This window comes from Kitasatospora sp. NPDC088134 (genome assembly GCF_044741705.1).
In the GTDB taxonomy this organism is placed as follows: Bacteria; Actinomycetota; Actinomycetes; order Streptomycetales; family Streptomycetaceae; genus Kitasatospora.
The window spans coordinates 114,295-226,404 of sequence record NZ_JBIUTD010000002.1; the positions used below are offsets into that span (position 1 = coordinate 114,295).

104 protein-coding genes and 1 pseudogene (2 of these 105 cut by a window edge) are annotated in these 112,110 nt (G+C 72.8%); 61 read left to right on the top strand and 44 right to left on the bottom strand.

The window, feature by feature from the left end; all coding sequences use genetic code 11:
- Both greA and ACIOHG_RS04085 read right to left on the bottom strand, forming a co-directional pair.
- Nucleotides 1–130: the 5' portion of a transcription elongation factor GreA gene (gene greA / locus ACIOHG_RS04080; RefSeq protein WP_400712869.1), read on the bottom strand. The gene continues 368 nt to the left of window position 1, outside the view; 130 of the gene's 498 nt are visible here — the first part of the coding sequence; its start codon is at nt 128–130; its stop codon lies beyond the left edge, outside the window.
- A gap of 256 nt (nt 131–386) precedes the next feature.
- Complete coding sequence (locus ACIOHG_RS04085; protein WP_400945040.1) at nt 387–836, bottom strand: DUF4307 domain-containing protein; 450 nt, start codon at nt 834–836, stop codon at nt 387–389.
- 162 nt (nt 837–998) lie between these two features.
- Between ACIOHG_RS04085 and mca the strand changes: the two genes are divergently transcribed.
- The 6 genes from mca to ACIOHG_RS04115 all read left to right on the top strand — a co-directional run bounded on the left by mca (nt 999) and on the right by ACIOHG_RS04115 (nt 9,119).
- On the top strand, nt 999–1,868 hold the full coding sequence (gene mca / locus ACIOHG_RS04090; RefSeq protein WP_400712875.1) for a mycothiol conjugate amidase Mca: 870 nt from the start codon (nt 999–1,001) through the stop codon (nt 1,866–1,868).
- Between the two features lie 67 nt (nt 1,869–1,935).
- Nucleotides 1,936–2,127, top strand: coding sequence for a hypothetical protein (locus tag ACIOHG_RS04095; RefSeq protein WP_400945042.1), 192 nt, complete (start codon nt 1,936–1,938; stop codon nt 2,125–2,127).
- An 823-nt stretch (nt 2,128–2,950) separates the two neighbouring features.
- Nucleotides 2,951–5,020: an N-6 DNA methylase gene (locus ACIOHG_RS04100; RefSeq protein WP_400945044.1), complete on the top strand. Its 2,070-nt coding sequence runs from the start codon at nt 2,951–2,953 to the stop codon at nt 5,018–5,020.
- 127 nt (nt 5,021–5,147) lie between these two features.
- The gene (locus ACIOHG_RS04105) at nt 5,148–6,092 is read left to right on the top strand and encodes a DUF4357 domain-containing protein (protein ID WP_400945046.1); all 945 of its coding nucleotides are present in this window, start codon (nt 5,148–5,150) and stop codon (nt 6,090–6,092) included.
- A gap of 77 nt (nt 6,093–6,169) precedes the next feature.
- Entirely contained in the window at nt 6,170–8,203 is a 2,034-nt protein-coding gene (locus ACIOHG_RS04110; RefSeq protein WP_400945048.1) for a thioredoxin domain-containing protein, read from the top strand.
- A 64-nt stretch (nt 8,204–8,267) separates the two neighbouring features.
- Complete coding sequence (locus tag ACIOHG_RS04115; RefSeq protein ID WP_400945050.1) at nt 8,268–9,119, top strand: GNAT family N-acetyltransferase; 852 nt, start codon at nt 8,268–8,270, stop codon at nt 9,117–9,119.
- A 218-nt stretch (nt 9,120–9,337) separates the two neighbouring features.
- On the opposite strand, the gene ACIOHG_RS04120 is transcribed toward ACIOHG_RS04115, so the two are convergent.
- On the bottom strand, nt 9,338–9,841 hold the full coding sequence (locus tag ACIOHG_RS04120; protein ID WP_400945052.1) for a MarR family winged helix-turn-helix transcriptional regulator: 504 nt from the start codon (nt 9,839–9,841) through the stop codon (nt 9,338–9,340).
- 76 nt (nt 9,842–9,917) lie between these two features.
- Here ACIOHG_RS04120 and ACIOHG_RS04125 point away from each other — a divergent pair, with 76 nt between their 5' ends.
- Both ACIOHG_RS04125 and ACIOHG_RS04130 read left to right on the top strand, forming a co-directional pair.
- The gene (locus ACIOHG_RS04125) at nt 9,918–10,610 is read left to right on the top strand and encodes a DUF4386 domain-containing protein (protein ID WP_400945054.1); all 693 of its coding nucleotides are present in this window, start codon (nt 9,918–9,920) and stop codon (nt 10,608–10,610) included.
- 52 nt (nt 10,611–10,662) lie between these two features.
- Nucleotides 10,663–11,427, top strand: coding sequence for an SDR family NAD(P)-dependent oxidoreductase (locus tag ACIOHG_RS04130; protein WP_400945056.1), 765 nt, complete (start codon nt 10,663–10,665; stop codon nt 11,425–11,427).
- Nucleotides 11,428–11,459: 32 nt separating this feature from the next.
- On the opposite strand, the gene ACIOHG_RS04135 is transcribed toward ACIOHG_RS04130, so the two are convergent.
- Nucleotides 11,460–12,392, bottom strand: coding sequence for a hypothetical protein (locus ACIOHG_RS04135; RefSeq protein ID WP_400945058.1), 933 nt, complete (start codon nt 12,390–12,392; stop codon nt 11,460–11,462).
- A 240-nt stretch (nt 12,393–12,632) separates the two neighbouring features.
- Here ACIOHG_RS04135 and ACIOHG_RS04140 point away from each other — a divergent pair, with 240 nt between their 5' ends.
- The gene (locus tag ACIOHG_RS04140) at nt 12,633–13,274 is read left to right on the top strand and encodes a papain-like cysteine protease family protein (RefSeq protein WP_400945060.1); all 642 of its coding nucleotides are present in this window, start codon (nt 12,633–12,635) and stop codon (nt 13,272–13,274) included.
- A gap of 11 nt (nt 13,275–13,285) precedes the next feature.
- Complete coding sequence (locus ACIOHG_RS04145; RefSeq protein WP_400945062.1) at nt 13,286–14,119, top strand: hypothetical protein; 834 nt, start codon at nt 13,286–13,288, stop codon at nt 14,117–14,119.
- Between the two features lie 90 nt (nt 14,120–14,209).
- On the opposite strand, the gene ACIOHG_RS04150 is transcribed toward ACIOHG_RS04145, so the two are convergent.
- Nucleotides 14,210–15,160: a GlxA family transcriptional regulator gene (locus ACIOHG_RS04150; RefSeq protein WP_400945064.1), complete on the bottom strand. Its 951-nt coding sequence runs from the start codon at nt 15,158–15,160 to the stop codon at nt 14,210–14,212.
- An 84-nt stretch (nt 15,161–15,244) separates the two neighbouring features.
- Here ACIOHG_RS04150 and ACIOHG_RS04155 point away from each other — a divergent pair, with 84 nt between their 5' ends.
- Nucleotides 15,245–16,240 (top strand): NADP-dependent oxidoreductase, encoded by a 996-nt coding sequence (locus ACIOHG_RS04155; protein WP_400945066.1) that lies wholly within the window; start codon nt 15,245–15,247, stop codon nt 16,238–16,240.
- Between the two features lie 197 nt (nt 16,241–16,437).
- On the top strand, nt 16,438–16,707 hold the full coding sequence (locus ACIOHG_RS04160) for a hypothetical protein (protein WP_400945068.1): 270 nt from the start codon (nt 16,438–16,440) through the stop codon (nt 16,705–16,707).
- A 12-nt stretch (nt 16,708–16,719) separates the two neighbouring features.
- Here ACIOHG_RS04160 and ACIOHG_RS04165 read toward each other — a convergent pair whose 3' ends face one another.
- Nucleotides 16,720–17,388: a hemolysin III family protein gene (locus ACIOHG_RS04165; protein ID WP_400945070.1), complete on the bottom strand. Its 669-nt coding sequence runs from the start codon at nt 17,386–17,388 to the stop codon at nt 16,720–16,722.
- Nucleotides 17,389–17,652: 264 nt separating this feature from the next.
- On the opposite strand from ACIOHG_RS04165, the gene ACIOHG_RS04170 reads away from it, so the two are divergent.
- Nucleotides 17,653–19,482 carry a phosphoenolpyruvate carboxykinase (GTP) gene (locus tag ACIOHG_RS04170; RefSeq protein ID WP_400945071.1) on the top strand — a complete coding sequence of 610 codons (1,830 nt, stop codon included), beginning with the start codon at nt 17,653–17,655 and terminating at the stop codon, nt 19,480–19,482.
- 73 nt (nt 19,483–19,555) lie between these two features.
- Here the strand turns inward: ACIOHG_RS04170 and ACIOHG_RS04175 are convergent, their stop codons facing one another.
- Nucleotides 19,556–20,770 (bottom strand): pyridoxal phosphate-dependent aminotransferase, encoded by a 1,215-nt coding sequence (locus ACIOHG_RS04175; RefSeq protein WP_400945073.1) that lies wholly within the window; start codon nt 20,768–20,770, stop codon nt 19,556–19,558.
- A 118-nt stretch (nt 20,771–20,888) separates the two neighbouring features.
- On the opposite strand from ACIOHG_RS04175, the gene ACIOHG_RS04180 reads away from it, so the two are divergent.
- Complete coding sequence (locus ACIOHG_RS04180) at nt 20,889–21,554, top strand: prepilin peptidase (RefSeq protein ID WP_400945075.1); 666 nt, start codon at nt 20,889–20,891, stop codon at nt 21,552–21,554.
- A 107-nt stretch (nt 21,555–21,661) separates the two neighbouring features.
- Here ACIOHG_RS04180 and ACIOHG_RS04185 read toward each other — a convergent pair whose 3' ends face one another.
- Nucleotides 21,662–23,278, bottom strand: a complete 1,617-nt coding sequence (locus tag ACIOHG_RS04185; protein ID WP_400945077.1) for a chitinase — start codon at nt 23,276–23,278, stop codon at nt 21,662–21,664.
- 368 nt (nt 23,279–23,646) lie between these two features.
- Between ACIOHG_RS04185 and ACIOHG_RS04190 the strand changes: the two genes are divergently transcribed.
- From ACIOHG_RS04190 to ACIOHG_RS04205, 4 genes are all read left to right on the top strand, one after another.
- Nucleotides 23,647–24,441: an isoprenyl transferase gene (locus ACIOHG_RS04190; RefSeq protein ID WP_400945079.1), complete on the top strand. Its 795-nt coding sequence runs from the start codon at nt 23,647–23,649 to the stop codon at nt 24,439–24,441.
- Nucleotides 24,442–24,652: 211 nt separating this feature from the next.
- Entirely contained in the window at nt 24,653–25,984 is a 1,332-nt protein-coding gene (locus ACIOHG_RS04195) for a PhoH family protein (RefSeq protein ID WP_400945081.1), read from the top strand.
- 408 nt (nt 25,985–26,392) lie between these two features.
- Entirely contained in the window at nt 26,393–27,067 is a 675-nt protein-coding gene (locus ACIOHG_RS04200; protein ID WP_400945083.1) for a transglycosylase SLT domain-containing protein, read from the top strand.
- Nucleotides 27,068–27,303: 236 nt separating this feature from the next.
- Nucleotides 27,304–28,722 carry an AI-2E family transporter gene (locus tag ACIOHG_RS04205; protein ID WP_400945085.1) on the top strand — a complete coding sequence of 473 codons (1,419 nt, stop codon included), beginning with the start codon at nt 27,304–27,306 and terminating at the stop codon, nt 28,720–28,722.
- Between the two features lie 75 nt (nt 28,723–28,797).
- Here the strand turns inward: ACIOHG_RS04205 and ACIOHG_RS04210 are convergent, their stop codons facing one another.
- Nucleotides 28,798–29,331 carry an alkyl hydroperoxide reductase gene (locus tag ACIOHG_RS04210; RefSeq protein ID WP_400945087.1) on the bottom strand — a complete coding sequence of 178 codons (534 nt, stop codon included), beginning with the start codon at nt 29,329–29,331 and terminating at the stop codon, nt 28,798–28,800.
- A gap of 4 nt (nt 29,332–29,335) precedes the next feature.
- Complete coding sequence (locus ACIOHG_RS04215; protein ID WP_400945089.1) at nt 29,336–29,887, bottom strand: peroxiredoxin; 552 nt, start codon at nt 29,885–29,887, stop codon at nt 29,336–29,338.
- A gap of 166 nt (nt 29,888–30,053) precedes the next feature.
- Here ACIOHG_RS04215 and ACIOHG_RS04220 point away from each other — a divergent pair, with 166 nt between their 5' ends.
- From ACIOHG_RS04220 to ACIOHG_RS04230, 3 genes are all read left to right on the top strand, one after another.
- Complete coding sequence (locus ACIOHG_RS04220; protein WP_400945091.1) at nt 30,054–30,995, top strand: LysR substrate-binding domain-containing protein; 942 nt, start codon at nt 30,054–30,056, stop codon at nt 30,993–30,995.
- 142 nt (nt 30,996–31,137) lie between these two features.
- Nucleotides 31,138–32,058 carry an AAA family ATPase gene (locus ACIOHG_RS04225; RefSeq protein WP_400945093.1) on the top strand — a complete coding sequence of 307 codons (921 nt, stop codon included), beginning with the start codon at nt 31,138–31,140 and terminating at the stop codon, nt 32,056–32,058.
- Entirely contained in the window at nt 32,055–32,780 is a 726-nt protein-coding gene (locus tag ACIOHG_RS04230; protein WP_400945095.1) for an HNH endonuclease, read from the top strand. The genes ACIOHG_RS04225 and ACIOHG_RS04230 overlap by 4 nt, the downstream gene beginning before the upstream one ends.
- Here ACIOHG_RS04230 and ACIOHG_RS04235 read toward each other — a convergent pair.
- The 3 genes from ACIOHG_RS04235 to ACIOHG_RS04245 form a co-directional block, all read right to left on the bottom strand.
- Nucleotides 32,770–34,521: a SpoIIE family protein phosphatase gene (locus tag ACIOHG_RS04235; protein WP_400945097.1), complete on the bottom strand. Its 1,752-nt coding sequence runs from the start codon at nt 34,519–34,521 to the stop codon at nt 32,770–32,772. The two genes, ACIOHG_RS04230 and ACIOHG_RS04235, sit on opposite strands and share 11 nt — an antisense overlap.
- Nucleotides 34,522–34,575: 54 nt before the next feature.
- Nucleotides 34,576–35,313: a class I SAM-dependent DNA methyltransferase gene (locus ACIOHG_RS04240; protein ID WP_400945099.1), complete on the bottom strand. Its 738-nt coding sequence runs from the start codon at nt 35,311–35,313 to the stop codon at nt 34,576–34,578.
- 446 nt (nt 35,314–35,759) lie between these two features.
- Nucleotides 35,760–38,735 carry an AfsR/SARP family transcriptional regulator gene (locus ACIOHG_RS04245; RefSeq protein WP_400945101.1) on the bottom strand — a complete coding sequence of 992 codons (2,976 nt, stop codon included), beginning with the start codon at nt 38,733–38,735 and terminating at the stop codon, nt 35,760–35,762.
- Between the two features lie 212 nt (nt 38,736–38,947).
- Between ACIOHG_RS04245 and ACIOHG_RS04250 the strand changes: the two genes are divergently transcribed.
- On the top strand, nt 38,948–39,160 hold the full coding sequence (locus tag ACIOHG_RS04250) for a hypothetical protein (RefSeq protein ID WP_400945103.1): 213 nt from the start codon (nt 38,948–38,950) through the stop codon (nt 39,158–39,160).
- A gap of 66 nt (nt 39,161–39,226) precedes the next feature.
- Here ACIOHG_RS04250 and ACIOHG_RS04255 read toward each other — a convergent pair whose 3' ends face one another.
- On the bottom strand, nt 39,227–40,888 hold the full coding sequence (locus ACIOHG_RS04255) for a fumarate hydratase (protein ID WP_400945105.1): 1,662 nt from the start codon (nt 40,886–40,888) through the stop codon (nt 39,227–39,229).
- A gap of 160 nt (nt 40,889–41,048) precedes the next feature.
- On the opposite strand from ACIOHG_RS04255, the gene ACIOHG_RS04260 reads away from it, so the two are divergent.
- Complete coding sequence (locus ACIOHG_RS04260) at nt 41,049–41,813, top strand: DUF1707 domain-containing protein (protein WP_400945106.1); 765 nt, start codon at nt 41,049–41,051, stop codon at nt 41,811–41,813.
- A gap of 247 nt (nt 41,814–42,060) precedes the next feature.
- Nucleotides 42,061–42,417: a WhiB family transcriptional regulator gene (locus ACIOHG_RS04265; protein WP_400945107.1), complete on the top strand. Its 357-nt coding sequence runs from the start codon at nt 42,061–42,063 to the stop codon at nt 42,415–42,417.
- Nucleotides 42,418–42,492: 75 nt separating this feature from the next.
- Here the strand turns inward: ACIOHG_RS04265 and glpX are convergent, their stop codons facing one another.
- Nucleotides 42,493–43,533, bottom strand: a complete 1,041-nt coding sequence (glpX, locus tag ACIOHG_RS04270) for a class II fructose-bisphosphatase (protein ID WP_400945109.1) — start codon at nt 43,531–43,533, stop codon at nt 42,493–42,495.
- Nucleotides 43,534–43,738: 205 nt separating this feature from the next.
- Here glpX and ACIOHG_RS04275 point away from each other — a divergent pair, with 205 nt between their 5' ends.
- Nucleotides 43,739–44,266: a DUF4245 domain-containing protein gene (locus ACIOHG_RS04275; protein WP_400945111.1), complete on the top strand. Its 528-nt coding sequence runs from the start codon at nt 43,739–43,741 to the stop codon at nt 44,264–44,266.
- 96 nt (nt 44,267–44,362) lie between these two features.
- Here the strand turns inward: ACIOHG_RS04275 and ACIOHG_RS04280 are convergent, their stop codons facing one another.
- Both ACIOHG_RS04280 and ACIOHG_RS04285 read right to left on the bottom strand, forming a co-directional pair.
- Nucleotides 44,363–44,956 carry a malonic semialdehyde reductase gene (locus tag ACIOHG_RS04280; RefSeq protein ID WP_400945113.1) on the bottom strand — a complete coding sequence of 198 codons (594 nt, stop codon included), beginning with the start codon at nt 44,954–44,956 and terminating at the stop codon, nt 44,363–44,365.
- 142 nt (nt 44,957–45,098) lie between these two features.
- Complete coding sequence (locus ACIOHG_RS04285) at nt 45,099–45,335, bottom strand: exodeoxyribonuclease VII small subunit (protein ID WP_400945115.1); 237 nt, start codon at nt 45,333–45,335, stop codon at nt 45,099–45,101.
- Nucleotides 45,336–45,410: 75 nt separating this feature from the next.
- Here ACIOHG_RS04285 and ACIOHG_RS04290 point away from each other — a divergent pair, with 75 nt between their 5' ends.
- Nucleotides 45,411–45,893, top strand: coding sequence for a GNAT family N-acetyltransferase (locus tag ACIOHG_RS04290; RefSeq protein ID WP_400945117.1), 483 nt, complete (start codon nt 45,411–45,413; stop codon nt 45,891–45,893).
- Nucleotides 45,894–45,955: 62 nt separating this feature from the next.
- Here ACIOHG_RS04290 and ACIOHG_RS04295 read toward each other — a convergent pair whose 3' ends face one another.
- Nucleotides 45,956–46,513: an RNA polymerase sigma factor gene (locus tag ACIOHG_RS04295; RefSeq protein ID WP_400945119.1), complete on the bottom strand. Its 558-nt coding sequence runs from the start codon at nt 46,511–46,513 to the stop codon at nt 45,956–45,958.
- 233 nt (nt 46,514–46,746) lie between these two features.
- The gene (xseA, locus tag ACIOHG_RS04300) at nt 46,747–47,982 is read right to left on the bottom strand and encodes an exodeoxyribonuclease VII large subunit (RefSeq protein WP_400945121.1); all 1,236 of its coding nucleotides are present in this window, start codon (nt 47,980–47,982) and stop codon (nt 46,747–46,749) included.
- Nucleotides 47,983–48,147: 165 nt separating this feature from the next.
- Here xseA and ACIOHG_RS04305 point away from each other — a divergent pair, with 165 nt between their 5' ends.
- Nucleotides 48,148–49,122 (top strand): 4-hydroxy-3-methylbut-2-enyl diphosphate reductase, encoded by a 975-nt coding sequence (locus ACIOHG_RS04305; protein WP_400945123.1) that lies wholly within the window; start codon nt 48,148–48,150, stop codon nt 49,120–49,122.
- A gap of 164 nt (nt 49,123–49,286) precedes the next feature.
- Nucleotides 49,287–50,027: a polyphosphate--glucose phosphotransferase gene (ppgK, locus tag ACIOHG_RS04310; protein WP_400945125.1), complete on the top strand. Its 741-nt coding sequence runs from the start codon at nt 49,287–49,289 to the stop codon at nt 50,025–50,027.
- 39 nt (nt 50,028–50,066) lie between these two features.
- Here ppgK and ACIOHG_RS04315 read toward each other — a convergent pair whose 3' ends face one another.
- Nucleotides 50,067–50,528: a DUF6542 domain-containing protein gene (locus ACIOHG_RS04315; RefSeq protein ID WP_400945127.1), complete on the bottom strand. Its 462-nt coding sequence runs from the start codon at nt 50,526–50,528 to the stop codon at nt 50,067–50,069.
- A gap of 326 nt (nt 50,529–50,854) precedes the next feature.
- On the opposite strand from ACIOHG_RS04315, the gene ychF reads away from it, so the two are divergent.
- The 3 genes from ychF to ACIOHG_RS04330 all read left to right on the top strand — a co-directional run bounded on the left by ychF (nt 50,855) and on the right by ACIOHG_RS04330 (nt 52,659).
- Nucleotides 50,855–51,928, top strand: coding sequence for a redox-regulated ATPase YchF (gene ychF / locus ACIOHG_RS04320; protein ID WP_400945129.1), 1,074 nt, complete (start codon nt 50,855–50,857; stop codon nt 51,926–51,928).
- Nucleotides 51,929–52,126: 198 nt separating this feature from the next.
- Complete coding sequence (locus ACIOHG_RS04325; protein ID WP_329927349.1) at nt 52,127–52,408, top strand: type II toxin-antitoxin system prevent-host-death family antitoxin; 282 nt, start codon at nt 52,127–52,129, stop codon at nt 52,406–52,408.
- Nucleotides 52,405–52,659 carry a Txe/YoeB family addiction module toxin gene (locus ACIOHG_RS04330; RefSeq protein WP_400945132.1) on the top strand — a complete coding sequence of 85 codons (255 nt, stop codon included), beginning with the start codon at nt 52,405–52,407 and terminating at the stop codon, nt 52,657–52,659. The genes ACIOHG_RS04325 and ACIOHG_RS04330 overlap by 4 nt, the downstream gene beginning before the upstream one ends.
- Nucleotides 52,660–52,828: 169 nt before the next feature.
- On the opposite strand, the gene ACIOHG_RS04335 is transcribed toward ACIOHG_RS04330, so the two are convergent.
- From ACIOHG_RS04335 to ACIOHG_RS04345, 3 genes are read right to left on the bottom strand one after another with little or no spacing between them, the layout of a single operon-like run.
- Nucleotides 52,829–53,089 carry a Txe/YoeB family addiction module toxin gene (locus ACIOHG_RS04335; RefSeq protein ID WP_400945134.1) on the bottom strand — a complete coding sequence of 87 codons (261 nt, stop codon included), beginning with the start codon at nt 53,087–53,089 and terminating at the stop codon, nt 52,829–52,831.
- Nucleotides 53,086–53,343, bottom strand: a complete 258-nt coding sequence (locus ACIOHG_RS04340) for a type II toxin-antitoxin system Phd/YefM family antitoxin (protein WP_266294203.1) — start codon at nt 53,341–53,343, stop codon at nt 53,086–53,088. The genes ACIOHG_RS04335 and ACIOHG_RS04340 overlap by 4 nt, the downstream gene beginning before the upstream one ends.
- Nucleotides 53,344–53,377: 34 nt before the next feature.
- Nucleotides 53,378–53,986 (bottom strand): Uma2 family endonuclease, encoded by a 609-nt coding sequence (locus ACIOHG_RS04345; protein WP_400945136.1) that lies wholly within the window; start codon nt 53,984–53,986, stop codon nt 53,378–53,380.
- A 52-nt stretch (nt 53,987–54,038) separates the two neighbouring features.
- Between ACIOHG_RS04345 and ACIOHG_RS04350 the strand changes: the two genes are divergently transcribed.
- A complete protein-coding gene (locus tag ACIOHG_RS04350; protein ID WP_400945138.1) occupies nt 54,039–54,632 on the top strand; it encodes a TetR/AcrR family transcriptional regulator in 594 nt (197 codons plus the stop codon).
- Nucleotides 54,629–55,963 carry an MFS transporter gene (locus ACIOHG_RS04355; RefSeq protein WP_400945140.1) on the top strand — a complete coding sequence of 445 codons (1,335 nt, stop codon included), beginning with the start codon at nt 54,629–54,631 and terminating at the stop codon, nt 55,961–55,963. The genes ACIOHG_RS04350 and ACIOHG_RS04355 overlap by 4 nt, the downstream gene beginning before the upstream one ends.
- Before the next feature lie 91 nt (nt 55,964–56,054).
- On the opposite strand, the gene ACIOHG_RS04360 is transcribed toward ACIOHG_RS04355, so the two are convergent.
- The 4 genes and pseudogenes from ACIOHG_RS04360 to ACIOHG_RS04375 form a co-directional block, all read right to left on the bottom strand.
- Entirely contained in the window at nt 56,055–56,714 is a 660-nt protein-coding gene (locus tag ACIOHG_RS04360; RefSeq protein ID WP_400945142.1) for an HAD-IA family hydrolase, read from the bottom strand.
- Between the two features lie 70 nt (nt 56,715–56,784).
- Complete coding sequence (locus ACIOHG_RS04365) at nt 56,785–57,264, bottom strand: deaminase (RefSeq protein ID WP_400945143.1); 480 nt, start codon at nt 57,262–57,264, stop codon at nt 56,785–56,787.
- Nucleotides 57,227–57,946 (bottom strand): RibD family protein, encoded by a 720-nt coding sequence (locus tag ACIOHG_RS04370; RefSeq protein ID WP_400945145.1) that lies wholly within the window; start codon nt 57,944–57,946, stop codon nt 57,227–57,229. The genes ACIOHG_RS04365 and ACIOHG_RS04370 overlap by 38 nt, the downstream gene beginning before the upstream one ends.
- Before the next feature lie 74 nt (nt 57,947–58,020).
- Nucleotides 58,021–58,634, bottom strand: a pseudogene (locus ACIOHG_RS04375) (pyridoxamine 5'-phosphate oxidase family protein).
- Between the two features lie 137 nt (nt 58,635–58,771).
- On the opposite strand from ACIOHG_RS04375, the gene ACIOHG_RS04380 reads away from it, so the two are divergent.
- From ACIOHG_RS04380 to ACIOHG_RS04405, 6 genes are all read left to right on the top strand, one after another.
- Nucleotides 58,772–59,581, top strand: a complete 810-nt coding sequence (locus tag ACIOHG_RS04380; protein WP_400945147.1) for a methyltransferase domain-containing protein — start codon at nt 58,772–58,774, stop codon at nt 59,579–59,581.
- Nucleotides 59,582–59,713: 132 nt separating this feature from the next.
- Nucleotides 59,714–59,947: a hypothetical protein gene (locus ACIOHG_RS04385; protein ID WP_400945149.1), complete on the top strand. Its 234-nt coding sequence runs from the start codon at nt 59,714–59,716 to the stop codon at nt 59,945–59,947.
- A gap of 147 nt (nt 59,948–60,094) precedes the next feature.
- The gene (locus ACIOHG_RS04390; protein WP_400945151.1) at nt 60,095–60,565 is read left to right on the top strand and encodes a CYTH domain-containing protein; all 471 of its coding nucleotides are present in this window, start codon (nt 60,095–60,097) and stop codon (nt 60,563–60,565) included.
- Nucleotides 60,566–60,616: 51 nt separating this feature from the next.
- Nucleotides 60,617–61,018 carry an NUDIX domain-containing protein gene (locus ACIOHG_RS04395; RefSeq protein ID WP_400945153.1) on the top strand — a complete coding sequence of 134 codons (402 nt, stop codon included), beginning with the start codon at nt 60,617–60,619 and terminating at the stop codon, nt 61,016–61,018.
- Nucleotides 61,019–61,225: 207 nt separating this feature from the next.
- Nucleotides 61,226–64,156, top strand: a complete 2,931-nt coding sequence (locus tag ACIOHG_RS04400; RefSeq protein ID WP_400945155.1) for a SpoIIE family protein phosphatase — start codon at nt 61,226–61,228, stop codon at nt 64,154–64,156.
- 156 nt (nt 64,157–64,312) lie between these two features.
- Entirely contained in the window at nt 64,313–66,772 is a 2,460-nt protein-coding gene (locus tag ACIOHG_RS04405; RefSeq protein WP_400945749.1) for a SpoIIE family protein phosphatase, read from the top strand.
- 9 nt (nt 66,773–66,781) lie between these two features.
- Here the strand turns inward: ACIOHG_RS04405 and ACIOHG_RS04410 are convergent, their stop codons facing one another.
- Nucleotides 66,782–67,900, bottom strand: coding sequence for a hypothetical protein (locus tag ACIOHG_RS04410; RefSeq protein ID WP_400945157.1), 1,119 nt, complete (start codon nt 67,898–67,900; stop codon nt 66,782–66,784).
- Nucleotides 67,901–68,112: 212 nt separating this feature from the next.
- On the opposite strand from ACIOHG_RS04410, the gene typA reads away from it, so the two are divergent.
- From typA to ACIOHG_RS04465, 11 genes are all read left to right on the top strand, one after another.
- Nucleotides 68,113–70,017 (top strand): translational GTPase TypA, encoded by a 1,905-nt coding sequence (gene typA / locus ACIOHG_RS04415; protein WP_400945159.1) that lies wholly within the window; start codon nt 68,113–68,115, stop codon nt 70,015–70,017.
- A gap of 347 nt (nt 70,018–70,364) precedes the next feature.
- Nucleotides 70,365–72,002, top strand: a complete 1,638-nt coding sequence (locus ACIOHG_RS04420; protein WP_400945161.1) for an ABC transporter substrate-binding protein — start codon at nt 70,365–70,367, stop codon at nt 72,000–72,002.
- Between the two features lie 140 nt (nt 72,003–72,142).
- On the top strand, nt 72,143–73,069 hold the full coding sequence (locus ACIOHG_RS04425; RefSeq protein WP_400945163.1) for an ABC transporter permease: 927 nt from the start codon (nt 72,143–72,145) through the stop codon (nt 73,067–73,069).
- Entirely contained in the window at nt 73,062–73,997 is a 936-nt protein-coding gene (locus tag ACIOHG_RS04430) for an ABC transporter permease (protein WP_400945165.1), read from the top strand. The genes ACIOHG_RS04425 and ACIOHG_RS04430 overlap by 8 nt, the downstream gene beginning before the upstream one ends.
- Before the next feature lie 17 nt (nt 73,998–74,014).
- Nucleotides 74,015–75,070 carry an ABC transporter ATP-binding protein gene (locus ACIOHG_RS04435; protein WP_400945167.1) on the top strand — a complete coding sequence of 352 codons (1,056 nt, stop codon included), beginning with the start codon at nt 74,015–74,017 and terminating at the stop codon, nt 75,068–75,070.
- Nucleotides 75,063–76,079: an ABC transporter ATP-binding protein gene (locus ACIOHG_RS04440; protein WP_400945169.1), complete on the top strand. Its 1,017-nt coding sequence runs from the start codon at nt 75,063–75,065 to the stop codon at nt 76,077–76,079. Before ACIOHG_RS04435 ends, ACIOHG_RS04440 begins: the two co-directional genes overlap by 8 nt.
- 168 nt (nt 76,080–76,247) lie before the next feature.
- Complete coding sequence (locus ACIOHG_RS04445) at nt 76,248–77,873, top strand: ABC transporter substrate-binding protein (protein ID WP_400945171.1); 1,626 nt, start codon at nt 76,248–76,250, stop codon at nt 77,871–77,873.
- Nucleotides 77,874–77,955: 82 nt separating this feature from the next.
- Nucleotides 77,956–78,882, top strand: a complete 927-nt coding sequence (locus ACIOHG_RS04450) for an ABC transporter permease (protein WP_400945173.1) — start codon at nt 77,956–77,958, stop codon at nt 78,880–78,882.
- Nucleotides 78,875–79,888 carry an ABC transporter permease gene (locus ACIOHG_RS04455; RefSeq protein ID WP_400945175.1) on the top strand — a complete coding sequence of 338 codons (1,014 nt, stop codon included), beginning with the start codon at nt 78,875–78,877 and terminating at the stop codon, nt 79,886–79,888. The genes ACIOHG_RS04450 and ACIOHG_RS04455 overlap by 8 nt, the downstream gene beginning before the upstream one ends.
- A 16-nt stretch (nt 79,889–79,904) precedes the next feature.
- Nucleotides 79,905–80,957: an ABC transporter ATP-binding protein gene (locus ACIOHG_RS04460; protein WP_400945177.1), complete on the top strand. Its 1,053-nt coding sequence runs from the start codon at nt 79,905–79,907 to the stop codon at nt 80,955–80,957.
- On the top strand, nt 80,947–82,026 hold the full coding sequence (locus ACIOHG_RS04465) for an ABC transporter ATP-binding protein (protein ID WP_400945179.1): 1,080 nt from the start codon (nt 80,947–80,949) through the stop codon (nt 82,024–82,026). The genes ACIOHG_RS04460 and ACIOHG_RS04465 overlap by 11 nt, the downstream gene beginning before the upstream one ends.
- A gap of 67 nt (nt 82,027–82,093) precedes the next feature.
- Here the strand turns inward: ACIOHG_RS04465 and ACIOHG_RS04470 are convergent, their stop codons facing one another.
- From ACIOHG_RS04470 to ACIOHG_RS04515, 10 genes are all read right to left on the bottom strand, one after another.
- A complete protein-coding gene (locus ACIOHG_RS04470; RefSeq protein WP_400945181.1) occupies nt 82,094–83,155 on the bottom strand; it encodes an ABC transporter ATP-binding protein in 1,062 nt (353 codons plus the stop codon).
- A 31-nt stretch (nt 83,156–83,186) separates the two neighbouring features.
- Nucleotides 83,187–84,263 (bottom strand): ABC transporter ATP-binding protein, encoded by a 1,077-nt coding sequence (locus ACIOHG_RS04475; protein ID WP_400945183.1) that lies wholly within the window; start codon nt 84,261–84,263, stop codon nt 83,187–83,189.
- A 55-nt stretch (nt 84,264–84,318) separates the two neighbouring features.
- A complete protein-coding gene (locus ACIOHG_RS04480; protein WP_400945185.1) occupies nt 84,319–85,299 on the bottom strand; it encodes an ABC transporter permease in 981 nt (326 codons plus the stop codon).
- A gap of 184 nt (nt 85,300–85,483) precedes the next feature.
- Nucleotides 85,484–87,250, bottom strand: coding sequence for an ABC transporter substrate-binding protein (locus ACIOHG_RS04485; protein ID WP_400945187.1), 1,767 nt, complete (start codon nt 87,248–87,250; stop codon nt 85,484–85,486).
- A 116-nt stretch (nt 87,251–87,366) separates the two neighbouring features.
- The gene (locus ACIOHG_RS04490) at nt 87,367–88,389 is read right to left on the bottom strand and encodes an ABC transporter permease (protein ID WP_400945189.1); all 1,023 of its coding nucleotides are present in this window, start codon (nt 88,387–88,389) and stop codon (nt 87,367–87,369) included.
- A 481-nt stretch (nt 88,390–88,870) separates the two neighbouring features.
- On the bottom strand, nt 88,871–90,583 hold the full coding sequence (locus tag ACIOHG_RS04495; protein WP_400945192.1) for an ABC transporter family substrate-binding protein: 1,713 nt from the start codon (nt 90,581–90,583) through the stop codon (nt 88,871–88,873).
- A 366-nt stretch (nt 90,584–90,949) separates the two neighbouring features.
- Nucleotides 90,950–93,283, bottom strand: coding sequence for a hypothetical protein (locus tag ACIOHG_RS04500; RefSeq protein ID WP_400945194.1), 2,334 nt, complete (start codon nt 93,281–93,283; stop codon nt 90,950–90,952).
- 295 nt (nt 93,284–93,578) lie between these two features.
- Nucleotides 93,579–94,034, bottom strand: a complete 456-nt coding sequence (locus ACIOHG_RS04505; RefSeq protein ID WP_400945196.1) for a DUF6113 family protein — start codon at nt 94,032–94,034, stop codon at nt 93,579–93,581.
- Nucleotides 94,031–94,921, bottom strand: coding sequence for an N-acetyl-1-D-myo-inositol-2-amino-2-deoxy-alpha-D-glucopyranoside deacetylase (gene mshB / locus ACIOHG_RS04510; RefSeq protein ID WP_400945198.1), 891 nt, complete (start codon nt 94,919–94,921; stop codon nt 94,031–94,033). The genes ACIOHG_RS04505 and mshB overlap by 4 nt, the downstream gene beginning before the upstream one ends.
- A gap of 84 nt (nt 94,922–95,005) precedes the next feature.
- Nucleotides 95,006–95,200, bottom strand: coding sequence for a DUF2304 domain-containing protein (locus tag ACIOHG_RS04515; RefSeq protein ID WP_400945200.1), 195 nt, complete (start codon nt 95,198–95,200; stop codon nt 95,006–95,008).
- 240 nt (nt 95,201–95,440) lie between these two features.
- Here ACIOHG_RS04515 and ACIOHG_RS04520 point away from each other — a divergent pair, with 240 nt between their 5' ends.
- The 5 genes from ACIOHG_RS04520 to ACIOHG_RS04540 all read left to right on the top strand — a co-directional run bounded on the left by ACIOHG_RS04520 (nt 95,441) and on the right by ACIOHG_RS04540 (nt 101,253).
- Entirely contained in the window at nt 95,441–97,570 is a 2,130-nt protein-coding gene (locus ACIOHG_RS04520; RefSeq protein WP_400945202.1) for an alpha/beta fold hydrolase, read from the top strand.
- Between the two features lie 120 nt (nt 97,571–97,690).
- Nucleotides 97,691–98,647 (top strand): ABC transporter ATP-binding protein, encoded by a 957-nt coding sequence (locus ACIOHG_RS04525; RefSeq protein ID WP_400945204.1) that lies wholly within the window; start codon nt 97,691–97,693, stop codon nt 98,645–98,647.
- Nucleotides 98,644–99,366 (top strand): ABC transporter permease, encoded by a 723-nt coding sequence (locus ACIOHG_RS04530; protein WP_400945206.1) that lies wholly within the window; start codon nt 98,644–98,646, stop codon nt 99,364–99,366. Before ACIOHG_RS04525 ends, ACIOHG_RS04530 begins: the two co-directional genes overlap by 4 nt.
- 8 nt (nt 99,367–99,374) lie before the next feature.
- The gene (locus ACIOHG_RS04535; protein WP_400945208.1) at nt 99,375–100,613 is read left to right on the top strand and encodes a sensor histidine kinase; all 1,239 of its coding nucleotides are present in this window, start codon (nt 99,375–99,377) and stop codon (nt 100,611–100,613) included.
- A gap of 10 nt (nt 100,614–100,623) precedes the next feature.
- A complete protein-coding gene (locus ACIOHG_RS04540) occupies nt 100,624–101,253 on the top strand; it encodes a response regulator (protein ID WP_400945210.1) in 630 nt (209 codons plus the stop codon).
- A gap of 22 nt (nt 101,254–101,275) precedes the next feature.
- Here ACIOHG_RS04540 and ACIOHG_RS04545 read toward each other — a convergent pair whose 3' ends face one another.
- Nucleotides 101,276–102,142, bottom strand: coding sequence for a transglutaminase family protein (locus ACIOHG_RS04545; protein ID WP_400945212.1), 867 nt, complete (start codon nt 102,140–102,142; stop codon nt 101,276–101,278).
- A gap of 50 nt (nt 102,143–102,192) precedes the next feature.
- A complete protein-coding gene (locus tag ACIOHG_RS04550) occupies nt 102,193–103,200 on the bottom strand; it encodes a GNAT family N-acetyltransferase (protein ID WP_400945214.1) in 1,008 nt (335 codons plus the stop codon).
- Between the two features lie 127 nt (nt 103,201–103,327).
- On the opposite strand from ACIOHG_RS04550, the gene fdxA reads away from it, so the two are divergent.
- Together fdxA and dapC are read left to right on the top strand one after the other, a co-directional pair.
- On the top strand, nt 103,328–103,654 hold the full coding sequence (fdxA, locus tag ACIOHG_RS04555) for a ferredoxin (RefSeq protein ID WP_030459925.1): 327 nt from the start codon (nt 103,328–103,330) through the stop codon (nt 103,652–103,654).
- A 22-nt stretch (nt 103,655–103,676) separates the two neighbouring features.
- Nucleotides 103,677–104,822, top strand: a complete 1,146-nt coding sequence (gene dapC, locus ACIOHG_RS04560) for a succinyldiaminopimelate transaminase (protein WP_400945216.1) — start codon at nt 103,677–103,679, stop codon at nt 104,820–104,822.
- Between the two features lie 74 nt (nt 104,823–104,896).
- Here the strand turns inward: dapC and ACIOHG_RS04565 are convergent, their stop codons facing one another.
- Both ACIOHG_RS04565 and ACIOHG_RS04570 read right to left on the bottom strand, forming a co-directional pair.
- Nucleotides 104,897–105,622 (bottom strand): hypothetical protein, encoded by a 726-nt coding sequence (locus tag ACIOHG_RS04565; protein ID WP_400945218.1) that lies wholly within the window; start codon nt 105,620–105,622, stop codon nt 104,897–104,899.
- Nucleotides 105,623–106,014: 392 nt separating this feature from the next.
- Nucleotides 106,015–107,106 carry a hypothetical protein gene (locus ACIOHG_RS04570; RefSeq protein ID WP_400945220.1) on the bottom strand — a complete coding sequence of 364 codons (1,092 nt, stop codon included), beginning with the start codon at nt 107,104–107,106 and terminating at the stop codon, nt 106,015–106,017.
- Nucleotides 107,107–107,315: 209 nt separating this feature from the next.
- On the opposite strand from ACIOHG_RS04570, the gene dapE reads away from it, so the two are divergent.
- Nucleotides 107,316–108,389, top strand: coding sequence for a succinyl-diaminopimelate desuccinylase (dapE, locus tag ACIOHG_RS04575; RefSeq protein ID WP_400945222.1), 1,074 nt, complete (start codon nt 107,316–107,318; stop codon nt 108,387–108,389).
- 68 nt (nt 108,390–108,457) lie between these two features.
- Nucleotides 108,458–109,240, top strand: coding sequence for a TIGR00730 family Rossman fold protein (locus ACIOHG_RS04580; RefSeq protein ID WP_400945224.1), 783 nt, complete (start codon nt 108,458–108,460; stop codon nt 109,238–109,240).
- A 25-nt stretch (nt 109,241–109,265) separates the two neighbouring features.
- On the opposite strand, the gene folP is transcribed toward ACIOHG_RS04580, so the two are convergent.
- Nucleotides 109,266–110,078 (bottom strand): dihydropteroate synthase, encoded by an 813-nt coding sequence (gene folP, locus ACIOHG_RS04585; protein WP_400945752.1) that lies wholly within the window; start codon nt 110,076–110,078, stop codon nt 109,266–109,268.
- A gap of 192 nt (nt 110,079–110,270) precedes the next feature.
- Here folP and ACIOHG_RS04590 point away from each other — a divergent pair, with 192 nt between their 5' ends.
- On the top strand, nt 110,271–110,702 hold the full coding sequence (locus tag ACIOHG_RS04590; protein WP_400945226.1) for a DivIVA domain-containing protein: 432 nt from the start codon (nt 110,271–110,273) through the stop codon (nt 110,700–110,702).
- Nucleotides 110,699–111,268, top strand: a complete 570-nt coding sequence (locus ACIOHG_RS04595) for a DNA-3-methyladenine glycosylase I (RefSeq protein WP_400945228.1) — start codon at nt 110,699–110,701, stop codon at nt 111,266–111,268. Before ACIOHG_RS04590 ends, ACIOHG_RS04595 begins: the two co-directional genes overlap by 4 nt.
- A 116-nt stretch (nt 111,269–111,384) precedes the next feature.
- Here the strand turns inward: ACIOHG_RS04595 and ACIOHG_RS04600 are convergent, their stop codons facing one another.
- Nucleotides 111,385–112,110 carry the 3' portion of an enoyl-CoA hydratase/isomerase family protein gene (locus ACIOHG_RS04600; RefSeq protein WP_400945230.1) on the bottom strand. 75 nt of this gene lie beyond the right edge of the window, so 726 of the gene's 801 nt are visible here — the last part of the coding sequence; the start codon falls outside the window, past its right edge; its stop codon occupies nt 111,385–111,387.

The window sequence follows — 112,110 nt, forward strand, 5'->3', positions numbered from 1 at the left end:
CCTCGCGGGCCGCCTCGATCTTCTTGGCGATCTCGATCCGCCAGGGACCGGTCAGGTGGTCGAACTCGGCCTTGAGCTTGTTGTAGTGGTCCTGAGTGAGCCAGGTCACGTCATCGTTGGTCTGGGTCACAGGGTGCTCCTCGTCGGTGCTGGCGCTGCCGCGCGGGTGGGACGCGGCGGTGGTCGATTCTCTGGGCAGATGCAAAGCAACGCCCGCTTGCGCACCGGTGGGTGCGGAAGGGGCGAAATCACGAGCCTAACAAGTTCCCGGCGCAGGCGGGAGTGCCTGCGGGCGGCGCGGGTCGGGTGCCTTCGAAAGGGTGACCGCGGCGGCGGGCGCTCGGGCGTCTTCGGCGGTTGTCGCCGGGGTGGGGCGCCGGGGGGCGCTACTTGCCGTCGGGGGTGCAGCCGAGCAGTTCCGCGGTGGTGCCGCGGGCGGTGGTGCGGAGCGTGACCACCTTGACGTACGAGTCGCCCTCGGCCGGGACCTGGAAGTCCGACTGGCCGACCACCGCGCCGTCCGCGCCCTGCGAGCGGACGGTGCACACCCCGCCGGTGCCCGCGCTCTTGCGCACCGACAACTGCAACTGCAGCTCGGTGTCGGAGACCGCCTGGAAGCTCGGCACCGTCCCGTTCAGCGCCGTCTCGCGCAGCAGGTACGAGCTGCCCAGCCAGCCGATCAGGCCCAGGAACAGCACCCCGCACACCACGGCGGCGACCCGCAGCCGGCGGTCCGCGGCCCGGTCGTCGGTGCGGCCGTAGCGGCCGGCCGGCGCGGCGGCGGGAACCGCGGCCGGCGCGGCCTGCTGCGGCGCGGGCGTAGGGCTGTGGTCCATGGTGCGGCTCGGTCCTTTCGCGGAGGAGCGGTTCGTCCTCCGGTGGGAATGGACGCGCCCTTCAGTCCGTCACTATAGGAGGGTCACATCCGCGCCGGAGCCGGCGGGGGAGCCGGCCCGGCGAAGCGGACAGAACCACCTGTACCTGAAGGGGACCAGGCGTTGAGCGAGCAGTTGCGTTTGATGGCGGTGCACGCGCACCCGGACGACGAGTCCAGCAAGGGCGCCGCCACCATGGCGATGTACGTGTCGCAGGGGGTGGAGGTCCTGGTCGCCACGTGCACCGGCGGCGAGCGGGGGTCGATCCTCAACCCCAAGCTGCAGGGCGACCCGTGGGTCGAGGAGAACATCCACGAGGTGCGCCGCAAGGAGATGGACGCGGCCCGGGAGATCCTGGGCGTCCAGCAGGCGTGGCTCGGCTACGTCGACTCGGGCCTCCCGGAGGGCGACCCGCTGCCCCCGCTGCCCGAGGGGTGCTTCGCCCTCGAGGAGGTCGAGGTCGCGGCGGGCGCGCTGGTCAAGCTGATCCGCGAGTTCCGCCCGCACGTGGTCACCACGTACGACGAGAACGGGGGCTACCCGCACCCCGACCACATCATGACCCACAAGATCACCATGGCGGCCTTCGACGCGGCCGGCGACCCGGACGCCTACCCGGAGGCCGGTGAGCCCTGGCAGCCGTCCAAGCTCTACTACAACCACGGCTTCCCGATGGGCCGGATCCGCGCCCTGCACGCCTACCTCACCGAGCACGGCGAGGACTCGCCGTACGGCGAGTGGATCGAGGGCTGGGAGAAGTCGGGGCGGACCGAGCGCGAGATCACCAGCCGGATCGAGTGCGCGGACTTCTTCGAGATCCGCGACAAGGCGCTGATCGCGCACGCCACCCAGATCGACCCCGACGGGCCCTGGTTCCGGGTGCCGATCGACGTCCAGCGCGAGGTCTGGCCGACCGAGGACTACGAACTCGCCAAGTCCCTGGTCCCCACCGACCTCCCGGAGACCGACCTCTTCGCCGGCCTCCGCAAGTAACGTCCCGTACCACCCCGTACCACCCCCCGGTGACCCGGCCGCCCTAAGGCCGGGTCACCATGGAGGAATGAGCACCCCCGTGAACCCCACCCAGCTCGCCACCGCCCTGGCCCTCGACGAAACCAAGGTCACCCCCGGCCTGCTCGGCTTCGTCGTCTTCGCGGCCCTCGGCATCGCCACCTGGTTCCTCCTGAAGTCCATGAACGCCCGCTTCAAGAAGATCGACTTCACCGAGCAGCCCGGCCCCGAGGACGACTGACCTGGCGACACTCCGTACCGCGCCGTCGGCCCCACGCTGATCGGTGCGGTGGTCCGTGCTATCTGCCGGTGGTTCGACCCGGCGGCCCCGGCAACGGCCGAAGGCCCGGCCGGTGATGATGCCGGGAGCGGGCGCACCGGGACAGACGTGGATACGCCGAGGCTCGCTCCGCGTTCTGCTACGGACCGGACCGGGCCCCGGAACCAATACAGTGTCGGCGCTCGACGTCGGAGGGTCCGACTCCGAGGACCTGCTCGAAGGCCGGCGACAGCTTCCGTCCCCCTCGTGCTCGGGTGACCATTCCCCGCGACGGCCTGATGCGGCGTCAAGAAACTTCCGTGCGAACCGATCCGACTGCCGCCCAGTACAGGCCCACCCACTCATGTGATTCACATCACCCCACTGCTCGCGCGGGCTCCAATCGGCGGGGGCTGGGGTGGGGGCAGGCGGGCGCCGCACCAGCATCTTGCCGCCTACTTCTATGCGCAGTAGCACTGCGCACTGAGGCTGTTCCGCTCTCTCGCGCATAGCGCATCAAGCCAGCTCGCTCTGATGCACTGCTAACCTTGCCGAGGATCGCATCTGGCGCTCTGTCAAGCCTTGCAGAAGCGGCGATAGTTGAGGTCGCTCTATGCGCAGTACTACTGCGCATTTTTCCTTGGGTGGGAGTTCCGAAATGATGAAGTCATTCATTGAGTTGGTCGGAAAGGCCATGCAGAGCACGGGCATGACGCTTCGCCTCTGTCTGCTGATGCTCGTTGCGGCGGGCGCGTACTTCATCATTCAGTTGAGGTGAGCCGGACGGAACCAAGGGGAGCAGCGCGTGGTGGCCAGGAGAGTGGGCGGTGAGGCGGAGGCGGTCGTCGATGGGTTGTGGCGGGCTTACGCTCCCTACCAGCGTGGCCGGGGGTCGGGGGACCTCCCCTCGATGCTGGCGCTCCTGGTCATGGCGTACTCCGTCGAGTCGGAGCTCCGCTCGGGGCCGGGAGAACCGTCGGACGCCGCCAGGCGCTGGACCCGGGCCCTGGCGGAGGCCTCTGCCGGGGCCCCACCGCTCGTCGACCTGCGTGCCGTGGCGCGGGACATTGCCGAACAGCTCCAGCTCTCCCCGCTCTCCTGGCCCGACTTCGAGTTCGGCGGCTCCTTCGGCGATGAGTCGGACGACTTGGCCTGGGTGACCGCCTTCCTCAGGGCCCTCAGGGAGCTGCCACTGCTCGACGGCCCTGGACTGGCCGAGGTGTGCGAGTTGCTCATCGAACGTCATGCGCGGGAAGGGGCGCTGCCGAGTGGGGAGTTCTACACGCCGAGTGCGGTCGCGTCACTGCTGGTCGACATGACCGGGGTGCGGAGGGGGGACCGGATCCTCGACCCAGCGTGCGGAACCGGGGGCATGCTGGTCGCCGCCGCGCGCCAGCTGGCGGAGGAGGGGCCTGTCGACGGCGACTCCTTGGAGGCGTACGCGGTGGACCGCGGGAACCTTCGACTGGCGGCGCTCAATCTGGCGGTCCACGGAGTGGAGCGGCCCCGTGTGGGGCAGTCCGATCCGGTAGCGCTCATGCAGGGCCGGGGGGCCGGCTACGCGGACCTGGTGATCAGCAACCCGCCCTTCAATCAGCGCACCCTCGACAGCCGGCGCGTGAGGTGGCCGTTCGGCCCGCCGCCGGACTCCAACGCGAATTTCGCCTGGTTGCAGCTCGCGTGGTCCCGGCTCAGTGAGCAGGGTCAGGCCGCGATGGTCATGCCGCCGAGCGCATCGTGGGTGGGAGGCTCCGAAGGGGCCATCCGGAGGGACATGATCGCCCGGGGAGCGGTCCTCGGCATCGTCGCGTTGCCGCCGAACCTCTTCCTCAACACCACCACCGCCGTGCACGTCTGGCTCCTTGCGCGGGACCGCGCGCACCACCCGGTCGGCAGCGACGGGGTGATCTTCGTCGATGCCGGTCGACTGGGAACTCAGCATCCCCGGCAGCCGCGCACGCTCTCCGAGGAGGAGACACGGCGGATCGTCGACAGGGTCGGCACGTGGTTGCGAAATGGAGGCCGGGGCGACGAACCCGGGTTCTCGCGCGTGGTCGCCCACGCGGACGTCATCGGCAACGCGGGAAACCTGGACCCCCGTCTCTACGTGAGGTCGGGGAGCGGGGAGGTGGAAGGGGCAGGGGGTCTGGGGGACCGGCTCGCACAGCTCGAACGCGAGGAGCGCGCGATGTCGAGCGCGGAACTCCGGTGGATTTTCGACACCCAGTCGGAAGCGGCGGACCGGAGCGCGGCCCCCGTGGCCGTGCCGTTGCGGACTGTTGTTCGCCAGGCCGGATCCTCCTGGTCCCCGGTGCGGGAGGGCTTGCTCGCCGGTCCGTCGGGAAGTCTCCTGCACGCACATGACTACGTGGCGGAGGGCGGAGTCCCCGTGGTCATGCCGAGGGACCTGACGGACAACGGCTTCGTTCCGTCAGGCATCAAGTGCGTCAGTGCGGAGAAGGCCGAACAGCTGGCCAGGTTCCGGCTGGCCCCTGGCGATGTCGTGGTCGCCCGTCGAGGGGAGCTCGGCAGGTGCGCCGTCGTGCGGGAAGAACAGGCCGGCTGGGTCTGTGGAACCGGCTGCTTCGTGGTGACACCGTCCGAGGCCGTCACCAGCGACTACCTCGCCGCCTTTCTGCGGAGTGCCGAAGCCCGGGCGTGGCTGGCGGAGAGGTCCACCGGGAGCATCGGCCTCCAGACCGTTTCACTCAAGGTGCTGGGCGATCTCCCAGTGGTCGTGCCCGACCGCGAAGTGCAGCAGGCGATCACCGACTTCACGGTCCGGCTCGATGAGCACGAACAGCTCATGCGGAAGCAGCTCGAACTCCTGCGCAGTATCCGCAGTGGGGCGGTACGGGGTTTTCTGGCGGACTGACCGTTCGGCTGGCAGCACCGCCCCGGCGGCCCGTACCGGCTTCGCCACCAAAGCACAGGACTGCCCCTATCACCCTGCGAGCGGACGGCTTAACGCAGGGGGGCGCCCACGGTAAGTGAAGCGATGTGTGAACCTTGTCGACATGTCGAGGATCGGTCGGGTCGGAGAGTTCTATACCGTCGAGCTGGTCGATGGCGCTGCCGGCGGGTTGCGCCGGATCACTCGCCGGGGTTGGACCGGCCAGGTCCTCGCCTTTCCACGCCTGGCCTACCGGGATGTACGCGCGCGTGGCGAGCTGGCGCGCCCTGGCGTTTACGTCCTGGTCGGCCCCAACGGGGGCAGCCTGGCTATGCCGCACCGGCTGTACATCGGCCGAAGCGATGCCTTGCAGACCTGTATGAGCACCTACCAGACAGCCGAGAAGAAGGACTTCTGGAGCCATACCTTCGTCTTGACGAGCGCGGAGGGCCATCCCCTCAGCACCACGATCACTGCTGTCCTCGAAGGAGAGCTGATCGCGCTGGCCCGCAGCATCGGGCGGGCCGTCGTCAACACCAACCAGCCGCATCCGCTCGCACTGGACCCGCAGGACGCCCATTTCCTGGACGAGTACCGCAAGCATGCTCTTGCGATCATGCTGCTCCAGGGAGCCACCTACTTCGATGAGGAATTGAGCGCGCATCCTGTTCCTGTGGAAGCGGCCGAAGCGGTCCGGCCGCGGCACATTTACCACCTGAAGACGAAGGCGAACCTGACTTTCGCCAGTGGTTACGAGAGCCCGTACGGATTCACCGTCCGGGAAGGCTCCTTCGCGCGCAGAGCGGTTGCCGACTCCATGCCCAGGGCTGCTCGCAGGATCCGCGAGCAGCTTCTGGAGGAGAAGGTGCTGGTCATCGAGGATGACAAGCGCCTGCGGTTGACGCAGGCATACACCTTCACTCATCCGTCCCCGGCTGCCAGCGTGATGACGGGCTACAGCATCAACGGAGTGGACAGATGGAAGGACGACAGCGGCTGCTCTCTGGCGGATGTACGCAGGGCTGAGGCCCAGGCGGCCACCGAAAACCTTTGAAAGCCGAGTGGATGGTCTTCGGGCGCGAGCTTGCACCACAGGCAGACTTCATCGCTTGCGTGCGCAAGGATGGCTGTATGCCGAACCGCCTGGCCGATGCCACGTCCCCGTACCTGCAGCAGCACGCCGACAATCCCGTGGACTGGTGGGAGTGGGGCCCGGAGGCGTTCGAGGAGGCGGCGCGGCGCGGGGTGCCGGTGCTGCTCTCCGTCGGCTACGCGGCGTGCCACTGGTGTCACGTGATGGCGCACGAGTCGTTCGAGGACGAGGCGGTGGCCCGGTACCTGAACGAGCGGTTCGTGGCGGTGAAGGTCGACCGGGAGGAGCGGCCGGACGTCGACGCGGTGTACATGGAGGCGGTGCAGGCGGCCACCGGGCAGGGTGGGTGGCCGATGACGGTGTTCCTGACGCCGGAGCAGGAGCCGTTCTACTTCGGGACGTACTTCCCGCCGGAGCCGCGGCACGGGATGCCCTCGTTCCGGCAGGTGCTGGAGGGCGTGGGGAAGGCGTGGACGGAGCGGCGCGCGGAGGTCGGGGAGGTCGCCGGGCGGATCGGCCGGGATCTGGCCGAGCGGGCCTCGGTGTACGCGGTCGGCAGCGGGCTGGCCGAGCTCCCCGGCGAGGATGAACTGCACCGGGCCGTCGTCGAGTTGAGCAGGTCCTTCGACGAGCGGCGGGGCGGTTTCGGCGGCGCCCCGAAGTTCCCGCCGTCGATGGTGCTGGAGTTCCTGCTGCGCCACCACGCCCGGACCGGCTCCGAGGCCGCGTTGCAGATGGTGGAGCGGACCTGCGAGGCGATGGCCCGCGGCGGGATCTACGACCAGCTCGGCGGCGGCTTCGCCCGCTACGCGGTGGACGCCACCTGGACGGTGCCGCACTTCGAGAAGATGCTGTACGACAACGCGCTGCTGCTGCGGGTGTACCTGCACCTGTGGCGGGCCACCGGTGCGGAGCTGCCGCGCCGGGTCGCGCTGGAGACCGCCGACTTCCTGCTGCGCGAACTGCGCACCCCCGAGGGCGGTTTCGCCTCCGCGCTGGACGCCGACTCGCTGGACGCCGAGCGCGGGAAGAACGCCGAGGGCGCGTACTACGCCTGGACGCCCGAGCAGTTGGCAGCCGTGCTGGGCGGGGCGGACGCCGCCCGCACGGCCGAACTCTTCGACGTCACCGGCACGTTCGAGCACGGCAGCTCGGTCCTGCAACTGCCGAAGGACCCCGAGGACGCGGCGGCGTACCAGGAGATCCGGGCGAAGCTGTTCGAGGCCCGGGCGCAGCGCCCCGCCCCCGCTCGGGACGACAAGGTGGTCGCGGCCTGGAACGGCCTGGCGATCGCCGCTCTCGCCGAGGCCGGCGCGCTGCTGGAGCGCCCCGACCTGGTGGAGGCCGCCGAGCGTGCCGCCGACCTGCTGGTCGCCGTCCACTTCACCGCCGAGGGCCGGCTGCTGCGCACCTCCCGGGACGGCCGGGCCGGCGCCAACGCGGGTGTCCTGGAGGACTACGCCGACGTCGCCGAGGGCTTCCTCGCGTTGTACGCGGTCGGCGGCGAGACGTCCTGGCTGCAGTTGGCCGGCGAACTCCTCGACCTGGTGCTGCTGCACTTCACCGACGAGAAGTCCGGCGCGCTGTACGACACCGCCGATGACGCCGAGCAGCTGATCCGCCGCCCGCAGGACCCCACCGACAACGCCGCCCCGTCCGGCTGGAGCGCCGCCGCCGCGGCCCTGCTCGGCTACGCCGCGTACACCGGCTCGGCCCGCCACCGCACCGCCGCCGAAAGGGCGTTGGGCATCGTCTCCACCCTCGGCACCCGCGCCCCCCGGTTCACCGGCTGGGGCCTCGCCGCCGCCGAGGCACTGCTCGACGGCCCGCGCGAGGTCGCGGTCGTCGGCGTCGACGGCGATCCGCGCCGCGCCGCCCTGCACCTGGCCGCGCTGCGCTCCACCGCCCCCGGCGCGGTCGTCGCGGTCGGTGCCCCCGGCGACACCGAAGTCCCGCTGCTGGCCGACCGCCCGCTGCTGGACGGGCAGGCCGCCGCGTACGTCTGCCGGCACTTCGTCTGCGAACGCCCCACCGGGGACGTGGCCGAACTGGAGCAGCGCCTGCGCGACTGACCCCTCCCGGCCGGGCCGCCGCAAACGGGTGGCCCGGCCGGACGACGCCGGGGGAGGATGCGGCATGAGCTGGACACTGAGCACGTCCCTGGACGAATTCCGCACCGCAGCTGGCACCTTCCTCGCCGCCGACCCCGCCGAGAACACGGTGCTCCTCACCATCCTCGACCGCCTCGGACGGGACGGGCTGCACGTCTACGGCGAGCAAGCGCCGCGCTTCGGCTGGTGGCGGGAGCCCGACGGCACCGTCACCGGCGCCACCCTGCGCACCCCGCCGTACGGGCAGCGCCTCGGCCGGATGCCGGTCGCCGCCGCCGAGGCACTCGCCCGGATCATCGCCGCCGAACCCGAGCAGCCCGCCGACGTCGCGGGCGGCCGGGCGGTGGTGCTCGCCTACGCCGCCGAGCAGGCCCGGGTCACCGGCCGGGACTGGTCGATCGAGTCCAACGAACGGCTTTACCGGCTGGGCGAGTTGACCCCGCCGCCGATCCCGCCCGCCGGACGGCCGCGACCCGCCGGGCCGACGGACGTCGAGCTGGTCGCGCGGTGGCTCGGCGAATTCTGCGCCGAGGCGGAGGTCGGGGCGCCCACGGACCTGCGGGCCGACGCGGAACAGCGGATCGTGGCCGGCGCCCTGCTGCTCTGGGAGGTGGACGGCCTCGGCCCCACCGCGCTCGCCGGAGCGAGCCCGGTGGTCGCCGGGATGTCCCGGATCGGGCCGGTCTACACGCCGCGCGAGCGGCGCGGGCGGGGGTACGCGAGTGCGCTGACGGCCGCCGCGTCGGAGCAGGCCCTGGGGTGGGGCGCGGAGGAGGTACTGCTGTTCACGGACCTGTCCAACCCGACCAGCAACGCGATCTACCAGCGCATCGGGTACGTGCCGGTGGGCGACTCCGTGCACGTCGCCTTCCACTGAGGGGACGCTTCCACAGCAGGGGCCCGGGGAAGCTTTGTGGCAGACGCCGAGTAATCAGGGGCCCGGGGAACGGCGGGGCACAGTGGGGCGCTACGGGGCGTCGGCCGAAAGACCTTCGGCCCGAAACGGGGTCGGCGCTTCGCGGCCCGTCGGTCACCCGCCACTCGGCGCCGCCGTTCCCCGGGCCCCTGAAAGCGCACTCTGCCGAAGCGCTTGCCTCAGCGGGCGTGCACGTGGCGGTAGCCCGGGTGGATGCCCGGGGTGAGGCCCTGTTGGGTGGCGATGCGGCCGAGCAGGGTGGTGAGTTGGGCGTGTTCCTCGGGGGTGAGGGACTGGGTGACGTCCTGTTCGTGGGCGAGGGCGGTCTCGCGGAGGCGGGCCAGGAGGGCGAGGCCGTCCGGGGTGAGGTGCAGGGCGTAGAGGCGGCGGTCCTCCGCGTTGCGGCGGCGTTCGATCAGGCCGCGTTGTTCCAGGCCGTCCGCGAAGGGGACGAAGCGGCTGGGCGGCATGCCCAGCGCGTCCGCGAGTTCGCGCTGGCTGCGCCCGGGCTGCTGGACGAGCAGGCGGAGCAGGCCGGCCTGGGCGGGGGTGAGGTCGAGGGCGGCGATCCGTTCGGCGAAGCGGTCGGCGGCGTGGGCGCCGAGCTGGGCCAGTAGGAAGGCCGAGCCGCCCGGGGGGCCGCCGGGGCGGGCTGCCTCGTGATGCGTGGGCTCCGTACTCATGGCGACATCGTACCCGTTTGACAATCGTTCCACCGTGTAATCATTATCTTGGGTATATCGATGACCGGGAGGAACCATGAGTGCCACCGCTCCGACCCGCCCCGCCACGGGCGCCCGCCGTCCGCAGACCGGCCCGCCGCTGCTCGCGCCGGCGATCGCCACCGTCGCGCTGACCGTCGCCTACACGGTGGTCAACCGCGCCACTCCGCATCCGGACGCCACGGGGGCGGAGGTGGTGCGGTACGCCCAGGAGCACGGAGGCGAGGCGAGGCTGGGCGCGCTGCTGCTGCTCGCGGCCGCCGTGCCGCTGGCGCTGTGCGCGGCGGTGTTCTACCGGCGGCTGCGGGCGCTCGGGATCACCGCGCCGGGGTCGGCGATCGCCCTGGTGGGCGGGGTGCTGGCGGCGGTCGCGCTGGTGCTGAGCGCCGCCGCCGGCTGGGCAGGGGGTCGGTTGCCGGCGGACGCGCCGCCCGCGCTGGGCCGGGCACTGGCGGACGTCTCGTTCCTGGCGGGCGGGCCCGCCTACGCGGCCGGGTTCGCGCTGCTGGTCGCGGGGGTGTCGGTCTCGGCGCTGCTGGCCGGGCTGCTGCCCCGGGGCGTGACGTGGTCCGGCCTGGTGGTGGCCGCGGCGGGGATGCTGGCGCTGCTCGCCCTGGTGGTGGACGGCTTCCTGTACCTGCTGCCGGTGGTCCGGTTCGGCGGGGCGCTCTGGCTGCTGTGCGCGGCCGCGCTGCTGCCGATCAGCCGCCGCCGCGCACAGGACGCCTGAGCGCGCCCCGAATCCTGAGGAAATCCGTTCCGAACAGAGGGAGTTGATCGTGATGACCGGGAACTACCCGGAGTTGCAAGGCCGGACGGTCGTGGTGACCGGCGGTTCGCGCGGGATCGGTGCCGAGACGGCGCGGGCGTTCGCCGCCCAGGGCGCGGCGGTGTGCGTGGTCGGCCGGGACGCAGCGGCGCTGGCGGGCGTGGTCGGGGAGATCGAGCGGGCGGGCGGGGCCGCGCTGTCGGCGGTGGCCGACGTGACGGACCCGGGCGCGCTGGACGGGGTGCGGGCGTCGGTGGAGGGCTGGTTCGGCCCGGTGGACGTGCTGGCTGCGTTCGCGGGCGGGCAGGGATTCCCGGTGCCCACGGCCGAGTTGACGGCGGGGCGCTGGCGCGAGGTGCTGGAGTCGGACCTGACCTCGGCGTTCCTGACCGTGCAGGCGTTCCTGCCGGGGATGCTGGAGCGCGGGTCGGGCAGCATTCTGACCATGTCCTCGGCGGCGGGCCGGCAGCCCAGCGGGGCGAACCTGGCGTACGGGGTGGCCAACGCGGGCGTGGTGATGCTGACCCGGCACCTGGCGACCGAGCTGGGGCCGTACGGCATCCGGGTCAACTGCCTCGCGCCGTCGGCGATCCTGACCGAGCGGGTGCGCGAGCGGATGCCCGCCGAGGTGCAGCGCAGGGTCGCCGACACCCACCCGCTGGCCCGGCTCGGCACCCCGCAGGACGTCGCCTCCGCCGCGCTGTTCCTGGCCTCCGACGCGGCGGGCTGGCTGACCGGCCTGACCGTCGACGTGGCCGGCGGCCGGATCACCAACTAGCAATCACCGACCAGCAATCAAAAAAAGGGAGTTCACTCCCAGTCCCAGCGCAGGCCGAGCAGGCAGGGCGGTAGGTCGGCGGCCACCAGGTGCGCGCAGTGGTGCCCGTCCAGGGTCAGCTCCTCGATCTCCAGCGCGGACTGCTCGGGGCGGCGCCGCATGAAGCGGTCGCAGCGGACCGGCAGCGCGGCCGGGTCGAAGGTGACCTGCAGGACGTACTGGCCGGCGCCCGCGTTGAAGCCGCGGACGTACTCGCGGCTGGGCCCGGTGGCGGGCGCCTCGTCGAAGCCGTAGCCGAGCAGGTGGGTGTCGCCGGTGCGCAGCCGGCGGTCCAGCAGGAGTTCGGCGACCAGCATGTGGGCGGCGGGGTCGCGGCGGACCCGGCCGGTCCGGCAGTTCTCCTCGGCGCGGACCCGCACCCGTTCGATGTCGCAGCCGGGATCGCCCTGGTAGATCGCCAGGTAGCGGTCGATGCCGTCCCGGTGCGCCCGCAGCACGTGCTGGGAGTCGCGGCGCTGCAGGCAGCGGTCCGCGCCGACCCGGATGCGCTCGATGTGGGTGACGGTGTGCAGGCCGGTGTCGGGCGGGCCGGACAGCACGGCGAGCAGCCCGTCCACGGCCTCGGCGGGGCTGATCAGGTCCCGGTAGGGGCGGACGGCCGGGCCGGCCGGGTCGGGGGAGGTGCGGCGCGGGCCGAGCAGCCGGGTCAGTGAGTGCTCGGGCAGCTCCAGCACCTCCTCCAGCACCGTGACGGCGCGCAGCGACTCGGGCCGCTCGGGACGGCGCCGGCCCTGCTGCCAGTAGCTCAGGCTGGTCACGCCGACCTGCACGCCGCGCTGGGCCAGGCGCTGGCGCAGCCGGTGCAGGGCCAGGCCGCGGGCGGCGATCGCGGCCCGCAGGGCGAGGTGGAACGGCCCGGTGCGCAGGGCGAGGGCCAACTCCGGTGGTGCGGGCGGCTGCTGCAAGGGCCACCTCCTCAACTGACCGTGAATATTCACACCTTCCGGCGCCGTTGTCATCGGTCCGGGCGATATCCGCGCTGCCCAGGGCCGCCCCGTTCACACCCCCGGCCGCCCCGTTCACACCCCGACTCCCGGGCCAGGACAGGCCGTTGACCCACCCGCGTCAACGGCCGGATGCTCGTCCAGCGCGTCCGGACGCCGCCCCCACATCCACTCCTCGCCCCTGCCAGGAGGACCACCCCCATGCCATTCACCCCGATGCGGCTGCGTCGGACGGCCGCCGCGCTCGCCCTGGGCGTCCTCGCCCCGGTGCTGGGCGCCGCGGCCGCCGTCCCCGCCCAGGCCGCCGCCCCCGCCGCCGTCCAGGCCGCCGCCGCCAAGCCCCAGGCCCCCACCCTGGCCGGCACCGCGCGCACCCTGAACCTCACCATGCAGGCCCAGCAGCAGAGCAACTGGTGCTGGGCGGCCAGCGGCAACACCATCGCCACGTACTACGGCTACGGCTACAGCCAGAACCAGTTCTGCAACCTGGCGTTCGGCCGCTCCGTCAACTCCAGCTGCCCGAACAGCCAGGCCAGCCTGGGCGACGTGCAGAACGCGCTGTACCGGATCGGCATCAGCACCGGCTCGTACGTCAACGGCTACCTGCGCTACTCCACCGTGCAGACCGAGATCGACAACGGCCGGCCGGTCGAGACCCGCATCCAGTGGAGTTCCGGCGGCGGCCACATGAACGTGCTCTACGGCTACGACCCCGGCAACAACTGGCTGTACTGGGGCGACCCGTGGCCGTCCAACTACCGCTACAACTGGGGCGACTACGACTACTACGTGAGCAACAGCTCCTTCTCCTGGACCCACTCCCTGTACCGCGTCGGCGCGTGAGGAGCCCCGTCATGAGCAAGCCCTCGATGAGCGGCCGCCTCGCCCGCGCCGCCGCCGCGCTCACCGCGGCCACCGCCCTCGGCCTCGCCGCCGCCCCGTCGGCGCAGGCCGCCGACGGCCCCGCCGCCCCGACCGGCGGGGAACTCGCCGCCGCCCGGGGCGCGACCCAGGACCCCGCCGTGCTGGACCAGTTGGGCCACTTCTTCGCCCGTGGGGGCGTGCCGCCCACCCAGTCGCTGGGGATCAGCGCCGCCGACGAGGCGAAGGCCGCGCACGCCGCCGCCCCCCGGCTGACCGGCGACACCGTGCCGGTCTACACCCTGGACGCCGACTTCGTGGCGGGCCGTCCCGGGGCGCGGGTCGCCGCAGTCGAGTTCACCGCGACCAAGGCGATCGCCGCGGACGGCCAGACCGCCTCGGTCTGGACCGCCGAGCGGAACGGCAGTTGGCGGGTCGTCAACATCGCCTCCGGCGGCGACGAGACCGACTACGCGGCCCGGGCCGCCGCCGACGGCGGCACCGCCTTCCGCGAACCGCAGATCAACGCCTGGTACGAGCTCAAGGACGGCCGGGTCCTGCCACTGGAGGACTCCGCCCGCCGCTCGGTCGGCGCGCACGGCACCACCGTCGCCGCCTACCAGCAGCTCGTCCACCAGCGGTACGGGGACAAGCTGCCCGGCTCCGCGTACGACGCCTCCGGCAAGGCCGGCGGCTTCCGGGCCGACGCCGCGCCCGCGCCCGACCGCACCACCCCCGCGGTCGCGGCCGGGTCCGTGCTGGGGCTGACCGCCCTGGCCGGCACCGCGATCGGCCTGCGGCGCCGGAAGGCCCGCGTCAAGTACTGAGGACCGGATCGGGCCGGTCGGTGCTCCCCACGGGGCACCGGCCGGTCCCGCCGTTCCCGTGGCCGGGGCGGTTCGGACGGCCGGGACGGTTCAGGCGGACGCCCCCGCGAAGGTGCGCCGGTAGGCCAGCGGGGAGACGCCGATCGCGGCGTGCAGGTGCTGGCGTAGCGAGACGGGGTTGGCGAAGCCGACCCGGGCGGCGATCTGGTCCACCGTCAGATCGGTCGCCTCCAGCAGTTGCCGGGCCAGCGCGACCCGCTGCCCGGTCAGCCAGCGGCCCGGGCTCTGGCCGGTCTCGTCCTGGAAGCGGCGGGCGAAGGTGCGGGTGCTCATCGCGGCGTGCCGGGCCAACTCGTCCAGCGGGAGCGGGCGGTGCAGCTGGGTGAGGGCCCACTCGCGGGTGGCGGACGTTCCGGCGGAGCCGCTCGCGGGCACCGGGTGCTCGATGTACTGGGCCTGGCCGCCGTCCCGCCAGGGCGGCACCACGCAGAGCCGGGCGGCCCGGTTGGCGACGGCGGCCCCGTGGTCGGCGCGCAGCACGTGCAGGCACAGGTCGACGCCGGAGGCCGCGCCCGCCGAGGTCAGCAGGTCGCCGTCGTCGACGAACAGCACGTCCGGGTCGAGCCGGACCCGCGGGAACAGTGCCCGGAAGCGGTCGGTGAGCGCCCAGTGCGTGGTGGCGGGGCGGCCGTCCAGCAGACCGGCCGCGGCCAGTACGAAGGCGCCGGTGCAGATCGACAGGATGCGGGTGCCGGGCCGGATCAGCGCCAGCGCGGCGGCGACCGGCGGCGCCAGCTCGGGCCCGGCCAGGGCCGGGGTGAACGGCGGGATCACCACGGTGTCGGCCGTCGCCAGGATCTCCGGGCCGTGCTCGACCCCGATGCTGAAGTCGGCGTCCGAGCGGACCGGCCGCCCGTCCACGGTGCAGGTGGCCAGCTCGTACAGGCCGTCGGTGCTGCCGAACACCCGCCGGGGGATGCCCAGTTCGAACGGGTAGACGCCCTCCAGGGCGAGCACGGCGATCCGGTGCGGAGCGGACACGGCACACCCTCCTGACAGGAATCCATCGGACAGTGGCCATCATGCCACTCGTCGGCCCGCCCTGCCCCCGGCAGGCTGAAGGGCATGACGACCGAGACGAAGACCGACCCGAAGACCGACCCGAAGACCGACTCGAAGACCAGGACCATGCGCGCGATCAGCCAGGACGCGCTGGGCGGGCCCGAGGTGCTGAAGGAAGTGGAACTGCCCCGGCCGGTGCCGGGCACCAGCGAGATCCTGGTCCGGGTGAAGGCCGCCGGGCTCAACCCCACCGACTGGAAGCACCGGGCCGGCGGCGGCTTCCTCGGCACCCCGCCGTTCGTCCTCGGCTGGGACGTGGCGGGCACCGTCGAGGCCGTCGGCTTCGGCGTCACGCTGTTCGCGCCCGGCGACGAGGTGTTCGGCATGCTGCCCTACCCGCACGGGGTCGGGGCGCACGCCGAGTACGCCGTCGGACCGGCCCGCGCCTTCGTCCACCGGCCCGCCGCCGTCGACACCGTCCAGGCCGGGGCGCTCCCGCTGGCCGCGCTGACCGCCTGGCAGGCCCTGGTGGACACCGCCGGCGTCGGCGCCGGGGACCGGGTGCTGGTGCACGCGGCGGCCGGCGGCGTCGGCCACCTCGCCGTGCAGATCGCCAAGGCCCGCGGCGCGTACGTGATCGGGACGGCCAGCGCCGCCAAGCACGACTTCCTGCGCGGCATCGGCGCCGACGAGGTGATCGACTACCGGGAGACCGACTTCGCCGCGGCGGTCCGCGACGTCGACGTCGTGCTGGACACCGTCGGCGGCGCGTACCAGCTGCGCTCGCTGGCCACGCTGCGCCCCGGCGGGCTGCTGGTGTCGATCCTGCCCTTCCCGGTCGAGGGGCTGGCCGAGGAGGCGGCCCGGCTGGGCGTGCGCACCGCGATGATGCTGGTGGAGGCCGATCAGGCCGGGATGGCGGCGGTCGCCGACCTGGCCGAGCGCGGCCTGCTGCGGGCCGAGATCGCCGGGACCTTCCCGCTGGCCGGGGCGGCGGAGGCGCACGCGCTCGGCGACACCGGCCGGACCACCGGCAAGCTGGTGCTGCTGGCCGACTGACCCCCGCCGACCCGCGGCTCCCGGCGGCGGCCCGGCCGCCCCGGGAACCGGAGGAGGGGATGTGCGATCCCCACCACTGGTGTTGACGCGATGTTGATCCCCCGTTCGCCCCGGCCGAGTGCTGAACATGTCACTGTAGGTGGGAAGTTCTCTGACGACCTGTCAGACGATCGGTCGGCCGGCGGGAGGTTCAGCCGATGGAGTACGGTGCGGCGCGTTTCTGGAGCGGCGTGGTCGGTGTGCTGGCCGCGCTGGCCGTCATCGCGGGCTACCTGATCGGCGGCGCCCGCCTGGTCTGGGCGGTCTCCGCGGTCGAGGTGCTGGCCGTGATGGCCTGGGTGGCCTACCGGTTCCGGGGCCGCGCGCACCAGCGGGCGGCGGGCGAGGGGCCCGACGCCGCGCACTGCGAGCGCTGCCGCCGGGCCCGCCAGCGGCTGGAGGGCCGGGCCCAGCCCGTCCGGTACTGAGCCCGCCGGGCCTCAGCCGGCCAGGGTGTACGCCGCGATCGAGACCCCCACGTACTGGACGATGAACGCGCCGAGCGTGAAGGCGTGGAACACCTCGTGGAAGCCGAACCAGCGCGGTGACGGGTCCGGCCGCTTCAGGCCGTAGATCACGCCGCCCACGGTGTAGAGCACGCCGCCGACCACGATCAGCGTCAGCACGGCGGGCCCGCCCTTGTGCAGGAAGTCCGGCAGGAAGAACACCGCCGCCCAGCCGAGGGCCACGTAGCACGGGGTGTAGAGCCAGCGCGGGGCGCCGACCCAGAACACCCGGAAGGCGATCCCGGCCAGCGCGCCGCCCCAGACCAGCCAGAGCAGGACCTGCTGCCGCGCGCCGTCCAGCAGCAGGATGGTGAACGGGGTGTACGTCCCCGCGATGATCAGGAAGATGTTGGCGTGGTCGAGCCGGCGCAGCACCGCCTCGCCGCGCGGCCCCCAGGTGAAGCGGTGGTAGACCGCGCTCACCCCGAACAGCATCCAGGCGCTCACCGAGTAGACGACGCAGGCGAGGCGCGCCGCGGTCGAGTCGGCCAGGCAGATCAACACGATTCCGGCGGCGAGCGAGGCCGGGAACATCCCGGCGTGCAGCCAGCCGCGCCACTTGGGCTTCACGAGCTCCAGAACTTCCGCGGTCATGGGCAGCATCTTACGGAACCGTAGGTTACTGACGCGTAGGAAAGTGGCGACTCTCACTCTTGTCCGTTTCGGCTAAATCGAGAGGCGTGACCCAGGTCTCCTCGGGGCGGGCGAGCGGTACATCGGCGCCCCGGAATCAGACACTTCGGAGTAAAGATCTCGTCAATGGCGCCAGTTTGACAAAGAAGCAGTGGTTGCCCGGGGCTACGGTGTAACCACCCTCAACCCCCGCGAAGCCGTCTCCTGGCCGAGATGGTGTGAAACGGAGCGATCGTGTCGCCTCAGATCTCTGCGCTCGCCGAGTCCGCGCCCACCCGCCACCAGCGCCTGGTGGAGTGGGTCAACGAGATTGCCGAGCTGACCCAGCCGGACCGCGTGGTGTGGTGCGACGGCTCGGAGGAGGAGTACCACCGCCTCGCCGAGCAGCTCGTCGCCCAGGGCACCTTCACCAAGCTGGACGAGAACAAGCGCCCCAACTCCTACTACGCGGCCTCCGACCCGTCCGACGTTGCCCGCGTCGAGGACCGCACCTTCATCTGCTCCGAGCAGGAGAAGGACGCCGGCCCCACCAACCACTGGAAGGCCCCCGCCGAGATGCGGGAGATCTTCCAGGGGAAGAACGGGCTGTTCCGCGGCGCGATGAAGGGCCGCACCATGTACGTGGTGCCGTTCTCGATGGGCCCGGTCGGCTCCCCGCTGGCCGCGTACGGCGTCGAGATCACCGACTCCGCGTACGTCGCCGTCTCGATGCGCGTGATGACCCGGATGGGACAGGCCGTGCTCGACCAGCTCGGCGAGGACGGCGACTTCGTCAAGGCCGTGCACACCGTCGGCGCCCCGCTGGCCGAGGGCGAGGCCGACGTCGCCTGGCCGTGCAACACCACCAAGTACATCTCGCACTTCCCGGAGACCAAGGAGATCTGGTCCTTCGGCTCCGGCTACGGCGGCAACGCCCTGCTCGGCAAGAAGTGCTACGCGCTGCGGATCGCCTCCACCATGGCCCGCGACGAGGGCTGGCTGGCCGAGCACATGCTGATCCTCAAGCTCACCCCGCCGTCGGGCGAGGCCAAGTACGTCGCGGCCGCCTTCCCGTCCGCCTGCGGCAAGACCAACCTGGCCATGCTCCAGCCGACGATCCCGGGCTGGAAGGTCGAGACCATCGGCGACGACATCGCCTGGATGCGGTTCGGCGCCGACGGCCGGCTCTACGCCATCAACCCGGAGGCCGGCTTCTTCGGCGTCGCCCCCGGCACCGGCGAGGACACCAACGCCAACGCGATCAAGACCCTCTGGGGCAACACCGTCTTCACCAACGTCGCGCTCACCGACGACGGCGACGTCTGGTGGGAGGGCCTCACCGAGGAGCCGCCCGCGCACCTGACCGACTGGCGCGGCAACGACTGGACCCCGGAGTCCGGCACCCCCGCCGCCCACCCGAACGCCCGGTTCGCCGTCCCGGCCGCGCAGTGCCCGACCATCGCCCCCGAGTGGGAGGACCAGGCCGGCGTCCCGATCTCGGCCATCCTGTTCGGCGGCCGCCGGGCCACCGCCGTCCCGCTGGTCACCGAGTCCTTCGACTGGCAGCACGGCGTCTTCCTCGGCGCCAACATCGCCTCCGAGAAGACCGCCGCCGCCGAGGGCACCGTCGGCGAGCTGCGCCGCGACCCGTTCGCCATGCTGCCGTTCTGCGGCTACAACATGGGCGACTACTTCGCGCACTGGCTGAAGGTCGGCGCCGCCGCGGATGCCGCCGAGCTGCCGAAGATCTACTACGTCAACTGGTTCCGGAAGAACGCCGACGGCCAGTTCGTCTGGCCCGGCTACGGCGAGAACAGCCGCGTGCTGAAGTGGATCGTCGAGCGGCTGGAGGGCACCGGCGAGGGCGTCGAGACGCCGATCGGCGTGCTGCCGACCGTCGAGGGCTTCGACCTGGACGGCCTGGAGCTGGCCGAGGCCGACCGCGAGCTGCTGTTCACGGTCGACAAGGAGATCTGGAAGCAGGAGGCCGCGCTGGTCCCGGCCCACCTGGAGACGTTCGGCGAGCACACGCCGAGCGAGCTGTGGGACGAGTACCGGGCCCTGGTCAAGCGCCTCGGCGACTGACACGGCCGGCCCGGCTGACACGACGTCAGGGCCCCGCACCCCCGGCCGGGGGTGCGGGGCCCTGACGCGTCCGCTACGGCTGGGCGTAGCCCGACAGGAAGTCGCCGATCCGGGTGACCGCGTCGGTGATCTCCTCCGGGCGGGGCAGGGTGACCAGCCGGAAGTGGTCCGGGTCGGGCCAGTTGAAGCCGGTGCCCTGGACGATCAGGATGCGCTGGGAGCGCAGCAGGTCCAGCACCATCTGCGCGTCGTCCTTGATCTTGTAGACCTGCGGGTCGAGCCGCGGGAAGGCGTACAGCGCGCCCTTGGGCTTCACGCAGGAGACGCCCGGGATCTCGTTCAGCAGCTTGTACGCGGCGTCCCGGGAAGCCAGCAGCCGGCCGCCGGGCAGGATCAGGTCGCGGATCGACTGCCGCCCGCCGAGCGCCGCGGCCACCGCGTGCTGGGCCGGCATGTTGGCGCACAGCCGCATCGAGGCCAGCACGTTGAGGCCCTCGATGTAGGAGCGGGCCCGCTGCCGGTCGCCGGAGAGCACCATCCAGCCGGAGCGGAAGCCCGCCACCCGGTACGACTTGGACATGCCGTTGAAGGTGACGCAGAACAGGTCCGGCGCCAGGGTGGCCAGCGGGGTGTGCTGCACGCCGTCGTACAGGATCTTGTCGTAGATCTCGTCCGCGTACACCACCAGCTTGTGCGCGCGGGCCAGTTCGACGATCCCCTCCAGCAGCTCCTTCGGGTACACCGCCCCGGTCGGGTTGTTGGGGTTGATCACGACGATCGCCCTGGTCCGGTCGGTGACCTTCGCGGCGATGTCGGCCAGGTCCGGGTACCACTCGGCCTGCTCGTCGCAGCGGTAGTGCACCGCGGTGCCGCCGGCCAGCGAGACCGAGGCCGTCCACAGCGGGTAGTCCGGCGCGGGGACGAGCACCTCGTCGCCGTCGTCGAGCAGCGCCGTCATGGCGAGCTGGATCAGCTCGGACACCCCGTTGCCGAGGTACACGTCCTCGACCGAGAGGCCGTGCAGGCCGCGCTCCTCGTAGTGCATGACCACGGCGCGGCGCGCCGAGAGCAGGCCCTTCGAATCGCCGTAGCCGTGCGCGCTGTTGAGGTTGCGGAGGATGTCCTGGAGGATCTCGGGCGGCGCCTCGAAACCGAACGCGGCGGGGTTGCCGGTGTTGAGCTTCAGGATGCGGTGGCCCTGGTCCTCCAGCCGCATCGCCTCGTCGAGCACCGGGCCGCGGATGTCGTAGCAGACATTGGCGAGCTTGCTGGACTGGATGACCTGCATACCCGCCTACTTTACGGCGGTGTAACGCCGATCACGGCGTGGTGTTCGCCACCTGGACACGGACGGGCGAACGCCGCCCGGCGGTAGGGTCGCGACGGACCGTCAGGGGAGGCGCGCGATGTTCGGGGCAGTGGTCGGGGCCGTGCTGGGGCTGCTCGCGGGCGTGCCGCTCAGGTCCGCGGTGGTGCGCTGGGCGGTGCCGGCCGGGGAGCCGTGGCGCAGCTGCCCCGTCACCCCGCTCGGGCGCTGCCTGCGGCACGGCGACCGGACCGGGCCGCCGCCGCTGGCCGTCGAGGCGGTGGCCGCCGCCCTCGGCGCGGCCCTCGGTGCGACCGCCCCGGCGCGCTGGCTGCCGCTGCTGGTCTGGCTCGCCCTGCTCGGCACCGTGCTGGGCTTCGTGGACGCCGCCGTGCTGCGGCTGCCGGACGCGCTCACCCTGCCGCTGTTCCTCGGCACCGCGCTGCTCGCCCCGCTCGCCGACCCCCGCCCCGGCGCCTGGCTGCGCGCCGCCCTCGCGGCGGCCGGCCTCGGCCTGCTCTTCCTGCTGCTCGCCCTGCTCGCCCCGATGGGCCTCGGCGACGCCAAACTCGCCCCGTCGCTGGGCGCGGTGCTCGGCCTGGCCGGCTGGCGCACCCTCTGTACGGGCGTCCTGTGGATGTGGCTGATCGCCGCGCTGTGGGCGGTCGTCCTGCTGGTGCTGCGCCGGACCGGGCGCGGCGGCGAGTTCGCCTTCGGCCCGGCGATGCTGCTGGGCACCCTGGCCGCCGTCCTCGCCGCGTTCTGACGGGGCGCCGGGAGCGGGAAAGGGCGGGGCCCGCCGTACCCCAGCGGTACGGCGGGCCCCGGTGCGGGCGCCGGCCCCTCCCTCAAGGGGCAGCGCAACCGCGGGAGTTACGGCATGGAGTGGGTGAAGGCGCCGACGTTGGTGGAGAAGTCGTTGCCGTTGTTGGCGTCCCAGTTGGTCGACCAGGTCATCGCGCCGCGGATGGTCGGCCACTTGGCCGGCGGGACGAAGCTGCCGCAGTGGTTGCCGGTGGCCAGGCAGTCCAGCGCGTTGTTGACCACGGTGGAGTTGACGTAGCCGCCGCCCGCCGCCTTGCTGGAGGCCGGGACGCCGATGCCGACCTGGTCCGGGCGCAGGCCGCCCTGGATGTGGGTGCAGACCTGGGCGGTGATGAAGTCGACGGTGCCCTGGGTGTAGACCTTGCCGTCGCAGCCGTTCATGCCACCGGAGTTGTAGAACTGGGTGTTGACGACGGTCAGGATGTCCTTGGTGTTCAGCGCCAGCTGGAAGTAGGCGCCGGCCGTGGAGTACATGCCGATGGTCTCGGGCGCCATGGTCAGCACGAAGCCGGGGCCGACCTTGGACTGCAGGGTGTGCAGCGCCTGGGACATGTAGGTCGGGTCGACGCCGTTCTCCAGGTCGACGTCGATGCCGTCGAAACCGTACTGCTGGATCAGGCTGTACGCCGAGTTGGCGAAGTTGGTCGCCGCGGCGGCGTTGCCGACCGAGATGGCGCCGTTCTGGCCGCCGATGGAGAGGACGACCTTCTTGCCGGCCGCGTGCTTGGCCGCGATGTCGGCCTTGAACTGGGCATCGGTGTAGCCGCCGAGCTTGGTGGCCAGCGCCGGGTCCAGGGTGAAGGAGATCGCGCCCTGGGTGGCGGTCGCGTCGGCGAAGGACACCGCGATGATGTCGTACGCCGACTGCACGTCGCTGAGCTTCTGGACCGTCGAGTTGTTGTCGAAGTTCTGCCAGTAGCCGGTCAGCACGTGCTTGGGCAGGCCGGTGTTCGGCGGCGTGGTGCTGGTGGCGGTGGCGGTCGGCGAGGCCGAGGTGCTCGGGGAGGCGGAGGCCGTCGGCGACGCGCTCTGCGAGGGCGAGGCCGACGCGGACGGCGAGGCGCTCTTGGTCGGCGAGGCCGAGGCGGAGGGCGAGGCCGAGGTGGCGGAGGCCGACGGGCTCGGCGAGGCGGTGCCGCCCGGGCCGATCAGCTGGACGTCGTCCGCGTTGTAGGTGGACTGGCCGTACCAGCCGTGCAGGTAGAGGGTGACGCTGGTGGTGGTCGCGCCGGTGGTGAAGCTCGTGTTCAGCTGGTTCCAGGCGCTCTGCGCCGACCAGGTGGACGGGTCGGTGCCGCCGGTGCCGCGGGCGCCCAGGTAGACGTACGGGCCCTGGACCCAGGCGTTCAGCGTGTAGGCGGTGTTGGGGAGCACCGCGACGGTCTGGGTGCACTCGGCGGTGTCGCCGGCGCCCGGGGTGGCGGCCAGCGCGCCGGTGCCGGAGTGCACCGGGGCGGCGACCGTGGCGGCGTTGCCGGTGCAGGTCCAGCCGGAGAGGCCGGACTCGAAGCCGCCGTTGGCGACCAGGTTGCCGACCGCGGCGTTCGCGCCGCCCGCGGTCAGGGCGAGGCCGCCGCCGGCCAGGGCCAGCGCGGTCGCGGTGGCGAGGGCGGCCGGGATCTTGCTGCGGCGCCGGTGGGACGGCTGCTGCGTGGTACGGGCCATGACAGGCTCCAGTGCGGGGAGATGGGGGAGGGGAGCGGGGTGCCCCGGGTGGGGTGCGGAGGGGAGTGGGGGAGGGGCCGGGACGCGCTGGGGAAAGGAGCCGCCGCGGTGGGGGTCGCGGCGGCTCCGCTGTGGGGGAGGGTCCGGTGTGGTGCTGCCCACACGCTGGACTAGACCATTGGGGAGCGTCAAGACCCGGAATCCGGTTTAGGGACGGTTTAAGGATTCGGAGACCGTTCCGTATCCCGACCCGTGCGCGCACCGTGACAAGACCGGTACCTGCGGTTTTGCCGTCCCGAAAGCAGAGCGGAGTAGGCTGCCGCAGGGATTTCGCACCCGGAGCAATCAGCACGGAAGGGCCGTTCGACATGGGTCTGCGCGAGGTGGTGGAAGGCACGCCGGGGCTGCGCACCCTGCTAGACAAGGCCTACCGGTTGTACGGCCGCCGGGTCGAGGTGCACCTGGCCAACACCCCGCACCACATCGGGGTGATCCTGGACGGCAACCGCCGCTGGGCGAAGGCGGCCGGCGGCACCACCGCCTACGGCCACCAGCGCGGCGCCGACAAGATCAGCGAGTTCCTCGGCTGGTGCGCGGAGACCGACGTCCGGGTGGTCACCCTCTGGATGCTCTCCACCGACAACCTGTCCCGGCCCGCGGAGGAGCTCGTCCCGCTGCTCGGCATCATCGAGGACGCCGTGCAGGGCCTGGTCGACGCCGGCCGCTGGAAGGTCCACCCGGTGGGCGCGCTCGACCTGCTGCCCGCCCCCACCGCCGAGCGGCTCAAGCAGGCCGCCCAGGCCACCGAGTACATCGACGGGCTGACGGTCAACGTGGCGATCGGCTACGGCGGCCGACAGGAGATCGCCGACGCCGTCCGCTCGCTGCTCCAGGAGCACGCCGTCCGCGGCACCTCGATCGAGGAACTGGCCGAGGTGCTGGACGTCGAGCACATCGCCGAACACCTGTACACCAAGGGGCAGCCCGACCCGGACCTGGTGATCCGCACCTCCGGCGAGCAGCGGCTGTCCGGCTTCCTGCTCTGGCAGTCCGCGCACAGCGAGTTCTACTTCTGCGAGGCCTACTGGCCCGCCTTCCGCAAGGTCGACTTCCTCCGCGCGCTGCGCGACTACCAGCTCCGCAACCGCCGGCTGGGACGCTGACCGACCCCGGCCGGGGCTGACCCGCGGTCAGGGCCCCCTACCCGTGGGACGGGTGGGAAAACGTTCACCTGTTGTGATCCCGACGTTCGCTCCGGCGCGAATGCGGGGCCCCTCGCCTGGGAATACACCCTTCAGACCGTCCTCCCGGCCAGCGGGGCCGCGGGGACGGGTGGGCCGCGGGTGACGTCGGGTCACCCGCTCTGGAGGGCTAGTGGTCAGTACCAAGAGCCGCCGGACACCTGACCGGCGCACGTACGTCCTCGACACCAGCGTGCTCCTGGCCGACCCTCTCGCCATGACGCGTTTCGAGGAGCACGAGGTCGTCCTCCCGGTCGTCGTCGTCACCGAGTTGGAGGCCAAACGCCACCACCCGGAGCTCGGCTACTTCGCCCGCCAGGCGCTGCGCCTGCTGGACGACTACCGGGTCCGCCACGGCCGGCTCGACGAGCCGATCCCGGTCGGCGAGCTGGGCGGCACCATCCGGGTCGAGCTCAACCACTCCGACACCTCGATCCTGCCGGCCGGCTACCGGCTCGGCGGCGGCGAGGCGGACACCCGCATCCTGGCGGTGGCCCGCAACCTGCAGGCCGAGGGCTACGACGTCACCGTCGTCTCCAAGGACCTGCCGCTGCGGATCAAGGCGAGCTCGGTCGGCCTGCTGGCCGAGGAGTACCGGGCCGAGCTGGCGGTCACCTCGGGCTGGACGGGCATGACCGAACTGCACGTCCCGGCCGACCGGGTGGACGAGCTGTTCGCCGGCCAGGAGCACGCCCTCCGGATCGAGGGAGCCGACCAACTCCCTGTCCACACCGGCCTGGTGCTGCACTCCGAGCGCGGCCGCGCGCTCGGCCGGGTGGCCCCCGACGGCCGGGTGCAGCTGGTCCGCGGCGACCGCGAGGCGTTCGGCCTGCGCGGCCGCAGCGCCGAGCAGCGGGTCGCCCTCGACCTGCTGCTCGACCCCGAGATCGGCATCATCTCGATGGGTGGCCGGGCCGGCACCGGCAAGTCCGCGCTCGCGCTGTGCGCCGGCCTGGAAGCCGTCCTGGAGCGCCGCCAGCACCGCAAGGTGATGGTGTTCCGCCCGCTGTACGCGGTCGGCGGCCAGGAGCTCGGCTACCTGCCCGGCAGCGAGGCCGAGAAGATGGGCCCCTGGGCGCAGGCGGTCTTCGACACCCTCTCCGCCGTCACCACCCCCGACGTGATCGAGGAGGTCATCTCCCGCGGCATGCTGGAGGTGCTGCCGCTCACCCACATCCGCGGGCGCTCGCTGCACGACGCCTTCGTGATCGTCGACGAGGCGCAGTCCCTGGAGCGCAACGTGCTGCTCACGGTGCTGTCCCGGATCGGCCAGAACTCCCGCGTCGTGCTGACCCACGACGTCGCCCAGCGCGACAACCTGCGGGTCGGCCGGTACGACGGCGTGGTCGCGGTGGTGGAGAAGCTGAAGGGCCACCCGCTGTTCGCCCACATCACGCTCACGCGTTCGGAGCGCTCGCCGATCGCCGCACTGGTGACCGAGATGCTGGAGGACATCCAGCCCTAGGCATAACGGGACACACCGGGGCAAAGGGGTCTGACATATACCGTCAGGCCCCTTCGCCGTGCAGGGAACTGACGGGGTCTCGGCCGTTCGTCCACCAAACGCGCTGGTCGAAAAGTTTGTGAGATCTGCCACGGCGGAGGGAATTGCGTAGACACGCCCGCGTGCGGCATGGTGTGGGTTCTGTCAGGCCCCGCGTACGGCAGCACCTCGCCCCAGGACCCCGGTCCGCGGGCGGAAAACTGAACACCGCACGGCCGTACGCCGCTCGATCGAACCGCCCCCGCCCGGCTCCGCCCGGACAGGCGGCCGAGCCCGCGCCTCCGGTGACCAGCGTTCGACGGAGACCAGTGCCAGGGGCAGATACGCGCCCGTACGGTCACACGCCGGGCGACGCTGGAAGGAAACCATGTGACTCGGATCTCGGTCCGGGGAGTCGCTGTCGCCTCCGCCACCGCGGTGACCGCCGTCGGTGCCGTCGTGGGCGCCGCCTCTGGTAGTGAGGGCAAGGCCGCCACCACGGTCGACGTGGCCAGCGCGACCCTGCTCGCCGACGCGCCCGCCGGCGCGCACGTCCAGAACGTCAGCGACGGAATCGGCCGCCAGGCCGACGCCCAGCAGGTCTCCGCCGACGCCGCCGCCAAGAAGGCCGCCGAGGAAGCCGCCCGCCAGAAGGCCGCCGCCGACGCGCAGGCCAAGGCCGACGCCGAGAAGGCCGCCAAGGCCGCGGAGGAGAAGCGCGCCAAGGAGGAGGCCAACCGCGCCGCCGCCCGCAGCGTGCTGGCCACCGTCAGCCCCGGCTCGGTCCAGGACATGGCGCTGCAGATCGTCGGCGACGCCGACCAGTTCCAGTGCTTCAGCCAGATCGTCAAGCGCGAGAGCGGCTGGGACTACACCGCCACCAACGCCTCCTCGGGCGCCTACGGCCTGGTCCAGGCCCTGCCGGGCTCGAAGATGGCCTCGGCCGGCGCGGACTGGCGCACCAACCCCGCCACCCAGATCAAGTGGGGCCTGAACTACATGAACAGCCGCTACGGCAGCCCCTGCGGCGCCTGGTCGTTCTGGCAGTCCCACCACTGGTACTAAAGACCGGTCCGTCGAAGGCCCCCGCCGCGTCCCGCGCGGCGGGGGTCTTCGCGTCGCCGGGCGGGCGACAGGTGTGAATTGCTCACGTGCGCCTGGTGGTTCATCCGCTTTTATGCCGATTCGCCCGAAGGCGGCCCGGCAACCCCCGAGACCGTGCCCCGCACCGGCGGGTAGCGTTCCTCACCGACGGCCGTGCGACCCGCGGCCCGCAGGGACCGACAGGGGGAGACCGGGCAGTGACGGAAGAGACGAGCGGCGGCCGCTGGCGCGGCGTCGCCAAGATCGGCGCCCTCGCGGCCGGACTGTTCGCCGCCGCCGAACGCCGCCGTCGCGCGGCCATCTCCGCGGAGGCGCACGCCCTCGCCCACGAGCAGGCCGTCGAACTGGTCGCCGAGCGCGCCGCGCTGCGCACCGCCGAGCAGACGGCCCGTCAGCTCGCCGAGCACACCGGGCCGGCCACCGACAAGGCCGTCGAGATCGACACCGTCCCCGCCCCGCGCGCGGCCGAGCCCGCCGAGCCCGCCGAGCAGGCGTCCTGGGGCCCGCCGCCCGGCCGACCGAGCAACCCTGTGGACGCGGTGCCCTGGACGCTGCGGGTCGCCGCCGAGTCCACCTGGCGGCTGCTGCTGCTCGGCGTCGCCGTGTACGTGCTGTTCCGGGTCATCGACACGCTCCGGCTGGTGGCCTTCTCCGCCGTCGCCGCGCTGCTGATCTCCGCCCTGCTGGAGCCCACCGTCTCCTGGCTGCGGCGGCACGGCGTCCCGCGCTCGCTGGCCGCCGCCGGGACGTTCCTGTCCGGCCTGGCCGGGATCGGCCTGGTCGGCTGGTTCGTGTTCTGGCAGGTGTCGACCAACCTGGACCGGGTCACCGTCAAGGCCCAGGACGGCGTCCGCACGCTGCGGGACTGGCTGGTCACCGGCCCGTTCCACCTGACCCAGGACCAGCTGGACAACGTCACCAACCAGATCACCGCGTCCATCGGCAAGAACTCCGACCAGCTCACCTCGGCCGGCTTCACCGGCGTCAGCATCGCCGTCGAACTGCTCACCGGCATCGCGCTGACCGCCTTCACCACCTTCTTCCTGCTCTACGACGGCTCCCGGATCTGGAGCTGGACGCTGCGCGGCCTGCCCCGGCACTCCCGGTACGCGATGGCCGGGGCCGGCCCCAAGGCCTGGACCACGCTGACCGCGTACGTCCGGGGCACCGTCACCGTCGCCTTCATCGACGCGCTCTGCATCGGCATCGGACTCCAACTGCTGGGCGTGCCGATGGCGATGCCGCTCGCGGTGATCATCTTCCTGGGAGCGTTCGTGCCGCTGGTCGGCGCGCTCGTCACCGGCACCATCGCGGTGCTGATCGCACTGGTCACCGTCGGGCCCTTCAAGGCGCTGATGGCGCTGGTGGTGCTGGTCGCCGTCCAGCAGCTGGAGGGCCACATCCTGCAGCCGCTGATCCTCGGCCGGGCCGTCCGGGTCCACCCGCTGGCCGTCGTCCTCGGCGTCGCGGCCGGCTCCATCGTCGGCGGCATCGCCGGCGCGATCGTCGCTGTCCCGCTGATCGCCGTCACCAACACCGTCACCGGACACCTGCGCCAGCGCAACGCGGCGGGCCAACAGGTCTTCCAGGCCATCGAGGCGGCCCGCAAGCAGTAGCCGACGCGACGCGAAGAGGTCCGCCCGACCGGAGAACCCTCCGGTCGGGCGGACCTCTTTTCGCGTCGCGCCTGCCTACTGCGGCAGCGCGGCCTCGGCGTCGAGCACCGCGGCGACCGCCTGGACGGTCGCGGCGATCTTGACCGCGGCCTGGATGACCTCGCGGTCGACACCGGCCTTGCGCAGCACGCCCTCGTGCGAGTCGAGGCACTGGCCGCAGCCGTTGATCGCCGAGACGGCGAACGACCACAGCTCGAAGTCGACCTTGTCGACGCCCGGGTTGCCGATGATGTTCATCCGCAGACCGGCCCGCATCGTCCCGTACTCCTTGTCGGAGAGCAGGTGCAGCGTCCGGTAGTAGACGTTGTTCATCGCCATGATCGCGGCCGCGCCCTTGGCGGCTTCGTAGGCCTCGGGCTTCAGGTTGGCCTTGGCCTCGGGCTCCAGCTCGCGCAGCACGATCGGCGACCGGGTGGCCATCGCGCAGGCGAGGACGGTGCCCCAGAGCTGCTGCTCGGGGAGGTCGGAGTTGCCGATCACCGAACCGAGGTTGAGCTTGAGGTCCTTGGCGTAGTCCGGCAGCGCGGCCTTGAGCTCGTCGAGGGCCATCGGGTCAGCCCGCCAGCAGGGACTGGGCGTCGAGGGTGTCCTCGCCCTTGTTCCAGTTGCAGGGGCACAGCTCGTCGGTCTGCAGTGCGTCGAGCACCCGCAGGACCTCCTTGGGGTTACGGCCGACGGAGCCGGCGGTCACCATGACGAACTGGATCTCGTTGTTCGGGTCCACGATGAACACCGCGCGCTGGGCGGTGCCGTCCGCGCCCTCGACGCCGCAGGCCCGCATCAGGTCGTGCTTGACGTCGGCCAGCATCGGGAAGGGCAGGTCGCGCAGGTCCTTGTGGTCCTTGCGCCAGGCGTGGTGCACGTACTCGGAGTCGCCGGAGACGCCGAGGATCTGGGCGTCGCGGTCGGCGAACTCGTCGTTCAGCTTGCCGAAGGCGGCGATCTCGGTCGGGCAGACGAAGGTGAAGTCCATCGGCCAGAAGAACACCACGCGCCACTTGCCCTCGTAGGACTTGTGGTCGATCTCGGCGAAGGCCTTGGCGGCGTCGAGGTCCACGCAGGCGTTGAGTTCGTACTCGGGGAACTTGTCGCCGATCGTCAGCACGTCGCTTCTCCAGGGTTTGGGACGAGGGTTGTCCGGATTGCGGACAGCTCCCAGCCTCGCACACCGCTACTGATCAGTGAAATCGGTTCTCGCTCATGCCGCGATAGGCGATTCCGATCAATCCGGCACACTGGGAGGGAGCACCGACCGGCAAGGAAGCACCACCGTGAGAAGCAGCGCGCCCCGCACCCCCACCGTCTCCCAGCTGCGGGCCTTCGCCGCCGTCGCCGAGCACCGGCACTTCCGGGAGGCCGCCGCCGCGATCGGCACCAGCCAGCCCGCGCTCTCCGGAGCGGTCGCCGCGCTGGAGGAGGCACTCGGCGCGCAGCTGGTCGAGCGGACCACCCGCCGGGTGGTGATCACCCCTCTCGGGGAGCGCGTGGCCGAGCACGCGCGCCGGGTGCTGTCCGCGCTGCACGCCCTCACCGAGGAGGCCGAGGCCGCCCGCCGCCCCTTCACCGGGCCGCTGCACCTCGGCGTCATCCCGACCGTCGCACCCTACCTGCTGCCCGCCGTGCTCCGGCTGGTCCGCGACTGCTACCCCGACCTCGAACTGCACGTCCACGAGGAGCGCACCCCCTCCCTGCTCGACGGCCTGGCCGGCGGCCGGCTCGACCTGCTGCTGCTCGCGCTGCCCGCCGGCGGCGGCACGCCGGTCGCCGAGATCCCGCTGTTCGACGAGGACTTCGTGCTGATCGTGCCGCCCGAGCACGACCTCGCCGGCCGGACCGACGTCGCCCGCGACCTGCTGCTCGACCTCGACGTGCTGCTGCTGGAGGAGGGCCACTGCCTGCGCGACCAGGCCCTGGAGATCTGCCGGGAGGCCGGCGCCGACAGCGCCGGCGGCTCCACCCGGGCCGCCGGACTCGCCACCCTGGTCCAACTCGTGGCCGGCGGGCTCGGCGTCACCCTGCTCCCCGCCACCGCGCTCGACGTCGAGACCGGACGCACCGACCGCCTCGCCGCCGTCCGCTTCGCCCACCCCGCACCCGGCCGCCGGATCGGCCTCGCCCACCGCCCCGGCTCCGCCCGCACCGGCGAGTACCAGCGCTTCGCCGCCGACCTCCGCGAGGCGCTGCGCGAGCTGCCCGTCCGCCTCACGGCCTGACGGCCGGGGCCTCCTCGCCCACCCGCCCACCCGTGAGCGCCCCACCGGAAGAGTTCGGCCCCCGGCGCGTGCAGGGTGGGCGAGGCAGTGGGTGGGCATAGAACGGGTGGCGGGTTCCAGACGGGGGTGGTGGCCGGTGTACGTGTCGCGGATCAGGGTGTCCGGGGTGAAGTGCTTCCGCGGGGTGCGGGAGGTGGACGTGCGGGTGCCGGCGGGGGCCGGGTGGACGGTGCTGGCCGGGCCGAACGGGAGCGGGAAGAGCACGCTGCTGCGGGCGCTCGGGATGGCGCTCGGGGCGCTGCCGGGCGGGGACGCCGGGGTGTGGGGCGAGCAGGGATGGGTGGAGGCCGCGCCCGCGCCGCGCTGGCGGGTGGGGGAGCGGGCCGGCGAACCGCGGGCCCGCTACCTGGACCGGTCGGCCGGCCGCGACGTCCCGCTGCGGGCGGAGCTGCTGGAGCGGGTGCTGCCTGCGGGCTGGCGGGTCAGCGACCCCGAACGGCAGCTGGTCGCGCACGGCGGCCTGGAGGTCCCGCTGGACGAACTCGGCGACGGCACCGCCCGGTTGGCCCGGCTGGCCAGCCTGCTCGCCGCGACCGCCCGCCCCGGCCCGGTGCTGCTCGACGACGCGGACCGGCACCTGCACCCGGCCTGGCAGCAGCGGATCGGCCCCTGGCTGACCGAGTCCTTCCCGGACACCCAGTTCATCGTCGCCACCCACAGCCCGTACGTCTGCCAGGCCGCCGACCCCGGCGCGCTGATCCACCTGCCGGGGCCGGACGAGGAGCGGGCCCCGTACCGGCTGGACGAGGAGATCCGGCAGCGGGTGCTGTACGGCAGCGGCGAGGACACCGCGCTGTCCGAACTGTTCGGGCTGCCGAGCGCCTACTCGCCCGCCGCCGAGGCCGAACGGCGGCTGCTGGTGCGGCTGGAGCGCAAGCTGTACGCCGGTCAGGCCACCGACGCGGAGGCCGCCGAGTACCGGGAGCTGGGGGCGAAGCTGAACAGTTCGCTGACCGCCCGGGTCGACGAGGTCACCGCGCGGCTGCTCGGCCGGGACCGGTGATCCCGCTCCAGCGGCCGCCGCTCCAGCCCCGGCTGGCCGCCGAACTGGAACGCGCCACCGCCGGCATCCGGACGGCCGGCCCGAGCACCGCCTCCGGACGCGCCGCCTGGCGCAAGGCCGTCCGGCCGAAGGCCCAACTGCGGCTGATGCTGCGGCAGATGGCGCCCGGCCTGGAACGCTGCATGTACTGCGGGGACAACCTCGGCACCGACATCGACCACTTCGAACCGATCGCCCAGGCGCCGCTGCGCACCTTCGACTGGCAGAACCACCTACTGGCCTGCGCGCACTGCAACAGCAACCGCAAGCGCGACCTGTTCCCGCGCGACCCGGCCACCGGCGACGGCCTGCTGGTCGACCCGTGCCGCGAGGACCCGGCCGAGCACCTGCGGCTCTACCTGGACTCCGGCGCCTACGACCCGCTGACCGTCCGCGGCGAGGCCACCATCGAGGTGTTCGGCCTCAACCAGCGGCCCGAACTCGTCCGCGGGCGGCGGATGATGTTCGCCGTGGTCAAGGCGCTGGTGCTGGCCTGGCAGCAGGCCGGACCCGAGGAGGCCGAGGAGTACGCCGGGGCGCTGCGCGAGATCCACCACGCCGACGTGCTGCGCACCGTCCTCGGACTGCGCCGCAGCCGCCCGCTCGCGCTCGCCGTGCTCGGCCCGCAGGTGCTCGACGGGCTCGACCGGCTCGCCGCCGCGGACCCGAGGTTCAGCGGCTGACCGGCTCGCCGCCGAGCCGCTGCTCGAACCAGACCACCTTGCCCGTGCCCAGCCGGGTCGCGCCCCAGCGGTCCGCGCACCGACCCACTATCTGCAGGCCCCGCCCGCGCTCCTCCTCGGGCCCGGCCCGGCGGGTGCGCGGCAGCGCGGGCGAGTCGTCGCCGACCTCGCAGCGCAGCACCGACGTCCGCACCAGCCGCAGCGTCACCGGGCGGGTGGCGTGCTGGACGGCGTTGGTGACCAGCTCACTGACCATCAGTTCGCAGCTCTCGGCCAGGTGGTCCAGGCCCCAGCGGCGCAGCGTGTGCCCGGCCAGCCGGCGGGCCCGGCCCGGGGTCTCGTGCTTCGGCTGCAGGTACCAGTAGGCGACGTCCTCGGCCGGGATGCCGTCGAAGGCCGCGGCGAGCAGCGCGATGTCGTCGGCCCGGTCGCCCGGCGGCAGGATGCGCAGCGCCTCCTGGCACAGCTGCTCCGGGTCGAGCCGGCTCCCGCCCGCCAGCCGGGCCCGGAGCAGCTCCAGGCCGGTGCCGAGCGGGCGGCGCCGGGTCTCCACCAGGCCGTCGGTGAACAGCAGCAGCGAGGAGCCGGGCGGCGCGGGCAGCTCCACCGAGGAGAAGTCCACCCCGCCGACGCCGATCGGCGCGCCCGGCGGCAGGTCCAGCAGCCGGCCGGAGCCGTCCGGAGCGAGCAGCACCGGCGGCACGTGCCCGGCGTTGGCGATCACCACCCGGCCCGCGATCGGGTCGTAGACCGCGTACACGCAGGTCGCCAAGTGGTGCTCCTGGCCCAGCCGTTGGGCCTGCTCGTCGAGGTGGTACAGCACCTCGTGCGGCGGCAGGTCGAGGCCCGCCAGGGTCTGCGCGGAGGTGCGCAGCTGGCCCATCACGGCCGCCGAGGTCAGCGAGTGGCCCATCACGTCGCCGACGATCAGTGCGACCCGGTTGCCGGGCAGCGGGATCGCGTCGTACCAGTCGCCGCCGACCTGCGCGCCGCGCTCGCCCGGCAGGTAGCGGTGCGCCAGCCGGACGCCGTGCGGCTGCGGCAGGTGCGCGGGCAGCATCGAGCGCTGCAACTCGTCGGCGATCTCCCACTCGCGGGTGTAGCGCAGCGCGGTGTCCACGGCGAGGCCCGCGTGGGTGGCCAGGTGCGCGGCGGTCGCGGTGTCGCCCGGGTCGAAGCCCGCCGCCGAACCGTCCGGCCGCGGGCGGCGGACCAGCAGCAGCATGCCGAGCGCGGCCTGCCGGCCGTGCAGCGGCAGCGCCAGCAGAGTCGTTCCGGCAGGCAGCCGACCGACCGCGCGGGCGCCCAGCAGCTCGGCGGCCAGGCCGCCGCGCCGGGCGTCCAGCACCGTCGGGCCGTGCGGGGCGCGCCGCAGCAGGGCCCGCTCCAGCAGGCTGCCCGGCGACACCGGCCGCACCCCCGCGGCGCGGCCCAGCCGGGTGCCGCAGGTGTGCCGCACCCGCAGCGCCCGCGGGCGGCCCGGGTCGCGCTCGACGTCCGGCAGCGGGTCGCGGACCAGCACCACCAGGGCGTCGGCGACCGACGGGACCAGGACCCGGCCCAGGTTGCGCAGCGTCGCCGCCAGGTCCAGCGAACTGTTGATCCGCCGGGCCGCGCAGTCCAGCCGGGCCAGCCGCTCGGCCAGCCGGACCGGGGCGCCGCCGGCCGCCGCCGGCGGCGGGTGCCGCTGGACGGGGACGGCGGGCGGCTGCCCCGCCAGGGGCTCCAGGTGGTCGCGCACGGGCTGGCCGATCTGTGCAGGTGCCGGTTCGTCGGGGACGGTGCTGACGCGGCGTCAGCCGGTGCGCCGACAGCGCAGGTACAGCTGGGTCTCCGGCGGCTGCGCCGACCCGGCGGGCGCGTACGACTGGCTGTCCACCGCCTGCACCGCGAAGCCGGAGCGCTCCAGCAGCGCCGTCAGCTCCTCGCGCAGGTACCCGCTGACCCGGATCTCCCGCTCCAGGAACGGCAGCGGCACGTCGTCCAGGTCCGCCTCGACCATGCCGAGGGCCAGCAGGCCGCCGGGGCGCAGCAGTTCGCGGATCCGGCCCAGCGTCTCGGCGATCTCGGCCCGGGGCAGCATCAGCAGCGAGAAGAAGGCCGCGGCGGCGTCCAGCGTCCCGGCCCCGGCGGGGCCCAGCTCCGGCACGCCCCAGGTGTCGGCGGCCGCGGGGGTGGCCAGGTCGACCACGTCCAGCCGGTGGAAGGCGGCGGCCGGGGCGGCCGCCCGGGCCTGCGCCAGCATGCCGGCCGACAGGTCGACGCCCGTCACCCGCAGGCCGCCCTCGGCGAGCTGACGGGCGGTCGGCTCGCCGGCCCCGCAGCCGACGTCCAGCACCCGGGCGCCGGGCGGGAGTTCGGCCAGCAGCCAGTCGCCGCAGGCCAGCTGGCCCGACCTGGCCGGAAACACCTCCTGGTAGCGGGCGCCGATGGCGTCGAACACGGCGGCGCCGCGGGCCCGTTCGGCCCGGCGGTCACCCGCCCCGGACGCCGGGTCGGCGTCGGCGGGGACTTCAGTCCGTTCGTCCGTCACGATGATCTGGGCACCTCTCCCGCGCGCGTCCTGCCCCACCCGTCGTGGTCCGCACTCCACTCCCGACCCTGGCCTTCGAGAATAAACGCGATCACCGGACCGTGGAGTCCGTTTCCGGCCAACTCGTGCGCCAGTGGGCGCTCACCGCCCGCCAGGGGCAGCACACCGGTGCCCGCCAGGTGGTGCGCCACCGCCCCGCGCGCCGCATGGCGCGACCGCGCCATGCGGCCGGGCCCGCCGGCCCGCGCCGACCGGCCCGGGCCCGCGGCCGACCCCCTTGCCGCGGGCGTTTATCGAACGTCAATCGCGGCCTGCCAGAGTCTTCTCAGCGCCGGGGAAGCGTCAAAGCGTTCCCGCAGCCGGGGGGCTGCGGGGACGCCGACGCTCCCGGGGGGACGGGCTTCCGCCGAGGGGAACCAGGGGGGTACCGAGGGGGGAACGGAAGCCTACGGCGCGGGGGGAGAAGAGGGGGAAGGCTCGGTGTGCCGAGTGTCGATGAGGTCCCGCACCGGCTGGGCCTCGGGCACACCGAGCCGCGTGTACACCACCAGCGCCTCCCGGAGACACGCCAGCCCGCGCGCGGGCTGCCCCAACTCCAGGAGCGCCTCGCCCAGCGCCGCGTTCGCCATCCCCTGGCAGTACGCGGCCTCGATCTCCTGGGCGATCGACAGCGACTCCTCCGCCGCCTGCGCGGCCTCCGCGAACCGGCCGTCCGCCACCAGGCAGGCCGCCAGCCGGGCCAGCGAGTAGCCCTCCCAGATCGGATGCTGCTGCGCCCGGTACAGCTGGTGCGCCTCCCGCAGGTGCAGCGCCGCCTCGCCCGGCGAACCCGTCGACCGCAGCACCACGCCCAACTGGTAGAGCGTGTCCGCCAGACACGGCGCGTTCCCGGACGCCCGGGCCGCGGTCACCGCCGCCCGGGCGGACTCCAGGGCCTCCGCGTGCCGGTCCAGGCCGACGTAGGCGCGGGCCAGGTTGCCCAGCAGCCGGGCCTCGCTGATCGAGGAGCCCAGCCCCGAGGCGTGCAGATGGGCCTGCTGGTAGACGCGCAGCGCCTCGGCCGGGCGGCCGGCCCGGAACAGCGTCACGCCCAGCCCGTTGGCGGTGGCCGCGCGGAGCATGGTGGGGCGGTCGATCGGTTGGAGCGCCAGGCTCCGCGCCAGCGCCTCCTCCGCCTCGGCGAGTTCGGACGCCACCTGGTGAATGTGGCCGAGCGCGTAGTGCACCTGGGCCAGCGTCTCCGGGTCGCCCTGGGCGCCCGCACTCGCGGCGGCGGCGTGCAGCACGCCGCGGATGCGCGCGGCGAGCGACGGGTCCTCGACCAGGTGGGTCATCCGCTGCAGGATGTCCACCGCGGGATGCAGCAGTTCCGGTGGGGCGCCCGCCGCCGCCTCGACGCTGCTGAGCAGCAACGCGACCTCGGAGCGGAGCCAGTCGCGGGCGGCGTCGGTGCCGGAGAACGCCCGCCCGGACGGCCTGGCCGGGTGCAGTGTCTCCATGTAGGTCTCGTCGGGATCGATGACCCGCTCGGCGTCGAGCACGGTGGCGTGCAGCAGGGCGAGCAGCCGCAGCAGGGCGGCCTGCTGCTGCTCGGTGTCGTCGAGCTTGGTGTTCTGCCGCTGGGCGTACAGCCGCAGCAGGTCGTGGTAGCGGTAGCGGCCGGGGGTGAAGCACTCCAGCATGTTCGCCTCGACCAGGGCCTCCGCCAGGTCCTCGGCCTCCCGTTCGGGCGCGCCGAGCAGCGCCGCGACGGCCGCCAGCGGCAGGTCGGGCGAGTCCACCAGGGCCAGCAGCCGGAAGGCCCGGGCCTCCTCCGGGCGGAGTTGGGCGTAACCGAGCCCCAGGGTGGTCTCCACGGCGAGGTTGCCGAGTTGGAGCTCCTGGAGCCGGTTGCGCTGGTCCGCTAACCGCCGGGCCAGGTCGGAGACGCTCCAGCGCGGGCGGCTGGCCAGCCGGGCGGCGGCGATCCGGACCGCCAGCGGCAGGAACCCGCAGGAGGTCACCACCTGCAGCGCGGCCTCCGGTTCGGCGCCGACCCGCTCGGCCCCGACGATCGCCGAGAACAGCGCCAGCGCCTCGTCCGGGGTCAGCTCCTCGATGTCCACCAGGTGCGCGCCGGGGAGCTCGGCCAGCCGGGAACGGCTGGTCACCATCACCGCGTTGCCGGAGACGCCGGGGATCAGCGGCCGCAACTGCCCGGCGTCGCGGGCGTTGTCGAGCAGGATCAGCATCCGCTTGTCGGCCAGCAGCGAGCGGTACAGCGCGGCGCGCTGGTCCAGCGAGTCCGGGGCGTCGGGTGCGCCGAGCGCGTGCAGGAAGTCGCCGAGCACCACGGCCGGGTCGGCCGGGGAGGCGCCCGCGCCGCGCAGGTCCACGTACAGCTGCCCGTCCGGGAAGTCCGGCCGCAGCGAGTGCGCGACGTGCACCGCCAGGGTGGTCTTGCCGACGCCGCCGATGCCGGCCAGCGAGGTCACCACCACGGCTTGGCCGGAACCCGCCCGCAGGACGTCCCGGAGTTCGGCCACCATCTTGCTCCGGCCGCTGAAGTCCGAGACATCGGCCGGGAGTTGGGCGGGCGGGACGAATGCGGGCAGCTCCTCCGCGGCCTTCGGCGGGGCGGCGGCGGGCACCAGCAGCTCCGGGTCGCCGGCCAGGATGCGGGCGTGCATCGCGGACAGCCCGCCGCCCGGCTCCACGCCCAGCTCGTCGATCAGCAGCTTCCGGGTGTCCGCGTACACACCCAGCGACTCGGCCTGTCGGCCGCTGCGGTACAGCGCCAGCATCAGCAGCTCGCGCAGCCGTTCGCGCAGCGGGTACGCGGCGGACAGCGAGTTCAACTCGGCCACCACGTCGGCGTGCAGGCCGATCTCCAGGGCCAGCGCGCAGCGCTCCTCGGCCACCGAGAGCTGACGCTCCGCCAGCCGGCCGCGCTGGGCCTCGGCGTACGGCCCCGGCAGGCCGGACAGCGGACGGCCACGCCACAGGTCGAGTGCGGCGACCAGCACGTCGTGGGCGGGTCGCAGGCCGCCCTCGGCCCGGGCGGCGGCGGCCTCGGCTACCCGCTGCTCGAAGACCGTCGCGTCCAGAGCGTCGGGCGGGATCCGCAGTGCGTAGCCGTCGGTCATCGAGACCAGGACCTCGGAGGGCGTCCGGGCGGCCCGGTTCGGCTCCAGCACCGAGCGCAGGCGGGAGACGTAGGTGCGCAGCGCGGCCACCGCCTGCGGCGGGGTGCGGTCCCCCCAGATGCCGTCCACCAGGTCGTCGGTGGTCACCGGGCGGCCTTCGCCGAGCAACAGGGCCACCAGGACGGCCTGTTGCTGCGGCGATCCGAGCGCCAGCGGTACATTGCCGCGCCACGCCTGGACAGGGCCGAGCACTTGGAAACGCAACGCCTCGGCGGAGCGCGTGTCCTGATGCTCCATGTCCTCCCCTGTGGCCGATGAACCGTCTGTTCCCCACGCTGCCGCCGGTCATGTGGGGGCGACAGCTTATGAGGAAGCGCGCAAACGTCCACCAAGTGGATGCGCGGTGCGACGTTTATAAGACATTTAGCGGTCCCTACGATACTGTCCGCGCGCCCAGCGACAGTCGTTCGGGCGATCGGAACCCTCTCAGTTGAAAGGCGGCCCACCCCATGGCCGACGAGACCACCACCGCCGCCGTTCCCGGTGCCGAGCAGACCCCGGCCCCGGTCGAGCACACCGCTGACGCCGCCGACCCGAACACGATCGACAACGCCCTCCAGGTGCTGGCCGAGGCACCGGTCGAGGCGCCCGCCGAGGTGCCCGCCCAGCCCAAGGGCGACGAGGTGTTCGAGCCGCTCGGCACCATCACCAACTGCCCGTGACACAGCCCGTACGACCAGAACGAGCCCCGACCCTCACCGGCCGGGGCTCGTTCCACTGTCCGGGGGCTACTCCGCCGAGCGCACCCGCAGGTTGGTGATCAGCGGGCCGTCGGTGACCTCGGCGAAGAAGTCGTTGCCCTTGTCGTCCACCACGATGAACGCCGGGAAGTCCTCCACCTCGATCCGCCAGACCGCCTCCATGCCGAGCTCGGGGTACTCCAGCACCTCGACCTTCTTGATGCAGTCCTGCGCCAGCCGGGCCGCCGGGCCGCCGATCGAACCCAGGTAGAAGCCGCCGTGCTCGGCGCACGCCTTGGTGACCTGCTTGGAGCGGTTGCCCTTGGCCAGCATCACCATCGAGCCGCCCGCCGCCTGGAACTGGTCGACGTAGGAGTCCATCCGGCCGGCCGTGGTCGGGCCGAACGAGCCGGACGCGAAGCCCTCGGGGGTCTTCGCCGGGCCCGCGTAGTACACCGGGTGGTCCTGCAGGTACTGCGGCATGCCCTGGCCGGCGTCGAGGCGCTCCTTGATCTTGGCGTGCGCGATGTCGCGGGCCACCACCAGCGTGCCGGTCAGCGAGAGCCGGGTCTTCACCGGGTACTTGGACAGCTCGGCGCGGACCTCCGCCATCGGGCGGTTCAGGTCGATCCGCACCACGTCGTCGTTCAGGTGCTCGTCGGTGGTCTCCGGCAGGTACTTCGCCGGGTCGGTCTCCAACTGCTCCAGGAACACGCCCTCGGCGGTGATCTTGCCGAGCGCCTGGCGGTCCGCCGAGCAGGACACCGCCATCGCGACCGGCAGCGAGGCGCCGTGCCGCGGCAGCCGGATGACGCGCACGTCGTGGCAGAAGTACTTGCCGCCGAACTGCGCGCCGATGCCGATCTGCTGGGTCAGCTCGAAGACCTTCTGCTCCAGCTCCAGGTCGCGGAAGCCGTGCCCGGTCTTCGCGTCGCCGCCGGTCGGCAGGTTGTCCAGGTAGTGCGCGGAGGCGTACTTCGCGGTCTTCAGGGCGAACTCGGCGCTGGTGCCGCCGACCACGATCGCCAGGTGGTACGGCGGGCAGGCCGCGGTGCCCAGCGAACGGATCTTCTGCTCCAGGAAGGTGAGCATCGACGCCTCGTTGAGGATCGCCTTGGTCTCCTGGTACAGGTACGACTTGTTGGCCGAGCCGCCGCCCTTCGCCATGAACAGGAACTTGTAGGCGTCCCCGTCGGTGGCGTACAGCTCGATCTGGGCCGGCAGGTTGTTGCCGGTGTTCTTCTCGTCCCACATGGTCACCGGCGCCATCTGCGAGTACCGCAGGTTCAGCCTGGTGTACGCGTCGAACACGCCGCGGGCGATCGCCGACTCGTCCTCGCCGGAGGTCAGCACGTGCTGCCCGCGCTTGCCCATCACGATCGCGGTGCCGGTGTCCTGGCACATCGGCAGGATGCCGCCCGCCGAGATGTTGACGTTCTTCAGCAGGTCCAGCGCCACGAAGCGGTCGTTCGGGCTGGCTTCCGGGTCGTCCAGGATCCGGCGCAGCTGCGCCAGGTGCGCCGGGCGCAGGTAGTGCGAGATGTCGTGCATCGCCTCGGCGGTGAGCAGCCGCAGCGCCTCGGGCTCCACCTGCAGGAAGGTGCGGCCGCCCGCCTCGAAGGTCGAGACGCCCTCGGAGGTGAGCTTGCGGTACGGCGTGGTGTCCGAACCGAGCGGGAGCAGGTCGCGGTAGGCGAACTCTGGGGCCATGGGGAGATCCTTCAGTTCTTTCGGCGTCGTCGACGAGGCACCCTCCAGGTTAGGCGCACCCCGGGGTGCCGCCGTGCCCGGGGCCGTCGGCGTGACCGGGCTCACGCCCATTGCGTCGAACCGGCGTTCGGGCCGCGGGCGGGCTCGCTAGGCTTGTGACGTGGACAACTCTCCCGCCCAGGAACCGCAGGGCCAGCAGCCCGCCCCGACGCAGCAGAACGAGCCCGCGAAGGCTCCCGCCGAGGCCCCCGCCAAGGCCCCCGCGAAGGCCCCCGGCCGGGACCTGGCCGCCGAGCTCCGGGCCTCCGACGCGGACCGCGAACGGGTCGCCGACCTGCTCCGCGACGCCTACGCGGAGGGCCGGCTCACCGCCGACGAGCACGCCGAACGGGTCGAGGCCGCCTACAGCGCCCGCACCTTCGGCGAGTTGGAGCCGCTCACCCGCGACCTGCCCGGCCACCCCGGGTCGATCCGCCACGACCTCGGCAAGCCCCCGCTGGCGGCTCCCGCCGCCGCGGCCGGGCCCGCGCTGCCGCCGGCCCGGGTCGAGGCGCCCACCATGGTCGCGGTGTTCGGCGCCGCCGTCCGCAAGGGCCGCTGGCGGGTGGGTTCCCACCTCAAGGCCGTCGCGGTGTTCGGCGGCGTCGAGATCGACCTCACCGACGCGGTCTTCGAGTCCCCGGAGGTGGTCATCGAGGTGGTCGCGGTCTTCGGCGGCGTCGAGGTCCGGGTCCCCGAGAACGTCAGCCTGCACGGCGGCGGCACCGGCATCTTCGGCGGCTTCGAGGTCCGCGAGCAGACCTCCGCCGACCCGAACGCGCCGGTGGTCCGGATCAAGGGCGCCGCGGTCTTCGGCGGCGTCGAGGCCAGGCTGCGCCGCGGCAAGCAGCTCAAGGAGTGGGTCCGCCGCCAGTTGGAGCACTGAGCTGCAGAAACGTGACGGGGCGTCAACCCGCCCGGCGGCACTCGCCGTTGCCCCGAGTGCAGGCTGTAGTCGGTTGCGTGCGGTGTGCATGAATCCGGGGGCGGTGGGGTAGTTCCCCAGCCACAACGTTCCCTGTACGGCTGTGACCCCGCGGGTCGGCGACGACGGCGCCACAGCGAGGGAGCACGGGGCAGCCGCACGGGGGGCGACCCCGTCCCCGAGCCTCTGATCCCGGTCAGGAGTCACCGTGCTGCATCCGATCGAGTCCAGCGCCACCGCCGCCGCCCGCCGCCCCGCGGCCACGCCGGAGCTGGACGACAACCCCTGGCACACCTCCGCCGCCTGCCGCAGCGACGAGGCCGGGCTGTTCTTCGCCCCCTCCAAGGAGCCCACGGCCGCCCGGCTCTCCCGCGAGGAGCACGCCAAACGGGTCTGCGCCCGCTGCCCGGTCCTGCTGGAGTGCCGCGAGCACGCCCTCGCCCAACCCGAGCCCTACGGCGTCTGGGGCGGCCTCACCGCCGCCGAACGCCGGGTGGTGCTCACCAGGCGCCGGCGCCGCGAAGCCGAGATCCGCGTCCCGGTCCCCACCCGCATAGCCGGCTGACGGCGGCCGCGGACCGGCAGGCACGCGACCGGGGGCGCGGGGAGAACTGCTGCGCCCCCGGCGTCGCGCGGGCCCTCAGTTGGCCCGGTCGAAGTCGATCGCGCTGTAGGCCCGCAGCTTCGACAGCTTGTGGGTCGAGTCGATCCGCCGGATCGTCCCGCTCTTGGAGCGCATCACCAGCGACGAGGTGGTGGCGGTCTCCTGGCGGTAGTGGACGCCGCGCAGCAGCTCGCCGTCCGTGATGCCGGTGGCGACGAAGAACACGTTCTCGCCGCTGACCAGGTCGTCGGTGGTGAGGACCCGGTCCAGGTCGTGGCCGGCGTCCAGTGCCTTCTGGCGCTCCGCGGCGTCCTTGGGCCAGAGCCGGCCCTGGATGACGCCGCCCATGCACTTCATCGCGCAGGCCGCGATGATGCCCTCGGGGGTGCCGCCGACGCCCATCAGCAGGTCGACGCCGGTCCCCTCGCGGGCGGCCATGATCGCGCCGGCCACGTCGCCGTCCGAGATGAACTTGATCCGGGCGCCGGCCTCGCGGACCTCCCGGACCAGGCCGTCGTGGCGGGGCCGGTCCAGGACGACGACGGTGACGTCCTCGACGGCGGAGCCCTTGGCCTTGGCGACCCGGCGGATGTTGACGGCCGGCGGGGCGGTGATGTCGACGTAGTCGGCGGCCTCGGGGCCGCAGACCAGCTTGTCCATGTAGAAGACCGCGCTGGGGTCGAACATGGTGCCGCGGTCGGCGACCGCGAGGACCGCCACCGCGTTGTTCATGCCCTTGGCGGTCAGCGTGGTGCCGTCCACCGGGTCCACGGCCACGTCGCACTCGGCGCCGGTGCCGTCGCCGACCCGCTCGCCGTTGTACAGCATCGGGGCCTCGTCCTTCTCGCCCTCGCCGATGACGACGACGCCGTTCATCGACACGGTCGAGACCAGGGTGCGCATCGCCTTCACGGCGGCGCCGTCGGCACCGTTCTTGTCGCCACGGCCGACCCAGCGGCCCGCGGCCATCGCGGCGGCCTCGGTCACCCGGACGAGCTCCAGGGCGAGGTTGCGGTCGGGCGCCTCCGGCGCGACCTCCAGGGCGCGGGGAAGGTGGTGCGGGTACTGCGTGGTCATCGTCGTTACCTCTCTGTACGCGACGGCCGGTCAGCGTCGGGACACGGAGGGCCACCGGCGCTGCAATGAGGGTTGCTGCGATCGTATCGGCAGGTCGGACGGGTGTCTGTGGCGCACTCCTCGTACCGGGCCGCGGGCCCCGCCGCGGCGGCCCGCGGCCGTCCCGGTGGGCGGGGCCGGGATAAGCGCCGCCTACCATGGGCGAGTGGCAGACAGCAGCAAGCGCAACCGCCAGTCGGTGCGGGACATGGTCCTGTCGATGGCGGCGGTCGGCGTCGTGGTCGTGGTGGCGTACTTCAGCATCCCCAGCGCCGACGAGAAGAACGGCGGAGTGCACCCGGTGCCCTTCCAGGCCGAACTCTCCTCGGCCAAGCGCGCGGCCCCGTACCCGCTGCTCGGCCCGCAGCCGCTCCCCGCGGGCTGGCAGGCCACCTCGGTGACGTACAGCCCCGGCGACAAGGGCCACGCGCTCTGGCACCTGGGCCTGAGCACCGCCTCCGGCCAGTACGCGGCGGTCGAGCAGAGCAACGACCGGGCCGCCGACGTGGTCTCCGCCAACGTCCCCGGCGGCAAGCCGGACGGCACCGTCACGGTGGACGGCCAGGAGTGGCAGCGGGTGCAGGGCGACCGCTACCGGGCGCTGACCCGCCCGGCCGGCAGCACCGGCACCACGGTGCTCACCGGCACCGCCTCGTACGAGGAACTCGCCGAACTGGCCCGCTCGCTGAAGTAGCGACCGGGCCGAAGCGGCGACCGGACGGCGGCGCCGGACACGCGGAAGGCCCCCGCCGGAACGGCGGGGGCCTTCGCTGTCACGGCCGGGACGGGATCAGACGGTGGTGACGACCTCGTCGTAGGCCAGGCGCGGGCTGCGCGGGAACCAGGCGTCCTCGCCCGGCTTGCCGATGTTGACCACGGCCAGCACCGAGTGCTCGCCGTCGGCGAAGAACTCCTTGTTGATGCCCGCGGCGTCGTAGCCGGTCATCGGGCCGGCGGCCAGGCCGGCGGCGCGGACGCCGATGATGAAGTAGGCGGCCTGCAGGGCGCCGTTCAGGGTGGCGGAGGACTCGCGGACCGAGCGCTCGCTGAAGAACATGTCCTTCGCCTGCGGGAAGTGCGGCAGCTGCGTGGGGAGCTCCTCGTGGAACTCGTTGTCGGCGGCCAGGATGGCGACCAGCGGGGCGCTGGAGGTCTTGGCCTTGTTGCCGTCGGCCATGTGCTGCACGAGGCGGGCGCGGCCCTCCTCGGAGCGGACCAGGACGATGCGCAGCGGCTGCTGGTTGAAGGCGGTCGGGCCGAACTTCACCAGGTCGTAGATCGCCTGGACCTGCTCGTCGCTGACCGGCTCGTCCGAGAAGGTGTTGGCGGTGCGGGCCTCGCGGAACAGCAGGTCCTGGGCGGCGGCGTCGAGTGCCAGGGTCATGATTCGGGGTCCTTCGCAGAGCGGGAACGGGGTCCGGGGTCGGTGCGGCGCGGTGGCCGTACGGACCGTTCCAACTTCGGTGAAACTTAAACCATTCCCGGGCCGCGCGGTGATCCGGATCACACCCGGCCCCCGCCCCCGCTCACTCCCCGGCGGGCTCCTCCGCCGCCAGCACCGCGTCCAGCCGGGCCCGGGCGCCGTCCAGCCAGCGCTGACAGACCTTCGCCAGCTCCTCGCCGCGCTCCCACAGCGCCAGGGACTCCTCCAGCGTCGTCCCGCCGTTCTCCAACCGCCGGACCACCTCCAGCAGTTCGTCCCGCGCCTGCTCGTACCCGGGCGCCCGCTCCGACTCCGCCGCGCCACCCTGCTGATCTGCCATGCCGCCAGGGTAGGCGCTCGACCCGACAAACCCCTTGCCGACAAACCCCTTGCGCCCCGTCCTACGCTGCCGGACATGAGCACTCCACGCCCGGCCGGGCCCGCCGACGCGGACGAGCTGGTCCGACTCCGCACGCTGATGTTCGCCTCGATGCAGGGCGAGGCCCGCCCCGGGCCCTGGCAGGAGACGGCCCGCCAGGTGCTGGCCCGCGCGCTCGCCGAACCCGAGCGCCGGCTCCAGGCCTACGTGGTCGACGACCCGGAACGGCCCGGCGGGCTGGTCAGCTGCGCCATCGGCACCCTGGAGCAGCGGCTGCCCGCCCCCGGCCACCCCGAGGGCCGGTTCGGCTTCGTCTTCAACATCAGCACCGACCCCGCGCACCGCGGCCGCGGCCACGCCCGGGCCTGCACCGAGGCCCTGCTCGCCTGGTTCGACGCCCACCGCGCCACCCGGGTCGACCTGCACGCCACCGAGGGCGGCGAGGCGCTCTACCGCAGCCTCGGCTTCCACGAGCACTCCACCCCGCTCTCCCGCCAGCGGCTGCTCGACCAGGACTGACGGGCCGCCACCCGGCCGCCGACCACCCCGCCGCCGACCGCCCGACCGGGGCCGACGGGCCGTCACCCGGCCAGTGAGCGGCGCAGGTTCAGCCGGGCCCGGTACGTCAGCGTCTTCACCGCGCCCACCCGCAGCCCGATCCGGTCCGCGATCTCCGGCGAGCTCAGCCCGTCCCAGTAGCGCAGCCGCAGCACCGCCCGCTGGCGCTCGTTCAGCACCGCCAGCGCCGCGTCCACCCGGGCCGCCTCCGCGGCCGCGATCACCGCCTCCTCCACCCGCACGCCGGAGTCGCGGTCGGCGACCGCCGCGACCGCCCGCTCCCGGCGGGTGGAGCGCCGCTTCTCGTGGTCCAGCAGCACGTTGCGGGCGATGGTGAACACCCAGGCGCCGAAGTCCGCGCCCGTCCAGCGGTAGCCGCGGATGCCCGCCATCGCCCGGACGAAGGTGTCCTGGGCCAGGTCCTCGGCCAGCGGACGGCACCCGGTCCGGCGCAGCAGGTACGCCAGCACCGGGCCGTGGTAGCAGCGGTAGACCTCCGCCCAGGCCTCGCGGTCCCCGGCCCGCGCGGCCTCGATCAGCGCGGGCGTCACCACCGGTCTCGCGGACGGGGAACCAGCCATGCCGACCTCCGGGAAACTCCGGAAAAGGGAAGGCCCGTCACACTAGGAGCCGGTTCGACCCGGAGCAAGCGGTTCGCGGGGATTGGCGGCGAAACGCCCGGATACGCCCGCGGAGCGGGGGCGCGCGGAGCCTCCCGCACGCTGGTCCGATGCCTCGCCAGCCCTGCCAGCCCTGCCAGCCCTGCCAGCCCTGCCCGCCCCGTACGCCCGGCGGCCCGCCCCGCCGTCCGCCGTCAGTCCCGTCCGCCGTCAGTCCCGCCAGTCCCGTCCGCCCGCAGGTCGAGGCCGCCGCCCGCCACCCGGGCCCGCAGCACCTCGCCGTCCGCGACCTGCGCCGGGTCGGTCACCACCGTGCCGTCCGCCTTCCGCAGCACCGCGTACCCGCGCTCCAGGGTGGCCAGCGGCGACAGCGCCACCACCCGGGCCAGCGCGTGCCCGAGGTCGGTCTCCGCGTGGTCCAGCCGGTGCCCCAGCACCCGGCGGGCCCGCTCCACCAGCGCCGTCACCTCCGCGCCGCGCGCCGCCACCGCCTCGGCCGGCGCCGCCAGCGCCGGGCGGCTGCGCACCGAGGCCAGCCCCGCCCGCTCCCGGTCCACCCGGTGCAGCACGTACCGGCGGGCCCGGTCCCGCAACTGGTGCACCCGGGCCAACTCCTCGCCGACGTCCGGCACCACCCGCTTCGCGGCGTCCGTCGGCGTGGAGGCCCGGAAGTCCGCGACGAAGTCCAGCAGCGGCTGGTCCGGTTCGTGCCCGATCGCGCTCACCACCGGCGTCCGGGCCGCCGCCACCGTCCGCACCAACTCCTCGTCGGAGAACGGCAGCAGGTCCTCCACGCTGCCGCCGCCGCGGGCCACCACGATCACCTCGACCTCCGGCAGGGCGTCCAGCTCCCGCACCGCCGCGCACACCCCGGCCACCGCCTGCGGCCCCTGCACCGGCACGTTGCGCACCTCGAAGCGCACCGCCGGCCAGCGCCGCCGGGCGTTCTCCAGCACGTCCCGCTCGGCCGCCGAGCCCCGGCCGGTCACCAGCCCGACGCAGCCCGGCAGGAACGGCAGCGGCTTCTTCCGGGCGTCCTCGAACAGGCCCTCGGCGAACAGCCGCCGCTTCAACTGCTCCAGCCTGGCCAGCAGTTCGCCCAGCCCGACCAGCCGGATCTCGGACGCCCGCAGCGACAGGCTGCCGCGCGCCGCGTACCACTCCGGCTTCGCCAGCACGATCACCCGGGAGCCCTCCCGGACGGCCTCCGCGACCTGCTCGAACACCTGCCGGAAGCAGGTCACCGTCAGCGAGACGTCCCGCTCCGGGTCACGCAGCGTCAGGAACACCATGCCCGCCCCCGGCCGCCGGGACAGCTGGGCGATCTGCCCCTCCACCCACACCTCGCCCAGCCGGTCGACCCACCCGCCGATCAACGCCGAGACCTTCCCCACCGGCAGGGGCGCTTCGGGACTGCTCGCATTGGCCATGCCCCGAGGCTAGCCGGAGCCGAGGACGTCCCGGCGGAGCCGCAGATGCCCCGGCGGACCCGCAGACCTCCCGGCGGAACCCCGGACCTCCCGGCGGAACCCCGGACGCGGGCGATCCGGCCGACGGGCGTCCGCGCGCCCGGGACGCGCCCGTACGATGGGGGCATGTCCACCAGTGCTCAGCGCCGTGTCCTGCTCGCCGCCCCCCGTGGCTACTGCGCGGGTGTCGACCGCGCCGTGATCGCCGTGGAGAAGGCCCTGGAGCAGTACGGGGCGCCCATCTACGTCCGCAAGCAGATCGTCCACAACAAGTACGTCGTGCAGACCCTGGAGAAGCGGGGCGCGATCTTCGTCGACGAGACGGAGGAGGTGCCCCAGGGCGCGATCGTGGTGTTCTCCGCGCACGGCGTGGCCCCGTCCGTGCACGACGAGGCCGAGGCCGGCAAGCTCGCCACCATCGACGCCACCTGCCCGCTGGTCACCAAGGTGCACAAGGAGGCCCGCCGGTTCGCCGACGAGGACTACGACATCCTGCTGATCGGCCACGAGGGCCACGAGGAGGTCGTCGGCACCATGGGCGAGGCCCCCGAGCGCATCCACCTGGTGGACGGCGCCGAGGACGTCGCCAACGTCGAGGTCCGCGACGAGTCCAAGCTGGTCTGGCTCTCCCAGACCACCCTGTCGGTGGACGAGACGATGGAGACCGTCGGCGCCCTCAAGGAGCGCTTCCCGCTGCTGGTCTCCCCGCCCAGCGACGACATCTGCTACGCCACCCAGAACCGCCAGGTCGCGGTCAAGCAGCTCGCCCCCGAGGCCGACCTGCTGATCGTGGTCGGCTCCAAGAACTCCTCCAACTCGGTCCGCCTGGTCGAGGTCGGCCTGGAGTACGGCGCCAAGGCCGCCCACCTGGTCGACTTCGCCGAGGAGATCGACCCGGCCTGGCTGGAGGGCGTCACCACGGTCGGCCTGACCAGCGGCGCTTCGGTGCCGGAGATCCTGGTCGACGGCGTGCTCGACCTGCTCGCCGCGCACGGCTTCGAGGACGTCCGGATCGTCAAGACCGCCGAGGAGCACCTCATCTTCTCGCTCCCCAAGGAGCTCCGCCGCGACCTGCGCGCCGAGGCCGCCGGCAAGCTCTGACCCCCCGTCACCCCTCGACGCCCGGACCCCCGCCAGGAGGTCCGGGCGTCGCCCGTGCGGCGCCCCGCCGCCCGGGAACGGCTGCGCCGACCCCCGCGCACCCGTACGTTGGTGCGAAGGCCGGCGGGCAGCGGACGCCCCCGGCGGTACGGGAGGCGACAGCAGTGACGACGCTCTTCGGCGTGGACATCGGCGGCTCGGGCATCAAGGGCGCCCCGGTCGACCTGGACAGGGGCGTGCTCGCCCAGGAACGCCACAAGGTGCTCACCCCGCAGCCCTCCGCGCCGGGCGCGGTGATCGACGCGGTCCGCGAGGTCGTCCGGCACTTCGACCACCGGGGGCCGGTCGGGCTGACCTTCCCCGGCGTCGTGGTGGCCGGCCGCACCACCACCGCCGCCAACGTCGACAAGGGCTGGATCGGACTGGACGCCGCCGCCCGCTTCACCGAGGCGCTCGGCCTGCCCGCCACCGTGGTCAACGACGCCGACGCGGCCGGCATCGCCGAGGTCACCTACGGCGCCGGGCGCGGCCGCGGCGGCGTGGTCCTGCTGCTGACCTTCGGCACCGGCATCGGCAGCGCCCTGTTCTCCGACGGGGTGCTCGTCCCCAACACCGAGCTCGGCCACCTGGAACTGCGCGGCAAGGACGCCGAGCGGCGCGCCTCCTCCGCCGCCAAGGAGCGCCACGACCTGAGCTGGCCCGAGTGGGCCGAGCGGGTCGACGAGTACCTGGACCTGGTCGAGAAGCTGTTCTCCCCGCAGCTGGTGATCGTCGGCGGCGGCGTCAGCCGCAAGCACGAGAAGTTCCTGCCGCTGCTCAAGGAGCGCAGCGCCGAGGTCGTCCCGGCCGAACTGCGCAACGACGCGGGCATCGTCGGCGCGGCGATGGCCGCCAGCAAGCACTGAGCCGGGCCGTCGCGCGCCCCGCCCTGCTGCTCCGCTGCCTCAGGCGGAGCGGCGGGGCGCGGCGGCGCGGTGCCGGCGGCGCTGGGCGAGGTAACGCGCGGTGACGATCGCGCCGGCCAGGCCGGTGCCCGCGAACAGCCAGCCCGCCCGCAGCGCCAGGCCGCCGGCCAGCGACACCAGCTGGCCGGTGAACCCGGGCGCGGTGGACGGCTGCAGCAGCACCAGCGCCGCCGCGAAGGCGATCGGCCCGCAGATCGGCGCCGCCGGCAGGTCCGGGTACCGCACCCGCACGGCCAACTGGAAGCACACCACCAGATAGCCGAGCCCGAACAGCACCCCGAGGCCGCCGAACAGCAGCCGGTCCAGCCCGGCCGCCGCCAGCGTCCCGGCCACCGCGACCACCCCGGTGCCCACCGCCGTCAGCCGGGCCGGACGGCCGCCGCCACTGCCGCCGGCGCGGGGCCGACGGACCGTCAGCAGCCGCTGCACCGCCTGCTTCACGGGCGGACCGGCCCGGCCCCCGGAGGCCGTCCGCAACCGGGACTCGGGGGGCCCGCTCTGCTCGGGGACTGCTGCGGCCTCGGCCGCGCCGCGTCCGGGCGGACGCCTTCTCGGCCCTGGCGGCTGGGTACGGACTCTCTGCTCCACCCGACCAACGTACGGTCCGATCATCGGCACTGTCTGTAATGGCCCCCGAGGAATTGTCCGTGTCCGTCCGTCGTGCGCCCCACCGTGCTGCCGTCGGCCCCCCGCACGCCCCGTAGACTGGGGGATCGGCCCGCACCGGGTCACCTCGAAGCCCTCCAAGCCACGGGACACCACTCTCCATGTCGCTCACGATCGGAATCGTCGGCCTGCCGAACGTCGGCAAGTCGACCCTGTTCAACGCCCTGACCAAGAACGACGTGCTGGCGGCCAACTACCCGTTCGCCACCATCGAGCCCAACGTCGGCGTCGTCGGCGTCCCGGACGAGCGGCTGACCAAGCTCGCCGAGATCTTCGGCTCGCAGCGCATCCTCCCCGCGACGGTCGACTTCGTCGACATCGCCGGCATCGTCCGCGGCGCCAGCGAGGGCGAGGGCCTGGGCAACAAGTTCCTCGCCAACATCCGCGAGTCGGACGCCATCTGCCAGGTGGTCCGGGCCTTCACCGACCCCGACGTGGTGCACGTGGACGGCAAGGTGTCCCCCAAGGACGACATCGAGACCATCCACACCGAGCTGATCCTCGCCGACCTGCAGACCGTCGAGAAGGTCCTGCCCCGGCTCCAGAAGGAGGCGCGCCTGAAGAAGGAGACCGCCTCCGTCCTGGCCGCCGCCGAGGCCGCGCAGGCGATCCTGGAGACCGGCAAGACCCTCTTCGAGGCCGGCTTCGACACCACCCCGATCCGCGAGCTGCACCTCCTCACCGCCAAGCCCTTCCTCTACGTCTTCAACGTGGACGAGGACGAGCTGTCCGACGAGGACTTCAAGAACGCCCAGCGCGCCCTGGTCGCCCCCGCCGAGGCGATCTTCCTCAACGCCAAGATCGAGTCCGAGCTGATCGAGCTCGACGACGCCGAGGCCCTGGAACTCCTCCAGTCCATGGGCCAGGACGAGCCCGGCCTCGCCACCCTCGCCCGGGTCGGCTTCGACACCCTCGGCCTGCAGACCTACCTCACCGCCGGTCCCAAGGAAGCCCGCGCCTGGACCATCAAGAAGGGCGCCACCGCCCCCGAGGCCGCCGGTGTCATCCACACCGACTTCCAGAAGGGCTTCATCAAGGCCGAGGTCATCGCCTTCACCGACCTCGTCGAAACCGGCTCCACCGCCGAAGCCCGCGCCAAGGGCAAGGCCCGCATCGAGGGCAAGGACTACGTCATGCAGGACGGCGACGTCGTCGAGTTCCGCTTCAACGTGTGATCAAGTCATTGCTGCATGTCACTTGATCTGGCAAGTGTGCAGGTCGGAGAGGGTCGGACTCCATGGAGTCCGACCCTCTCCTCATTTCCGTGCTGACTTGGTGCTGACTTGCGGGAGTCCATGCCGGCCGTCGATGCCCTCGAAGCTTCGATTGAGTGGTACGTTATTCGGTACCACTCGCCTAAGGGGGTTCGCGCCATGTCCATCACCGCGAGCGAGGCCCGCAGGGATCTCTTCCCGTTGATCAAGAAGGTCAACGAGGATCACGACGCCATCGAGATCGTGTCCAAGCACGGAAATGCCGTGCTCGTCTCCGCCGAGGACTACGCTGCCCTGCGTGAGGGCTCGTACCTCCTGCGTTCGCCGGCGAACGCGCGTCGCCTCCTCAAGGCGTACGACAACGCACTGAACGGCATAGGGCTCTCCGAACGCACGCTCATCGACCCGGACTCGGCTGATGCCGGGCGGGGTGTCGAGTGAGGCTCGTCTTCGAAGAGCAGGGCTGGGAGGACTACACGTCCTGGCTCAAGAACGATCGCAAGATGCTCGCGAGGATCAACAAGCTCATCGAGGACGTCCTGCGCGATCCGTTCACCGGGATCGGCAAGCCCGAGCCGCTGAAGTACCACCTCCCAGGGGCCTGGTCGCGGCGGATTGATGACGAGCATCGCCTCGTCTATCTGGTCACCGACCTGGAGATCATCATCCTGGCGGCCCGCTACCACTACTGATCCCCTGACCCAGCGTTCCGTCGCGGTGCTGATTCCGTGCTGACTTCGGCCCTCGGAATCAGCGTTTCCGCAGGCCACAGCGTTGTGCTGAAGGTTCCGCTTCAACGTCTGACGGTCCGCCAGGAGCCTCGCCATGCCCGCCAACCGGCGGGCATGGCGAGGCTCCTGGTCAGCTCTCGTAGTGGTAGCGGCACTGGGCGATCAGGATCGAGTCGTCGGTGACCTTGTAGATCAACCGGTGCTCGTCGTTGATCCGACGTGACCAGTAGCCCTGAAACCCGTGCTTGAGCGGCTCCGGCTTGCCGATCCCCTCATTGCCGTTGCGCGTGACATCGGCAATGAGTGTGTTGATTCGCTTGAGGATCTTGCGGTCCTGGACCTGCCACCACAGGTAGTCCTCCCAGGCCCGGGAGGCAAAGGTGATCTTCACTCCGGGTCTGCCAGCTCGCGTACGGTCCCGCCGCCGTTCTCCAATTCCTCGATCGAGGCGAGGAGGCGGCGCGCGTTCGCGGGGCTGCGGAGCAGGTAGGCGGTCTCCTTGAGGGATTGGTAGTCCTCGAGGGAGACGATGACCACCGGTTCGTGTCCGGCGCGAGTGATCACTATCTCCTCGCGGTCGTCCGTGACCGCATTGAGGACCTCGGCGTACCGTGCGCGGGACTCCGAATAGGTCATCGTCTTCATGGGCCGCTCCTTGTAGGTACAAGAAACTGTACGTCTATGACGATGCGTCGACAAGCGCCCACTGGTGCTCGGTTCCGGGACGAGAAGCGACGAAGAGCGGGTCACGTGCCCGGCCGGTCCGCAGGGCACCTGCGACCGACCGTCGGGCCCACGCATGCCGACGGCAAAATACCTGGCCAGGGGCACTGCTTGTGGCTCCGCCGCAGGCCGGGCATTCCGCTTCAACGTCCGACGCGCCACCGGGGCCGGTCTCTCCGTCGTGCGGCGGTCGAGCGCGCGGGCGCGGCGCCAGCCGGGTCAGGTCCAGCTCGATGACGAGTCGGACGTCCTCGGGGGCGAACCAGGTGCGGTCGCCGTCGAAATCGGCCGTCGTCACCAGCAGGTCCGGTTCGGGGCGGTTGCGGGAGTCCAGGCGGATCGTCATCTCACGTTCGACCTCGACGCCTTCGGGCGCCTGGCCGGTGAGGGCGTTGGTCAGCGCGGTGACGACACGGCTGTGCCACGTCCGCCGGGGCGACAGCATGAAGACGAGGGCTCCGTCGATCAGTTCGGTGTGCCGGGGCGCCTCGGGGAGGCGGTCGAGATCCTCCGCGAACCAGCCTTCCGCGCGGGGCGGGCGCATCCAGTCGGGCAGTGAGGTCATGGCCCGAGCCTAGCCGTAGACAGTGTCTGCGCGAGGCTGGTAGACAGTGTCTATGAGCGATGCGGGAGAGTCCCTCCGGGAGCGCCTGGTGGACGCCGGGGTGGAGTTGGTGCTGGCCGAGGGGTCGGGGGCGGTGGGGCTGCGGGAGATCGCGCGGCGGGCCGGGGTGTCGCACGGGGCGCCCCGGCGGTACTTCCCGACGCACCGGGAGTTGTTGTCGGCGGTGGCGCGGCGCGGGTTCGCGGAGTTGGGGGCCCGGTTCGCGGGGGTGGCGGCGGCGGACCCGCGGGAGCGGGTGGCGGGGATCGCCCGGGAGTACCTGCGGTTCGCGGAGGAGCGCCGGGGGATGTACGAGCTGATGTTCCGTCACGACCTGCTGAACGGCGACGGGCAGGAGGCGGACGGTCCCCGGCTGCGGGAGGAGACCGGGCCGCTGTTCGCGGGGATGGCGCACCTGGTGGGGGAGTGCACGGGGGATGCGGAGCGCGCCCCGGTGGTGGCGGCCGCGCTGTGGGCGAACCTGCACGGGCTGGCCCAGTTGCAGGGCTGGGGGAGTACCCGGCTGATGCTCGGGGAGGGCCGCGAGGAGGAGCTGCTGGCGGCCGTGCTGGCGGCGCACCTGGGCGGCGCGGGCGGGGCGCGATGAGCCGGCTCGCCCTGCCGGTGAGCGCCGCCGCCGCGATGCTGGTGGCGCTGGACGGCACCGTACTGCTGATCGCCCAGCCTGCGATGCGGCGCGAACTCGACGCGAGCGCGGCCGAGTTGCAGTGGACCAGCACCGGCTACCTGGTCGCCGTCGCGGCCCTGCTGGTGGTCTCCGGCCGACTCGGCGACCGGTACGGGCACCGCCGGACGCTGCTGGCGGGCGTGCTGGGGTTCGGCGCGTCCTCGGCCGCGATCGCGCTGGCCCCGACGGTCGGCTGGGTGGTCGGACTCCGGGTCGCCCAGGGCGCGTTCGGCGCGCTGCTGCAGCCGGGAACGCTGGCGCTGCTGCGGCTGTGCTGCCCGCCGGAGCGGCTGGGCCGGGCGATCGCCGTCCGGACGGGCGCCATCGCGGTCGCGGCCGGCGCCGGCCCGCTGCTGGGCGGCGTCCTGGTGGACGCGTTCGGCTGGCGGGCGGTGTTCTGGGTCAACCTGCCGGTGGCCGTGCTGATCGCGGCGATGACCCTGGCGCTGCGCCCGCCGCGGGTCGAGGGCCGGGCCCAGCGCCTCGACCTGGCCGGCGCGGCTCTGCTGGCGGCCGCGCTCGCCGTCCTGGTACACGCCCTGGCGGCCGTCCCGGACCGGGGTCGGTCCGGCCGCGGTCCCGAACTCGCCTGCGCCGCAGTGCTGTTGGCTGTCCTGGTGGCGCACGAGCGGCGGGCCGCCGAGCCGGTGGTGCCGCGCCCGGTGGCCCGCTCGCGCCCGGTGACGGCCTCGCTGGCGCTGCTGCTGACGTCCTCCGCCGGCCTGTTCGGCACCCTGTTCAGCACCACCTTCCGGCTCCAGGACGCCCTGCACGTCGGCCCGTTGGGCGCCGCGCTGCGGATGCTGCCGCTGACCGCGCTGATGGTGCTGGGCGCGCCGGCCGCCGCCCGGGCGCTGGGCCGGTGGGGGCCGCGCCGGACGGCCTCGGCGGGCGTCCTGCTGCTGGTGGCGGGCATCGGCGCACTGGCCGGCCCGGGCGGCGGCGGGTCGGCCCCGGTGCTGACGGGGGTGGCCTCGGCGCTGCTGGGGGCCGGGTTCGCGGCGGTGATGGTGACGGCGACCGGCAGCGTGGTCGGCGACGCCCCGCCCGGACACGCGGGCGCCGTCGGGGGGTTGAAGCAGACCGCGATGAACATCGGCCCGACCCTGGGCATCGCCACCGCCGCCGGGGCCGGGACGCACGGCGCCCTGCCCGCCCTGGCCCTGCTCGCCCTCTGCGGCGCCCTGCCCGCGGCCGCGCTCCCGGGCCGGGCCCGGCGACTCACGGGGCTCGCCGAGCCGGCCCGCTGACGGAGCGACAACAGATCGAGAGGCGGCGACATGCCCACAGCCGGTCCTCAAGGCGCCCGGCCCTCAAGGACGTTGCTCCGGGCCCCCGCCCTCAGGGCAGCCGGACGACCAGCCCGCCGCCGTTCCCGGCGGCGGTGACGGTGACGCCGGAGAGGTCGTCCACGTGGTGGTCGGGCCGGTGCGCGGCGGCGCGCGGGCCGATGCCGAGGACGGGCATCCCGGCGGCGCGGGCGGCGGCGATGCCGGCCTCGGAGTCCTCCAGGACCAGGCACTCGGCAGGGGCGATGCCGAGCCGGGCGGCGGCCTTCAGGAAGCCCTCGGGATCGGGCTTGCTGGTGCCGACCTGCTCGGCGGTGATCATCAGCGGCGGCAGCGGCACGCCCGCGGCGGCCATCCGGACCCGGGCCAGCGCCTCGTCGGCGGAGGTGACCAGCGCGTGCGGGAGACCGGACAGCGAGGCCACCAGCCGGGCGGCGCCCGGGACTTCGACCACGCCCTCGGTGTCGGCGGTCTCCTCGGCGAGCATCTGCCGGTTCTCGGCGAGGTTCTGCTCCACCGGGCGGTCGGGCAGCAGCAGGGCCATGGTCAGGTGGCCCTGGCGGCCGTGCACCACCGGCATGACCGCGTCCCCGTCCAGGCCGTTGCGCTCCGCCCAGCGCCGCCAGCAGCGCTCGACCACGGCGTCGGAGTTGACCAGGGTGCCGTCCATGTCGAGCAGGACGGCGCGGACCGGCGGGGTCAGGACGGGCATCGGGGCTCCTCGGGAGACCTCGTACGGGTGTTTGTTCCTCAATCGTACAAAACCCGTGGGGCAGCGGTCCTCAGCCCACCAGGTGCGCGTTGACCGCCCGGGCCTCCGCCGCCAGCTCCGGCAGCTCCACCACCTCGACGCCCGCCGCGGTGAGCAGCGCGGTGCCCCGGCAGTCCGCGACGAACAGCGCGGGCTCCTGCCAGGCCGTCACCACCCGCGGGACGCCGGCCGCGACGATCAGTTCGGCGCAGGGGTGCGGGCGGGAGGCACGCTGCCCGCAGGGCTCCAGGGTGGAGTAGAGGGTGGCGGTGCGCAGCCGCGGGTCGCCGGCCGGCAGCTTGCCGAGGGCGGCCTCCTCGGCGTGGTTCACGGCGTCCACCTCGCGGCTGAAGCCCTCGGCGAGCAGCTCGCCGTCCGCGCCGACGACCACCGCGCCGACCGAGAACGCGGTCTCCGAGGGCGGGCAGTGCCGGGACAGCTCGATCGCGCGCCGCAGCCACCGCAGGTCGTGCTCAGCGCTCACCGGGCTCGCCGGGCTGTTCGGGCTCATCGGGGGACTCCTTCGGGGCGTACCGCAGCAGGACGACGTCCCCCACGGTACGTGCCCCCAGCAGGCGCATCCGGCGGGTCGGGCCGCCGGGGTAGGCGGCGGGGGAGAGGAAGCGGGGCGCGTCCGCCTGGCCGACCAGCAGCGGGGCGACGGCCAGGTGCAGCTCGTCGGCCAGGCCCTCGGCGAGGAAGCGGGTGTGCACGCCGCCGCCGCCCTCGACCATCAGCCGGCCGATCCCGCGCGCGCCCAGCTCGTCCAGCACCGCGCCCAGTGGGACGGTCGGGCCGAACCCGAGCACCTCGGTACCGGGCGCGTCGGCCAGTGCGGCGCGCAGCGCGGGCGCGGCGGCATCGGTGGTGCAGACCAGCTTGGCGCCGCCGGTGTGCCAGAAGCGCAGCTCCGGGTCGAGCCGGCCGCTCGCGCTCAGGGTGACCTTGAGCGGGTGCTCGGGGCGTCCGGCGGCGAGCCGTTCGGCGCGCCGGGCGGGGGAGTTGACCAGCAGCCGGGGGTTGTCGGCGCGCAGCGTGCCGCCGCCGACCAGGATCGCGTCGCTCCCGGCGCGCAGCGCGTCCACCCGGTCGAAGTCCGCGGCGTTGGAGAGCAGCAGCCGGTCGGGGGAGGCGTCGTCGAGGTGTCCGTCGATCGAGACGGCGGCGCTCAGCAGGACGTGGGGGCGGGGCACGGGCGGCACTCCGGGGTCGGCGGCGGGTCGGGCTCCACGGTACGCCGCGCCCGCTCGGACCTGCCGGGGCCGGGTCAGGCGGGCCGGGGCGGCAGCGGCAGCGGGAGCGAGGGCAGGCCGTCGATGCTGACGGCGACGTGGTCCTTGCTCTCGCAGTACTCGCCGAACCGCTCCTCGCCCTTGCGGTCGAAGAACTCGGTGTGCAGCTCGCGGTCGGAGCGGTAGTCCATGAACGGGACGGCGAACCCGCAGGAGTCGCTCACCCTCCCCCAGCCCTGGGGGCTGGGAGGTGCCCCCTGGCCCGGACCAGCACGATCACCCGCAGCCCGGCGCCGTCCGCGGCCGGGTCGAAGGCGGCGAGCAGCCCGGCGAAGCGCGGGTCGTCCCGGAACACCGGCTCGCCGCGGCCGTGCACCCGCAGCACGGTGGGCGGCCCCTCGAAGGCGCACCACATCAGGGTGATCCGGCCGTTCTCCCGCAGGTGGGCGATGGTCTCGGCGTGCGAACCGCCGAAGTCCAGGTAGGCGACGGTGAGTTCGTCGAGGACCGCGAGCGTCCCGGAGCGGCCCTTGGGGGACAGGTTGACGTGGCCGTCGGCCGCGAGCGGCGCGGTGGCGACGAAGTACACGGGCTGCCGCTCGATGAACGCGCGCAGCCGGGCGTCGATCCGTTCGTACGTCTTTCCCATGCCGTCGATTCTGCTCCCGGCGGTGCGCGGCGGGCCAGGTGATGGCGCATCAGTCTTGCCATGCGAGACGGTATTGTCCGATCCACGGACGGTACTCCTATGCTCGGCGCACCGCCTTCGAAGGGGAGGGAGCCACCGTGGCCGGTTACACCCATGGGCACCACGCCGCCGTCCTGCGCTCGCACCGCACCCGCACCGCCGCCAACTCGGCCGCCTACCTGCTGCCCGAACTCCGGCCGGGACAGCGGGTGTTGGACGTCGGCTGCGGGCCCGGCACGATCACCGCCGACCTGGCCGAGCTGGTCGGCCCGCAGGGGCGGGTGATCGGCATCGACCCGTCCGCCGAGGTGCTGGCCCAGGCCGCCGGACTGGCCGCCGAACGCGGCCTGGACCAGCTGTCCTTCGAGGCCGCCGACGTGTACCGGCTGCCGTACGCCGACGCCTCGTTCGACGTGGTGCACGCGCACCAGGTGCTCCAGCACCTGGCGGACCCGGTGGCCGCGCTGCGCGAGATGCGCCGGGTCACCGCCCCGGGCGGGGTGGTCGCGGTCCGCGACGCGGACTACGCCGCGATGACCTGGTACCCCGAACTGCCGGAGCTGGACGAGTGGTCGGCGCTCTACCGGGAGGTCGCCCGGGCGAGCGGCGGCGAACCCGACGCCGGCCGCCGCCTGCTGTCCTGGGCGCTCCGGGCCGACCTGGCGGGCGTCGAGCCGGTGCCCTCCTCCTCGACCTGGACGTACGCGACGGAGGCCGAACGCGCCTGGTGGTCGGAGACCTGGGCCGAGCGGACGGTGCGCTCCAACACCGCCGCCACCGCGCTCGCCGAGGGCCTGGCCACCCCCGCCGACCTGGAGCGGATCGCCGCCGGCTGGCCCCGCTGGGCCGCCCGTCCGGATGCCTGGTTCGCCGTACTGCACGGTGAACTCCTGCTTCGCGTAAGCTAGTTGGGCACGCCCCCGCGTTGACGAGTTGTTAACCGGCTGCGTACCGCCCGGTAGCATCTGCCGCCCAGCCTCGGAGCTGCGGCGCGCGGTCCGGCCTGCCCCCCACCGGGCCGGACCGCTACCGTGTGCGGCATGCAGCCGACCGACCGCACCGACGCCGGGCACGCGAACGCGAACGGTCCGCACCGGGTGGTGCGGCAGGACGACAACGGCAACCGCTTCCTGGTCGCCCGCGGCCTCGACCGGGCCGGGGCCGCGGCGCTGGCCGCCGAGTTCGAGGCCCGCGGCCACAAGCAGCTCTACTGGATCGAGCCCGAGGACGCCGACGGGCGGAGCACCCCGCCCGGAACACCCGCCGCCGGATGACCGGCACCGAACGACCGGCACCGAACGACCGGCACCGAACGACCGCCGCCGAATGACCCCGCCGGGCGCCCCCGGTCCGCGTAGCGTGGCGGTCGGCGGCCGCGCGCACCCGGCGCGCCGGTGCCGCCCGACCGAGGAGGAGGCCCGGTGGCCGTCGAGATCGAGCGGAAGTTCCTCGTCCCGGAGGGCGCGGACGTCCCCGCGGGGCGGGAGTTCGACGTCCGGCAGGGGTACTTGGTGATCGGGCCGGAGGGCGCCGAGGCCCGGGTCCGCGACCAGGCCGGGGCCTGCTCGCTGACGGTCAAGCGCGGCGCCGGCCTGGTCCGCGGCGAGTGGGAGACCCCGATCTCCGCCGAGCAGTTCGAGGCGCTGTGGCCCGCCACCGAGCACGCCCGGGTGGCCAAGACCCGCCGGGTGGTGCTGCTCGGCCGGTACGAGGCAGTGGTCGACACCTTCCACGGCCCGCTGGCCGGACTGCGCACCGTCGAGGTCGAGTTCGCCGACCCGGCGGAGGCCGCGGCCTTCGTCCCGCCGCCCTGGTTCGGCCCCGAGGCCACCGACCGCGCCGACCTGAAGAACCAGCAGCTGGCCACCGCGACGGCCCCGCCCGGCCCCTGACGTAGGGTCGGACCGGCGGGCCGCGCGGGCGGCCCGGGAACGGCGAGGGCGATGGCAACCCTGATCGACACGGTGGCGTGGGTCCGGCTGGAGGGCGGCCGCATCCTCTGCGCCCGCCCGCGCGGCAAGGACGTGTTCTACATCCCCGGCGGCAAGCGGGAGCCCGGCGAGAGCGACCTGCAGACCCTGGTCCGCGAGGTCGCCGAGGAGCTCACCGTCGCCGTCCGCCCCGACACCGTCGCCCACGTCGGCACCTACCACGCCCAGGCGCACGGCCACCCGGACGGCGCGGTGGTCCGGATGGCCTGCTACCGCGCCGACTACACGGGGGAGCTCGCCGCCAGCAGCGAGATCGAGGAGGTCGAGTGGTTCGGCTACGCCGACCGCGACCGGGTCCCCCCGGTCGACCAGATCCTCTTCGACGACCTGCACCGCGACGGCCTGCTGAAGTAGACCGCTCCGCCCCCGCCCGTGCGGTGTCCGATCTGTACGCCAATCGGACAGACGACCCCTATGTCGGGATAGCCACCCGAATCCCTGGGTATGGCAGTGTTCGGCAGCATTCGTCACGATCGGTGAGCCTGCGAGAGCAGAGCGTGGCGACGGCCCGCGCCCGGCGACCCGCCGGGGGCGTTCCAGCGAAGTCCGGAGGCCCCGCAGGTGGCGAAGCCGGGTGGCGGCGGGGGAGAGCGCGAGGCGTCCGGCCTGCCCGGGCGCGGCTCGCGGCGGCCGAGCGGCCCGGTCCTCCCCGCGGGCGGCGGGCGCGCCGGCCGGGCCGCCGCCCGTGCCCGGCTGCGCGCCCACGCCCGGCCCGAGCAGGCCCTGCGCGGCGGCCGCCCCGCCCCGCTGCCGGGCAGCGCCCCGACCGCGGGCCGCCCGGCCGCCCGCACCGGCCCCCGCCCGTCCGCCACCACCCCCGCCGGAGCCCCCGCAACACCCCAAGCCGCCGCACCCGAAGCCGCCGCACCCGAAGCCGCCGCGCCCGCCCGCGGCCGCCCCGTCCGCGCCTTCCCCGGCACGCCCGGCACCCCCGCCCCGCCCGCCGCCGGGGAGCCCGGCGGCGGCCCGCACCCGGGCGCCCGGTCCGACACCGCGCCCACCAGCCTGCACCCGAGCCGGCGCACCGAGGGCGGCAGCCTGCTCGACGTGGTCCGGGTGGCGATCGTCATCCTCGACACCTCCGGCCGGGTGGTGCTGTGGAGCCCGGCCGCCGAGCAGATGCTCGGCTGGCCCAGCGAGGTGCTGGTCGGCCGCGCCATCGACCAGCTGATCGAGGACCGGGCCCAGGTCGAGCGGACCGCGGCGGCCCTGCGCGAGACGCTGCGCCGCGGCTCCTGGCACGGCTTCGCCGAACTCTCCGACCGGGACGGCGTGCCCGTCGAGGTGGAGGCCCGGCTCTCGCTGCTGGTCGACGGCGACGGCGCCCCGTACGTGCAGGCCGCGCTCACCGAGGCCGCCGCGCTGCGCGCCGTCGAGCGCGACCTCGCCGTCCGGGACGCGCTGTTCGAGCAGTCCCCGCTGGGCATCGCCGTCCTCGACACCGAGCTGCGCTACACCGCCGTCAACCGCACCCTCGCCGAGATGAACGGCCTGCCCGCCGAGGCGCACGTCGGCCGGACCACCGGCGAGACCATGCCGGAGCGCTCCGCCGACGAGATCACCGCCATCCAGCGCCAGGTGCTGGCCACCGGCGAGCCGGTCATCGACGTCACGCTGGCCTCCCCGTCCACCGCCCGCGCCGGCTACCGGTCGATCTCCTACAGCCGGATGACCGACCGCTCCGGCCGGGTGCTCGGCATCTCCGGCACCGTGATGGACGTCACCGAGCGCTACCGGGCGGTGGCCAAGGTCGAGGGGGCGCGCCGCCGGCTGTCGCTGCTCAACGAGTTCGGCTCCCGGGTCGGCGACCTGCTGGACGCCGCGATGATCGCCCAGGAGCTGGCCGGCGCGGTGGTGCCGCGGCTGGCCGACTACGCGGGCGTGATCCTGCTGCAGGCCGTCGCGCACGGTGACGACCTGCCCCGGCACGGCCACGACCGGCACACCTCGCTGCTGCAGCTCGGCGTCGCCGCGATCCAGCAGGGCCCGGCGGTGGAGACCATGCTCCGGCACGGCGCCCGGATCACCTTCGAGGAGGACTCGGTGTTCGGGCGGGTGCTGCGCAGCGGCGTCCCCGAGATGCTGTCCGGCGGCAGCGGGCCCGAGGAGCTGTCCTTCCCCGGCGACCCCAAGGTGGAGGCCGCCCGCGAACTGGGCGTGCACTCCCGGCTGGTGGTGCCGCTGCGGGCCCGCGGCATCGTGATCGGCCTGCTGGTGGTCAGCCGGGCCGGCTACCGCGAGGGCTTCGACCGCGACGACCTGGCCTTCACCGTCGAACTCGCCGACCGGGCCGGCAGCTCGCTCGACAACGCCCGGCTCTACGCCCGCGAGCGCACCGCCGCCCTCACCCTGCAGCGCGCCCTGCTGCCCCAGCAGGTCCCGCAGCCGACCGGCGTCGAGGTCGCCTACCGGTACGTGCCCGGCTCCAGCGGCACCGAGGTCGGCGGCGACTGGTTCGACGTCATCCCGCTCCCCGGCGACCGCACCGCCCTGGTGGTCGGCGACGTGATGGGCCACGGTCTGCGGGCCGCCGCCACGATGGGCCGGCTGCGCACCGCGGTCCGGGTGCTGGCCGCCCTCGACCTGGCCCCCGAGGAGGTGCTGCGGCACGTCCACGAGCTCGCCGACGACCTCGCCCAGGGCCCCGACGAGGCGCTGCTCGCCACCTGCGTCTACGCGGTCTTCGACCCGGCCCGGCGCAGCCTGACCGTCACCAAGGCCGGCCACATCCCGCCGGTCCTGGTGGTGCCCGGGTCCGGCGCCGAGCCGGCCCGCTCCGGCGGCCCGCTGCCCGGCGGCACCGGCCGGGTGGTCGACCTGCCCTCCGGCGCGCCGCTCGGCGTCGGCGGGGTGCCGTTCGAGTCGATCGAGCTGGAGGTCCCGGACGGGAGCCTGCTCGCCCTGTGCACCGACGGGCTGGTGGAGTCCCGGGACAAGGACCTGGACGTGGGACTGGGGAGGTTGGTCAGCGTGCTCGAACAGCCGTACGCCTCGATCCAGCAGGCGTGCGAGGCCGTCCTCGACACCATGGAACAGGGCCGCGAGCCCGACGACGTGGCCCTGCTGCTGGCCCGGCTCGGCCGCGGCCGGGCCGACGTGCCCACCGCCGGTTGGACGCTGCCGGCCGAACCGACCGCGGTCTCCCGGGCCCGCCGGCTGGTCCGCGGCACGCTCGCCGACTGGGGCGTCGAGGAGTACACCGACACCGCGGAACTGCTGGTCAGCGAGCTGGTCACGAACGCCGTCCGGTACGCCAGCGCCCCGATCGGGGTCCGCCTGACCCTCGGCGAGGACCTGCTGGTGGAGATCTCCGACCCACTGCCCGACCCGCCCCGGGAACGGCACGCCGGGGCCGGCGATGAGGGCGGCCGCGGTCTGGAACTGGTCCGCCGGCTCGCCCTGCGCTGGGGGACCAGGGCCGAGGGACTGGGCAAGGTCGTCTGGTTCGAACTGGCAGACTCGGAGGTTCAGCCACCCGAGTCGATGTTGTGACGTTGAAGGGCGTGTGCGCCCACGCCCGGATGATGAATACTCGGACATCGAATACTCGGTCTTCTCGACACCGGATGGGCGCGGGTTGGAGGGGTCGGTCCGTTGAACAGCTTCCCGGCACAGAACGCGACGCACGGCAGCAGCGGTCACGCCGCGGTGCCGGAGCAACCGGGTGCCCCGACGGTGCCCGTCCCGTTGCCGGCCGGCTGGGGCCAGAGCGCCTCGGGAACCCTCTACGACTACATCCGGGTCGCCACCTTCGCGATCGGCCCCGACGGGCGGATCGCCCAGTGGAGCGACCGGGCCGCCGAGTTCTTCGGGGTCCCCGCCGCCGAGGCGGTCGGCGCCGACCCGATCACCGCGTTCGTCCCGCGCGAGCTCTGGCAGCGCGGCCGGGCCCGGCTGGAGCGGGTGCTGGCCGGCGAGGAGTGGGTCGGCACCGCCCCCTACCGGGACCTGGCCGGCGCGGAGCACCTCGCCGAGGTCTACGCGATGCCCGACAGCGCCGACGGCTCCGCGACCTGCATGGCCGTCGACCTCGGCCGGCTGCGCGCCGTCGAGACCGACCTGGCCGCCTCCGAGGCGGTGCTCGGCCAGACCCCGACCGGCTTCTTCCTGTTCGACTGCGAGCTCAAGCTGCAGCGCGTCAACGCCGCCTTCGCGGCCGGCGTCGGCCGCAGCCCCGCCGCCCTCCAGGGCCTCGCCCCCGGCGACGTGTTCCGCCCCTCCGACGCCGACCGGCTGCTGCTCGCCCTGCGCAAGGTGCTCACCGGCCAGGAGCCCGTCCTCGACCTGCGGCTGTCCGGCCCGGTCCGCGCCGACCACCCGGCCGGCGCCCGCGACGAGGAACAGCGCACCTGGGCCGTCTCGCTGTACCGGCTCACCGCCGCCGGCGGCCGCCCGATCGGCGTGGCCGGCCAGGTCCAGGACGTCACCAGCCGGCACATCGCCGAACGCGAGGCGGCCGGCGTCCGGCGCAGCCTCGCCCTGCTCAACGAGGCGTCCACCCACATCGGCTCCACCCTCGACCTGGAGACCACCGCCAAGGAACTGCTCGACGTGATCGTCCCGCAGTTCTGCGACGTCGCCACCGTCGACCTGTACAGCGCCCTGCTCACCGGCGAGTCCAGCCCGCAGGGCGCCCACCCGGAGAGCGGCGAGCTGCGCCGGGTCGCGGTCTCCAGCGTGGTCGGCAACGCCCCCTCGGTGCTCGGCAGCGAGCGCGGCGGCGTCCGGGTCGCCGAGGCCGGCGGCACGCTCTGCTACCCGCCGCGCTCCCCGCACGCCCGCGCCCTGCGCACCGGCCGCAGCGTCGTCCCGCAGCCCGGGCCCGACCCGCTGCTGCGCTCCACCCTGGTGGTGCCGCTGGTCGCCCGCGACCAGGTGCTCGGCCTGGTGCAGCTGTCCCGGGCGATCGGCTCCGAGCCGTTCGACGCCCGCGAGGTCGCCATCGCCGAGGAACTGGTCGCCCGCGCCGCGGTCTGCGTCGACAACGCCCGGCTCTACCGCCGCGAGCACGAGCGCGCGCTGATCCTGCAGCGCAGCCTGCTGCCCCCCGGCAACCCGGCCGCCTCCGGCCTGGAGATCGCCCGCCGCTACCTGCCCAGCAACAACAACACCGAGGTCGGCGGCGACTGGTTCGACGTCATCCCGCTGCCCGGCGGCCGCACCGCCCTGGTGATCGGCGACGTGATGGGCCGCGGCCTGCGCGCCGCCGTCGCGATGGGCCAACTGCGCACCGCCGTCCGCACCCTGGCGATGCTCGACGTCGACCCGGCGGACGTGCTCTCCGCGCTGGACGAGATCGCCCGCGGCCTGGGCAACGACGACTGGGCCGACTCCGGCGCCGAGCTGTACCTCGCCACCTGCGTGTACGCGGTCTACGACGCGGTCAAGCAGCGCTGCACCTTCGCCAACGCCGGCCACCTCCCGCCGGTGCTGCTGGCCCCCGGCGAGGCCGCCCGGATGCTCGACGTGCCGCCCGGCCTGCCGCTCGGCGTCGGCGGCGAGCCCTTCGAGGAGGTCACCGTCGACCTGCCCGAGGGCGCCGTCCTCGGCCTCTACACCGACGGCCTGGTGGAGTCCCGCAAGCACCAGCTGGACGAGGGCCTGAAGGCCTTCCGCACCTCGCTCACCAACGGCTCCGACCGGCTGGAGGAGCTCTGCGACCAGGTCCTGGACGAGCTCAACCCGCACCACGGCGAGGACGACATCGCCCTGCTGATGGCCAAGGTGCACGCGCTGCCCAAGGGCTCGGTCGGCGACTGGCGGCTGCCCCCCGAGCCGACCTCGGTCGCCAAGGCCCGGGAGGCCGCCTGCGGCTGGCTGCTGGAGCGCGGCCTCGACGAACTGGTCGACACCTGCGAACTGCTGGTCAGCGAACTCGTCACCAACGCGCTGCGGCACGGCCGCGGCGAGATCCGGCTGCGCCTGCTCCGCGACAGGTCGATGGTCTGCGAGGTCTGGGACGACGCCTACGCCCAGCCCCGCCAGCGCCGCGCCCAGGAGACCGACGAGGGCGGCCGCGGCCTCCAGCTGGTCTCCCTGCTGGCCGAACGCTGGGGCAGCCGCCGCACCCCCAAGGGCAAGATCGTCTGGTTCGAGCTCTCGCTCTAGGGCCTGTCGTCAGCCCTCCAGCACCACGGTCGCGGACCGCCGCTCCACCAGGGCGATCCGGGCCAGGCCGGGCAGCAGCTTCCGGGCCCGGTCCAGCGCCTTCCCGGCCTCCTCGGACCGCCCGGCGGCGAGCAGCGCCGCGGCCCGGGAGCAGAACGCGTTGGCGGTCACCACGGAGTCGCCGGACGCCCGCAGGGCCCGGGCGGACTCGCGCAGCGCGCCCTCCCGGTCGCCGCCCAGCCGCAGCCGGTCGGCGCGGGCGGCGGCGTGCGGCCGGTCGCCGACCGAGGCCAGCTCCGCCGTCAGCAGCGACACGGCTTGCGGCAGCGGCAGCAGCCCGGCGTCGGCCGCGCACACCAGCACCTGCGCGCGGAGCACGGACACCGTCCACGCGGAAGCGTGCAGTCGGCCGGCCGTCAGTGACTCGGCGGCGGTCAGCGCCTCCTGCCACCGCCCCTGGGCGAGCAGCACGTTGATCCGGATCGCGGCACCCGTCCGGCCGCTCGGCGCCGGCGCCCCGGCCAGCAGGGCGGCCGCGTCGGCGATCCGGCCGTTCTCCAGGGCCAGGTGGGCGTCCGCCTCGACGGGCGTCGGGAACAGGTCGACCAGCACCTCCGCCGGGGCGGTGGGCAGGCGCAGCACCACCCAGCCGGCGGTCCCCGGGTACCGGGCGGTGAGCAGCAGTTCCAGCGCGGGGAACGCCGCGGTGGCGGTGCCGAACAGCCACCAGCCGTCCGGCCCGGCGAGCAGCAGGGCCACCCCGAGCAGCACCGGCGCCGCGTACGCGGCGGTCACCGTCGCCCAGGTGCGGCCGCGTGCCGCGCGGGCCCGCTGGTACATGCCGTGGAACACCGGGAGCGGGACGGCCCGCACCCACAGCCGCCGGGAGCCCAGCGGCAGTCCGAACAGCGGCTGCCCCAGCCCGACGCCGTACGACAGGGCGCGCAGGCCGCCGAGCGGGCCGAGCAGGGCCAGCAGGAGCTGGGTCAGGTTGGTCCCGACCACGAGCCCGCCGAACCAGCCGAACAGGAAACCGCCGAGGCTCCCGGTGGGCGGGGTCACCCCGCCGAACAGGATGACGACCCAGAGGGCCACGACGAGTAGCAGGCGGACCTTCTTCTTCTTCACCGGCGTAGCTTCCCGGGCCCCTGGTGCGTACGGGAAGTGCCGATACCCAGTTGTGATCTGCACCGCGTCCGACCGGCCCGTTTCTGCTCCGTTGGAGCCTTCCCCGTACGATGGGAAGAAGCCGAGGCATGTGCCGTGCCCGGTGGGTGGACCGGTGAATGCTGACGCGGGCCGGGCACCGTGACCCACGATTCCGGGAGAATCAGCGCCGCATGCCCACGCGCAACGACATTCGTAACGTCGCCATCGTCGCCCACGTCGACCACGGCAAGACCACCCTGGTCGACGCCATGCTGAAGCAGGCCGGTGCCTTCGCCGCCCACCAGCACCTCGACGACCGGATGATGGACTCGAACGACCTGGAGCGCGAGAAGGGCATCACCATTCTCGCGAAGAACACCGCGGTCAAGTACCACCCCAAGGACGGTGGCGCGCCGATCACCATCAACATCATCGACACCCCCGGCCACGCCGACTTCGGCGGTGAGGTCGAGCGCGGCCTGTCGATGGTGGACGCGGTCGTGCTGCTGGTGGACGCCTCCGAGGGCCCGCTGCCGCAGACCCGCTTCGTGCTGCGCAAGGCGCTCACCGCGCGGCTGCCCGTCATCCTGTGCATCAACAAGACCGACCGTCCGGACGCCCGGATCGACGAGGTCATCAACGAGACCTACGACCTGTTCCTGGACCTGGACGCGGACGAGGACCAGATCGAGTTCCCGATCGTCTTCGCCTGCGCCCGCGACGGCGTGGCCTCGCTGACCAAGCCGGAGAACGGCACCGTGCCGGCCGACTCCGACAACCTGGAGCCGTTCTTCTCCACCATCCTGGAGCACGTCCCGGCCCCGACCTACGACGAGGCCGCCCCGCTGCAGGCGCACGTCACCAACCTGGACGCCGACAACTTCCTCGGCCGCATCGCGCTGCTCCGGGTCGAGCAGGGCGAGCTGCGCAAGGGCCAGACGGTGGCCTGGATCAAGCGCGACGGCTCGATCCAGAACGTCCGGATCTCCGAGCTGCTGATGACCGAGGCGCTCACCCGCAAGCCCGCCGAGGTGGCCGGCCCCGGTGACATCTGCGCCGTCGCGGGCATCGGCGAGATCATGATCGGCGAGACCCTCGCCGACCCGGAGAACCCGATCGCGCTGCCGCTGATCACGGTCGACGAGCCGGCCATCTCGATGACCATCGGCACCAACACCTCGCCGCTGGTCGGCAAGGGCGGCTCCGGCAAGGGCGCCGACGCCAAGTCGGCCGGCAAGGTCGACCGCAAGGTGACGGCCCGCCAGGTGAAGGACCGCCTGGACCGCGAGCTGATCGGCAACGTCTCGCTGCGCGTGCTGGAGACCGAGCGCCCGGACGCCTGGGAGGTGCAGGGCCGCGGCGAGCTGGCGCTGGCCATCCTGATCGAGACCATGCGCCGCGAGGGCTTCGAGCTGACCGTCGGCAAGCCGCAGGTGGTCACCCGCGAGATCAACGGCAAGACCCACGAGCCGGTCGAGCGCCTCACCGTGGACGTCCCCGAGGAGCACATGGGCGCCGTCACGCAGCTCATGGGCATCCGCAAGGGCCGGATGGACAACATGTCCAACCACGGCTCGGGCTGGGTCCGGATGGAGTTCGTGGTGCCGTCCCGCGGCCTGATCGGATTCCGGACGGAGTTCCTCACCAACACCCGCGGCACCGGCATCGCGCACTCGATCCACGAGGGCTACGAGCCGTGGTTCGGCCAGCTGACGACCCGTAACAACGGCTCGCTGGTCGCCGACCGCTCCGGCGTGGTCACCGCCTTCGCGATGACCAACCTGCAGGAGCGCGGCGTGCTGTTCACCGACCCCGGCACCGAGGTGTACGAGGGCATGATCGTCGGCGAGAACTCGCGCGCCGACGACATGGACGTGAACATCACCAAGGAGAAGAAGCTCACCAACATGCGTTCCTCGAACGCCGACGTGGCGGAGTCCATCGTGCCGCCGCGCAAGCTCTCGCTGGAGCAGTCGCTGGAGTTCTGCCGCGAGGACGAGTGCATCGAGGTGACCCCGGAGACCGTGCGCATCCGCAAGGTCGTCCTGGACGCCAAGGAGCGCGGCCGCACGGCCTCGCGCGCCAAGAAGGGCTGACGCCCGATCGCTTCGGCCCGACCGGCCGGTGTCCTCGCGGACACCGGCCGGTCGCGTTTTTGGTGACTCTCAGTATCTGAGACGGGAAGGGGGAAGTGTTCGTTAATCGGACGTCACTGATCGTCATGCGTGACAACTGTCCGTTTCGCCCCTGTCTGGGTATGTCGTGAATGTCCGATTATTGGGATTCATCCATCGTTCATGTGACCAAATTGAAATCCGTATTGGTCATTTCCGTACCCGTGAGTGACCGATAGTGGGTGCAGTCGAGCTCGGGTCGAGGCTCCTGCGCAGGGGTGCGCGCCAGGCCGCGAGCGATCTGCAACACGATTTCAGGAGGCACACCCATGCGCGGTGCCAGCCAGGCCAAGTGGGTTGTCGCAGCCGTCGCGGTCGCCCTCGCGGCCACCGCCTGCGGCAGCGGCGGTTCTTCCGGCGGGGGCGCCGGCGACGCCGGTCCGGTCAACGCCCAGGGCGTCTTCAGCTACCAGAGCTCCGAGCCGCAGAACCCGCTCCAGCCGGCGAACGCCATGGAGGTCGGCGGCGGTCGGATCATCAAGACCCTGTTCAAGGGCCTGGTGGACTACGACCCCAGCAACGGCAAGCTGCGCAACCAGGTCGCCGACAAGATCGAGACCACCGACGCGCAGAACTACACCGTCACCCTGAAGCCGGGCTGGACCTTCCACGACGGCACCCCGGTGACCGCGCAGTCCTTCGTGGACGCCTGGAACTGGTCCGCCAACGTCAAGAACAACCAGATCAACTCCGACTGGTTCTCCGACATCCAGGGCTACACCGACGTCCACCCGGACAAGGGCGACCCGACCGCCCAGACCATGGCCGGCTTGAAGGTCGTCGACGACACCCACTTCACCATCGCGCTGACCGGCCCGGTGTCGTACTTCGAGTACAAGCTCGGCTACACCGCCTTCTCGCCGCTGCCGAAGGTGTTCTTCACCGACCCGGCGAAGTACGGCCAGTCGCCGATCGGCAACGGCGCCTACAAGTTCGTCTCCTGGGAGCACAACAAGGCGGTCACCGTCGCCGCGTACGACAAGTACGCGGGCATCGACAAGCCGAAGAACGCCGGCATCGTCTTCAAGAACTACTCGCAGGCCGAGGCCGCCTACAAGGACCTGGTCTCCGACAACCTGGACGTGCTGGACCAGGTCGACCCGAGCGACCTCGCCTCCTACAAGAGCGACCTGGGCGACCGCGCCGTCGACCAGGCACAGGGCGCGATCCAGTCCATCTCCTTCTCGCTCTACCAGGCCGAGTGGCAGGGCCAGGACAAGGCCAAGGTCCGGCAGGGCCTGTCGATGGCGATCGACCGCGCCACCATCACCAAGACGGTGCTGAACGGCTCGCGCCAGGCCGCCAACTCCTGGGTCGCCCCGGGCGCCATGGGCTACAAGGACAACACCTGCGGCGAGTACTGCACGTACGACCCGGCCAAGGCGAAGCAGCTGGTCACCGAGGGCGGCGGCGTCCCCGGCAACAAGATCACCGTGCTGTACAACGCCGACGGCGGCCACAAGGAGTGGGTGGACGCGGTCTGCAACTCCATCCGCCAGGCCACCGGCGTCGAGTGCGTCGGCGACGCCAAGCCGGACTTCAAGACCTCCCGCGACCTGATCAAGAACAAGAAGGTCAACGGTCTGATGCGGACCGGCTGGGTGCAGGACTACCCGCTGAACGCCAACTTCCTGCGGGACGTCTACGGCACCGGCGCGGCGGCCAACGACGCCGGTTACTCCAGCCCGGAGTTCGACAAGTTCGCCGCCGAGGCGGACAAGGCGACCTCGGTGGAGAAGACCGCCGAGCTGTACCAGCAGGCCGAGGCCCAGCTGGCCAAGGACATGCCGGCCATCCCGCTCTGGTACTACAAGACCACCGCGGGCTACTCGAAGAACGTGCAGAGCGTGAAGTACGACTCCTTCGGCGACCCGGTCTTCACCCAGGTCGAGGTCAAGCAGAAGTAACCGGGCCGGCACCGCACGGCTCGCACCGACACGGCCGGTGCCGTGCCCGCCCCACCGGGCGGTCCGGCACCGGCCGTCGTCACGTCCAGAACTCTGACACCGGGACTGACGGCGCGTCAGAGAAGTCAATTGGAGGCACGATGGGGCGCTACGTCGCGAGGCGACTGCTCCAGATGATCCCGGTGTTCCTGGGCACGGTCACGATCATCTTCTTCATGACCCGGATGCTGCCCGGCGACCCCGCGGCGGCGATGTGGGGCGACAAGGCGGCCGACCCGGCCCAGCTGGCCGCGTTCAAGCACGACATGGGACTCGACGTCTCCAAGTGGCAGCAGTACCTCAACTACATGGGGGACCTGCTCACCGGCGACTTCGGCAAGACCATGAACGGCCGCCAGGTCATCGACGTGATCGGCGAGGCGCTCCCGGTCACCGTCCGGCTGGCGCTGCTGGCCTTCGTCTTCGAGCTGGTCGTCGGCGTGGCGATCGGCCTGTTCGCCGGCCTGCGCCGCGGCAAGGCCTTCGACAAGTCGACGCTGGTGCTGACCCTGCTGCTGATCTCGATCCCGGTCCCGGTGCTCGGCTTCATCTTCCAGAACGTGTTCGCGATCCAGCTGAAGTGGATCACCCCGACCGTCCAGGACTCGATGAACCTGGGCCAGTTGATCCTGCCCGCCGTCGTGCTCGGCTCGATCTCGCTCGCCTACGTCGCCCGGCTCACCCGCACCTCCATCGCGGAGAACCTGAAGGCCGACTACATGCGCACCGCCGTCGCCAAGGGCCTGCCCCGGCGCAAGGTGATCGGCACCCACCTGCTGCGCAACTCGATGATCCCGGTGGTGACCTTCCTGGGCACCGACCTCGGCGCCCTGATGGGCGGCGCGATCGTCACCGAGGGCATCTTCAACGTCAAGGGCGTCGGCAACGCGCTCTACCACGCCATCAACCTCAACGAGGGCGCGACCGTCTCCGGTTTCGTCGTCGTGCTGGTGCTGGTCTACCTGGTCGCCAGCCTGCTCGTCGACCTGCTCTACGCGGTCCTGGACCCGAGGATCCGGTATGCCTGACCTGACCACGAAGAACGCCGCGATCCCCGCCCAGCGGGACGGCGCCGTCGAACCGAAGCCGGAGAAGCCCCGCAGCCTCGGCCTGGACGCCTGGCACGACCTGCGCAAGCGCCCGATCTTCCTGATCTCCGCCGCGCTGATCGTCCTGCTGGTGCTGTTCGCGATCGCCCCCAGCCTGTTCACCTCGGTGGACCCGCGGGCCGGCGACCTGCGCAACCACTACCTGGCCAAGCCGAACTACCTGCACTTCTTCCAGGCGGACTGGTTCGGCTACGACGGCCAGGGCCGCTCCATCTACGCCCGGATGATCTACGGCGCGCGCGCCTCGGTGGTGGTCGGCATCTGCGTCACCGCCGGCGTCACCGTCCTCGGCGGCCTGCTCGGCATGATCGCCGGCTACTACGGCGGCTGGGTCGACACCATCGTGTCCCGGTTCACCGACATGGTTTTCGGCATCCCGCTGCTGCTCGGCGCGCTGGTCATGCTGAACGCCTTCCAGGTCCGCACCGTCTGGTCGGTGGTCTTCGCGCTGGTCGTGCTGGGCTGGACCCAGATGACCCGGGTGATGCGCGGCTCGGTGATCACCGTCAAGCAGTCCGACTACGTCACCGCGGCCAAGGCGCTCGGCGCCGGCACCGGCCGGATCATGTTCAAGCACATCCTGCCGAACGCGATCGCCCCGGTGATCGTGGTCGCCACCATCGCGCTCGGCGGCTACATCGCCACCGAGGCGACGCTGAGCTTCCTCGGCATCGGCCTGCAGGACCCGACCATCTCCTGGGGCATCGACATCAACTCGGCCCAGAAGGTCATCCGTACCGCTCCGTTCGCGCTGTTCTTCCCGGCCGGCATGCTCAGCGTCACCGTGCTGGCGTTCATCATGCTCGGCGACGCGGTGCGCGACGCCCTCGACCCGAAGCTGCGCTGAGAGAGGCGGCCCGCACCATGACCACCGCACCCGCGAAGACCACCAACGCCGCGAAGGACCGCCCGGCCCCGGGCACCCCGCTGCTCGAAGTCCGTGACCTGCACGTCGAGTTCAAGACCCGGGACGGCGTCGCCAAGGCCGTCAACGGCGTCAACTACTCGGTCGCGGCCGGCGAGACCCTGGCCGTGCTCGGCGAGTCCGGCTCCGGCAAGTCCGTCACCGCGCAGACCATCATGGGCATCCTCGACATGCCGCCCGGGCGGATCACCGCCGGGGAGATCCTGTTCCGGGGCCGGGACATGCTGAAGATGTCCGCCGAGGAGCGCCGGAAGATCCGCGGCCGCAAGATCGCGATGATCTTCCAGGACGCGCTCTCCTCGCTCAACCCGGTGCTCTCCGTCGGCTACCAGCTCGGCGAGATGTTCCGCGTGCACGAGGGCGCCTCCAAGAAGGAGGCCCGGGCCAAGGCGATCGAGCTGATGGACCGCGTGCGCATCCCCGCCGCCGCCCAGCGCGTCGACGACTACCCGCACCAGTTCTCCGGCGGCATGCGCCAGCGCATCATGATCGCGATGGCGCTGGCCCTGGAGCCCGACCTGATCATCGCCGACGAGCCGACCACCGCCCTCGATGTCACCGTCCAGGCCCAGGTGATGGACCTGCTCGCCGAGCTCCAGGCCGAGTACCACATGGGTCTGATCCTGATCACCCACGACCTCGGCGTGGTCGCCGACGTCGCCGACAAGATCGCCGTGATGTACGCGGGCCGGATCGTCGAGACCGCCCCCGTCCACGACCTGTACGCCAACCCCGCCCACCCCTACACCGAGGGCCTGCTCCGGTCGATCCCGCGACTGGACCAGAAGGGCGAGGAGCTGTACGCGATCAAGGGCCTGCCGCCCAACCTCTACAAGGTCCCGGCCGGCTGCGCGTTCAACCCGCGCTGCGACGCGGCCACCGACCTCTGCCGCACCGAGATCCCCGCCCTCCACCAGGTCACCGACCGGGACGGGGCGGAGCTCGCCGGGCGCCGCAGCGCCTGCCACTTCTGGAAGGAGACCCTCCATGGCTGAGCCCATCCTGGAGGTCCGCGACCTGGTCAAGCACTACCCGCTCACCCAGGGCGTCCTCTTCAAGAAGCAGGTCGGCGCGGTCAAGGCCGTCGACGGCATCTCGTTCACCCTGCACAAGGGCGAGACGCTCGGCATCGTCGGCGAGTCCGGCTGCGGCAAGTCCACCCTGGCCAAGGTCCTGATGAACCTGGAGCGGGCCACCGCCGGCCAGGTGCTCTACAAGGGCGAGGACATCTCCCGGCTCTCCGGCGCGGCCCTCAAGGCGGTCCGCCGCAACATCCAGATGGTGTTCCAGGACCCGTACACCTCGCTGAACCCGCGGATGACGGTCGGCGACATCATCGGCGAGCCGTTCGAGATCCACCCCGAGGTCGCCCCGAAGGGCGACCGGCGCAAGGCCGTGCAGGACCTGCTGGACGTGGTCGGTCTCAACCCCGAGTACATCAACCGGTACCCGCACCAGTTCTCCGGCGGCCAGCGCCAGCGGATCGGCATCGCCCGCGGTCTGGCGCTCAAGCCGGAGATCATCATCTGCGACGAGCCGGTCTCCGCGCTCGACGTGTCGGTGCAGGCCCAGGTGATCAACCTGCTGGAGCAGCTCCAGCAGGACCTGGAGCTCTCCTACATGTTCATCGCGCACGACCTCTCGATCGTCCGGCACATCTCGGACCGGGTCGGCGTGATGTACCTCGGCAAGATGGTCGAGATCGGTACCGACCTGGAGATCTACGACCACGCCACCCACCCGTACACCCAGGCGCTGCTCTCCGCCGTGCCGGTGCCGGACCCGAGCGACCGGGAGAACCGCGAGCGGATCATCCTCTCCGGCGACATCCCCTCCCCGGCCAACCCGCCGTCCGGCTGCCGGTTCCGCACCCGCTGCTGGAAGGCGGAGGAGCGCTGCTCCACCGAGGTCCCGCTGCTCGCGGCGCCGACCCTGCTGACCGGCGGCGCCCGGCACGACTCGGCCTGCCACTTCGCGGCCGAGCGGGAGCCCGCGGCCGCCTAGCGGGGGAGTGCAGAACCGACACGCCGTCAGGGGCGCGGGCCACCGCCCGCGCCCCTGACGCGTCGTCAGGCCCGCCTTACCCCGTCCGGCCCTACTGCGGTCGCGCCGCACCGGCCGGGCCCTTCTCATGAGGTGAGATGCGTCATACACCCCTGAGGAGGAAGCTCCATGCCTGCAGGCACCCGCGTGCGCTGGGCCCTGGTCAGTGCGACGTCCGTGGCCCTGGTGGCCACGGGTTGTGGCAGTAGTGGCAGCGGCTCCGGTGGAGGCTCGTCGGACACCAGCAAGACGTTCACCTACCAGAGCAGCGAGCCGCAGAACCCGCTGCAGCCGGCCAACGCCAACGAGACCGGTGGCGGACGCATCGTGCAGAACCTGTTCAAGGGCCTGGCCGACTACGACCCGTCCAACGGCAAGCTGCGGATGCAGGTCGCGGACAAGATCGACACCAGCGACTCGCAGACCTTCAACGTCACGCTGAAGTCCGGCTGGACCTTCCACGACGGCACGCCGGTGACGGCGAAGAGCTTCGTGGACGCCTGGAACTGGGCGGCGAACACCAAGAACAACCAGATCAACAGCTCCTGGTTCTCGGACATCGAGGGCTACGCCGATGTCCACCCGAAGAGCGGCGCCCCGGCCAAGGACACCATGTCCGGCCTGGCCGTCCAGGACGACACCCACTTCACCATCAAGCTGACCAACAAGGTGTCGTACTTCCCGTACAAGCTCGGCTACGTGGCCTTCTCACCGCTGCCGGAGGGGTTCTTCAAGGATCCGGCGGGCTACGGGCAGAAGCCGGTCGGCAACGGGCCGTACCAGTTCGTCAGCTGGGACCACAACGCGCAGGTGGTCACCAAGACCTTCGCCAACTACCAGGGCGTGGACAAGCCGAAGAACGGCGGTGTGATCTTCAAGATGTACACCACCGCCGAGGCCGCCTACGCGGACCTGCAGTCCAACAACCTCGACGTGATCGACCAGGTGCCGCCGTCGGCGCTGGCGAACTACAAGAACGACCTGGGCGACCGGGCGATCGACGCCCCGCAGGGCGCGATCCAGAACATCGGCTTCACCCTCTACCAGGGCGACTGGCAGGGCCAGGACAAGAACAAGGTCCGGCAGGGCCTGTCGATGGCGATCGACCGCGACACCATCACCAAGACGGTGCTGCAGGGCTCGCGCAAGCCCGCCACCGCCTGGGTCGCCGAGGGCGTCGACGGCTACAAGTCCGGGACCTGCGGGGACGCCTGCACCTACAACCCGGACAAGGCCAAGCAGCTGATCCAGCAGGGCGGCGGCGTCCCCGGCAACGCCATCAAGATCACCTACAACGCGGACGGCGGCCACAAGGAGTGGGTCGACGCGGTCTGCAACTCGATCCGCCAGGCCACCGGCGTCAACTGCGCCGGCGACCCGAAGACCGACTTCAAGACCGCCCGCGCGGCGATCACCGGCCACCAGATCAACGGCCTGTTCCGCACCGGCTGGGTGCAGGACTACCCGCTGAACGCCAACTTCCTCGCCGACGTGTACCGCACCGGCGCGGCCTCCAACGACACCGGCTACTCCAGCCCGGAGTTCGACAAGCTCGCCAACGAGGCCGACCAGGCGGCGTCCGTCCAGGACACCGCCACCGGCTACCAGAAGGCCGAGGCGCAGCTGGCGATCGACATGCCGGCCATCCCGCTCTGGTACTACCGGAGCAACTCCGGCTTCTCCACCAAGGTCCAGGGCGTCAAGTTCGACTCCTTCGGCAACCCGGCCTGGACCCAGGTCGAGGTCAAGGGCTGACCCCACCCGACGCCGGCCCCGTCCTCCCCGCACGGAGGGCGGGGCTCCGGCACTACGTCACCCCTTCGGAGGGAGGGCTCCCATGGGCCATTACGTCCTACGGCGCGTGCTCCAGATGATCCCGGTGTTCCTCGGGGCCACGCTGCTGATCTTCCTGATGGTGTACAGCCTGCCGGGCGACCCGATCGCGGCGATGTTCGGCGACAAGGCCGCCGACCCCGCGCAGGTCGCCAACCTGCGGCACAAGTACTACCTCGACCAGCCGCTGTGGAAGCAGTACCTGCACTACATGAACAACATCTTCCACCTGGACTTCGGCACCAGCTTCACCGGCCGCCCGGTCTCGGAGATCATGGCGGACGCCTTCCCGGTCACCATCCGGCTGGCCCTGGTCGCCTTCTTCTTCGAGATCTTCATCGGCCTGCCGCTGGGCCTGCTGGCCGGCCTCAAGCGCGGCAGCATCGCCGACACCCTGGTGCTGGTGGTGACCCTGATCGTGATCTCGATCCCGGTCTTCGTGCTCGGCTACATCGCCCAGACGGTGTTCGCGATCAACCTCGGCTGGGTCACCGCGACCGTGCAGGACTCCAAGGACATCGGCCAACTCATCCTGCCGGGACTGGTGCTGGCCTCGCTGTCGCTGGCGTACGTGGCCCGGCTGACCCGCACCTCGATCGGCGAGAACCTGCGCGCCGACTACATGCGCACCGCCGTCGCCAAGGGCCTGCCCCGGCGCACCATCATCGGCCGGCACCTGCTGCGCAACTCGCTGATCCCGGTGGTGACCTTCCTGGGCACCGACCTCGGCGCCCTGATGGGCGGCGCGATCGTCACCGAAGGCATCTTCAACATCGCCGGCGTGGGCAACGTCCTCTACAAGGCGATCAACCAGAAGGAAGGCCCGACGGTGGTCGGCATCGTCACCGTGCTGGTGCTGGTGTACCTGGTCGCCAGCCTGGTCGTCGACCTGCTGTACGCCGTCCTGGACCCGAGGATCCGCTATGCCTGACCGGAACGGGGACCTCCCCGACGACCACGACCCGCTGCGGAGCGTTCCGCCCGCGGACAGCGACCACCTGGACTACGTCGGCCAGCAGGGCCTGGCGGTGGAGCAGGAGACGCTGCGCGAACCGGACCCGGCCAAGCGCGAGCAGGCCCGCAGCCTCTGGGGCGACGCCTGGCGGGACCTGCGCCGACGGCCGATCTTCCTGATCTCGGCGGTGCTGATCCTGCTGCTGGTGGTGATCGCGATCTTCCCGGGGCTGTTCACCAGCACCGACCCGCGGGCCGCCGACCTCACCCGCAACTACCTGCGCAAGCCGGACTACACCGACTTCTTCGGGGCGGGCTGGTTCGGCTACGACGGGCAGGGCCGCTCGATCTACGCCCGGGTGCTCTACGGCGCCCGGGCCTCGATCACGGTCGGCATCTGCGTCACCCTGGCCGTCACCCTGCTGGGCGGGCTGGCCGGGATGACCGCCGGGTACTTCGGCGGCTGGGTCGACGCGGTGATCTCCCGGCTCACCGACATCTTCTTCGGCATCCCGCTGCTGCTCGGCGCCCTGGTGCTGCTGAACGCCTTCGCCACCCGCAACGTCTGGTCCGTGGTGATCGCGCTGGCCTTCCTGGGCTGGACCCAGCTGGCCCGCGTGATGCGCGGCTCGGTGATCACCGTCAAGCAGTCCGACTACGTGGTGGCCGGGCGGGCGCTCGGCGCCGGCACCGGGCGGCTGATGTTCCGGCACATCCTGCCGAACGCGCTCGCCCCGGTGATCGTGGTCGCCACCATCGCGCTCGGCGGCTACATCACCGCGGAGGCCACGCTGAGCTTCCTCGGCATCGGCCTGCAGGACCCGACGATCTCCTGGGGCGTGGACATCTCGTCCGCGCAGAAGGTGATCCGGCAGGCCCCGTTCGCCCTGTTCTTCCCGGCCGCCGCGCTCTCGATCACCGTGCTGGCCTTCATCATGCTGGGCGACGCGGTGCGCGACGCCCTCGACCCGAAGCTGCGCTGAGCGAGCGGAGAGGCACATGAGCACCGTCGCCGACCAGGCCCGACCCGCCCGCGAGGAGCCCTTCACCGGGCCGCTGCTGGACGTCCGGGACCTGCACGTGGAGTTCAAGACCCGGGAGGGCGTGGTCCGGGCCGTCAACGGCGTCAACTACTCGGTGTCCGCGGGCGAGACGCTCGCGGTCCTGGGCGAGTCCGGCTCCGGGAAGTCCGTCACCGCGCAGGCCGTGATGGGCATCCTCGACATGCCGCCGGCCAGCATCCCGCAGGGCGAGATCCTGTTCCGGGGCCGGGACATGCTGAAGATGTCCAAGGAGGAGCGCCGGAAGATCCGCGGCCAGAAGATCGCGATGATCTTCCAGGACGCGCTCTCCTCGCTCAACCCCGTCCTCCCGGTGGGCTACCAGCTCGGCGAGATGTACCGGGCGCACCGTGGCACCAACCGCAAGGACGCCCGGGCCAAGGCGATCGAGCTGATGGACCGGGTCCGCATCCCGGCCGCCGCCGAGCGGGTGGGGGACTACCCGCACCAGTTCTCCGGCGGCATGCGCCAGCGCATCATGATCGCGATGGCGCTGGCCCTGGAGCCCGACCTGATCATCGCGGACGAGCCGACCACTGCCCTCGACGTCACCGTCCAGGCGCAGGTGATGGACCTGCTGGCGGAGTTGCAGGCCGAGTACCACATGGGTCTGATCCTGATCACCCACGACCTCGGCGTGGTCGCCGACGTCGCCGACAAGATCGCCGTCATGTACGCGGGCCGGATCGTCGAGACCGCCCCCGTGCACGAGCTGTACGCCCGGCCCGCGCACCCCTACACCCGCGGCCTGCTGGACTCCATCCCGCGGCTCGACCAGAAGGGCCAGGAGCTCTTCGCGATCAAGGGCCTGCCGCCCAACCTGCTGCGGATCCCGCCGGGCTGCGCCTTCAACCCGCGCTGCCCGCGGGCCCAGGACGTCTGCCGACGGGACGTCCCGCCGCTGGCGGTGGTCGCCGAGGACGACGGGACGCCGTTGCCCGGGCGGCACAGCGCGTGCTTCTTCTGGAAGGAGACCCTCCATGACGGTTAACGGCGCCACCCCGCTCGGGGCGACCACCCCGGAGGAGGTCGCGTTCGCCCAGGAGGTGCCGCGCGGCGAACCCATCCTGGAGGTCCGCGACCTGGTCAAGCACTTCCCGCTCACCAGGGGCGTGCTGTTCAAGAAGCAGGTCGGCGCGGTCAAGGCCGTCGACGGCGTCTCCTTCGACCTGATGCAGGGCGAGACGCTCGGCATCGTCGGCGAGTCCGGCTGCGGCAAGTCCACCCTGGCCAAGGTCCTGATGAACCTGGAGCCCGCGACCTCCGGCTCGGTGAAGTACAAGGGCGAGGAGATCTCGCACCTGTCCGGCGCCGGGCTGAAGGCGGTGCGCCGCAACATCCAGATGGTGTTCCAGGACCCGTACACCTCGCTGAACCCGCGGATGACGGTCGGCGACATCATCGGCGAGCCGTTCGAGATCCACCCCGAGGTGGCGCCGAAGGGCGACCGGCGCAAGGCGGTCCAGGACCTGCTGGACGTGGTGGGTCTGAACCCGGAGTACATCAACCGGTACCCGCACCAGTTCTCCGGCGGTCAGCGCCAGCGGATCGGCATCGCCCGCGGTCTGGCGCTCAAGCCCGAGGTGATCATCTGCGACGAGCCGGTCTCCGCGCTCGACGTCTCGGTACAGGCCCAGGTGATCAACCTGCTGGAGCAGCTCCAGGACGAGTTCAACCTGTCCTACATGTTCATCGCGCACGACCTGTCGATCGTCCGGCACATCTCGGACCGGGTCGGCGTGATGTACCTCGGGCGGATGGTGGAGATCGGCACCGACCTGGAGATCTACGACCACGCCACCCACCCGTACACCCAGGCGCTGCTCTCCGCCGTGCCGGTGCCGGACCCGACCGCCCGCGAGCACCGGGACCGGATCGTGCTGACCGGCGACGTGCCCTCCCCGGCCAACCCGCCGTCCGGCTGCCGGTTCCGCACCCGCTGCTGGAAGGCGCAGGAGAAGTGCTCGGTGGAGGACCCGGCGCTGACCGTCCGGGACTGGCTGGAGGGGCGGGCCCGGCACGACTCGGCCTGCCACTTCGCCGGCGAGCGGGAGGTCTGAGCGCACGCACGAAGGGGCCCCCGCCGAACGGATCGGCGGGGGCCCCTTCGGGTCGCGCGGTGAGGGCTCAGACCTCGGCGCGCTGCTTCGGGAGGGCCGGGTTGGTGCCGTCCTCCGGGAAGTGGCACGCGGTCAGGTGGTTGTCCACGCTGCCGGAGAGCTGGATCAGCGGCGGCTCCTCCGTCGCGCACTTCTCCTGCGCCTTCCAGCACCGGGTGCGGAACCGGCAGCCGGACGGCGGGTTGAGCGGCGACGGGACGTCACCGGTCAGCCGGATGCGCTCGGCGGACAGGTTGTCCGGGTCGGCGTCCGGGGCCGCCGAGAGCAGCGCGTGGGTGTACGGGTGCCGCGGGCGGTTGTACAGCGAGTCGCGGTCGGCGATCTCGACGATCTTGCCGAGGTACATCACCGCGACGCGCTGCGAGAAGTGCCGGACGATCGACAGGTCGTGCGCGATGAACACGAACGCGATGCCGAGTTCCTTCTGCAGCTCCTGCAGCAGGTTGACCACCTGGGCCTGGATCGACACGTCGAGCGCGGAGACCGGCTCGTCGGCGACGATCAGCTTCGGGTTCAGGGCGAGCGCACGGGCCACGCCGATGCGCTGGCGCTGGCCGCCGGAGAACTCGTGCGGGAAGCGGTTGTAGTGCTCCGGGTTGAGACCGACGATCTCCAGCAGTTCCTTCACCCGGGCCTCGCGGCCCTGCGGCGGGTTGATGTCGTTGATCTCCATCGGGCCGGTGATGATCGTGCCGACGGTGTGCCGCGGGTTCAGCGAGGAGTACGGGTCCTGGAAGATCATCTGGATCTCGGACCGCACCGGCGCCAGCTCCTTGCGGGAGGCGTGCGCGATGTCCTGACCCAGGTACTTGATCGAGCCGGCGGTCGGCTCGTACAGCCGGGTCACCAGGCGGCCGGTGGTCGACTTGCCGCAGCCCGACTCGCCGACCAGGCCCAGGCTCTCGCCCGCGTGCACCGTGAAGCTGACGTCGTCGACCGCCTGCACCGCGCCGACCTGGCGCTTGAACGGGAAACCGCCCATCACCGGGAAGTGCTTGGTGAGCCCGGACACCTCCAGCAGCGGGCTGCCGGTTGCGGCGGTGCCGCCCACGTTCTGCTCTGCACTCATGGTTGTTCGCTCCTTGAACCGAGAATCTGACTCAGCTGCTCAGCCGGGGCAGGATCTGCTCGGTGAGGATGGACTGCTTCTGCGCGTGGGTGAGGTGGCAGGCCGACAGGTGGCCGCTCTCGTCGACCAGGTCCAGCCCGGGGCGCTCGGTGGTGCACCGGTCGCCGGGGACCTCGGACCGGAACTCGCAGCGCGGGTTGAACGCGCAGCCGGACGGCGGGTTCAGCAGCGAGGGCGGCGAGCCCGGGATCGGCCGCAGCGGCAGGTCGACCGACGCGTTGATCCGCGGGATGGAGCTCAACAGGCCCCAGCCGTACGGGTGCTGCGGGGTCTTCAGGATCTGGCGCATGGTGCCGCGCTCGACCGCCCGGCCCGCGTACATCACCAGCACGTCGTCGGCGATCTCGCGGATCACGCCGAGGTCGTGGGTGATGAAGATGATCGACGTGCCGGACTCCTCCTGGAGTTCCTTCAGCAGGTCGACGATCTGGGCCTGCACGGTCACGTCGAGCGCGGTGGTCGGCTCGTCCGCGATCAGCAGCTTGGGGCTGCAGACCAGCGCCATCGCGATCATCGCGCGCTGGCGCATGCCGCCGGAGAACTCGTGCGGGTAGCTGTCCACCCGCTTGTCGGGCTGCGGGATGCCGACCTTGGCCAGCATGTCGATCGCCCGGGTGCGGGCCTCGCGCTTGCTCGCGCCGGTGTGCTTCATGAACGGCTCGGAGATCTGCCGGCCGATCGTGTAGTACGGCGAGAGCGCGGCCAGCGAGTCCTGGAAGATCATCGCCATCTTGTTGCCGCGAAGCCGCTCCAGCTCCTTCTGCGGCAGGGTCAGCAGCTCCTGGCCGTCGAGCTTGATGGAGCCCTCGATGGTGGTGTTCCGCGGGTTGTGCAGACCCATCACCGCGAGGTTGGACACCGACTTGCCGGAGCCGGACTCACCGACGATGCCGAGCGTCTTGCCGGCCTGCAGGTCGAAGTTCAGCTCGTTGACGGCCTTGACGATGCCGTCCTCGGTCCGGAACCGGACCCGCAGGTCGCGGACGGAGAGGAAGGCGTCGCCCGCGGCGGCCGGGGTGCCGGCCTCGGACTTGGTGAGGGTGCTCACGGTCGGATCTCCTCGGGGACGGGGTGGTGCGGGGCGGGGGCGGATGCGAAGGTGCTCATCCGATCCTCACCCGGGGGTCGAGGACGCCGTAGACCGCGTCGACGACGATGTTGAAGATCAGGATCGCGGCGGCGCTGAACAGCAGCACGCCGAGCTCCAGCTGGGTGTCCTGGGAGTTGATCGACTTCACCGCGAGCATGCCCAGGCCCTGGATGCCGAAGGACACCTCGGTGATGATCGCGCCGGAGAGCACGACGCCCAGGTCGAGGCCGAAGATGGTGACGATCGGGGCCATCGCGCCGCGCAGCGCGTAGCGCCACCAGACGTAGCGGTTCGACATGCCCTTGGCGCGGGCCGCCCGGATGTGGTCCTCGGACAACTGCTCGATCATCAGCGAGCGGACCTGGCGGGTGTAGTTCGACCAGAAGATGATCGACATGACCAGCCACGGCAGGATCATGCCGGTGATCGAGGTGATCGGGTCCTCGGTGAACGGCGTGTACCCGGGCTTGTCCAGCCAGTGCAGGTTGGTGACGAACAGCGCCATCGCGAGCGGGGCGACGAAGAAGATCTGGGTCGACTGGCCGAGCTGCGAGAGCGAGCTGGCGACGGTGTCGAAGATGCTGCCCTGCTTCCAGGCGGAGAGCATGCCCAGGCTGACGCCGATGATCAGGAACGCCGCGGAACCGCCCAGGGCCAGCATGATGGTGGCCGGGTAGTTCGACATGATCACGTCGATGACCCACTGGTGGCGGGAGTTCGAGTAGCCCAGGCAAGGTGCGTTGCAGAAACCGAAGTCGCCGCGGTCGACGCCGACGAACAGGCCCTTGATGTACTCCCAGACCTGCTCGACGTGCGACTTGTCCAGACCCATGTTGTGGCGGACCGTCGCGAGCTGCTGCGGGCTGCAGCCCTTGGGGCAGTTCAGCTGGGCCTGGTCCACCGGCAGTGTCATGACTGCCAGGTAGGTCAGCAGGACCAGGAGGAAGAGGATGATGATCGCGCCGAGCGCCCGGCGAGTGAGAAATCTGAGCATGGGTTGGGCTCTTCCGAGTCTGGGCGCCGTCGGCGGCCGCGTCGTGGAGAGTGCCGGGCCCGGTCGCGGACCCGTGTGTGGGCCTGGTGTCGGTGTGCGGCAGGAGACGGCGGGCCCGTCCGGTCGGACGGGCCCACCGGCAGGGCGCGGGACCGGTGGTCGGTTCCCGCGCCCTGGCAGATCACTACTTGATGTAGACGCTGGAGATGTCGGTGGCGCCGATGACCTCGTTGTAGGCCACGCCGCCGAGGCCGGCACCGTAGACCTGGAAGAACTTGTCGTAGACCGCGGGGATCTTCGGCGCGTCCTCGAGGGCCTTGTCGGCCAGCTTCATCCACTCGTCCGACGCCTGCTTGACGTCCGTGATCTTGTTGATCCGGTCGATCTCGGCGTTGATGGCGTCGTTGTTGTAGTGGCTGTAGTTCGGCGAACCGTCGGCGATGGTGCGGCCGTCCAGGGTCGGCGGAACGACGGTCGAGCCGACCGGCCAGTCAGCACCCCAGCCGGAACGGTACAGGTCGAAGCCGTTGTCCTTCTTGCCGATCACCGAGTAGTAGCTGGTCGGGTCCAGCTCCTTGCGGTCGACCTTGAAGCCCGCGTTGTTCAGGGCCTCCTGGATCGCCGCGGCGACCGGCTGCCAGCGCGGGGTGTTCGAGTAGGCCAGGACGATCGGGTAGTTCTCCGCGCCGGCCTCCTTCAGGAGGGCCTTGGCGGCGGCCGGGTCGCCCTCCGGCTTGGCCTTCAGGCCCAGCGGGTCGGAGTCCTTCCAGCCGGCCACGGTCGGGCTGACCAGGTTGGTGGCCAGGTCGCCGGTGGCGGCGCCGCCGAGCAGCTTCTGCACCTGGGCGCGCGGGAAGGCGAGGGCGAGGGCCTTGCGGACCTTCGGGTCCTTCACGCGGGTGTTGTTGATGTCGAAGGTGTCGACGAACGGCAGGAACTTGTTCGTCAGGCGGTCCTTGTAGGTCGCCAGGTCGCCCTGGATCTTGGCGATCGACGCGTTGTCGGCGTTGGTCACCAGGGTCAGCGCGTTCTTGTCGTCACCGTTGCCGGCCAGCAGGCGCTGGGTCAGCAGCGGGTTCGAGATGGAGAGCTCGAACTCCCAGCCGTCCACGTACTGGTGGCGGATCGGGTCCGACTTCGGGTCCCAGTTCGGGTTCTTGACCAGCTTGAGGGACTTGTCCTTCTCGTAGCTGGCGATCTTGTAGGGGCCGATGGAGACCGGGTGGTCGTTGTACTTCTCCTTGTCGTCCTTCGACTTCTGGATGGCCGTGATGTTCGGCATCTGGACGGCGTACGGGGTGTCCGCGTGCGCCTCCTTGAAGTGGAAGACGATGGTCTTGTCGTCGGGGGTGCCGATGACGTCGTCACCGAGCTCCTTGCCGTCGTACGGGCCCTGGTAGACCTTGCGGTAGTCCGCGCCGGACAGCCAGGTCTGGATGTAGGTCGGACCCTGGTCCTGGTAGTCGGCGTACAGGCGCTCGACGCCGTACTTGACGTCCTTCGAGGTGATCGGCGTGCCGTCCTCGAACTTCAGGTTGTCCTTGAGGGTGTACGTCCAGGTCTTGCCGCCGTCCGACTGCTTGCCGGTGTCGGTGGCGAGGTCGCCGACCAGGATGGTCTTGCCGGTGGCCGGGTCGGTCTTGTAGCCGGTCAGCGAGCGGCTGTAGAGCTGCGCGACGGCCTGGTACTCGTTGACGTAGATCTGACCGGGGTCGAGGTAGTCGAAGCCCGCCGCCTCGATGGAGTGCGCGGTGCCGCCCGGCTTGGCGCCGGCGACGTCCTTGGCCGGGCCGGTGGAGTCGGCCAGGGTGCCCAGGCCGAAGTTCTGCACCTCGGACTTGGCGGAGTTGGTGTTGTCGGTCTTGGTGTTGTGACCGCTGGAGCAACCGGTCAGGGTGAGCGCGCTGATCGCCAGCATCGCGGGCACGTACGCGGCCTTGCGAAGTCTCATTGCTTCCTACCTGTCAACTTGGCGTGGGATGTCTGGTCAGCGCGGACCGCCGGTGCACCACCGGGGACTGCTGGACACAGGGTGTTGCTGGGTGATGCGCGTGGTGCGAGGTGGTGCTACCGGATGGTCTTCGGGTCGAGAGCGTCCCGGACCGCGTCCCCGAGCAGGTTGAAGGCGAGGACGAAGGTCGTCAGCGCCACGCCCGGGAAGACGAGATAGGTGATGTCGGACTCGTAGTACTGGGCGGCGTCGGAGAACATCCGGCCCAGGTCCGGGGTCGGGCTGGTGAAGCCCACACCGAGGAAGGAGAGGCCCGCGACGGCGGTGATGATGGCCGGCAGCGTCAGGGTCGCCTGCACCAGGATGGTGGTGGCCAGGTTGGGCAGCAGTTCCTTGAAGATGATCCGCAGCGGCGAGGCACCGGCGATCTTCGCGGCTTCGATGTACTCGCGCTCGCGGAGGCTGATGGTGATCGACCGGATCAGACGGGCCATGCCCATCCAGCCCAGCAGGGCCAGGATCGTCCACATGCCGACCAGGCGGACCCAGAACGGGGTCTCCTTGTCGATCGGGACGATGGCGTTCACCACGATCGGGAAGAACGCGATGGCGGTCAGCTGCGTCGGCAGCGCGAGCAGCATGTCGCTGAAACGGCCGACCAGGTAGTCGAAGGTGCCGCCGAGGTAGCCCTGGGCCAGACCCACCACCACACCGAGCACCGTGGAGGTGGCCACCACGATCAGGCCCACACCGAGCGAGGTGCGGATGCCGTAGACGATGTTGGTGAAGATGTCCTGGCCGGTGCCCGGCGTGATGCCGAACCAGTACTCGCTGCTCATACCGCCGTTGGGGGCGACCGGCAGGTTCAGGGAGTCCAGCAGGCTGGAGTCCCTCAGCCCGTAGAAGACTTCGGGGTCTTTCCCGTAGAGCGCGGAGATCACCGGGGCGAGCAGGGCCGCCGCGATGTACCCGAGGGTGATCACTGCACAGACCACGCCCGTGCGGTTGCGCTTGAAGCGGCTCCAGGCGATCTGGCCCGGCGTGCGCCCGAGGAGCTCGCCGGGCTTGGCGCCGGCGGCGTCCGTGGACTTGGCGAGGGTGGGATCCCCCTCGGCCGTCGTCCCAGTTGGCGTCGTCATGGTGCTAAAGCTCCCGACCGTGGTCCGTGCAGAAGCAAGGAGTAAGAACTTGGATGAATGGACTCTTGCAAGTCGTTTATCGAACGTCAAGAGTTCCTCAGTTGTCGGCGGCCCATTTCCTGCTTCGTGCTGGAATGTCAACCACTTTGTAGTTCTCGGACTCTTGACAGCGATCGAGCGAGACGGTCAAAACCGGACATACGCACTCAACTGCCGTTCACATGTCCGTAACCATGCACGGTCTACTCCGGTATCAGGACGTCGCACCGTCCGTGACGGTCGCACGACGCGCGTAGACCTGGTGTCCGTTTTGTGGTCATTCACCGGAATTCTCGGACGCAATTGGGTGTCCGATTATCGGACACCCGTGTTTTCGGGCGTGCCGCAGCGAATTCATGGGTAGGGGTGCCTCAATTCGGGTGGCGCGGGGGGCGCCACCCGGCTGGCAATTTCCCGCCATTGGCGAGACCTCGCCGCGCTGTTACTTCATCAGCCCGATGTTCTCGTAGACGAAGTCTCCGAGTCCCGGGGCGCCGATGTTGGCGAGCTCCTTGCGGACCCCGTAGATGGCCGGCCGCTGGTACAGCGGAACCAGGCCCGCGACTTGCCACGCCTCCGCGTCGGCACGGTTGAGCGCCTCCGTCTCCTCGTCCACGGCGTCGGCCCGGGCGGCCTCCGCCATCGCCCTGTCGAGCGTCCTGCTGCCCACCTGCGACCAGTTGGAGCCGGAGTCCTGCTGGAAGGTGCTGATCGAGTTGGACACCGGGAAGGGGGTGCCCAGCAGGGCGAAGGCGGTCAGGTCGAAGTCGTGCTGGTAGATGTAGCGGTCGAAGAAGTCGCCGGCCGGCACGGTCTGCACCGTGACGGTGACGCCGACGGTGGCGAGCATCCGGGTGACCGCCTCGCTCTCGTTGGCGGCCAGGTTGTTCGAGGCCGGCGCCACGAAGCGCAGCACCAGGTCCTTGCCGTCCTTGCCGCGGACGCCGGAGGGGCCGGGCTTCCAGCCCAGCGCGTCCAGCGCGGCCCGGGCGGCGGCGGGGTCGAAGCGGCTCAGGCCGCCCGAGTTGTCCTGGTAGCCGTGCTGCGAGGGCACCAGGAAGTGGTTGTTCATCGGCACGTACGGCCAGTCCAGGCCGGCCAGGTCGGTGCGGGTGATCTCGGACCGGTCGATCGCCTGGATCAGCGCCTGACGGAGCTTCGGATCGCCCAGCACCGGGCTCTTCCCGTTGAGCACCAGCTGCCGCAGGTTCGGGCCGCCGGCCCGGCGGACCTCGGCGCCGGCCGTCTGCTGGATGGTTCGGTAGCCCTCGGCGTTGGGGCCGTTGTTGTAGAAGTCGACCTCGCCCCGGGCGAAGGCCTGCGGCATCGTGCCGGTGTCGTACGCCTTGAAGACGATCTTGTCGAGCAGCGGCTTGTCGCCCCACCACGCCGGGTCGGCGACCACCGTGACGGTGCGCGCCCCCGGGTCCATGTCGGCGACCTTGAACGGCCCGCCGGAGACCGGGATCTGCCCCCGGAAGGAGGTGTTGAACTGGTCGGGGGTGGAGACGTACCGGGCGGGCAGCAGCGGGGCGTTGCCGGCGTTGTTGAACATCGCCTGCCACTCCGAGTACGGCTCCTTGAAGGTCATCACCGCCTGGAAGTCGTCCTGCCCCCGGACCACGCTCTCCACCTGGTCGAAGCCGTTCGAGGTGGCGGTCCGATAGCCGGGGTCCAGCGCGCCCAGCGCCTGCCAGTTCGCCTGCAGGTCCCGCCAGGTGATCGGGAGGCCGTCGGACCAGTGCGCCTTCGGGTTGAGCGTCCAGACCACCACCTGCTTGCCCTGCCGCTGCTCGCTGCGGGCGCTGACCAGGTAGGCCGGGTTGGGGGTCTGGGTGCCGCCCGCGTCGGAGCGCCAGAAGGTCGGCAGCAGCGCCTTGGCGACGTCGTTGGTGGAGGCCTCGGAGCCGTCCGCCTGCAGCGGGTTCCACTGGCTGGAGTACTGGTCGATCGCCCACCGCAGGGTGCCGCCCTGCCGCAGCGCCTCGCGCGGCGCGGGGTTCATCGCCTGCTGGGTCATCCGCGGCCCGTCGCCGCCGACCGCCGCGGCCGACCCGCTCCGGGCCGACCCGTCGGCGGCGGAGCAGGAGCACAGCGCGAGGGCCAGGACGGCCGTCGCGGCGGCCGGCAGGAGGGGGAAGCGGGGTCTCGGCACGCGGCACATCTTGCGAGCCGGTGAACGGACTTGTCGACCTACGACGGATCAAGTATTGGTAACGCGATGTGGCCGGGCGGTTGCGCCGTCCGGTTCGCCCGGTTCTGCGACGCCAGTGGCGAGGACTCGCCAGTACGCCGGCGGGGCGGGGGGGGGGGGCGCCCCCCCCCCCCCCCCCGCGGGGGGGGCGGGGGGGGGGGGGCGGGCGCGGCTCACACCCCCGGCGCGCCGCGCGGGGCGGGGTGGGGGGGGGGGCGCGGGGGGGGGCGGGGGGCCGCGCGGCGGGGGGGGGGGGGCCGCGCCGGCCCGGGGGGGGGGGGGGGGCCGCCCCCCCCCCCCCGCCCGCCGGGGAGGGCTGACGGAGCGTCAGGCCGGGAACTTGAAGACCCGGTCCTTGCCGCTCTTGGCGATGGTCTGGCCGATCGCGTCCGCGACGTCCTGCGGGGTGATCGGGACCTGCTGGCCGTTCTTGGTGGTCTTCACCTTGTCGAAGGCCGGGCCGATCGCGGCGCCCAGCTTGTCCAGGTCCCACTTCAGCACCACGGTGCCGGACGCGTCCGGCGCCAGCACCAGCGCCTTCGCCGCGGTGTTGCGGCCGAAGACGAACGGCTTGGTGCCCGCCGTCACCGTGATGTTGCCGTTCAGCACCTGCTTGCCGAGCGAGTCGGCGGCGGCCTGCAGGGCGTCCTGCCCGACCTTCGGCTGGGCTGCCGCGGTCGGCAGCACCAGCTCGGTCTCCGGCCGGCCCGCCGCCCGGTCCCGGTAGGCCTGCTCGACCTTGTCCGCGGCGGAGGCCGAGTCCAGCGACTGGCCGGCCTTGCCCGGCACCACCTCGGCGGCGCCCGCCTCGGTGAACCGGACGAAGCCCTCCTGCAGGCTGCTCTGCCCGGACTTGGCGCCCAGGTCGTCCAGCGCGGCCTTCAGCTTGGCCTTGTCGACCCGCACCTGCGGCTGGACCGCCTTGCCGCTGCCGGTCAGCGAACCGAACACGTCCACCGGGCTGTAGCTGTGCTTGGTGAGCGAGTCGACCGTCGCGGTGGTGTCGAAGGACAGGCCCGCGCTGGCCGGGTCCAGCTCCACCGCCTGGTCGCCGACCTTCAGCTTCAGCGGCTGTCGGCCGATCTTGCCGACCGAGCCGTCCAGCACGGTCACGGCCTGGTCGCGGGAGTCGCCGCCGATCGAGGTGCCGAGCACCGTGGTGCCCTTGGGGATGTCGGACTGGTTCATCATCAGGCCGGCGCCGTAGCCCGCCGCACCGAGGAACAGCACCGCGACGGCGGCGGTCAGCAGCAGCTTCCGGGCGCCGCGGGCCTTCGGGGCGGCCTTCGGCCCGGACGGTGCCTCGGGCTCGGCCTCCGGCTCCGCCTGGGCCTGCGCCGTGGCGGGCGGCACCGGCCGCTTCGGGGTGGCCGCCCGCGGCCCGCCCGGGAAGGGCTGCGCGGCGGGCACGTCGGCGAACCGGCCGCCGCCCTCGCCGGCCGGGCGCCGGCGCTCGGTCCCGAACGGGTCGGCGGGGGCGCCCGGCGGGGCGGCCGCGGCCGGGCCGTTCAGGAACAGCTGGGTGGTCGGCGGGTCCTCGGCGCGCCGGCCCCGGTCGGCGGCCGGGCCGCCGAACAGCTCGGTGGTGGGCGGGTCGGTGAACGGGTCGCCGCCGGCCGGAGCGGATATGCCCGGCCCGGTCGGCAGGTCGTCACCGGTGATCGGGTCGAAGCCGCCGATCTGGGTGTCCTCGCCCTCGCCGTCGCCCGGGAAGCCCGGACCGGGGGCCGGTGCACCGCCGGGGCGGCCGCTGCCCGGAGGACGGCCGCTGCCCGCGGGCCGGCCGTTCGCGGACGGCGGCGCGGTGAAGGGGTCCTGGCCGGCGGGCGGCGGGGACTGCGGTCGCTGCTTCCGCGGGGCCGGGCGCTCCGCGAACGGGTCGCCCTGCGGCGGCATCGGGTGCCCGCCGGTGCGGGAGGACGGGTCCTCCGGCCCGAACGGCGAGGCGGGCGCGCCGGACGGGCGCGGCGCGGGCGGCTGCTGCTGGGCCTGCGGGGCCGGCCGCTGGGCCTGCTGCGGCTGCTGCTGCGGGGACTGCTGGGCGGGGCGCGGCGCCGGCCGGCCCTGCGGGGCCGTCCCGGGACCGTCCGGCCGGGCGCCGCCGGGGTGGGCGGCCACCGCCGGGGCCGGGGCCGCCTGCACGCCCGCCGGGGCGGGCTCCTGACGGCCCTTCTGGCGCGGCTTGAACCACTCGCCGGTCGACTCCGACTCGGAGGGCTTCGGCGCGGGCTCCTGCCACTCCGGCGGCAGCTCCGGCGCGGTCGCGTTCCGGGAGCCGCCGTCCATCACACCGAGCACCGGGTCGCTGCCCCCGCCGCGGTGACGCGGGCCGGCCGGGTCGGTGCCCGGGTCGGCGGGCTGCTCGGCCCGGGCCTTGCCGCCCTTGCCGCCCTTCCCGTCCTTGACCTTGCTCTGCACCACCACGGGGGGGATCGGCCGCGAGCCGGGGATGTTGATCCGCACCCGGGTGGTCAGCGTGGTCTCCGTCTTCGGCGTGTCGGCCTCGTCGGCGCGCGGACCGGGAGCGGGCCGTCCGGCGGCCGGGTCCGCGCCGATCCCACCGGGCAGGCCGGTGCCGTACGGCGGGGTGCCCGACGGGTACGCGTCGGGGCCACCGCGGCGGGGCTGCGGGTGGGCGTTGTCAGATTCGCGGCTGCTCAATGCTGCTCTGCTCCGGGTTCGCGGCCGGGCCGGCTGGGCCGTCCGCTGCGTATGGGGCGGGTGACCGACGGACGACGGCGTGCGGCGTGCGGCGGGCCGACCGGCCCCGGGGACATCAGCTGTTCACATGTCGGCTGCGGCGAGCGCCCCGGCACGCGAGTGGTGCCGAAGCTACCGTCCCGCCCGGTCGGACCGGACAGTGGGGGTGGCCCGCCGAGGCACCACCATACCGACAAGGAATCCGGCCCGTCCGGCGACCGGGGCAGACGAATGGTCCGAATCCCCCCGGTATGCGTTACCGGTCGCCGTCCCTGACGGTCCGTCGGGGCTCCGGCACCGGCCCGCCGAACAGGAACCCGGTGCGGGTCGGCAGGGTCGCGCAGACCACGCCGAGCACCGAACCGCCGAACAGGTAGGCGTACGAGGTGACCGCGGTGGTGAGCACCAGGTCGCCCTCGGGGCGGGGCGCCATCAGCACCGCCAGCACCAGGAACCAGCCGCCCAGCGCGGCGCCCGCGCCGAGCTTGGTGCCGGTCGCCCGCAGCCCGCCGTAGAACAGCCCGGCGCAGGCCAGCAGCGCCAGCAGCACGCCCAGCGGCGGCCACAGGGTCTGCACGAAAGCTCCGCAGACCGAGGCCGCCGCGCCGAGCAGGAACAGCACCGCGTACAGCGCGATCCGCAGGCCGCGCGGCGGCAGCGGCTCGGCGATCCGCTCGTCCCGGGTGCCGAAGAACGCGTGCAGGAACCTCACCGTGCCACCTCCGCGAACAGGTCGGTCTCGGGGGAGCCGGGGCCGAGCGGGCCGCGCACCAGCTCGTAGTACTCGGTGGCCAGCAGCGGCTGCCCGAGGTCGTTGCTGAGCGCGAAGTGGCGGCCGTCCACCACGATCTGGGTGGCGTGCGCCCGCATCGCGGCGGCCTTCGCGGCGAGCTGCGCCGAGACGTCGACGGCGGTGGTGACCAGCCGGTCGTCCACCACGCCGGGGAGCTGCCCGACCGGTGCGACGCCGCCGAACCGGGCCTCGGCGGCGGTCTCCCGCAGCCCGGCCTCGGCCACCGAGCGCGGCACCCGGTTCCAGTACACCTTGGCGATCCGCCAGGGCGCGCCCAGCTCCGGGCGGAACCCCGGCTCGGCGGCCAGCTCGTGGGCGCGCATCGCCACCCGGTGCGCCTGGATGTGGTCGGGGTGGCCGTAGCCGCCGTTCTCGTCGTACGTCACCAGCACCTGCGGGCGGACCTCGCGGATCACCGCGACCAGGTGGCCGGCCGCCTCGTCCAGGTCCGCCCGCCAGAAGCAGGACGGGTCGTCGTTGTCCGGGACGCCCATCATCCCGGAGTCCCGCCAGCGGCCCGGGCCGCCCAGGAAGCGGTGGTCGGTGACCCCCAACTCGCGCATCGCGGCGGCGAGTTCGCCGACCCGGTGGGCGCCCAGCGCATTGTCCCGGGACTGCTCCAGGTGGGCCAGCTCCGGCGGGATCACCTCGCCGCCCTCGCCCAGCGTGCAGGTCACCAGGGTGACCCGGACGCCCTCGGCGGCATAGCGGGCCATGGTGCCGCCGTTGTTGATCGACTCGTCGTCGGGGTGGGCGTGCACCAGCAGCAGCCCGCGGCCACCGGCCGGGGCGGGTACGGAGGTCATGCCCGGCAGCTTACGGCCTGCCCGGAGCGGGACTCCCGGACAGGCCGCACGGCGTGCCGACGCAGGCGGGGGCGGAGGCGGAGGCTAGAGCTTCAGACCGTTGATCATCCCGGCCAGGTTGGCCGTCACCTGCTGGATCGACGGGGCGATCGAGCTGGAGGCCAGGTAGAAGCCGAGCAGCGCGCACACCAGGGCGTGACTCAGCTTCAGGCCGGAGCGGCGGACCAGGGCCCAGACCACGACGAGCATCAGGACGGCGGCGGAGACGGACAAAGCCATGACGGCTCACCCTTCCTCGGGTGCGCGGCCCCGGGGACGGGACAGCGGGCGGAACGATGGTCAACTGATACCCGATCGGTGACGAACGGGTGACGTTCCGTGAGTTCCACCGGGGTGTCGGGCGGGTCGGCCCCGGCGCGGCGCCCCCGGTCAGCGGCCGTCCGGACGGCCGGGCACCCCCGCGGCGGCGGCCTGCGCCGTACGGGTGAGCGCCTGGGCGCGGGCCGTAGGGTCGGCCGCATGACCACCGAGAAGCCGCACGACACCTTCCCCCGGCAGTACGCGCGCACCCAGCGGTTCACCGCGGGCGCGCCCCGGTCGTTCGCCGTCACCCCGGACGGCGCCCGGGTGCTGTTCCTGCGCTCCCGGGGCACCGGGCAGCCCGCCAACCTGCTGTGGAGCCTGGACGTGGCGACCGGCGCCGAGACCGTGCTCGCCGACCCGGCGGTCCTGCTCGGCGGCGCCGCCGAGGAGCTCTCGGCCGCCGAGCGGGCCCGCCGCGAACGCAGCCGGGAGACCTCCGCCGGGATCGTCGGTTACACCCTGGACGCGGCCGCCCGGACCGCCGTGTTCGTGCTCTCCGGACGGCTGTTCGCGGTCGACACGACGAGCGGCGCGGCCCGCGAACTGCCCGCCGCCACCCCGCTGCTGGACCCGCGCCCGAGCCCCGACGGCACGCACGTCGCGTACGCCACCCCGGCCGGCGAGCTGCGGGTGACCGCCGTGGACGGCAGCGGCGACCGGCTGCTGGCCGGGCCCGAGGCGGACGGCGTCCGCTGGGGGCAGGCCGAGTTCGTCGCCCAGGAGGAGATGGCCCGCGACCGCGGCCACTGGTGGGCCCCCGACGGCGGCGCGGTGCTGGCCGCCCGGGTCGACGACCGGCCGGTGCGCCGCTGGTGGATCGCCGACCCGGCCAACCCCGACCGCCCGCCGGTCGAGGTCGCCTACCCGGCCGCCGGCACCCCCAACGCCGAGGTCGGCCTCTGGCTGCTCGGCCTGGACGGCACCCGCACCGAGATCCGCTGGGACCGCGCCGCCCACCCCTACCTGGCCCGGGTGCACTGGGCCGCCGGCGCCCCGCCGCTGCTCCAGGTGCAGGCCCGCGACCAGCGCGAACAGCTGCTGCTGGAGGCCGACCCGGCCACCGGGGCGACCCGGGTGCTGCTGACCGAGCACGACCCGGACTGGCTGGAGCTGTTCCGCGGCGTTCCCGTCCGGGCCGCCGACGGGCGGCTGGTGCGGATCGCCGACCGGGACGGCGCCCGGGTGCTGCTGGTCGGCGAGGAGGCCGTCACCGACGCCGGGCTGCACGTCCGCGCGGTGCTCGGCGCCGACCGGGACGGCGTGCTGTTCACCGCCTCCACCGGCGCGGCCGAGTTCGAGCGCCGGCCGCCCGGCTGGCTCGGCGTCTTCGCGGCCGGGCCCGACGGCGTCCGGGAGGTCGGCGACGGCGCGCTCGGCGCCGTCCGGGCCGGCGGCACCACCGTGCTCACCACCGCGCACCCGCTGCGCCCCGGCACCACCGCCACCGTGCTGCGGGACGGCGCCGAGCCGCGGGTGATCGCCTCGTACGCCGACACCCCGCTGCTGGCGGCCCGTCCGGTGTTCCGGTTCGCCGGGGAGCGGCGGATCCCCTGCGCGGTGCTGCTGCCCACCGGCTACGACCCGGACACCGACGGGGAACTGCCGGTGCTGATGGACCCGTACGGCGGCCCGCACGGGCAGCGGGTGGTGCAGGCGCACAACCCGCACCTGGTGTCGCAGTGGTTCGCCGACCAGGGCTTCGCGGTGATCGTCGCGGACGGGCGCGGCACCCCCGGGCACAGCCCCGGCTGGGAGAAGTCGATCAGCCGGCGGACCGCCGAGGTCTCGGTCCAGGACCAGGTCGACGCGCTGCACGCGCTCGCCGAGCAGTTCCCGCTCGACCTCGGCCGGGTCGCGATCCGCGGCTGGTCCTACGGCGGGTACCTGGCCGCCGCCGCCGTGCTGCGCGCCCCCGAGGTGTTCCACGCCGCGGTGGCCGGCGCGCCCGTCACCGAGCACGAGCTCTACGACACCCACTACACCGAGCGCTACTACGGCCACCCCGCCGTCGAACCCGAGGCGTACCGGGCCAACTCGCTGGTGGAGCTGGCCCCTTCGCTGCGCCGGCCGCTGATGATCGTGCACGGCCTGGCCGACGACAACGTGGTGGTCGCGCACAGCCTGCGGCTGTCCACCGCGCTGCTCGCGGCCGGCCGCCCGCACACCGTGCTGCCGCTGTCCGGGGTCACCCACATGACGCCGCAGGAGGAGGTCGCGGAGAACCTGCTGCTGCTCCAGGTCCGCTTCCTGAAGGAGTCGCTCGGCCTGCCGTCACCCCTGCGGTAACGGCTCCCGCCGTGACATCCGTCATGCGGAGGTCACGACGGCGCACACTGCCGCGGCCACCCCCGTCCCGAGGAACCTGGAGGAGTCGGAGAGAACGGCTCTCGAAGGGACGCGGTGGAGATGACGACGGGAACGGGGGAGGTCGCGGCCTTCCGGAACGTCAGCAGGAGCTACGGCCGGGTGAAGGCGGTGAACGGCCTCGACCTGGTGCTGCGACCGGGCGAGACGGTCGCCCTGCTCGGGCCCAACGGCGCGGGCAAGTCCAGCAGCCTCGACCTGCTGCTGGGCCTGCGCGAGCCCGACAGCGGCACCGTCGAACTGTTCGGCGGCAGCCCGCGGGAGGCGATCACGGCCGGCCGGGTCGGCGCGATGCTGCAGAGCGGCGGCCTGATGAGCGACGTCAAGGTCCGCGAGATCGTCCGACTGGCCTGCAAGGTGCACCCCAAGGGCCACCCGGTCGACCAGGTGCTGGCCACCGCCGGGATCACCGAACTCGCCGAGCGCCGGGTCGACAAGCTCTCCGGCGGCCAGGAGCAGCGGGTCCGGTTCGCCCTCGCGATGGCCGGCGCCAACGACCTGATCGTCCTCGACGAGCCCACCACCGGCATGGACGTCTCGGTCCGCCGGCAGTTCTGGGCCGCGATGCGGGCCCAGGCCGACGCCGGGCGCACCGTGCTGTTCGCCACCCACTACCTGGAGGAGGCCGACTCGATCGCCGACCGGGTGCTGGTCCTGCACAAGGGCCGGCTGATCGCCGACGGCTCCTCCGCCGAGATCAAGGCCCGGGCCGGCGCCCGCCGGATCGGCTTCGAACTGCACCCCTCCGACGGCGGCACCTTCGACGAGGCCGTGCTGCGCGCCCTGCCCGGCACCGTCGGACTGGACGTCAGCACCCGCGCCGACGGCGTCCGCACCGTCCGGATCCGCTCCAGCGACGCCGACGCGGGCGTGGCCGCGCTCTACAAGGCCGGGCTGTACCCGCGCGGCCTGGAGGTCACCGGCCTCGGCCTGGAGCAGGCCTTCCTGACCATCACCGGCGAGCAGGACCACCAGGACGACGAGGAGAGCGCGCGATGACCACCCTGATCGAGCTGGAGATCCTGCGCACCCTGCGCAACAAGCGGTACCTGCTGTTCACGGTGCTCTACCCCGCGCTGCTGTACGTCTTCTTCATCAGCGCCTACGGCAGCGGCGGCACGGTGGCCGGCGGAGTCTCCGTCAAGTCGTACTTCATGGTCTCGATGGCCACCTTCGGCGCGGTCGGCGCCGTGCTCACCGGCTCCGCCCAGCGGATCTCGCTGGAGCGCAAGAGCGGCTGGACCCGCCAGTTGCGGCTCACCGCGCTGCCCGGCCGGGCCTACACCCTCGGCAAGATCGCCGCCTGCGCGGTCACCACGCTGCCCGCGATCCTGGTGGTCTTCGTGATCGGCGCGATCGAGGGCGTCGACCTGACCGCCGCCCAGTGGCTCGGCCTCGGCGCCGCGCTCTGGCTCGGCAGCTTCGTCTTCGCCGCGCTCGGCGTCGCCCTCGGCTACGCCGCCCAGCCCGACGCCATCCAGCCCGTGGTGATGATCGTCTACATGCTGATGGCGCTGTTCGGCGGCACCTGGTTCCCGGTCGGCGACTCGCTGAAGGCCTACGCCCGGTTCAACCCGGTCTACGACTACAACCAGCTGGCCTCGTTCGTCCACGGCCAGGGCGTGGCGGTCACCCCGATCCTCGCGCTGGCCGGCTTCCTGGTGGTCTTCACCGCAGCCGCGGCCCACCTGTACCGCAAGGACGCCCGGCAGGCATGATGGCCCGCATGCAGACGCCCGCACCGGCCCGCCACCCCGACCAGCCCGGGTCCGGGGAGGCCGGGCCGGACGGCCGGTGGACCACCTACCCCGGAGCCTCGGTGGCGACCCGCCGCCAGCTGCTGGTCAAGCTCACCTGGACGGCCATCTGGGCGCTCTACCTCGCCTACCCCGTCCAGGACCTGGCGACCGGTCAGCACACCGTGGCCGCCACCGTCGCCGGGGGCGGCGCGCTCGCGCTCTTCCTGGGCGTCTACCTCACCGTCGTGGTGATGCGGAACCGGCCGGTCTTCGGCGAGGCCGCGGAGCGGGTGCCGCTCGGCCTGATGCTGGTGATCGCGATCACCACCTCGTTCACCCTCGGCGAGTCCTGGCTGACCCTGTTCACCTACACCTCGGTCTGCGCCTCGGTGGTGCTGCCCGGCCGCCGGGCGATCGGCGGGATCCTCGGCGTCACCGCGGTCTTCGTGCTGGTCGGCCTCGCCATCCGGGCCGACGCCGGGACGATGGTCAGCATCGGACTGCCCTGCCTGCTGGCCGGCGTGGCGATGTACAGCATGCAGAAACTCGTCGCCACCATGCGGGAGTTGAAGGAGGCCCGGGCCGCCGTCGCGCACCTCGCCGCCTCCGAGGAGCGGCTCCGGCTGGCCCGCGACCTGCACGACCTGCTCGGCCACTCGCTCTCGCTGATCGCCATCAAGGGCGAGCTGGCCGGCCGGCTGATGGACGCCGGCAAGGGCCCCGAGGCCCGCGCCCAGGTCGCCGACATCGAGCAGGTCGCCCGGCAGTCCCTGACCGACGTCCGGGAGGCCGTCACCGGCTTCCGCCGCCCCACCCTCCCGGTCGAACTCGCCGCCGCCCGCACCGCGCTGGCCGCCAGCCAGATCCAGCTCGACGCCGACCCCCGGCTCGCCGAGGAGCGCCCCGGCCTCGGCGCCGAGGAGTCCGGCGTGCTCGCCTGGGCGCTCCGCGAGGCCGTCACCAACGTGGTCCGGCACGGCGCCGGCGCCACCCGCTGCACCGTCCACCTCGACGAGACCTGGGAGGAGGACGGGCACTACGCCGTCCTGGAGGTCGTCGACAACGGCCCCGGGCCCGGCAAGTCCGCGGCCGGCAACGGCCTCTCCGGCCTCGGCGAACGGCTCGAACAGGTCGGCGGCCGGCTCCTCACCGGCCCGGCCGACCGCGGCCGGGGCTTCCGGCTCCGCGCCCTGGTTCCGCTGCTGCCCGGCCCCAGCGGGCAATAGGCTGCCCCGCGTGACCGAAGGAACGGGTGAACGACCGGTGCGGGTGCTGCTCGCCGAGGACCAGGGCATGGTGCGGGAGGCGCTGGCCGCGCTGCTCTCGCTGGAGGACGACCTGGAGGTGGTCGCGCAGGTCTCGCGCGGCGACGAGGTGGTGGCAGCGGTGACCGAGCACCGGGTCGACGTCGCCGTCCTGGACATCGAGATGCCCGGCATGACCGGCATCGACGCCTGCGCCGAGATCCGCCGGGCCCGCCCGCAGACCAAGGTGGTCATCGCCACCACCTTCGGCCGGCCCGGCTACCTGCGCCGCGCCATGGAGCACGGGGCCGACGCGTTCCTGGTCAAGGACGCGCCCGCCGCGCAGCTCGCCGAGGCGATCCGCCGGGTGCTGCGCGGCGAGAAGGTGATCGACCCGACGCTGGCCGCGGCCGCCCTCGCCGAAGGGGCGAACCCGCTGACCGCCCGCGAGCGCGAGGTGCTGGCCGCCGCCGCCGACGGCGCGGTCAACGCCGAGATCGCCCGGCGCCTGCACCTGTCCGAGGGGACGGTCCGCAACTACCTGTCGATGGCGATCCAGAAGACCGCGGCCCGCAACCGGGCCGAGGCGGTCCGGGTCGCCCGCGAGAAGGGCTGGCTGTGACACCGCCGCCGCGGGGCCCGGCTCAGTTCAGGCGGTGGCGGGCCGAGCGGGCCTCCTGGCGGACCTTGGCGGCGCTCTCCGGGTCGAAGGCGTCGAGGATCTCCGCGTAGGAGTCCATCTCGGCCGCGCCGCCCAGGAAGTCGCCGGTCTTGACCAGCAGCTCGGCGCGCTCCAGGCGCAGTTGCGCGGGGTGCCGGGGCAGCAGCAGGGCCAGCTCGGCGGCCCAGAGCTGGGTGCGGGCGTGCTCGGGGCGGTCGGCGGCCCAGCGCCGGATGTTGCCCAGGACGCGCAGCACCAGGTCCAGCGGCTGGGCGGGGGTGAGCAGTTCGGGCGAGTAGCGGTGCCCGGAGGCGGCCACCAGGCGCTCGACGTCCGGGACGTCGAGCAGCCGACCGCCGTGGAACGGGTCGGCCAGCACGTACTCGTCGCCGCCCACCGGGCCGCCCACCGCGACGATGAAGTGCCCCGGCAGCGCGATGCCGTGGACGGTCAGACCGGCCCGGGCGGCGACCGCCGACCAGACCAGCGAGAGCGTGATCGGCAGCCCCCGGCGGCGGCGCAGCACCTCCGGCAGCAGCGAGGACTCCAGCCGCAGGTAGTCGGACTGCCGGCCGTGGAAGCGCTCGCGCCCGCCGAGCACCGCCGCGAGGAGCGCGGCGGTCTCCTCCGGGCCGCTCGGGCGGCGCTCGGCGACGGCCTTGCGGATGGCGGCGGCGTGCCGGTCCAGCGCGGCCTGACAGGCGGTCAGGAGGGCGTCCAGGTCGGGCTGTTCACTGTCGCCGGGGTCGCCGAGGGTGTGCTCGGCGGCGGCGAGCAGGCACAGCAGCACCGGGTCGGGGCGCTCGGCCCGGGCCTCGGCGCGGAAGCGGTTTCTGCTCTGCTCGGTCACTGCGGCCTTCGGTTCGGCAGCGGTCGTGGCTCACTTGCTGGTGGTGCACGCTACCGCTGGGAGAGGCGGGCGTAGTGGTAAGTGTGACTGGTCGTGAAACCCAGCCCGTCGTACAGGGCGATCGCCCCGGCGTTGTCGGCCTCGACCTGCAGGTAGGCGCCGGTGGCGCCCTCCTCGGCGGCCCGGGACGCCAGCCGGGCCAGCACGGCGGTGGCCAGCCCCCGGCGGCGGGCCGCCGGGGCGACCTCGACCGCGCCGAAGCAGGCCCAGTCGCCGTCCACCGCCAGACGGCCGATCGCCAGCGGGGCGCCGTCCGGACCCGGCACGTGGCCGAACCAGACCGAGGGGCCGCCGTGCAGCACGGCGGTGGCGGCGGCCTCCAGGGCCGGGTCGTCGCCGACCCGGCGGTACAGCGACAGCCACCCGGGGCCGGCGGTGCGGGCCAGCCGGACGTCCGCCGCGCCGCCCGCCCGGGCCAGCGCGCCGAGCGGGGCGGTGCGCACCAGGGTCGGCGCCAGGGCGGCGCCGTGGCGCTCCAGCGCGGCCGCCAGGCCGTCCGGCGCGCCCGGGGAGACCAGCTCGACGTGGGCGGGCAGCCCGCGGGCCGCGTACCAGTCGGCCACCCGGCGCAGCGCCTCGTCCAGCGGCACGCCCGGATCGCCCAGCGCCTGCACCGAGTTGGCCCGCCGGGTGAACCCGGACGAGGCGCGCAGCGTCCACGCGCCGAGCGGCTCCTGCTCGACCGCGGGCCAGCCGCGCGCGGCGATCCGCTGGAGTTCGAGCGGATCGGCGGTCGGGGCCGGCCGGAGCCGGGCCGGGAACGGCGGGACCGCTTTGCCCGCGACCAGCAGTTCGGCGGCGAACCGCACTTCGGGCCCGGTGCGCGGCTCGACCGTCAACCCGCCGTCGTCCCAACCGGTGAGCACACCGATCGCATCGCGGAACTGCGGCCGTCCGTCCGCCACGCCGTCCAGGCGCCGGACCGACACGCGTCGTCCCACGTCAGAGGGGTCTATCCGGACCTCCGGACGGGACTCGAGCGGAACTCCGCCGAGCATCAACGGCACCTCCTGTGCATTTGCGGTCGCCGACCCGCGATACTAGGTGCGGGCATCGACGACGCCGCGCGCACTGCGCGACCGAGTAAACAGTAGGGCGGCAGCCCTTCCGAGGAGGAACGACAGCGTGACCTACGTCATCGCGCAGCCTTGTGTCGACGTGAAGGACAAGGCGTGCATCGAAGAGTGCCCCGTCGACTGCATCTACGAGGGTGAGCGCTCCCTCTACATCCACCCGGACGAGTGCGTCGACTGCGGCGCCTGCGAGCCGGTCTGCCCGGTCGAGGCGATCTTCTACGAGGACGACACCCCGGAGGAGTGGAAGGACTACTACAAGGCGAACGTCGAGTTCTTCGACGACCTGGGCTCGCCCGGCGGCGCCTCCAAGCTCGGCCTGATCGAGCGCGACCACCCGTTCATCGCCGCGCTGCCCCCGCAGAACGCCGAGCACTGAGCCGATCGGTGGCATCCACGCTGTGAGCACCAACGACAGCACGCACGCGCCGCTCCCGGGCCACCCGGGGGCGGCGCGCCGCGTCTCCGACCGCCTGCCGGTCTTCCCGTGGGACAAGCTGGAGCCGTACAAGCGGACGGCCGAGGCCCACCCCGACGGGCTGTGCGACTTCTCGGTCGGCACCCCCGTCGACCCGGTGCCGGAGCTGATCCGGCGGGCGCTGGCCGCGCACGCCGACACCCCCGGCTACCCCACCGTGTGGGGCCCGCTGTCGCTGCGCGACGCGATCGCCGGCTGGCTGAACCGCCGCTGCGGCGCCGAGATCGGCCCCGAGGCCGTGCTGCCCACCGTCGGCTCCAAGGAGCTGGTGGCCTGGCTGCCCGGCCAGCTCGGCCTCGGCCCCGGCGACCAGGTCGCCTACCCGAAGCTCGCCTACCCCACCTACGAGGTCGGCGCGCTGCTCTGCGGCGCCGAGCCGGTCGCGTACGAGGACGTCGAGGAGCTGGACGGCGCCAAGGTCCGGCTGCTCTGGCTGAACTCGCCGTCCAACCCGACCGGCCGGGTGCTCGGCGCGGACGAGCTGCGCCGCGCCGTCGAGTGGGCCCGGGCGCACCGGGTGCTGCTGGTCAGCGACGAGTGCTACCTCGAACTGGGCTGGGACGCCGAGCCGGTGTCGGTGCTGAACCCCGCCGTGTGCGGCGGCTCGCACGAGGGCCTGCTGGCCGTCCACTCGCTCTCCAAACGCTCCAACCTGGCCGGCTACCGGGCCTCCTTCGTCGCCGGCGACCCGGTGGTGGTCCGCGAACTGCTGGAGGTCCGCAAGCACGGCGGCCTGATCGTGCCCGCGCCGGTGCAGGCGGCCACCGCGGCCGCGCTCGCCGACGACGCGCACGTGGCCGAGCAGCGGGCCCGCTACGCCCAGCGGCGCAGCGCGCTGCGGGCCGCGCTGGAGGCGTACGGCTTCCGGATCGAGCACTCCGAGGCGAGCCTGTACCTGTGGGCGACCCAGGACCGGCCGTGCTGGGAGACGGTGGCCGAACTGGCCGAGCTCGGCATCCTGGTGGCGCCCGGCGACTTCTACGGCCCGGCCGGCGACCGCTTCGTCCGGGTGGCGTTCACCGCCACCGACGAGCGGGTGGCCGCGGCGGTGGAGCGGCTCAAGCGCTGACGCTCCGCCAGGGGCGTGCGGAAGGGGCGGAGCCGGCCGGCTCCGCCCCTTCCGCGTGGTGCCGTGACGCGGGGTCAGCCGATCGGCAGGCCGCCGCCGCCCAGGCCGCCGAGCAGGCCACCGACCGGGCCGAGCGCGCCGGTCAGGCCGCCGAGCGGGCTGTTGCCGCCGCCCAGTGCGGGCATCCCGCCGAGGCGGTTCGCGGACTCGTGCTCGGTCAGGCCCGCGACGGTGCCGGCCACCGGCAGCGACTGGACGACCCCGGTGACCGGGCCGAGCTTGTCGGCGGCCGGCAGCGACTGGGTCAGCTTGCTGGTGGGCAGGCCCTTGGCCACGGTGTGCAGCGGGCTGGCGGTGGCCTTGTGGGCGGCCGGGACGACCTTGTCGGTGACCGCCGGGCCGACCTTCTCCTCCACCGCCGGGGCGACCCGTTCGGTGAGCGTGTCGAGCGAGCCGGTCAGCTGGCCGGCCTTGCCGACCGGGCCGAGGCCGCCGAGCGCCTCGTCGGTGGGCGGCAGGGTGTGCGCCACCGTGTTGCCGGCCGCGTCGCCGGCCGCCGGGCCGCCCGCCGCCAGGGCGGCGGCACCCGTGGTGCCGACCACGTGGCCGAGTTCGTGGGTAGCCCCCTGCACCGTGTCGCCCGAGTTGGGGACGGCGGCCAGCTTGGTCACGCCGGCGCCCAGGTCGGTCTGCGGCACCACCTCGGAGGCGGAGGCGGCGCCCGCGGCCGCCAGCGGCGCCGCGGTGGCGGCGACGACCAGCGCGGCCTGGGCGATCCGGCGCGTGAGGGGGAAGGACATGGCGCTCCTAAGAGGTGAGGTCAACGGTCCGCCGGGCGGACGGCGCGAGGGCGTGCCGTCCGGCGGGCGACGTGTATGACCGCAAGAGCACCGGGAAGGTTTCGGCCGGTCAAGGTCAAGGGTTGGCAAAGGCAGGGTGGGGCATTTTCGGGCATTCCGCAGTACCCGGGTCGGCCGGTCACCGCTGAGGAACCGTCACTTCCCTTGGCGGACCGGGCCTGTGGCGGCCCGTCGGCGCACCGGTTCGGAGGTCGCCCGACCGGGCCGCCGTCGTCAGCCGGGGTTGACACGAATCACCCGCCCGGCGGTAACCCGCGCACCAGTGCGTCAACGCACCGTCAGCGGGTCACTGCCCCACCGCGGTGCGGGTCACCGCTCCACCGCCGACCGGGTCACTTCTTCTTCTTGGCCGGAGCGCCCAGCGTCACCAGCACCCGGTCCGCCGGGGCCTCCGCCAGCGGCTTCCAGCCGTCCAGCGGCCGGTCCACCCGCCACACCTTGCCGTCGTACGCGACCTGGCCGATCCCCAGGTCCGCCGCCCGGGCCACCGACCAGTGCGCCAGCGCCCAGCCGGTCTGCGCCGCCCCGCCGGCCGCCGCGGTGCTCGCCGTCACCTGCGGGCTGAACGCCAGCACCTCGCGCGGGTCCTTCGGCGCCTTGGCGTCCGGGCCGACCGCCACCGCCTTGCCGAACTCCCGGCGCACCTGCTCGGTGAGGGCCGCCGCGGTCGGCGCCTTCTCCGCCGGGTCGGTCGGGTTCGGGTCCGGCAACTGGTGCACCACGCAGTCCAGCGCGGCCGGCTCGCGGCCCGTCAGCACCGTCGACAGCAGCGTCGCGCTGCCCTCGTGCTTGGCGTACGCCTGCGGGTAGCCGCTGCGCTGCACCTGCTGGGCGGCGTCGGTCAGCGGCATCTGCGCGTACCCGTTCACCTTCACCAGCGCGTCCAGGAACTTGTTGGTCGAGTACACCGGGTCCATGATCTGGTCGACCGTGCCCCAGCCCTGCGAGGGGCGCTGCTGGAACAGGCCGACCGAGTCCCGGTCGCCGCCCTCCAGGTTGCGCAGCTTCGACTCCTGGATCGCCGTCGCCAGCGAGATCGTCACCGCCCGCTCCGGCAGCCCGCGGGAGATCGCCACCGCCGTGATGGTCGCCGCGTTCGCCGCCGCCGGCAGCTCCAGCGTCCCCGAGCCGGTCGCCGTGGTGATCCGGCAGCCTTCGTCCGGCACCGCCGGGCTCTTGTCCCGGTTCAGGTACACCACCAGGCCGCCGACCACCGACAGCGCCAGCACGCCCACCAGCACCCGCCCCCACGGCCGGCGGCGGCGCGGCGGGTCCTCCTCGTACTCCAGGCCGTCCGTCCAGCTGCCGCGCTCCTCGGGGCCGTCGTACTCGTCGTGGTGACCGTCGTGCCCGGCGTGGTCGTCCGGGGCGCCGTGGTGCTCCGCGTCGTCGTCGTAGTCGCCGTACTCGGCGTCTTTGGCCACGGGGTCGCCCCTCTCCTGGGTGAACGGTCGGTGTCGGTCCGCAACGGTCCGGGCCCGGGAGCGCGCACCGGGCCAGGACACCGTAACCGCTCGGACGGCTGTACGGGTCCGCGCGGTTGCGACCCTGCTCACAGGGCCGTTCGGAGCCGTGTCGACGCGATGACCCGGCGTCATCGGCGCGACCCGACCTTATCGATAGGGTGGCCGCCATGAGCAGCCCGAACGAGCCCCTCGACCTGACCCTCGACGGCGGCGCCCTGACCGCCCGCCTCGTCGACTTCCCGTCCGTCAGCGGCGAGGAGACCGCCCTCGCGGACGCCGTCGAGAACGCGCTCCGGGCCCTCCCGCACCTCAGTGTCGACCGGTACGGCAACAACGTGGTGGCCCGGACGAACCTCGGCCGGGCCGAGCGGGTGGTGCTCGCCGGGCACCTGGACACGGTGCCGATCGCCGACAACGTCCCCTCGCACGTCGAGGGCGACCTGCTCTACGGCTGCGGCACCTCCGACATGAAGTCCGGCGTCGCCGTGCAGCTCCGGCTCGCCGCCACCGTGACCGAGCCCAACCACGACGTCACCTACGTGTTCTACGACTGCGAGGAGGTGGAGGCCGAGCGCAACGGCCTCGGCCACCTGTTCGCCGTCCACCCCGACTGGCTGGCGGGCGACTTCGCCGTCCTGATGGAGCCCAGCGGCGCCGTCGTCGAGGGCGGCTGCCAGGGCAGCCTGCGCGCCGACATCACGCTCACCGGCGTCCGGGCGCACGCCGCCCGCAGCTGGCTCGGCGACAACGCCATCCACAAGGCCGCCGAGGTGCTGCGCCGGCTGGTCGAGTACACCCCCCGACGGGTCGTCATCGACGGCCTGGAGTACCGCGAGGGCCTGAACGCCACCCGGATCGACGGCGGCGTGGCCGGCAACGTCATCCCCGACGAGTGCAAGATCCACGTGGCCTTCCGGTTCGCCCCCGACCGCAGCCTGGAGGAGGCCGAGGCGCACCTGCGCGAGGTCTTCGACGGCTACCGGCTGGACATCGTGGACGCCTCGCCCGCCGCCCTGCCCGGCCTCTCCCAGCCCGCCGCGCGCGCCTTCCTGGCCGCCGTCGGCGGCGAGCCCCGGGCCAAGTTCGGCTGGACCGACGTCGCCCGGTTCTCCGCGCACGGCGTCCCCGCCGTCAACTACGGCCCCGGCGACCCGAACCTGGCCCACAAGCGCGAGGAGCACTGCTCGCTCACCGCGATCGCCGAGGTCGAGGAGCGGCTGCGGGAGTGGCTCACCCGGTAGTCCCGCCCTCGCCCGGTCGTTTTCCGTTGTTCCCCGGAAAGTTGCCTTGTCAGGCGTAGGGTTTCGTCATGACAGCCAACGGAGATGAACCCGTCCGCCGGCAGAAGAAGCCGTGGCCCGAGAAGCGCAAGGGGCCGGTGCTGCTGCGGCGGGACCAGGTCGAGACGAGTACGACGGATCAGCGGCTGCTGGACACCACCGGGCCGACCGACTGGTTGCACACCGATCCGTGGCGGGTGCTGCGGATCACCTCCGAGTTCGTCGAGGGCTTCGGCGCGCTCGCCGAACTCCCCACCGCCATCAGCGTGTTCGGCTCCGCCCGGACGCCGGTCGACTCGCCCGAGTACCAGGCCGGGGTGGAGATCGGCCGGGCGCTGGCCGAGGCCGGCTACGCGGTGATCACCGGCGGCGGCCCCGGCGCGATGGAGGCCGCCAACAAGGGCGCCACCGAGGCCGGCGGCCTCAGCGTCGGCCTCGGCATCGAGCTGCCCTTCGAGCAGGGCCTCAACGAGTACGTCGACCTGGGCCTGAACTTCCGTTACTTCTTCGTCCGCAAGACGATGTTCGTGAAGTACGCCCAGGGCTTCGTGGTGCTCCCCGGCGGGCTCGGCACCCTGGACGAACTGTTCGAGGCGCTGACGCTGGTGCAGACGAAGAAGGTCACCCGGTTCCCGGTGGTCCTGTTCGGCAGCGCCTACTGGGGCGGCCTGGTGGAGTGGCTGAAGTCCACCCTGGTCGCGCAGGGCAAGGCCAACCCGGCCGACCTCGAACTGTTCCACGTCACGGACGACGTCGCCGAGGTGCTGAAGATCCTGGACGCCGCGCGCGGACCGCACGGCACCCCGGCGTAGTCCTCCCGCGGCGCCCGACGGTCCGTCAGGCCAGCCCCCGGCGGGCGACCGCCGGGGGACGGGTGCCGCGGATCGAGGCCACCATGTCCAGCACCTGCCGGGTCTCCGCGACCTGGTGCACCCGGTAGACCTGGGCGCCCAGCCAGGCCGAGACCGCGGTGGTGGCCAGCGTGCCGAGCAGCCGCTCGTCCACCGGCTTGTCCAGCGTCTCGCCGACGAAGTCCTTGTTGGAGAGCGAGACCAGCACCGGGAACCCGGTCGCCGTCATCTCCGGCAGCCGGCGGGTCGCCTCCAGCGAGTGCCGGGTGTTCTTCCCGAAGTCGTGCCCCGGGTCGATGATCAACCCGTCGCGGCGGACGCCCAGTTCGAGCGCCCGCTCGGCCAGGCCGACGGTCACCGCCAGGATGTCCGCCATCACGTCCTGGTACCCCACCCGGTGCGGCCGGGTGCGCGGCTCCGCACCGCCCGCGTGGGTGCAGACCAGGCCCGCGCCGTACCGGGCCGCGACCTCGGCCAGCTTCGGGTCGAAGCCGCCCCAGGCGTCGTTCAGCAGGTCCGCGCCCACCTCGCAGACCGCCTCGCCGACCTCGTGCCGCCAGGTGTCCACGCTGATCACCGCCGCCGGGTGGCGCTTGCGCAGCTCCGCCACGAACGGCACCGTGCGGCGCAACTCCTCCTCCACGGTGACCTCTTCGCCCGGACCGGCCTTCACGCCGCCGATGTCCAGGATCGCCGCGCCCTCCGCGACGGCGCGGTCCGCGGCCGCGAAGGCCGCCTCGTCGGCGAAGGTCGCGCCGCGGTCGAAGAACGAGTCCGGAGTCCGGTTGACGATCGCCATGACCACCAGCTCGTCCGGACCGAACTCCCGCGTGCCGAGGCGTAGTGCCACCGGTGTCTCCTCCTCAGCGCTCCCGGGTGCAATGATGGGCCCCGGCCTGTCAGGGGACCATGATCCCACCTTGCTCCCGCGCGCGGGCCGAAGCCGACCGGGAACTGCCGGGAACCCCCGGGGACTGACGGAGGACAGCTCGTGTTCTGGGTGATCGTGGCTGCGATGGCCGTGGTGGTCGGCGGCGCCGCGCTGGTGGCGCTCGGCGGCGGTGGAACGCTTCCGGAGGCCGAGCACGACCGGCTCTCCGCCCGGCTCCCCCAGGACCGGCCGCTCGGCCGGGCCGACGTGGACGAGCTCCGCCTCCCGATGGCGCTGCGCGGCTACCGGATGGACGAGGTCGACGACGTGCTCGACCGGCTCGGCGCGGAACTCGCCCTCCGGGACGCGCGGATCGCCGAGCTGGAGGCCGTCGGCGCGGTGCGCGGCTCGGTCGAGGCGGGCGCGGGTGCCGGTGCGGGCGGCGGTGAGCCGCTGCCCGGGCTGGAGTCCTTCACGGCGGTGCTGGAGCAGCGGCCGGCCCAGGACGCGGGCGAGGCCGAGGCCGAGGGCGAGAAGAGCGACCGTCCGTGACCGGTGGGGCGGTGCTCGGCGCCGACGGTCTGCGGCGCTGCGGGTGGGGTGACTCGGCGGACGACTACCGGCTCTACCACGACACCGAGTGGGGCCGGGCGGTCCACGGCGACCAGGCCCTGTTCGAACGGATCTCGCTGGAGGCGTTCCAGTCCGGCCTGTCCTGGATCACCATCCTGCGCCGCCGCGAGGGCTTCCGGGCCGCGTTCCGGAACTTCTCGATCGCCGAGGTGGCGGAGTTCGGCGACGCCGACGTCGAGCGGCTGCTCGCGGACACCGGCATCATCCGCAACCGGGCGAAGATCCTGGCGACCGTGGCCAACGCCCGGGCCGCCCGCGAACTCGACGGCGGGCTGGACGAGTTGGTCTGGGGCTTCGCGGTGGAGCCGGGCCGGCCGGCCCCCCGGGCGCCGGCCGAGGTGCCGGCCGTGACGGCGGAGTCGACGGCGCTGGCGAAAGCGCTCAAGCGCGCCGGCTTCCGGTTCGTCGGGCCGACGACGGCGTACGCGCTGATGCAGGCGTGCGGGCTGGTGAACGACCACCTGGCGGACTGCCACGCGAGGTAGGGAGCCCGTTCCGGCGGGGCGGTGCCCGCCGTTCCCGGACCCGGCCGCCCGTGCCCGTTCCCCTGCGCGCAGTTCCCCGCGCCCCTGCCGGGGCGCGGGGAACTGCGCGTGCGGGCTCAGCGGCCGAGGTAGGTGGGCTTCTGCTTGGCGAGGAAGGCGTCGACGGCGATGCGGTGGTCCTCGCTGTTGCCGGCGGCGGTCTGGAGTTCGTCCTCCTTGTCGAGCAGGTCGGAGAGCGAGTGGGCGGCGCCGTAGGCCAGGGACTCCTTGATCGCGCCGTAGGCAAAGGTCGGGCCGTCGGCCAGGGTACGGGCGAACTCGCGGGCGGTGTCGGCGAGTTCGGCGGCGGGGACGACCCGGGTGGCCAGGCCGAGGGCGAGCGCCTCCTCGGCCCGGACGGTGCGGGGGAGCAGCAGGAGCTCGGTGGCGCGGGCGTGGCCGACCAGGCGGGGGAGGGTCCAGGAGGCGCCGGAGTCGGCGGTCAGGGCGACGCCGGCGAAGGAGGTGTTGAAGCCCGCGGTGTCGGCCAGGATCCGGAAGTCGCAGGCGAAGGCGAGCGAGGCCCCGGCCCCGGCGGCGACGCCGTTGACGGCGGCGACGGTGGGCTTGCGCATCCCGGCCAGCGCGCGCACCAGCGGGTTGTAGTGCTCGGCGACGGTGCGCAGCGCGCTCTCGCCGGTCTCGCGCTGCCGCTCCAGCAGGCCGACGTGCTCCTTGAGGTCCTGGCCCACGCAGAAGGCCTTGCCGCCGGCGCCGGTGAGCAGCACCGCCCGGACCTCCGGGTCGGTGGCGGCGGTGGTGACGGCGTCCCGGAGGGCGACCTTGGTGGGGGTGTCGAGGGC

What these genes read in the sequence shown, in the direction of transcription:
- ACIOHG_RS04085 (WP_400945040.1), bottom strand. Translation starts at nt 836, where the DNA reads ATGGACCACAGCCCTACGCCCGCGCCGCAGCAGGCCGCGCCGGCCGCG.
- ACIOHG_RS04095 (WP_400945042.1), top strand. Translation starts at nt 1,936, where the DNA reads ATGAGCACCCCCGTGAACCCCACCCAGCTCGCCACCGCCCTGGCCCTC.
- ACIOHG_RS04110 (WP_400945048.1), top strand. Translation starts at nt 6,170, where the DNA reads ATGCCGAACCGCCTGGCCGATGCCACGTCCCCGTACCTGCAGCAGCAC.
- ACIOHG_RS04115 (WP_400945050.1), top strand. Translation starts at nt 8,268, where the DNA reads ATGAGCTGGACACTGAGCACGTCCCTGGACGAATTCCGCACCGCAGCT.
- ACIOHG_RS04120 (WP_400945052.1), bottom strand. Translation starts at nt 9,841, where the DNA reads ATGAGTACGGAGCCCACGCATCACGAGGCAGCCCGCCCCGGCGGCCCC.
- ACIOHG_RS04125 (WP_400945054.1), top strand. Translation starts at nt 9,918, where the DNA reads ATGAGTGCCACCGCTCCGACCCGCCCCGCCACGGGCGCCCGCCGTCCG.
- ACIOHG_RS04130 (WP_400945056.1), top strand. Translation starts at nt 10,663, where the DNA reads ATGACCGGGAACTACCCGGAGTTGCAAGGCCGGACGGTCGTGGTGACC.
- ACIOHG_RS04140 (WP_400945060.1), top strand. Translation starts at nt 12,633, where the DNA reads ATGCCATTCACCCCGATGCGGCTGCGTCGGACGGCCGCCGCGCTCGCC.
- ACIOHG_RS04145 (WP_400945062.1), top strand. Translation starts at nt 13,286, where the DNA reads ATGAGCAAGCCCTCGATGAGCGGCCGCCTCGCCCGCGCCGCCGCCGCG.
- ACIOHG_RS04155 (WP_400945066.1), top strand. Translation starts at nt 15,245, where the DNA reads ATGACGACCGAGACGAAGACCGACCCGAAGACCGACCCGAAGACCGAC.
- ACIOHG_RS04160 (WP_400945068.1), top strand. Translation starts at nt 16,438, where the DNA reads ATGGAGTACGGTGCGGCGCGTTTCTGGAGCGGCGTGGTCGGTGTGCTG.
- ACIOHG_RS04165 (WP_400945070.1), bottom strand. Translation starts at nt 17,388, where the DNA reads ATGCTGCCCATGACCGCGGAAGTTCTGGAGCTCGTGAAGCCCAAGTGG.
- ACIOHG_RS04175 (WP_400945073.1), bottom strand. Translation starts at nt 20,770, where the DNA reads ATGCAGGTCATCCAGTCCAGCAAGCTCGCCAATGTCTGCTACGACATC.
- ACIOHG_RS04180 (WP_400945075.1), top strand. Translation starts at nt 20,889, where the DNA reads ATGTTCGGGGCAGTGGTCGGGGCCGTGCTGGGGCTGCTCGCGGGCGTG.
- ACIOHG_RS04185 (WP_400945077.1), bottom strand. Translation starts at nt 23,278, where the DNA reads ATGGCCCGTACCACGCAGCAGCCGTCCCACCGGCGCCGCAGCAAGATC.
- ACIOHG_RS04190 (WP_400945079.1), top strand. Translation starts at nt 23,647, where the DNA reads ATGGGTCTGCGCGAGGTGGTGGAAGGCACGCCGGGGCTGCGCACCCTG.
- ACIOHG_RS04210 (WP_400945087.1), bottom strand. Translation starts at nt 29,331, where the DNA reads ATGGCCCTCGACGAGCTCAAGGCCGCGCTGCCGGACTACGCCAAGGAC.
- ACIOHG_RS04245 (WP_400945101.1), bottom strand. Translation starts at nt 38,735, where the DNA reads ATGGAGCATCAGGACACGCGCTCCGCCGAGGCGTTGCGTTTCCAAGTG.
- ACIOHG_RS04250 (WP_400945103.1), top strand. Translation starts at nt 38,948, where the DNA reads ATGGCCGACGAGACCACCACCGCCGCCGTTCCCGGTGCCGAGCAGACC.
- ACIOHG_RS04255 (WP_400945105.1), bottom strand. Translation starts at nt 40,888, where the DNA reads ATGGCCCCAGAGTTCGCCTACCGCGACCTGCTCCCGCTCGGTTCGGAC.
- glpX (WP_400945109.1), bottom strand. Translation starts at nt 43,533, where the DNA reads ATGACCACGCAGTACCCGCACCACCTTCCCCGCGCCCTGGAGGTCGCG.
- ACIOHG_RS04280 (WP_400945113.1), bottom strand. Translation starts at nt 44,956, where the DNA reads ATGACCCTGGCACTCGACGCCGCCGCCCAGGACCTGCTGTTCCGCGAG.
- ACIOHG_RS04285 (WP_400945115.1), bottom strand. Translation starts at nt 45,335, where the DNA reads ATGGCAGATCAGCAGGGTGGCGCGGCGGAGTCGGAGCGGGCGCCCGGG.
- ACIOHG_RS04290 (WP_400945117.1), top strand. Translation starts at nt 45,411, where the DNA reads ATGAGCACTCCACGCCCGGCCGGGCCCGCCGACGCGGACGAGCTGGTC.
- ACIOHG_RS04295 (WP_400945119.1), bottom strand. Translation starts at nt 46,513, where the DNA reads ATGGCTGGTTCCCCGTCCGCGAGACCGGTGGTGACGCCCGCGCTGATC.
- xseA (WP_400945121.1), bottom strand. Translation starts at nt 47,982, where the DNA reads ATGGCCAATGCGAGCAGTCCCGAAGCGCCCCTGCCGGTGGGGAAGGTC.
- ACIOHG_RS04305 (WP_400945123.1), top strand. Translation starts at nt 48,148, where the DNA reads ATGTCCACCAGTGCTCAGCGCCGTGTCCTGCTCGCCGCCCCCCGTGGC.
- ychF (WP_400945129.1), top strand. Translation starts at nt 50,855, where the DNA reads ATGTCGCTCACGATCGGAATCGTCGGCCTGCCGAACGTCGGCAAGTCG.
- ACIOHG_RS04325 (WP_329927349.1), top strand. Translation starts at nt 52,127, where the DNA reads ATGTCCATCACCGCGAGCGAGGCCCGCAGGGATCTCTTCCCGTTGATC.
- ACIOHG_RS04340 (WP_266294203.1), bottom strand. Translation starts at nt 53,343, where the DNA reads ATGAAGACGATGACCTATTCGGAGTCCCGCGCACGGTACGCCGAGGTC.
- ACIOHG_RS04345 (WP_400945136.1), bottom strand. Translation starts at nt 53,986, where the DNA reads ATGACCTCACTGCCCGACTGGATGCGCCCGCCCCGCGCGGAAGGCTGG.
- ACIOHG_RS04350 (WP_400945138.1), top strand. Translation starts at nt 54,039, where the DNA reads ATGAGCGATGCGGGAGAGTCCCTCCGGGAGCGCCTGGTGGACGCCGGG.
- ACIOHG_RS04355 (WP_400945140.1), top strand. Translation starts at nt 54,629, where the DNA reads ATGAGCCGGCTCGCCCTGCCGGTGAGCGCCGCCGCCGCGATGCTGGTG.
- ACIOHG_RS04360 (WP_400945142.1), bottom strand. Translation starts at nt 56,714, where the DNA reads ATGCCCGTCCTGACCCCGCCGGTCCGCGCCGTCCTGCTCGACATGGAC.
- ACIOHG_RS04365 (WP_400945143.1), bottom strand. Translation starts at nt 57,264, where the DNA reads ATGAGCCCGAACAGCCCGGCGAGCCCGGTGAGCGCTGAGCACGACCTG.
- ACIOHG_RS04385 (WP_400945149.1), top strand. Translation starts at nt 59,714, where the DNA reads ATGCAGCCGACCGACCGCACCGACGCCGGGCACGCGAACGCGAACGGT.
- ACIOHG_RS04395 (WP_400945153.1), top strand. Translation starts at nt 60,617, where the DNA reads ATGGCAACCCTGATCGACACGGTGGCGTGGGTCCGGCTGGAGGGCGGC.
- typA (WP_400945159.1), top strand. Translation starts at nt 68,113, where the DNA reads ATGCCCACGCGCAACGACATTCGTAACGTCGCCATCGTCGCCCACGTC.
- ACIOHG_RS04420 (WP_400945161.1), top strand. Translation starts at nt 70,365, where the DNA reads ATGCGCGGTGCCAGCCAGGCCAAGTGGGTTGTCGCAGCCGTCGCGGTC.
- ACIOHG_RS04425 (WP_400945163.1), top strand. Translation starts at nt 72,143, where the DNA reads ATGGGGCGCTACGTCGCGAGGCGACTGCTCCAGATGATCCCGGTGTTC.
- ACIOHG_RS04430 (WP_400945165.1), top strand. Translation starts at nt 73,062, where the DNA reads ATGCCTGACCTGACCACGAAGAACGCCGCGATCCCCGCCCAGCGGGAC.
- ACIOHG_RS04435 (WP_400945167.1), top strand. Translation starts at nt 74,015, where the DNA reads ATGACCACCGCACCCGCGAAGACCACCAACGCCGCGAAGGACCGCCCG.
- ACIOHG_RS04440 (WP_400945169.1), top strand. Translation starts at nt 75,063, where the DNA reads ATGGCTGAGCCCATCCTGGAGGTCCGCGACCTGGTCAAGCACTACCCG.
- ACIOHG_RS04445 (WP_400945171.1), top strand. Translation starts at nt 76,248, where the DNA reads ATGCCTGCAGGCACCCGCGTGCGCTGGGCCCTGGTCAGTGCGACGTCC.
- ACIOHG_RS04450 (WP_400945173.1), top strand. Translation starts at nt 77,956, where the DNA reads ATGGGCCATTACGTCCTACGGCGCGTGCTCCAGATGATCCCGGTGTTC.
- ACIOHG_RS04455 (WP_400945175.1), top strand. Translation starts at nt 78,875, where the DNA reads ATGCCTGACCGGAACGGGGACCTCCCCGACGACCACGACCCGCTGCGG.
- ACIOHG_RS04460 (WP_400945177.1), top strand. Translation starts at nt 79,905, where the DNA reads ATGAGCACCGTCGCCGACCAGGCCCGACCCGCCCGCGAGGAGCCCTTC.
- ACIOHG_RS04465 (WP_400945179.1), top strand. Translation starts at nt 80,947, where the DNA reads ATGACGGTTAACGGCGCCACCCCGCTCGGGGCGACCACCCCGGAGGAG.
- ACIOHG_RS04470 (WP_400945181.1), bottom strand. Translation starts at nt 83,155, where the DNA reads ATGAGTGCAGAGCAGAACGTGGGCGGCACCGCCGCAACCGGCAGCCCG.
- ACIOHG_RS04480 (WP_400945185.1), bottom strand. Translation starts at nt 85,299, where the DNA reads ATGCTCAGATTTCTCACTCGCCGGGCGCTCGGCGCGATCATCATCCTC.
- ACIOHG_RS04485 (WP_400945187.1), bottom strand. Translation starts at nt 87,250, where the DNA reads ATGAGACTTCGCAAGGCCGCGTACGTGCCCGCGATGCTGGCGATCAGC.
- ACIOHG_RS04490 (WP_400945189.1), bottom strand. Translation starts at nt 88,389, where the DNA reads ATGACGACGCCAACTGGGACGACGGCCGAGGGGGATCCCACCCTCGCC.
- mshB (WP_400945198.1), bottom strand. Translation starts at nt 94,921, where the DNA reads ATGACCTCCGTACCCGCCCCGGCCGGTGGCCGCGGGCTGCTGCTGGTG.
- ACIOHG_RS04515 (WP_400945200.1), bottom strand. Translation starts at nt 95,200, where the DNA reads ATGGCTTTGTCCGTCTCCGCCGCCGTCCTGATGCTCGTCGTGGTCTGG.
- ACIOHG_RS04520 (WP_400945202.1), top strand. Translation starts at nt 95,441, where the DNA reads ATGACCACCGAGAAGCCGCACGACACCTTCCCCCGGCAGTACGCGCGC.
- ACIOHG_RS04525 (WP_400945204.1), top strand. Translation starts at nt 97,691, where the DNA reads ATGACGACGGGAACGGGGGAGGTCGCGGCCTTCCGGAACGTCAGCAGG.
- ACIOHG_RS04530 (WP_400945206.1), top strand. Translation starts at nt 98,644, where the DNA reads ATGACCACCCTGATCGAGCTGGAGATCCTGCGCACCCTGCGCAACAAG.
- ACIOHG_RS04535 (WP_400945208.1), top strand. Translation starts at nt 99,375, where the DNA reads ATGCAGACGCCCGCACCGGCCCGCCACCCCGACCAGCCCGGGTCCGGG.
- ACIOHG_RS04550 (WP_400945214.1), bottom strand. Translation starts at nt 103,200, where the DNA reads ATGCTCGGCGGAGTTCCGCTCGAGTCCCGTCCGGAGGTCCGGATAGAC.
- ACIOHG_RS04565 (WP_400945218.1), bottom strand. Translation starts at nt 105,622, where the DNA reads ATGTCCTTCCCCCTCACGCGCCGGATCGCCCAGGCCGCGCTGGTCGTC.
- dapE (WP_400945222.1), top strand. Translation starts at nt 107,316, where the DNA reads ATGAGCAGCCCGAACGAGCCCCTCGACCTGACCCTCGACGGCGGCGCC.
- ACIOHG_RS04580 (WP_400945224.1), top strand. Translation starts at nt 108,458, where the DNA reads ATGACAGCCAACGGAGATGAACCCGTCCGCCGGCAGAAGAAGCCGTGG.
- folP (WP_400945752.1), bottom strand. Translation starts at nt 110,078, where the DNA reads ATGGCGATCGTCAACCGGACTCCGGACTCGTTCTTCGACCGCGGCGCG.